Source organism: Geobacter sp., assembly GCA_009684525.1.
Classification (GTDB): domain Bacteria; phylum Desulfobacterota; class Desulfuromonadia; order Geobacterales; family DSM-12255; genus Geoanaerobacter.
Genome location: WKKR01000001.1, coordinates 1,151,936 through 1,267,278, shown reverse-complemented (window position 1 = coordinate 1,267,278; position 115,343 = coordinate 1,151,936). Strand labels below are relative to the sequence as shown.

Genomic DNA, 115,343 nt, shown 5'->3' with positions numbered 1-115,343 from the left:
TGTATCACGCTCCCGAGCGCACCCTCAACGTCAAGAAATCCCGCAAAAGCGGCAAGCATGGTGGTGTTCACAACAGTCTCTCCCGCATCCGCCTGAAGCCGACCCTGATGCTGGGCGGGTACGCACAATTCAGTTATTACTTCAATTACTGGGGGCCGCCCGGCGTAAACCGTGACAGCTATGTGGTAGTCAGAAAGTTGAGGGGGTGAGGCAATGGACGTCAGAGCACAGCTGGTAATGGTATTCAATCTGGACAAGTGCATCGGCTGCCACACCTGCAGCATCTCCTGCAAGAACATCTGGACCGACCGCAAGGGCGCCGAGTACATGTGGTGGAACAACGTCGAAACCAAGCCGGGAGTCGGCTATCCCAAAAAATGGGAAAACCAGGAAATTTTCAAGGGCGGCTGGCTCCGTGAGGGGGGCAAATTAAAGTTGCGGGCGATGGGCAAGGGGCCGACGCTCTTCAATATGTTCTTTCAGCCCAACATGCCGAAGCTTGATGACTATTACGAGCCGTTCGACTTCGACTACAGCAACCTGTACAAAGCCCCGCCAGGCAGTGATCAGCCGGTGGCCGAGGCCTTCTCCCAGGTTTCCGGTGAACGGATCGAGAAGATCACCGGCGGTCCCAACTGGGACGACGACCTTTCCGGATCGCAGGTCTATGCCGTCGAAGACTCCAATCTGGATGATAGCACCCTGGTCGCGGACTATGGCCGCATGTTCATGCACTACCTTCCGCGCATCTGCAATCACTGCCTGAACCCGGCCTGTGTTGCCTCCTGCCCGTCGCGGGCCATCTACAAACGTGGCGAGGATGGTGTTGTTCTGGTTGATCAGGAGGTCTGCAAAGGGTGGCGTTTCTGCACCAGCGCCTGCCCGTATAAAAAGGTCTATTTCAACTGGCAGAGCGGCAAGGCGGAGAAGTGCATCTTTTGTTTTCCGCGCACCGAGACCGGCCAGTGCAATGCCTGTGCCCATAGCTGCGTCGGCAGGATCCGACATGTCGGCGTGCTGCTTTATGATGCCAACCGGGTCGAAGAAGCACTGCTTAAGCCCGACGATCAACTGGTGGCGGCCCATCGCGACGTGATCCTGGATCCTCACGATCCGGAAGTCAGGGAAGCCGCCCGCAAGAACGGGGTCACGGACCAGTGGTTGGAGGCTGCCGAAAAATCACCGGTCTACGCCCTGGTTAAAGAGTTTGCCGTGGCCCTGCCGCTGCATCCCGAATTCCGGACCATGCCGATGGCCTACTACATCCCCTCGCTCTCTCCGGTCATATCCAGCGGTGGCGATCTCCATGAACTGGCCGACCATGGCACGTTCCCGCTGCTTGAAAAGATGCGTGCCCCGATCAGCTTCCTGGCCAGCATTCTTTCCGGTGGCAACCAGGAAATCATCGCCGAAATCTTGCGGAAACAGATCGCCCTGAGGCTCTTCAAACGCGCCGGAAACCTTGGCCAACCTATCGAAGAGTCTATCCTGAAAAATGCGGGGCTGGACGAAGCGGGGGCAAATCGTCTCTATAGTCTCTTCACCATCGCCCCATACCGTGAGCGCAACGTCATCCCGACCCAGCAGCGAGAAGAACAGGATTCCCACCAGCGCAAGGGAGCCAGCGGATTCGGTATCCTGAAGAAGACAAGGGGGCCGAAATGACCATTGCCGCCAGCTACGATGCCCTTGCCCGGCTGCTCGACTATCCGACGGAAAAACAGCAACTGCGGGTTGATTATGAACTTGTCAGCTCTTTCTTGAATAAGCTGCACCTGGACAGCCCCATATCCGACTTCGCCGGGTTTGCTGAAGCCTCTTCCCTGGCAGAGTTACAGGAAGAGTACGTTGCCACCTTTGATTTCAATCCGGCCACGGCCCCCTATCTGGGCCACCACCTTTTCGGAGACAACCAGAAAAAGGGCGGCTACATGATCATGCTGAAACAGGAGTTCGAGCGCTGTGGATACACCCCCATTGCGACTGAACTTCCCGACCACCTTTCGGTGCTGCTCGGTTTTCTGGCCCATCTGGCACGTCAGGATCAACACGGAGCGCGACAGCCATTCATCTCCGAATGCGTGCTGCCGGGCGTGGAACGGTATAATAGCGCCTTCGCCGGCCGGCAGGATTCCCACTGGAAGGTGCTGGTTGAAGCGGCCCGGCTGCTCTGCGCAGAAGACTGTAGGGAGGTGCCGTCATGTTAAACAGCTTTATCTTTATCGTTTTGCCCTACACCGCCCTGGCGCTGATTATTTTCGTAACACCCTATCGTTTCTTCAGCAACCGCTTGACCTGGTCGGCCTATTCCACTCAATTTCTGGAGCGCAAGACCCTATTCTGGGGTATCAATCCGTGGCATTACGGCATCATTCCGGTGCTGGCGGCCCACGTTCTGGGCGTTGTTGCCCCCGGCCCGATGAAAGCGCTTCTAGGAAACCAGAACAACCTGGTAGTTATCGAGAGCATCGGACTTGCATTGGGACTTTTCGCCGTTTTCGGATGCCTGGTACTGCTGCTGCGTCGAGTCAATACACCGATCTTGAAGCGGGTGACATTCGCCTCGGACTGGGTAGTGCTTTACCTCCTGCTTGCTCAGTCCATGACCGGCGTTTACGTCGCCACTTTCATGCGTTGGGGCTCTCAGTGGTATCTGCACACGGCGGTTCCCTATCTCTGGTCGCTACTGACTTTCAACCCGCAGATAGAGTACATGACCGATTTCCCGCTGGTCTTCAAACTGCATGCGGCCGGTGCTTTCCTGATCGTGGCACTGTTGCCGTTCACCAAGCTGGTACACCTGCTGTATGTCCCGTTCGACTTTTTGAAAGACCCGCCGATTCTGTATCGCTGGCGGGCAAAATAGTAATTCTGGTGTGATTACTACGGGTTTGAAAGGGCTTGCTGATGCTGGAAATCGCAACCGCAAAATCACATAAGATCCTCTTTCTCAACACCCTTGCTTTCACGGTCTGTTTCGCCGCCTGGATGTTCAATGGCGTGCTGGTGACATTTCTGGTCGACAACCAGGTGTTCAACTGGGGACCGGTGAAGATCGGCTGGCTCCTGGGGATTCCGGTCCTGACCGGCTCGCTGTTCCGCCTTCCGGCCGGCATGTTGACTGACAAGTTCGGAGGCAAGCCTGTATTCGTCTCGCTACTTTTCCTCTGCGCCGTCCCCATGTACCTGCTGTCAAAGGCTGACAGCTTTTTCTTGTTTGCCCTGTGCAGCTTTGGTTTTGGTCTGGCCGGAGTCAGTTTTTCTATCGGCATCGCCTTCACCTCGGTATGGTATCCCCGAGAGCGTCAAGGCACGGCGCTTGGTATCTTCGGTGCCGGGAATGTCGGAGCAGCCCTTACCACATTGTTCGCCCCGACCATGCTCAATAGGTTGACCAACAGCGGCGCCAATATCGATGGCTGGCGGCAGCTTCCGGTGTATTACGCACTGATCCTGGCAGGAATGGGAGTGGTCTTCGCTCTTTTCAGCGAGAACAGGAAACCGGCCAGCTCCAGCAAATCCTTCACGAAGATGCTGACGCCGCTCAAGCATGTTCGCGTCTGGCGCTTTGGCCTTTATTACTTTCTGGTATTCGGCTGTTTTGTGGCTTTTTCCCAGTGGCTCATGCCCTATTTTGTCAATGTCTATTACCTGCCGATGGTTACCGCCGGTCTGTTTGCCTCCATGTTTAGCCTTCCCTCGGGAGTGTTTCGTGCTCTCGGAGGATGGTTATCCGACAAATTCGGCGGTCGTCAGATCATGTACGTGGTGTTGACAGTTTCGACATTAATTAGCCTTCTGATCATCGTACCTAAGATGGAAATTTATTCACCGGGGCAAGGGGTTATGGCCAAGCGCGGGGGAGTGGTGAAAGAAGTGACCTCTACCTCCATTGTTATTGATGAACAGTCATACCTGTTAAAGGGCAAGCCGGAAATCATGACGAATTTTGATGACAAGATGCTGATTTTCCCCAGTAAACAGGCCTGGCAGGAACCGGTGGTTGTGGTCGGGCAAACGGTTTACAAGAAAGAACTGCTCGCCAAAGGTGTGACGCGAATCTTCTTTCAGGCCAATGTCTGGATCTTTGCTGCATTTGTCTTGATCTTGGGAATCTCATGGGGAATCGGCATGGCCGCTGTTTATAAGCTGATTCCGGATTACTTTCCGGAGGAGGTGGGCGTTGTTGGCGGAATGGTGGGAGTAATTGGAGGATTGGGCGGTTTTGTTTGCCCGATTGTATTCGGATATCTCCTTGAATGGTCCGGCCTTTGGAGCAGCTGCTGGATGTTCATATTCGTCCTTTCCCTGCTCTGCATAGTGTCCTTACATTATGTTGTGAGGAAGATGATGTTGGCAAAACACCCTAAGGATATGCGCAAGATCGAAGGACCAGCAGCGGGCGTACGGCTTTAACTTTCCAGTAAACCAAGGAGACCAGGAATGTCCTCTCGCGTAATTACAGAATGGAACCCGGAAAACAAAGAATTCTGGGAGAAGGAAGGGAAAAGGATTGCTACCCGCAACCTGTGGATATCGATTCCTGCCCTGTTTCTGGCCTTTGCGGTCTGGATGGTCTGGAGTGTGGTTGTTGTCAATCTCACCACCATCGGGTTTACATTCGATCCAAACAAGCTGTTCTGGCTGGCGGCTCTTCCCGGACTGACGGGCGCTACTCTACGAATTTTCTACTCTTTCATGGTCCCGATTTTTGGCGGTCGAAAATGGACCACTATCAGCACGGCATCCCTCCTGATCCCAGCCATTGGCATCGGTTTTGCCGTGCGCGATCCGAGCACCAGTTATACCACCATGCTGATTCTGGCTCTGCTGTGCGGCTTCGGTGGTGGCAATTTCGCGTCGAGCATGGCAAATATCAGTTTTTTCTACCCCAAGGCGCAAAAAGGAACCGCATTGGGCCTGAACGCCGGCCTGGGAAACCTGGGAGTAAGCGCCATGCAGTTTCTGGTGCCACTGGTGATAACCACCGGCATGTTCAGCGCTCTGTGTGGTGACCCGCAGATATGCGTGATCAAGGGGCAAACGACATCAATCTGGATGCAAAACGCCGGCTTTGTCTGGGTCCCGCTGATTCTCACATCCACCATTGCGGCATGGTTCGGTATGAATGATATCGCCAGCGCCAAGGCATCATTTAAGGAACAATCGATCATATTCAAGCGCAGACACAATTGGATCATGTGTTGGCTCTACTTGGGAACATTCGGTTCGTTCATCGGTTACTCTGCGGGTCTGCCGCTCCTGATCAAGTCTCAGTTTCCGGCTGAAAACCCCACCCAGTACGCTTTTCTCGGCCCCCTCGTCGGTGCGTTGGCCAGGCCGCTGGGAGGCTGGGTGGCTGATAAACTGGGCGGCGCGCGGGTAACTTTATGGAATTTTATCGTCATGGCGGCAGCGGTTTTCGGAGTGCTCTTCTTTCTGCCTCATGGGGGCGTGGGCGGCGATTTCTGGGGTTTCCTCGCCCTGTTCATCCTTTTGTTCTTCACAACCGGAATTGGTAACGGTTCCACCTTCCGTATGATTCCGGTCATCTTTCTCACCGAGCGGCAGCGAGATGCGCAGGGCAAGGATACGGAGGCTCAGGAGCAAGCCTTCAAGGATGCCGGTAAGGAAGCGGCGGCAGTGCTTGGATTTACCTCTGCTTTTGCGGCCTACGGAGCCTTCTTCATCCCCAAGGGATTCGGTACTTCAATTGCCGCGACCGGCGGACCACAAGCGGCACTGTACGGATTTGTCTTCTTTTACGTAACCTGCATCATCACGACCTGGTGGTATTACTCTCGAAAAAACGCCGAGATGCCCTGTTGAGGCTGTTAGTTGACTCAACGCAACAAAATCGATCCTATACGGATAAAACAATCTAATGGAGGTAGGACATGCAAAAAAAGTACGCTAAGAGATGCGCCGTGCTGGTTATTCTGGCCACCACAATAATCTGGGCAGGATGCTCGCCGAAGAAGGTGGAGCCGATGAAGACGGTTACGATTGAAGACGGCACAGTTGATCCGGCCGAGTGGGGTAAGGTATATCCGCTCCAATATAAACTCTGGCGTCAGACGGGCGAACCGACCCCGGCCGGCAAGAGCAAATACAAGAAGGGCTACGATGTCGGTGAGGACCGTCGTGACAAGCTCGACGAATACCCGTTTCTGGCGTTGCTCTACAACGGTTGGGGCTTTGGCACCGAATACCGCGAACCTCGTGGGCACTTCTTCATGGTTCAGGACCAGCTTGAAGTCGACCCTGGCCGAGTAAAAGCCGGGGGCTCATGCCTGACGTGCAAAACACCCTATGCGCCAATGCTAGAGAAACAGATGGGGAAGGCCTACTTCTCAACCCCATACAAGGAAGTATTGGCAAGACTCCCTAAAGACCAACAGACTCTTGGAGTCGCCTGTATTGATTGCCACGACAACAGAGGGATGGCTCTCAAGATTTCCCGTGGTTTTACGCTGGGAAAGGCACTCAAGAAAATCGGCATGGACGAGGCACAGCTCACCTTGCAGGAAAAGCGGACCCTGGTCTGTGCCCAGTGCCATGTCAGCTACATGATCCCCAAGGACAAGGAGATGCATTCGACGGACGTTGTCTTTCCCTGGCAGGGCAGCAAGGTCGGTAATATCAGCATTGAAAACATAATTGCCGAGATCAAGAGTTCTCCAGCAAATGCTGAGTGGACACAGAGCGTGACCGGCTTCAAGTTGGGTTTCATTCGTCACCCCGAGTATGAACTCTTCTCCAACAACAGCCCGCATTGGGCCAACGGTGTCAGCTGTGCGGATTGCCATATGCCGACCGTTACAAGGGATGGCCAGAAGATTTCGGACCACAGGATCATGAGTCCGCTGAAAAATGATCTGGTTGCCTGTGCGGCCTGTCATAGCGAGACACCGCAACTGCTCCGCGACAAGATCTTTGCTATCCAGGACAACACCATGAACGTGTATCTGAAGGCAGGCTACTCAACGGCAACCGACGCCAAGCTGTTCGAGATAGCGAACAAGGCCGAGGCATCCGGTAAAAAGATCGACAGGGCTCTCTACGCTCAGGCAAAAGAGCAGTACGAACAGGCCTTCTATCGGCTTATATTCATAGGTGCTGAGAACTCTAACGGTTTCCACAACCCAAAGGAATCAATGCGTGTTTTGAACGATTCGGCAAAATATGCCGCTTCTGCCGATGCGCTACTTCGCAAGCTGCTTGCGCAGGCCGGAGAAAAGGTGCCTGAATCAATCGACCTGGAACTCTCAAAGTACACCAACAACCGGGGCGCGAAAAAGATCATGTTCAGACCCGAGCATGAGATCAAGTCTCCTGAAATTAAATAATTTTGACACCAGAAAGCGGTCCGCAGCCGCTCTCCGGTTATTGACTTCTACTTCGATACGCTGACATGAAGCAAAGGAACAAATGAAAGTTCACGTACTTCAACATGTACCGTTCGAAGGCATTGGCAGCATGGCTCAGTGGCTGGAAGATCAGAGTGCCGATGTCAGCTATACTCGTTTCTTCGAGGATCATGCTCTGCCACAAGCAAAAGATTTCGATCTCATCATTGTGATGGGCGGTCCCATGAGCGTAAATGACGATGCCTGCCTGCCATGGCTTAGACCGGAAAAACAGTTTATTCGTAATGCAATTGACCAAAACATCCCAGTTCTTGGAGTTTGCCTTGGGGCACAACTCATTGCCAGCGCACTTGGAGCGCGTGTTTATAGTAATCCTCAAAAAGAAATCGGCTGGTTTCAGGTTGAAGCCACGCCAAGTGTGACGAATACGTTCCGCTTCCCAGAAAAATGCATTGTTTTTCACTGGCACGGTGAGACATTCGACCTTCCTTCCGGGGCTGTCCGCCTTGCAAAAAGCTCCGTATGTGAAAACCAGGCCTTTCAAATCGGGCAGAATGTCCTCGGGTTGCAGTTCCATCTCGAAACAACCCCGGATAGTGTTCAGGCAATCCTGGACAACTGCAGCAAAGAGCTGATTTCGGTCCCTTGTATCCAGACTGCATCTGAAATCAAGAGGGTAAGCAATACAATGTATGCTGAGATTAATAGTCTTATGGGGGAAGTGCTTTCCTATGTCACCCGCGGTTACAAATTGTGATGATTTGAAAAGTGAGAGCAAGACATTTCATTGTATTTTTGACTGCAGTCAAGCACGGACAACAGGAAACGGTATAATTTGTCGTTAATCAATTCAGAATTCACAAATCCAGATTATTGAAACAAAAACACAAGGAGGAATCAATCATGAGTATGTTTTGTAATCAATGCGAGCAGGCAGCAAATGGTACCGGGTGCAACATTTCGGGCGTGTGCGGGAAAAAGCCGGATGTGGCGGCCCTGCAGGATCACCTTCTTTACGGCCTCAAAAGCCTGGCGCTGTATGCCGACAAGATCGGCCGCAATGCCGAGATCGACCGCTTTACCATTGAAGGGCTCTTTACCACTGTAACGAACGTCGACTTCGAACCGGCACGCATCGCCGGCCTGATCAAACAGTGCTACGAGCTGAAGGAGAAGGCCAAGGCTATTGCCGGTGTGACCATCCCTGGAGAAGCTGCCGCCTGGCAACCCGAAGGCAACCTGGACGGCCTGGTCAGGCAGGGTGAGGCCCACGGCATCAACACCCAGCATGTCAACGAAGACATCCGCTCCGTGATCGAGATCGTGATGTACGGCTTGAAGGGTATGGCGGCCTATATGGATCACGCCATGATCCTGGGACGTAACGACGACGAGGTTATGGCCTATTTCCAGAAGGCCCTGGCCGCCACTACCGATCCTAACCTGGGACTGATGGATTATGTCGGCCTGGCCATGGAGTGCGGCAAGCATAACCTGACCGTAATGGGGCTGCTGAACAGCGCTCACACCGACACCTACGGCCATCCGGTACCAACTCCGGTCCAGCTCGGCACCAAGGCCGGCAAGGCCATCCTGGTTTCCGGCCACGACCTTAAGATGCTGGAGGAGATCCTCAAGCAAACAGAAGGCAAGGGCATCAATGTCTACACCCACGGCGAGATGCTGCCGGCCCATGGTTATCCCGGTCTCAAGAAATACAGCCACCTGGTCGGCAACTTCGGCGGTGCGTGGCAGGATCAGGCCAAGGAATTCGTCAACTTCCCCGGCGCGATCGTCTTCAATACCAACTGCATCCAGCGACCGGCTGACTCCTACACCGACCGTCTCTTCACCTGGGGTCTGGTGGCCTGGCCCGGTGTTAAGCACATCGACGGCTGGGATTTCAGCGCGCTGATCAACAAGGCCCTGGAATGTCCGGCACTGCCGGAAAACCCCGGCCAGGAGATCCTGACCGGCTTTGGCCACAATGCCGTGCTGGGTGTGGCCGACAAGGTCATTGCCGCGGTCAAGTCCGGCGCCATCAAGCACTTCTTCCTGGTGGGCGGCTGCGACGGCGCCAAATCAGGGCGCAACTACTACACCGAGTTCGCTGAAAAGGCACCCAAGGATACGGTCATCATGACCCTGGCCTGCGGCAAATACCGCTTCAACAAGCTGGATTTCGGCGATATCGGCGGCATTCCCCGCCTGCTGGACATCGGCCAGTGCAACGATGCCTACTCTGCCATCCAGATTGCCGTGGCCCTGGCAGGCGCCTTTGAGTGCGGCGTCAACGACCTGCCTCTTTCCATGGTTCTTTCCTGGTACGAGCAGAAGGCGGTGGTCATCCTGCTGACCCTGTTCCATCTGGGGATCAAGAATATCAAACTCGGGCCGACCCTGCCGGCCTTCATAACCCCCAATGTGCTAGCCTTCCTGGTGGAGAACTTCAATGTCGGGCCGATCACCACGGTCGATGCCGATATGAAGGCGATGTTGGGGTAACAGAATAATAACTGGGTTGAGCAATGAGCGCCTCGCGGTCTACTGCGGGGCGCTCATTGTTTCAGGCAACCGATTCGTATTTTATGCTTTCGACCCTTTCTTGATATAGGTCAAACTGCCACTTGGGACATTGTTGTATCGTAAAGACGCTTGATAAATCCGCAAGGGATCATCGAAAGAGAATCTATTTAGAGGCTTTAGAATACAGATGGCGCTAATAAATTGAGAAGGGATGTTTTAAAAAAATCGTTGAGAAAAATTACAAATTTTGACCTAGGTCAAAGTGGGAATTCGTTTTATATTGTTATATGCAAGCAAATGCTCACTTGCACATAGTGAAAGGAAATGTGATGGCAGTCAGAATAAGGGAAACAACTGAGGTTAGGCAGAGCCAGATTACTGAGGCTGCTTTGAAGGTTATCGGGCAGAAGGGTATAAACGGGGCGACTACAGCGGAGATTGCCTCTGCCACTGGTATTTCCGAGGGCAATATTTACCGCCACTTCAAAAACAAGGAAGAAATTTTTATTGCGGTGATTGATAAGATAGGGAAAGACCTGGAATCGTTGCTTGATGCAGCTTCAGAGATTGATGATCCGCTGCAAAAACTGGCAGAAATCTTTAAACGCCACCTGTCTTACATAGAAGAACATATCGGTATTCCCCGCTTAATTTTTTCTGATGAAGTGCTGGTATTGAACAAGAACCTCCGGACGAAGGTCAGACACAACATCGCACAGTACTCCAGAGGTATTTGCTCCATCATCTCTCAGGCGCAGGATGCCGGTATTATTAACCGGAAACTGGATCCCGGTGTTTTGACAAGCATGTTTATTGGTACGATTAACTTTACTGCTATCCAGTGGGTCATGAACGACTTTTCCAATTCTTTGTCCGCTGAGGTAGAAATACTTTGGATGACCTTTGCTGCTGCCATAACAACTAAATGCTGAAGCATAAAGTGGTAAAACATTTATGATATAGGTAAGTGAGCATTTACTTTCCTATGGAGGGTATATGTCCCATATCGTTTCAAAAGTTCAAAATAGCGCACGACGGGAGCAGATCGTTCGTGCCGCATTTTACATCCTTGCTGCCGGTGAAGGGATTAATGCACTAACGATAGGCGCCATTGCACGGGAGACCGGAGTGTCAACAAGCGATATATATCGGCATTTTAAGGACAATGATGAAATCACCGAAGAAATGGTTACGAAGGTCCACCTAGAATTGATGAAGAACCTGACGTTTCTCTACGAAAGCGATCCTTCTCCACTTATCAGCCTAAAGCGGTTTTATCTCCTCCATCTTGATTTCCTGGAGACCAGGAAAGGGATTGCACGTCTAGCTTTTTCAGGAGGAATCCTCAAAGCCGGAAGTGCATCGCAGAGAAAGATTGATTACCTGCTTGATACTTATTCTGACTGTCAGGTAAACGTCATCGAAAAAGGGAAGAAAATCGGCAACATCAGGAAGGCTGTGGACTCTAAGTCCTCCGCCATGGTGATGATTGGAATGGTGCAGGCGATAACTTTAAAGTGGCTGGTAAGCGACTTTTCCTTTCCTCTCGTAGATGAGGGGATGATGCTGTGGCATGGTTATGAGGATTATTTGACTTATGATAGCAATATCGTTGGGAGGCAAAAATGAAAAAGATAATGGCTATGATTGGAATTTTTCTATTACCGTCAATGGCTTTAGCAAAAACTGATACACCCACCTACAACCTTCCCCAAGTGATCGAGTTTGCCCTGAAGAACGAACCGAGGCTAACCGGGCTTGGGAAGGATGTCAAAGCGACTGAATATGCTATCAATGCAGCAAAAGGAGAGCGGTGGCCAAAAGTTGATCTGGGAGCCGGCATTACGCGTTACCGCTATCCCACCGCCATTTCCCCCATAGCTGGCTCGCCGCAAAACAGTAGTTTCCCTGACTTTGATAAAGACATCTACGATGCAGGAGTCTCACTTAAAATTCCCCTTTACCGGGGCGGACGACTCGAAAAAAATATTGATATAGCCAAGATCACCAAGATGGTCACGGAGGGAACCTTTCGCCAGGGCAAGCAGGAACTCGTCTACAACCTGACAAGCACGTACTGCAAGATACTGGAGTTGGAGGCGATTCTCAAGGCGCGTGAGCAGATGGTAAAGCAGCTTGAAGAGCATCGCAGGGTCACTGATCAATTTGTCAAGGCCGGCAAGTTAGCGCGGGTGGAACTCATGAAAACTGATGTGGAGTTGTCCCATACCAGGCAGCAGGCGCTGGAAGCACAGAACGCCTTGGCGGCTACATACGCGTTGCTCCGGACATTGATGGGAGCGGACGAGACATATCCGCAATTCACTATCGCCGGGGAACCTCTTTTTTTAAAAGTACATTCACAGGAGGCCGAAGGGGTGAAGGTAGCTTTGCAACAACGTCCGGAATACCGGAAGGCCAGTGCTCAGGCGGAACTTCAGCAGGCCAAGCTGGATTTGACCAAGGGAAAGCGTCTCCCTTCTCTGGATCTGGCCGGCGATTTCACAGAAAAAGCAGGAGACTCCTTTTCATTCAAGGATAACTGGAATATTGGCCTGCGGCTCTCATATCCACTTTTCGACGGTGGAATAACGCGGGCGGAGATCAATAAAGGGTCTTTAGAGCTTGAGCGCAGTCAGGAAGAGCTCCGTGCCGTTCGACTGCTGATTGTGCAGGAAGTAAAGGTGGCCTTCCTCGGGGTCTCCGATGCGGAGAAAAGAGTCTCGGTTTCTAAAGAGGCAATTTCTGCTGCCGAGGAAAACCTGCGAGTGGAGCAATTGAAGTATGAAACCGGTGATGGTACAACCAAAGACGTAATCGACGCTCAGACAGCGTTATTGCGGTCTATCACTGATTGGCACCAGGCTTCGTACGATCTGTTAACGGCACAGGCGGCCCTTGAAAAGGCACTGGGAAGTAATGTACCTGAGGAGGTGGATTCACGATGAAAAAGAGAGTGATACTAATTGGCCTGGTGGTAATTGTCACAGCAGTTATTGCCTACTTCCTGCTCCATCGAAAAACCGATGATCCAGGAATACTGCTCAGCTCGGGGAACGTCGAGGTGACCGAAGTGGATCTTGGATTCAAGGTCCCCGGCAGGGTGGAAACGCTCCTGACCGACGAGGGTAAGAACGTCGTGGCAGGCGGGATCTTGGCAAAGCTGGACAGCACACAGCTTTTGCGCCAGATGGAGGCGCAGCAGGCCGTCATCGATTCCAGCAGCGCCAGACTTCTCGAGTTGCAACATGGTTCGCGCCCACAGGAAAAAAAGAGCGCCCGGTCGCTCGTGTCCTCCGCTTCCGCTGACCTGGAAAAAGCAGGCAAGGATTTCGAACGTGCCGAGATGCTGTTTAAAAACGGCGCTATCTCGACACAACAGCGCGACTCCGCCAAGCGGACCTTTGAGGTGGCAAAGGCGCAGCACGATCAGGCTTTGCAAAACGAGAGCCTGGTGAAAGAAGGGCCGCGGCCGGAAACAATCAATGCGGCTGAAGCCCAGGTCCGACAGCCCAGAGCGCAGCTGGCGGTTTATCAGGAGCAACTGGCGGATATGGATCTGAAAACACCGGTGCAAGGAGTGGTCCTCAGAAAAAATGTGGAGGCGGGTGAAACCGTTACTGCCGGAACGCCGATCTTTACCGTCGGCGACTTGGCACATCCATGGGTAAAGATCTATGTGAAGGAGGACAAGTTGGGCTTGGTCAAGCTGGGTCAAAAAGCGGAGGTAACGGTCGATACCTATCCGGGGAAGAAGTTTGACGGGGTAGTGACCTATATCTCCTCGGAAGCGGAGTTTACTCCCAAGAACGTGCAGACTCAGGAAGAACGGGTGAAGCTGGTCTTCGGCGTCAAGGTGAGCGTGGATAATCCGAACCAGGAGCTTAAACCGGGCATGCCGGCGGACGTCAAGATCAGGATAAGGTAGGCGTTGCAAAATGGATACGAATACCGCAGCAATTAAAGCAGAAGCGTTGACCAAGACCTTCAACGGCAACATTGCACTCGACAGCCTCACCTTGGAGATCAAAAAAGGGGAGTTGTTCGGTCTTGTCGGACCGGATGGTGCCGGCAAGACCACCACTATGCGCCTGTTAACCGCCATCATGGAGCCCACTTCCGGTGATGCATGGGTAGCGGGTCACTCGGTTCTGAAGGAAGGGGAGCGGATCAAGGAACGGATCGGCTATATGTCTCAAAAGTTCGGCCTCTATGAAGATCTCACCGTCATGGAGAATATCATCTTCTATGCCGACCTCTACGAAGTCCCACAGAATGAACGTCCGGAGCGGATCGAGCGGCTTCTGGGTTTTTCCAACCTGACCCCTTTCAAAGGAAGACTGGCCGGAAAGCTTTCCGGAGGGATGAAGCAGAAGCTCGGTCTTGCCTGTGCCCTGATCCACACCCCTGAGATTCTCTTCCTCGACGAACCGACCAACGGGGTTGATCCGGTTTCACGGCGGGACTTCTGGCGTATCCTTTACGGCCTACTGAAGGACGGGATTACCATCTTCGTCTCCACTGCCTACCTGGACGAGGCGGAGCGCTGCACACGGGTTGGCCTCATGCACCGGGGAAAGATTCTGATCGACGGCAGCCCTGCACGGATCAAGGGTTCCCTCGGCTTTCCCATGGTGGAACTATGGACCGGGGATGCGCGCACGGCCGAGGAGATCGCAAGGGGCTGTCCGGGGGTTCGTAGCGTGAGCATCTACGGCGACCGCCTTCATGTCGCCCTGGAGCGGAGCGAAGCGCTGGATGGAGTCATCGACAGGCTTCAGAAAGAAGGGATTATTGTCCGGGATCATCGATCGATCCTCCCTTCCCTGGAGGATGTCTTCATCGCCATGGTGGAGGAGCCATGAACCATATCGAAACAGCAGTAGAATTTGCCGGGTTGACTCGTGTTTTCGGCGACTTCACTGCCGTGGACCAGATCAGCCTCAAGGTTGGAAGGGGAGAAATCTTCGGTTTCCTCGGTCCCAACGGAGCCGGCAAATCGACAACCATCAAGATGCTGTGCGGTCTCCTCACCCCCTCCGCCGGTAGTGGGACAGTGGGAGGATTCAACATCATGACCGAGGCGGAAGAGATCAAGAAGAATATCGGTTACATGTCCCAGAAGTTTTCCCTCTACGACGACCTGACGGTGGAGGAGAACATTAACTTCTTCAGTGGCATCTACCGGGTTCCCAAGGAGAAGAAACGTGATCGGAAGGAATGGGTCCTGGAGATGGCGGGGATCGCGGACCGGCGGGGAGCTCTGACCAAAACCCTCTCGGGCGGCTTCAAACAACGGCTGGCGCTCGGCTGCGCCATCCTTCACGAACCTCCCATCATCTTTCTCGACGAGCCGACCTCGGGGGTTGACCCAATCTCCCGGCGCAATTTCTGGCGGCTCATCTATGCCATGTCCCGGGAGGGAAAAACCATCTTTGTTACCACTCACTACATGGACGAAGCGGAATATTGCGACCGGTTGGCCCTCATTTACCGGGGGAAGATCATCGCCGAAGGGACACCGACCACCCTGAAGCAGGAGTATATGGAAAGGGATGTTCTGGAAATCGAGGTTGAGCAGGTGGTGGATGCGCTGGAAGTCCTTGAACAGAGCGGCATCGAAACAGCCATTTTCGGCAGCGTCCTGCATGCCACCGTGACTGACGCTGGGCAGGAGTCCCAACGGATCAGGGAATCACTCGTCAAAGCGGGGCTAAAGGTCGTCCGCATCGAAAAGATCGTCCCGTCGCTGGAAGATGTGTTTGTAACCCTGATCGAGGTGTCGTGATATGAAACTTATCCGCGTCCGCGCCATAGCAAAAAAAGAGCTGATCCAGGTGCTCCGTGATCCCCTGAGTCTGGCCATGGCGTTCCTCATGCCGGTGATCCTGCTGTTGATCTTCGGCTACGCCATTACCATGGACGTGAACAACCTGAGGACCGTGGTTTACGATCTGGACAAAAGCAGCCTGAGTCGTGAGCTGGTAGCCCAGTTCCGGGAGTCGGGATACTTCACGATTGTCACTATCTTGGATCGTCCCTCGGATGTTGATGCAGCGCTCGACGCTAACCGGGGGCAGGTGGCGCTCTGGATCCCCGCTGACTTCTCAGAGGATCTGCGAAGGGGAAAGGTTGCTCCGCTGCAGGTGGTTGTTGACGGCAGTGATTCCAACACAGCCACCATTGCCCTCGGTTATCTGGAGGGGGTGACGGAACGCTTTGGCCAACGGGTTACAGGTGGAATAGCGCGCGCCCCCATAGATGCCAGGGTGCGGGTCTGGTACAATCCGGAGCTTAAATCGCGCAATTACATCATTCCCGGACTGATTGCGGTAATCATGGCGGTCATTGCGGCACTGCTCACCTCGCTAACCATCGCCAGGGAATGGGAGCGGGGCACCATGGAGCAGCTGATCGCCACGCCGGTAAAAACCACAGAGCTGATTGCCGGCAAACTGCTGCCCTACTTCTTCATCGGCTTTATCGACGTGGCCGTTTCCGTGGCCATGACGGTATTTATCTTCGACGTCCCATTGCGGGGGAGCCTGTTACTGCTCGCTTTCCTTACTTCCCTCTTTCTTTTTGGAGGTCTCTCTCTGGGAATACTCATCTCGGTTGTTGCCAAGTCACAGCTGGTTGCCAGCCAGATCGCCATGGTAGTCAGCTTTCTGCCGGCTTTCCTGCTGTCAGGGTTCATGTACGCCATCAGCAATATGCCGCTGCCACTCCAGAATATGACCAGAATCATCCCTGCCCGTTATTTCGTAGCGATTCTCAAGGGAATTTTTCTCAAAGGGAGCACTCTCAGACAGCTGGCAACGGAAACGATTCTTCTTACAATTTTTGGCTTGCTGACCTTCGCCCTTTCGGTCAGGAAATTCAAGAAAAGGATCGTGTGATATGTTCGAACGGATCAAGGAAATGGTGGTCAAGGAGTTCAGTCAAGTGTTTCGGGACCGAAGGATGAAGGCTATCATTTTTGTTACCCCGATCCTGCAGCTTCTCATTTTCGGCTACGCGGTCACTACTGACGTAAAAAGCATAAATACCGCCTTCTACGACCTGGATCACTCCTATGAAAGCCGGGAACTGGGGCGTCGGCTCGAAGCATCCGGTTACTTTATCATCACTGGAACCCCCTCTTCGGCAAAAGAGATGGGGGACCTCCTCGACCGGGGAAAGGTTCTCGCCGTGCTACAGGTAAATAAGGGATTCGGTCGGGATTTGGCGCGAGGTGTTCCCACAGAAGTACAGATGATTGTGGACGGAACCGATTCGAATACCGCATCCGTTGCCATGGACTACTCTACGCGTGTCATCAACCGATTCGGCAAGGAATTCGGGACTCGGGCCGGCATACAACGGGTTGTAAAACCGGCACGGATCGACCTGCGCTCCCGGGCCTGGTACAACCCTGATCTGCGGAGCAGAAACTACAATGTGCCAGGGGTCATCGCTATAATCATCATGCTCACCTGCCTGTTGTTGACTGCCATGGCAGTGGTGCGGGAGCGGGAGATCGGCACCATGGAGCAGTTGATGGTTACGCCGCTGAAACCGGTGGAATTGATGCTGGGGAAGACAATCCCTTTTGCACTCATCAGTTTTTTCGACATGGCACTTGTTACAACCATCGGTGTCTTCTGGTTTGACATCCCGATCAAAGGGAGTATTCCACTCCTTGTTCTCTCCACGGCGATCTACCTACTCTCGGTATTGGGAGTTGGGCTCTTTATTTCTACTATTTCCAGGACCCAGCAGCAGGCGCTGATGGCCACCTTCCTTTTCTACATACCGGCCGTCCTCCTCTCTGGCTTCATGTTTCCTATCGAGAACATGCCGGTGGCGATTCAGTATGGAACCTACCTGAACCCGCTCAGGTATTTTCTGGTCATCATCAGAGGGATCTTCCTCAAAGGGAACGGGATCGATATTCTCTGGCCACAGATGGCTGCCCTTCTTTTGCTTGGTGTAGTAGTCATAACGACCAGCTCCCTTCGGTTCAGGAAGAGGCTCAGGTGAGAGACGAGCGATAAAGATGCTTATTCAGATTCGCATGGGTATTTGCTGCACATTGTGATCTTCTGCAACGTAAAGGGGGATTAGACCAAGCCTGATGTCTTTGACAAGCTGTTAGTGAGAAGCAGTAGAGTTACAATTTGAAGCGTCCATAATATTCCGAGTCCACTTATTAATAAGTATGAAAAGAATTCCGTAATTCGTTTGCGGCTTGCTATTTAAGCAACTTGTGAAGAGTGTTTTCAAATATTGTTGTTTTGTACTGTTGAAATTACACAAGATTTAGAGTGATTAGAAAGATTGCTGTATCATGTATACAAAAATATCAAAATAGGATCAGGCAAACTCCAGACAGATTGTATAGAGGATTTACTTGCTATGAACGTAGATGATTTATGGTTTAGGGATCCAGCAAATGCCCGTGCATATATCCGTAAAATTGCTGACCAGATTGAAGAACCAGAAGAGATGATGGAGTTCCTGAATGCATGTAATATCACACAAGCTGCGTTAGCCTGTTGGCTGTTCGAAACAAAACGATATAATCTATTACTGCAAAGCATTTGTATAAAAGGAGCATATGACCAAGTAGAAAGCAAAATAGAACTGAAAGATGCCTGGAATGAGTATAGCATTGCATCAGAAGAGTTTCAGTTTGCAAAAGAAAAGCTAAAAGAAATAATCAGCAAATTGCATATAGAACCTGTATTGTTTCGGAAAACATACGACAAAGATTTATAGATAACTGTTAAAGTCTGTTTACTTGGTGCGCAATTAAATTGATAGTAATGAATTAATTTATCAACTAGTAAATGAAAAATATTTGTAAAACGTTATATTGGAGAGTTTGTTGTGAAATTTAAATGGTGCTTGATGGTATTAATCACGTTTATTATCCACCAGCCTGTATTTGGCTATGACACGTTTCCCGCGCTGGATACGACTGATCAGTATGGAAAGCTATTAAACAGGGAGTCGCTATTCCATAACAACAAAAAATATCTTATTGCTATAAGCATGACTAGGAAGGGCTTCGAAAGGGCAAAAAAAGTGACAACAGTGATACAGGGTTCCTACCTCCACGAAAAAGTCAGTATAGTGATGATTCCCAATTTAAGCGCTGTCCCCAAATTTATGGAAGGGAGTGCAAAACGCTCCTTGCAATGGAGCAACGCGCCACCGATTTGGCTTGATTGGGAACACAAAAGCGCTAGGTGGTCAGTGCCACCTGGAACAGATTATGTGTGGATTTATGTGGTTGACAAGGAAAACAACATAATTGCCAAAATAGATGCAACCAGTAAGTTTAGTTTGGAGGATCTTCTAATGGTTAAGTAATACGTGATTTACTCTAAAGCTTGAACCAGTTTGTATTTGAAGATTTCAACTTATTCTTGATATAGGTCAATCATCCGTACACACTATTGCTGTAACTTATAATCATAATTCAGGAAAAACGTGGGAGGAAATATGGACAGGTTATTGAACCAGTTGGTCAACGATGCACCGGATGCGATTCTTGTCTCTGATCAGAAAGGGGTGATCCGTTACTGGAACAGCGGGGCAGAGCAGATGTTTGGTCATACCGCCGCCGAAGCAATAGGTCAGTCACTTGATCTGATTATCCCTGAAAATTTGCGCGGTCGGCATTGGGAAGGATATTGGCGGGTGATGGCAACCGGAGAGACGAAATACAAAACCGGCCTGCTATCATCACCAGGTGTTCGTAAAGATGGCGCCCGTGTTTCCTTGGAATTCAGCATGGTACTGCTGCGAGATGAAGATGGTGTTATGGCAGGTTGTGCCTCGATCATGCGGGACGTGACTGAACGATGGAAAAAGGAGAAGGAGTTGAAGGAGCGGTTGGCTATCTGCGAAGCAAAGCTGCCAGGTTGATATGATCTGCTGCAACGGCATATTTCGAGGCATTTTACCGGATCACATTTCAAAGTGGAAATTTGCTATGGATTTTTCTGGTAGACACATAAAGATTCTGACGATTGTACTGCTTCTGGTGCAGCTCTGCCTTCCGATTTCCGGGGCTTTCTACGTCGCTGACCATCTGCAGACCAGCGCCGCCGGTCACGCGGCATCGAGCTGCGCCCATACGGACGCTGCTGCCGACCATGAATCCACGGATGGTCACGAGCAGATCCCCCACTGCCATGAACTTGACGCTCCGTGCGACACCGTGCCCGGAAGTGTCGTCAAGCATACTCAGAGCATTGCCTCCCTTACGGCTTCATACAAAGGCGCTTTGTTGCCGGGCTATGCCGCGCTCATTGAAATCCCTCCCAAAAATATCGTTTGATCTACAACTGTCAAGAAGTGTTTACATCGCTGTAAAGCAGGATTGACAGCTCCGTGCAGATTCGCCCGAAATTACCATAATCAACCATCAAACCATAGTTTCAGAGGAGAATTAACCATGAGATTCGCTAACTTTATTAAAATCAGCCTGTCAGGGATAGCGGCAATTACAGCACTTATTATTACCACCCCGCGCAATGCGGCTGCCCATTGTGACACCCTTGACGGGCCGGTCATTCAAGACGCCAGAAAAGCAATCGACGCCAGGGACATCACCCCCATCCTCAAATGGGTAAAACCCCAGGATGAAAAAGCGGTGAAAACCGCTTTTAACAAGGTGCTGGCAGACAAGTCAAAGAACCAGGAAAAAACGGAACACAAGTTCTTTGCAACCCTTGTCAAAATCCATCGTGCCGGTGAAGGTGCCTCCTTTACCGGGCTGAAACCTGCCGGAGCAGTTGAACCGGCCGTTGCCGAAGCGGACAAAGCATTGGCAAGCGGCTCAGCCGAAGAACTGGTGAAGCTAATCAGCGATGACATTGCTGGTGGGATCAAGACGCGTTATGAGCATGCAGCGGCAACATACAAGCATAAAGATGAGAGTATTGCCCAAGGGCGTGAATTTGTGGAAGCGTATGTCGCCTACACCCATTATGTGGAACGGCTTCATCAGGACGCAACCGCCAAGGAAGGCGCACATGGTGAACATGGAAAACTCGAAAAACATTACGCTCATAAAAAAGAGTCAGCGCACTCTAAACACTGACGTTATGAGAGGTGTATCAGATTTGACTTGATATCATCGGATTGCTGCCTGGCAGGGATAACACCCCGCCAGGCAGCATTTTACTGCGAGTACCACATCGTGGACTATTGATATGTGACCAATAAGGAGAAACCGCAATGAAAATAGAAGTGCTAGGCACTGGTTGCGTCGATTGCATTACCCTTTATGAGAACACGAAGAAAGCTCTTGCTGAAAGCGGCAAGACTGGTGAGGTGGTTAAAGTCGAGGGCATTGCAACAATGTTGAAATACGGCATTCTCAGTCCGCCGGCACTGGTCATCGACGGCCAGGTCAAATCCTCAAGCGAGCTGCTGTCTGTCGCCGCAATCAAGGAATTACTATGAAGCCAATCGTTACAATAATTACCATGTTATTGCTGTTTGCCGGCGTAGCCAATGCGGAACTCCCTGCAGCTACCGCGACAGCCGTCAATCAGGCCCTGTCGTCCAGCAAACCGACGCTGATTGATTTCGGCCTGCGCACCTGCAACGTCTGCAAGAAAATGGCGCCATATCTGGAATCACTGTCCAATGAATATCGGGGACGGGCCAATATCCTCTTCATCGACGTACGTTCTGACCAGGCAATGGCACAAAAATTCCGCGTTCAGATGCTACCCACCCAGATATTCATCAACCCGCAAGGGAAAGAGGTACAACGTCACACCGGTTTTATGGACAAAGAAGGGATCATAAAAGGATTGAAATCGGCAGGGCTCAAGTGACCTTCGTGGAGAACATAGAGCAGATCATTGCAGCCTATCCGCTGCTGGCCTTCGGCGCAGTCTTTCTGGCAGGCGTCGTGTCTTCGGCCTCACCCTGTGTGCTCAGCACCATCCCGCTGGTGGTAGGTTTTGTCGGCGGCTACAGCGATGGCGACCGCTGGAAGGCGTTCCGCTACTCCCTGATGTTCATTGTTGGATTGTCGCTCACCTTCACCGCCTTCGGCGCTGCCGCCGGATTGCTGGGCACGGTTTTCGGGGTGGTCGATGGATGGTGGTATGCCGCCGCCGGCGCTGTGGCTCTGGTAATGGGTGGTCAACTGATGGGGCTGTATGACCTGCGCCTGCCGATAAAGCGCGACTTCAAACCGAAGCAGGGGGGCATCATTGGCGCGTTCATGCTTGGCCTGTTCTTTGGCCTTGTATCCTCTCCCTGTGCCACGCCGGTAATGGTCGTACTGCTGACCGTCGTCACCGGCAAGGGTCAGGTACTCTACGGCATCATGCTGATGTTCAGCTATGCTGTCGGCCATTGCCTACTGATGCTCGCAGCAGGGACGTTTACCGGTTTTGTGGAAGCATTTGCCAAAAATCGTGGTGTGATCAACTTTTCGAACTGGAGCAGGAAGGCAAGCGGTTGCATTATCTCCCTGGCCGGAGCCTGGTTCATCTGGCAGGCATTCTAGTCTCACATGAACAGGATGAGAAGACTGTTTCGGTAAAAACCAATTGATACACGTGGAGAATCAAGCAGATGGATGGAATTTCAATAAAATCAGCCAGTACCATTCGCACCGCTGTGCAGTGGTGCTTTATGTTTTGGGTAGTCGGTATTGGCATCCGTTTCGGAATTTTTGTAAGCGCGGTTGAAAGCGGTGCACCCGCGCCATTGGTTTCTCGTCCGCCAGGCGTCGAGGGCTTTTTACCAATCGGAGCCCTAACAAGTCTGAAGAACTGGCTGGTTTCAGGAGAAATACATCCAGTTCATCCAGCGGCACTGGTAATATTCGTGACAATCCTGCTCATGAGTCTGCTTGCCAAGAAATCATTTTGCTCATGGCTTTGCCCGGTCGGCACTCTTTCCGAAGGCGCATTCAAGATTGGCCAGAAGTTAGTTGGCCGGAATTATCGCATATGGAGATGGCTTGACTATGGATTACGGAGTATCAAATATCTGCTGCTGCTGATGTTCGTGAAATTTATCCTGGTGGACATGTCGGTCGAAGCGCTTGGCGGGTTTCTGGATGCTCCATACTGGGCAGTCAGCGACGTCAAAATGCTCCATTTCTTCACCAGCATGTCCTTAACCACCATGGTGGTACTGGCGATCCTGACAGTACTATCACTTTTTTACAAAATGTTCTGGTGTCGGTATCTCTGCCCATATGGTGCATTACTGGGACTTGCAAGTATTTTCAGCCCATTCAAAATCCGACGAGACTTGACAGGTTGTAATGGATGTCAACGCTGCTCCGCCATCTGTCCTTCTGGCCTTGAAGTGCATTCCTCCACAGCAGTTTCTTCACCGGAATGCACTGGATGTCTCACTTGTGTAGCAAGTTGTCCCGAGCGAAATGTGCTCGCCATGCAGCCTGGCTTCTGGAAAAAATCGCTCCCGGTTTGGGTTTTCGCAACAGTAGTTCTGACCATATTCATGGCAGGCATCGGCGCCGGAATGATCAGCGGGCACTGGCAAAGCTCATTGGATTATGCCGATTATCAGCGGCTCATACCAATGGTGCCATACTTGAGTCATTGAATTTGAAACTGATGAGTTAAGCGAAAGTCCACTTGTCGATTAGGGAAATACTTATGATGCCGTCGGCAGCACAAAATCCTCACCGGCAAATTGAATTGCAGCCGGGTCGTGGGCGCGAGGTGGTGATACGGCATGCACGCCACCGCGCTCAGGGCAACCCTGAACGAAAGTCTTTAACGTAAAGGACGCTCCGCACCCCTGACATGTTGCAGTCAGTCCACCATTAGGTACAGGTGACACGGCTATCGCGCCACCATGGGCTGAAAGCACAAACTCCACGAGTTCTTTTCCTGATGCAAATGGTCCTGCCCCCGGTGTTTTGGTTGATCCGCAATCACACATAGCCTTCTCCTCTTGGAAATATTCTGATCGAAATCTAAAACACCTTGCACTGCTGTGCTGCTGATAAGCATGACCTATGTCAATTTATCCGGCTTACTTCATTGAATCCGGTTATTGATTCAGATCAAACTCTTTAGCCGATTTCTTTGCTAATCTCACAATCATAACAAGGCAAGGAGACGATCAATGAACTTCAACAACGGACTTGGCGCTAAAGCAATACAGGATGTCATGCAGAGCTACCCTGAGATTGGCGAAATTCTGGCTGCCTATGACATCGGTTGTACAACCTGCAAGGTTGGGATCTGTCTACTCAAAGATGTTGTCTCCATTCATGGCTTATCCAAAGAAGACGAAGCGAAAATCGAACAGGAAATCAACGAAATTTTAGCGAAAAAAGGAGAGTAAATCATGGGAAATCTCGGATGTGGCTGCCCCGGTAGCATGGCAAAGGTAATCGAAAGACCGGCAAACGTTGCAGAAAACACCACAAAGGCTGTCTCTGAGCTCAGGCAGTGGCCGGTGCAACTCCATCTGGTGCCGCCAACCGCACCGTACTTTAAAAATGCAGAAATTCTGGTTTGCGCCGACTGTGTGGCTTTTGCCATGGGGAGCATGCATCAAGACCTGGTGAGAGGAAAAGCGCTCGCCATTGCCTGCCCGAAACTTGATGACACCGACAGTTACGTGGAAAAACTGGCAACGATCTTTTCGACCAACGAAACTCCAGCTGTCACTGTAGCGATTATGGAAGTGCCGTGCTGCCGCGGACTGGATGTCATGGTCAAGCAGGCAATACAGAAGAGCGGTAGGGACACACCTTTGGAGACAGCGATTGTCGTCGGCATAGACGGCAACAGGAGGAACTGATGAAAGCGGATATAACCAGGAAACTGGTGGATGAACACCAACTCATTCTGCGGATGATCGCCCTGCTGAACGCTCCCCGGACGGCTGAGGGGAACTACCTTAACTGGCAATTTTACCTGGATGGCATTGACTTCATCCGTCAGTATGCGGATCGGTTTCAGGCAAGACCACGCTGCTCACCTCCATCGGCTGATCAACGAGCCGTCCCATGGCAAGGTAGTCATTGACGGAGCCATGGTCGCCGATGAAGGATGGTTGCCGGGTCTGGACCTGAAGCGCTTCAGACGTGAAAAGCTCGGATTCATATTTCAGGCCCACAATCTCATTCCGTTTCTCACTGCACTGGAAAACGTCATGGTCGCGCTGGAAATTAACAATCTATCACGGCCCGAAGCCAGTGACCGTGCGACGGAACTTCTTACTTCCCTCAATCTTGGGCACCGGCTGGACAACTATCCCAAGGCACTTTCTGGAGGTGAAGCCCAGCGGATGGCCATAGCCAGGGCATTGGCAAATAGATCAAAGGTTATTCAGGCCGATGAACCCACTGCGGTACTCGACACCGAAAACGGTAAGAATGTTATGGCCTTATTGAAATCGCTGGCAGTGGAAAACCAGTCAGCCGTCCTGGTTGTCACCCATGACCACCGGATGGTGGAGGGATTTGACACAATATTTAAAGTCAGAGACGACCGGTTGGTCAATTACCCCCTCAACTCAACACCTTAATGTCATAACTCCTTATCGAAGATGAGGTTCTTGTTGCGCCTCATTTTTATATGAGTAGGGAGACGGCCAATAGGCAGCTATTATTAACAAATACAGTAATGTAAACTAATAGTTTACATTTACATTATTATTTTATACTATGATCCAAACTATATTATGGAAACAACCATAAAAATGGACCTTAAATGTCAACTAATAGTTTACATATAAGTAAAAATTTAAAAGCGGCGCTCTTTTCCCTGCCGAAGGGTATGCCGGTCACGACCAGCCAAATGGAACATCTAGGCATATCTCGCCAGCTGGTTCATCGCTATGTACAAAACGGTTGGTTAACGTCGCTCGGATATGGATACTTCCAGCGAACAGGTGATGAACTAACCCGGAACGGTGCGGTATCGGCTCTTGAAAATCAGGGTCTTGATGTCCACATAGGTGGGAAATCAGCATTATCGCTTCGAGGTGCAGTTCACTATCTGGCACTTGGAAAGGAAAAGCTGGCCCTGTATGGTGTGACACGCAAAAAAATACCTGATTGGTTTACCCGTCAGTTTCCCTGCGAGTTACGCATGAGTCGGCTTTTCGGGGAAGAAGGGGCGTTGGAGAGTAGGTTGCAGGTGCGGCGTCTGGATGAAGCTGATCCTTACTCGCCTTTTGTCTCTGAACCTGAACGGGCTTTGCTGGAGATGCTTGATGACGTGCCCCAAAAGCAGAGTCTCGACGAAGCCAGAAAAATCATGGAGCCTCTGTTTACCCTGCGACCCGAACTGTTGCAGGCTCTATTGGAAACGTGCACAAGAATAAAGGTCAAGCGACTGTTTTTCTCTCTGGCGGAAGAACTGAAACTGCCGGTCTTGCAGCAACTCGATGTGACATTCATAAAATTTGGCGCAGCTTCCGTCTACGTACGGACACAGAAGGGGAATTCACTGATTTTGCAACACCCAGGAAAGAAATTGAATGGATAGCCGTTATCTTGATACCGTACGACTGCTCATCGATGCAGCCCCATTTGTCTTTACTCAAAAATGTTTCGCTCTCAAAGGAGGCACTGCGATAAACCTGTTTCTGGAAGACATGCCACGCCTATCGGTCGACATTGATCTTGTATTTACAGACCTGGAGTGCCCAGACAGGGATTCGGCGCTGGTGGCAATAGAAAAAGCCCTGCATGGCGTTGCAGAACTTTTGCAAACTAAGCTTGGGGTAACCGTCCGACCGACAACTTCCGGCAGTGATCATGAATCGAAGTTGTTTATTTCCCGTGGGCCAGTGCTTCTCAAGGTGGAGGTCAACCATGTATTCCGGGGTGCAGTATATCCTCTGGTTACCGGTAGTTTGTCCGTAGAGACGCAGAGACGTTTTTCGCGGGCTCTTTCCGTTCCCATGCTCGACCCTGACGAATTGTACGCCAGCAAACTCGTAGCCGCACTTGATCGCCAACATCCGCGAGATCTCTTTGATGTTATGTTGCTATTTGAGCGTGGTGGCATCACGCCGCGTATGCGTCGTGCCTTCACGGTCTATCTCGCCGGGCACAATCGGCCAATCCATGAATTGCTTGCTCCCCATCATAAAGACATCCGCGTTGAGTTTGAGAGCGATTTTGCTGGCATGACTAACAGGGAAGTGACTGTTGAACAGCTGATCGAGATACGTGAAAAGCTGTTCCGTGAGCTTCCAGCATCTCTTGACGGATTGGAACGCGAATTTCTCCTCTCGGTTAACCGTTGCGAACCTGATGGTGAAATCCTCGGATTGCCGGGTATAGAAAACCTGCCGGCCATCCGGTGGAAGCTGGTAAATTTGCGAAAACTGTCCAAGTCAAATCGCACTAAATATATCGTAATTACAGATTCTTTGAGCACTATGTTTCAATAAACACATCAGGTTGCAGCAGACACGACATTCTTCTTTTTGGCTCCCTTCGTTTCTTCTTCACCACTCTTCGAGAGAGGGTTTGAAAAGCCCCGGGGTGGTGTGTAGTCCCAATCCATCAACTCACACATTTCCGCATTCAGCAGGTTGATCTCCTCTCGGATCTTCTGGCTCCGCTCGATAAACTCTTGGGCCTTTTCAAAGGTGATGTTGCTGTTGCGTCCCATCTTCATGCGAAACTGGTAGAGGACGTTGTCATGAGTGTTGAGCATGGATATGAAGTCGCTTTGATCGAGAGTTTTCCGGGAGATTACATCAATGTCATCCCGTACCACCTTTTGCAGCTTTCGATCCTGCCAAGTCTGTTTTCCTGATGGCTTTTTCCCGCCAGTTTCTATCTTGTTGTCTGCCATAATTCCTCCCTTGTGTTCGTGGTTAGATTCTGCCGGTAGACCGCATTGCGATCCCCTTGCCGAACCGGTCTGATAATTCCGAAAATACAGTGTCGTCGAACTTCTTCATGTTCTGGACGATCATTTCCACCGCATTGATCTCAGATGCCGCATTAGCGTAACTTTGTTGGGCGACGCTCAGCAGTTGAAGCGTTTTTTCCTCCAGCGTCTGAATATGTTGCATCCCTTCACCAAGAAGGGCCAGTTGGCAGGTTTCCGGTGATGCCCCGGACTTATTTCCCTTCTGACTTGAGAGGATGTTACGGGCCATTTCCTGAAGTTGGACAGCGCGCCCGAACAGATCGAGCAGCATGTAGTAGCCGTAGGCTCGGGCGGTCAGTTCAGCAAGTTTGCCGATGACCTCACCTTCGGTATTTGTTGCCGTCGCATTCTTGAGAATCAACCCGACCGACAGCGGAGTGCTTTTGAGAAAAGCCTCTTCATCGGCAGCAAGAGCAGTCTTCGTTTTAATCTTACCGGCAATGGTCTGCATCTTGCCGGCCACATAAACCATTAGGTTCTTGTTGGCGTCGGTAATGTCTGCGCAAGCCCCGGCAGTATCCCGTCCCTGGGCGGTGCCGCTGATGAAGGAATCGAAGCTGTTGTTCTTGTCGCATGGTGGTATGTACTGTGCCTGATAGGTTGTCCCGGTCGTAGCTGGACTCTGGATAACCACGTCGCCGATGAAGCCTCGTACCAGTTTGACGTATTCGCTGTTCAACCCCTTCTTGCTGGCCAGGTTTTCCAGAACCGATCCGTCACCGAAAACTTGAAGAACCTCAACCGGACAACCAGCGGTAGCACTCGTGGCTGAGGTCTGGGTTGTGCCAGGGACACCCGGTTTGTTGCCGGCGTTGGTCTTCTGCTCGGTCTCAAACAGCTTGCTGACATCCTGGTAGAGATCCTTGGCACCGCTCGATACCATGAAATCGGTCTGGGCCGTCTTCATTTCCGCTTTTAGACTATCGGACATGACCGACGAAAACGGACTGGAAGCAGTTGCCACCAGCGCCTTGGCCGCCTTGCAGTCATTCAGCTGCAGTGAGTTCAGTCTGTCGGTGATGGCTTCGAGGGTCTTGATGGTATCGGCCACCTGAGGTGCCAGCGTCTTCAGGGCGATATCGAAAGCAGCTGCCGGAGCTGCCGACAGGATGTTCTGGAGTTTCTGGACCAGGTAATCAACATTCAGGAACGAGAAACCGCCGAGGAACATGTCGATCCCGCCACAACCGGACTTCAACTTGGGTAATGAGGCAGTGAACAGGTGGTCGTCAGTATTAGCCCACCTGGCAGAGAAACTTCCCCCTGTGTAGTAGCCCCGCTTAGAGCCTTCGTAATAGCTTGGAGAGGTGGAGCTTTTCTGCTGTACCCAGTCATCGACCCAACCGGACCAGGAAAGAACAGGACTCAAGGCTATGGCTGCCGCCAGGCAGGCGGCGGTGGTTCTGGTAATAACAGTTTGTTTCACACGGACACCTCTTCTCTGTTGCTGTGGGACCGGCAGACTCACGGCTGCCCCTTATCCTGAAGGCGGCGCTTCTTTACATCGAAACCGCCCCCCTTCTGGAATTCGTAGAGCGAATACTCCTCGGGAGAAATTTCCCCCTTCAGGAGACGTACCGCCCGGTATGCCTTGTCCTCGATCTCGTCAGCGGAGATTACTCCGGCTGATACGGGCAGGTAATCCTGGTTTCCCTTCTGAATCAGGATTAGGGTAGGGGTGATCTCCACACTGAACTTGGACGCCATACTTGGGTTCTCACTGATGTTGACCCGTTTCACGGTCCAACCTGTTTCGTTGGTGAACCATTCCAGGATGCGCGACTGCTCGTCGCAGTAGCTGCAGTCGGGTCGCTGGAAATAGATGAGGGCAAAGTCCTCTCGGTTGTCCCGCAGGGTACGCTGCCGCTCCTCGTTGATCTGGGCAATCCGAGCCAGGTTGCCGGGAGTGGTGATCGGATAGTCCTTTTTGGTGGTCAGCTCCGGGTACTTCTGCCAGACGAACTGGGCCACGTTCGAAAAGGCAAGTGCCTTCTTACGGGCTATTTCCTGTACCTCGAAATACTCCTTAACATTCTCTTCGCTGGGCTTCTGGACAGCTTTCTTCTTTAAGGCCTCAGCAAATTCCTGGAACTGGTCAGGATGCATTTCCCAGATCTGTTCGTAGGTGTAGTCCTTGAGAGAAGGCACACGGTTTGATGCTTTTTTCTTCTTTTCAGGATTTCCAGGCTGCTTCTCCGGCTCCTTCTGGTACCACCACCAACCCTTGGCCGAATCGTTGTAGTAGCTCGCACTGGCTGTTGCAGCAAAGGAAAGTATGATTGCTACTGTTAGCGACCTACGCATTGTTCCACCTCGGTCTGCTTCAATTTGATCTCCTTGACCATTCGCTTAAGCTGTGGCGACTTCAACTCCTCCAGCGTTGAGGGTTTTTCTCCGAAGGCTTGTGCTGTGAAGGGGATGAGCAGGTATGGGAGCCTTTTACCGCCCCCGGTAATAATTGAGACCTGCGTAGTGTAATACCTGTCAGCAACGTACTGGGTGGCAATGGCATCCCTGGTCTTGGACAGCTCGGACGCAATTGTGTACAACAGGTTCCGCTTCTCAGATTCACACCCCTCTGAAGCTAGTACCTTCGGGTCTAAATCGCTTACTTCCTTGATTGCCGTCCAAAGTCCCTCCGGGTTGACGAATACCAGTCCCTGGCTTGTGGAAACCGCCGACCATTGTTCACCCTTCGGAGTCGATTCCACCTCGTTGATTCGTTTTTTTAACGCCGCGAGTATGGCATCCGCGTCGAACCATTTAGGTATATCCAGCATGGTGGGATAGAATTTCTCTCGGGATTCGAGATTTCCCAAGGGATGTTCACGCTCTTCAACAGGATGTTGAGGTTTCTGGGTGTTCGTCCGTGTTGTTGCGTCTGTCGTTGCAACGGGCTGTTTTCCACTGTCATCTGGATCATTTTTTCTGCGTTCCCGTGCTTCGGCATAGAGGGCGGATAGTTCAGTTTGCCGTGCTTCATGGTCACTTAGTTTGAGTCCATCGGTCAGGATATTGTCACTCTTCAGTAGGTGATGACCGGTGATGGCTCTATGAATATCTTCCCTGTTGGGAAGAGAAAGATACTCAGGGATATTGTTAAGGATGAGCCCCGCGATGATCGGGTGATCGCCGCTGCTGTACATACCGTCATGGTAGGAAGGAATCTTACCGATGTCGTGGGCCAGGGCGATGATTATCATGTCCGCCAGCAGGGCTTCCTGGTCGGCTTTGGCAATAAAATTGCGGGTGACCGTTAGCGTATGACGGTAGAGTGGAACAGTCGCCAGCAGGGCATATGAGTCATCCGAGTAAATGCGTTCAGCTTCGTCTTTATGTACCCTGACAACGGACGGACAGTCTCCCTCGTCATCGAGCATGGTAAGGATCTTGATTATCAGTGCCCTCCGTACACCGTTTACGGAAGGTCTGTTTTCGATCATCTCGGTGAAGAACTGGTCGATCTCCTCATGTTTGAAAACAGGTCGAGGTTGCTTTGTGGTCTGGTTTGCTGTTTGTTCACGCCAGAGACAGGCCGCATCCTTGATCTCGATTTCGTTATCGGTCCAGAGATGACTAAGGTCAGCCAGTCTCGCCACTTCCGTAAACTCTGTTCTTACTTCTGCCGGTTCTTCGGTTGGTATCCACTTCCTGGAGCCATAGTAGCCAAAGCCGATGCCGACTGCGGCGGATACGGTGAACAGAAGCGTATTCATGGAGACTCTGTCTCGTCTGACTGGAATGGTGACATCATCGAGGTGATGACCGCAGGTGCAGAGGGAAAGATGATCTTCATTTTGGGATTGCGTGCTTCAAGGGTGGTCCCCTTGAAGCGGCCAGAATAGGTCATCAGATAAAACTCACGTGGTTGCAGGCTCAGGACGTCCTGCACCCGGAGGATATCCTGTTCGACCTCGCGCGTTGTAACCTGGTTTGATCCGAAGATCCCGGTCAGCACGTTCTGCACTCCGAAATGTTTAACGACATAATCGCTAGTTTCCGCGTCGGAGCAGCGCATGAATATCTTCGTGTTGGTATTGTCGAGAATGCTCTTTCCGAATTCCTCACCAATGACCGCGTAGATTTGGTTCACTGACTGAGCGAAGGCGGTGACCATGACATCGGCTGATCCTGCCTTGGCAAAAAGTTCCTCTACGCCTTGATAGAGCAGACTTTGAGCTTCGTCGATGAAGATTGAAAGGGGTGGGTCAACCTTCTGCCGGTTGGACAAATAGACACGACCAACAAAGGACTGGATCATGGAGAGGAGCACCTTGCCGAGGGTCGCGGAAGCTTCGCGCGTGATCATGGCGCCGGTATGTACGACCAGGATCACACGTTTGCCAGCCTCCAGGTTTTTGATGAATCGATTTGAGTCAGCCTGGCCGATGATCTTGCCGATATTCCCGGCTGAGAGTTCCATCAGAGCTGTGCGCAATGTCGAGGAGACCTTGGCGTAGTATTCCATGGGAGACTTGAGAATATCCTCAATCATGCCTGCAGTCAGTTCTGCTTCAGGAGTACCGATGCTGCGGAGCGACTTCATTGTCGATTCAAGTGATTCTCGCCGAATCCGTTGCCGGATGGTGTCGATGTTCATGAACGGCAGGTTCCCATGTTTCCGTGCCAGGATTATGTATGCAGATATGACGGCGGTGGTAATCTCTTTGGCGATGTTGCGATAGAACGGTTCACGGCCACCGAGGATGCCGGAAACGATATGTCCCACCAGTTCGTCAGGCATGAAGTAGAAGGCCATTGGGTCGACGACGGCTGAGTATTCGGGGAAGATAGGGGTGACGAGCATCAATTCATCCAGTCGGTTTGCCTCACGGGCAACTTCATAGATCTTGGTGAAGATCTGCTGGTCTCCCTTTGGATCGAAATAGACAACCGAGTACCCCTTGCGGATGTCCTGCTCGATCAGATTTTCACATAGGCGGGTTTTCCCGACACCGGTAGTGCCGAACACAAATGTATGCCGTTTACGGTAGGAGTCTGGAATGGCGATTGGAACGATCCGAGTTCGGTGTCCCATGTTGACGCCGGTCCCCAAGCTGGTCATTGGCTCGGACGGGTTAACGATGCGTTTTGAGAATGGAAACATGCAGGTGCTCTTCCAGTTCCTTTCCTACAGAGTTGATCACATCCTTGGGAATACGTTTTGGCGTCAAGATGATGCTGGAGCTTCCCGGGATGCGTTTCAGGCACTGAATTCCAGATATGCGACTCCGCTCCTGTAACAGCAATCGGGGGAGCTGCTTAGATGTGCGATTGAGTAGAATACGTACCTTGGTTGATTTCCTGTCGACCATGACTGGAACGACACTTGTAATGTAAAACTCCTTCACGCTTCCCAGGATATAACGGCCCCGTTCGTGAAGCGGCTGAAAGCGTTCTGGACAGATCCCCGCAAGAATCAGACGCCGGTAGCAGTCAGCTATTTCCAGGGCGACGAAAAGCGCTCCATCAGCAGTCATGCGAGATATTAAACCGGGAGCAGTTACGCCTCTCAACTCCCTCAGGCGGTCCGCCTCGTTCAGTGTTCTACGTCTTTGCAGTTCTAGCTCGATCTGGTGCAGAAGGTGTCTCCGCAACTTACGATCGATGTCATCCAGAGACAAAATGACCGGTTCACCTGTTTCCGGATAAGCCGTTATTCGCATATTTTCACTGATAGTGACACTTACGCTCATACGAAGGGCTTTGGTCAAAACCCGAGCTATGGCAACTTCGACTGCATCCATTGCCTCATTCGGCGGGAGTCTGCTCTCAGAGAATATTTCAGCGGGAAGCATTGTTAAACGCCTCTTCCCAGGGTGTTGTTACATGTGTGATGGTGGCAACCTGAGATGAAATCTGCACGTTTGGTTGACGTAATGGTTCCCTATCAATAATGCGGGCGATTCTTGCGGCATACCGGTCTCGCTTGGACGGGGTACGTGAGTTGTAGCAGCCGACGGCTGACCAGGTGTAACCATAGTCTTGGATGCATTGGGAGAGGACCCATGCACCGACCATAACGTTGGTACAGGGATTGGCGAGTGAGTCCCATGGTACGCCGAGTTTGCGAAGTGTCGGCTCCCATGAGGAGTTGATCTGCATGAGGCCGTAATCGTAACTGCCGTTGGAGTTGTAGTTGATTGCAACCGGATTGAAGCTGCTTTCTCCCTTGGAGATCGCGTAGAGGAGATTAGGCGAGATACCGTATCTGCTGCCGGCTTCTGCGTAACAGAAGGCGTATGACGTTTCTGTCGAAACGGCAAAAATACCCAGCAACAGTATCTGGATGGCAAAACGCATGATTCCCCCCATGTATATAATCTATAGGGGGGGCAGGTAGGGGAGGGTGGCTAAACAATGTTGAAACTCTTCTGCAGGTTGGAAGAAAATGGATTTACAGACTTATTTTCCGTTTATCGATTCTTTAAGGATTGTACTCGGCTTGAAAGAAAGGATTCTCCGCGCATCGATGGTGATGGATTCGCCTGTTTGAGGATTTCTGCCCTTACGTTCATGTTTATTCTTGACCTCAAACTTACCGAAACCGGAGATTTTTATATCCTCTCCATTTTCAAGAGTGGTTTTCAATACGCTGAAGACCGATTCAACCATGTCTATGGAATCTTTCTTTGAGATCCCGCATTTTTCGGCAACTTTTTCGACAATATCTGCCTTGGTCATACTTGCTCCATTCTATTCAAACAAAAGATGAAATTGGTATTTGGTGATTCAATGTCCTTCCCCGATTCGGGGGGAGGGGAGAGGGGGCATCCAACGACACTCTCTGCTTTATGGGCAAAAAACACCCACAAGACATATTATATAAATAACATTCGTGACAAGATAAAATTTACATCAAATTCACTTACTGATTGTTTGGTTGCTTGGTTGCCAGTATTTCCAGAAGAAGAGCTTCCCACTTCTGGAGGGCATCTTTTTTCTCTTCATCATAGCGATATTTGTTATAAACACCGACAACACCGGGCTTCATGTGATTTATAACCTCTTCACCAACCTCATCCAATACTCCGATCCGCGCCATATTTGTACGAGCGGTTCGACGAAGATCATGTGGTGACCAAGGTTTCATGCCGAAATAAGGCTCTTTTCGTGCCTTTATATTTCTATTGCCTACGACTTTCACGACGTCATCTGACAAATAGCCTCGATTTATTGACTGTGAAAGAGCATTTTCGGAAATATGCCCTCGTTTCCCTCTCTCAGAAGGGAATATATGACCTTTACCATCCCCAATCAACCCTAAGGCTGTGTCTGTTAGGTATACTCTGTGCTCACGTTCATTCTTGCCGGCAACCTCGGCGGGTATCGTCCACCATCTGTCCTTGATCTGATCTCGGTGAAGTTGAGCTACCTCGCCAGGGCGTTGAGCTGTAACGAGTATCAACTTCAATGCCCGTTTCACTTCCCTGGTGCTTGATGATTTGCTGATTTCCCCCCACGCTTTAATGATTTCGTCATCGTCGAGATGCCGTTCATCAGCTTTTTGCGTAATTTTGGGTACAGACTCCGTGATTTCATGGAACGGTTGTATTTCAGCCCACTCCAGACGGCAGGCATACTTAAACATTTGTCTGCAGAACTTCATAGTATTACGAGCAGATCCTGGGACAGTGACGGCTATTTGTTGAATGAGAGACAATGCGTGTTTGTGTCGAACAGAAGAAATTTCCATCTTGCCGATGTTGGGAATGATGTGCGTTTTGATGGCACTGAGGACGGTATCTTGCCAACGTTTAGAATGGTTCTCCTTGGAGTAGTCGACAAACCAAACTGCAGCAAGCTGTTCAACTGTAGTCGGAACAAAGTTTTCGGGTATCTTGTCTTCGATTAAAGCATCAAAGGTGTCTTTTTCCAGTTGAGCCGCCGCACGGGCAGCTGCCTCTACCGCTAATTCTGCTTCTTTCGCTAATCGTGCATTTTCTTCGGCAATTGCTTTCTTCTGGTCACGTGGGTCGATGCCTTTTTTCACTAACTTATACGCATCGTTATATGCTATTCTCGCATCCGCAAGTGAGCAATCCGGATAATGGCCAAGAAGCACATACCCTTTGCTTTTGTTCAACTCGAACAGATACACGAAAGCTTTGGTACCGGAGGGAAGGACTTGCAGAGCAAAACCACGTCCCTCCCGAAGATAGTATCTCTTGTCTTTTGGTTTCGCAGCAGCGATTGCTTTTTCCGTGAATTGTTTGCCCATTTTGCTCTCTTTTTGTGTTTCCGTTTTGTTTCCGTTTGCTCTTTTTGAAACCCTGTGTTTCCGTTTTGTTTCCGTTTGGAGGTTGGCAAGCAGGGAGGCATTTTGAAACACTAGGGAATATAAAATAAGACAAAAACGCAGTTAAGTCAAGGTGATAAGCAGGGTATATGATTAATTGAGAGACAAATTGAAAAAGCCAGAAACGCCAGTGTGCCTGCTTCCCAAGCTGAAGGTCGCGGGTTCGAATCCCGTTTCCCGCTCCAGTAAAACATAAAAGGTTCAGTTAGATATAGCTGGCCTTTGCAAAATGTACCCGGTACTGTTCCCAAACTGTGCCGGGTTTTGCTTTTTTGGGCATGGCGAATCAATACCGAGTTGGCAGAAAAGTTCCCTCCTTTTTCCCAAAAAATACCTGCACTGTTGCTCAATCGCTTCCACAAGTATAACCCCACAATTATTAATAATTTTACATGGCTAATGGGCGAAGGTAGGCATCAAAGATAAGACCAAAGTGCTGATACCAAAACGTATGGATAGGTGTAAAAAAATATTACAGTGTAAAGAAATTATCCACCGTAAAGAAATTTTACACAATAATTTTAAATAGTTATGTTGTATTGTTGCTTGAATTGAGCGGAGAAATAGTGTAACCCTATAGTTGTATGCTCGACGATATGCATTGGATTGTGGCTGGTGCCAAGGAATCCAGCAGTTTTGGACGGAGGCGACAGATGTAAGACCGAGGACATGTTCTCGTGAGATTTGATCTACGTTTTAAGATCATTTGGTGTCTTAGAAGCCTGATGAGGTCAGATTGAAAGCAGTGCGTGCCGATACCATGGTAAATCGAAAGCCTGAAACACGGCATTTTTCCGGCACCGATTTGCTCTGGGTGCTCGGTAGCATCTGCCAACTCCATCGCATCCCGTTCGACCCGGTGCTCATCGAACGCCAGTTCCCGCCCCCTTGCTCAATATCCACCCTGCAGACCGCACTCACTGCCCTTGGATTCAAGGTCGGTACTCTCGATTGGCTGGTCTCAACCAAAAGTCTTGGCAACGTCCCCCTGCCGGCTCTTGCATTCTTCGGGGAGGAGCCGGTTTTGGCGCCTGAAATGAGCCATGCAGGGCAGCAGGATCCAGCAGTCGATCTTTTCGGAATCATCAAGCCGGTTCTTATCGTCAAGGTAGACGGTGAGCGGCTGCTCTATTTCCGCGCAGGATCCCAGACACCGGAAACGACCACCCTGCAGGACCTTGCTGAACGCGGTGCCCATGAGATTTTGCTGATATCCAGGGCTTCCACAGGGCAGGCCGATGGCGAAGAGGCTACCGGCACGGCTAACGCCTCCATGCCGGCTGGGAGCAACGCCAACAGATTCGGTTTCCGCTGGTTCATCCCCGAGCTCCTGAAACACAAGAAGATCTGGCGCGATGTGCTGCTGGCATCGCTGGTCATCCAGTTGATCGGTCTGGCTACCCCGCTCTTCACCCAGGTGGTAATCGACAAGGTGGTCGTCCACCAGACCCGGAGCACCCTGATCGTCATTGCCGTGGGGATGCTGATCTTCATGGTCTTCAGCGCCGTCATGACCTGGCTGCGGCAGTACCTGGTGCTCCATACCGGCAACCGGATCGATGCCGTCCTCGGCAGCCAGGTGTTCCGCCACCTGTTGCGCCTGCCGCTGCCGTTCTTCGAGCACCGTCCCACCGGCGTGCTGGTCGCCCGGCTGCAGGGTATTGAGAGTATCCGCCAGTTCGTCAGCGGTGCCGCCGTCACCCTGCTGCTCGATTTCCCCTTCCTCCTCATCTTCCTGGCCGTGATGTTCTGGTACAGTTGGCAGCTTTCTCTGATATCGCTCGGGATCATGTGCCTCATTGCACTGATGAGTGTCCTGGTAACCCCGGTCTTTCGGGAGAAACTCAACGGCCAGTTCCTCCTCGGCGCCCGCAACCAGGCATTCGTCACCGAATACGTGGCAGGGATGAGCACGGTCAAGTCGCTGCAGATGGAGCCGGTGCTGGAGCAGCGATACGGCGATTACCTCGCCTCGTACCTGGCTGCGGGTTTCTCCACCAGGCAGCTTTCCAATACCTACAATGTCGTTGCCAACGCGCTGGAGCAGCTCATGACCCTGGCCATCCTGGCGGTGGGGGCGCTCCTGGTCATGCACAATGACGGGTTTACCATCGGCAAGCTGGTGGCCTTCCAGATGTTCTCCGGCCGGATGAGCCAGCCGATGCTGCGGCTCGTGGGGCTCTGGCAGGAGTTCCAGCAGGCCGATATCGCGGTCAAGCGTCTCGGCGACGTCATGGACATGCCGAGCGAGCCGTATGCCCTGACACCCGCCCGGACAAGCACCCAGCAGGGCGGAGCGATCGAACTCAAGGACGTGAGCTTCCGCTACAGCCCTGAACACCCCTATCTCTACCGCAACCTGAATCTTACCTTCAAGGCCGGGCACCTGAGCGTGCTGATGGGACCGTCAGGCTGCGGCAAGAGCACCCTGGCAAAGATGCTTCTCGGCTTTTACCAGCCGACCGACGGCCAGATCCGGATCGACGGCAGCGACATCCGCTACCTGTCGGCCAACGAACTGAGGAGCATCTTCGGTGTGGTCCCGCAGGAGACCGTCCTCTTCTCCGGGAGCATCTACGACAACCTGAGCCATGCCAGTCCCCATGCCGGTTTCGCGGAGATCGTCCATGCCTGCCGCCAGGCGGAAATCCACGATCTGATCGAATCGCTCCCCCAGGGGTACAAGACTGAGATCGGCGAGCAGGGGGTAGGGCTGTCGGGTGGTCAGCGGCAGCGGATCGCCATTGCCCGTGCGCTGCTCAAGCGACCCCGCATCCTGATCTTCGACGAAGCGACCTCCAACCTCGACCAGCAGACGGCCGAGCATTTCGCCGCCACGGTCAACGCACTGAAGGGAAAGGTGACGATGCTCTTCATCACCCATCAGCTACCCAAAGGGCTTCAGGTGGACGAGGTATTCCGGTTCGGGGCGCAACCCCGGCAGCCGCGGATGATGGGGGTGGTGGAGCAGGAGGCAAAGGATGGCGAAGAGAGTGCGGAATAATTATCCCGACTGCCAACGCCGACAACCTGCTCATCGACGACAGCTACCGCTCACTCATCACCCAGTGGGACAGGATTTTTAGAAACAGCAAAATTTTACCTACGAAATTGAATCCGAAAGGAGGGCAACATGAGCATGTTCACTGGAATCAAGAAGGGATTGATTGCCGTAGCAGCGGCGCTGCCGCTTGCTATGGGATTGGCTGTCGGACAGGCACACGGGGCAAGCTTTGACTGCGCCAAGGCCAAAAGCGTGATGGAAAAGACCGTCTGCGCTGATCCGACACTGTCGAAGCTGGATGAAGAGATGGCTGCTGCCTACGCTAAAGCCAAGACTGAAGTGAAAGATCGCCCGAAGGAGTTGAAGAAACTCGTTAGTAGCCAGCGCGAGTGGCTGACCGGCCTGAAGCCCCAGAAATCTCCCTGTGCAGCCAGGACAGAGTGTCTCACAAATTCGTACCAGACACGGATCAAGGAACTGCAGTATACCTCCGCCTTTGCCCGCGCCACATCGCCCACGGCAGTCGGTCCCACCCAGGAAGTGGTCATGCAGCGGTTGAACGAGCAGTTGGAGCAGCTTAAGACCTTAGTGCGTTCGGCAAAAAGCGTAAAATCTGAAGCCCCCTTAAACCGTGACAAAGTCCAAGTTTGCGAAGAAGTCTGGAAGAAGCTTCCCCAAGCCACCGTTCCCGTCCCGACTGAATTTGCCAATACTTCTGAACAGAAGCGGAATTTGTTCGAAAGATTACGGGAAATGGCATATGACAATCAGCGACTATATTTCACACAAGGCAATACAGCTAAGAATATAGCACAACGGAAAATAAACCTAGATTATAAATGGAATGAATATAATAAGAACATCGAATTAGGAAAACGTAAAGATACAGTATACCAACTATATAACAATACTCAGAATATAAACGGCTTTAAACAGCCGATCATTGTTAAAATATTACTAGATATTGAAGACAATGGACTATCGATAGAGAGAAAACGGCTTGGTCCTGACGGTGTTTGGTTATTTACTCCAGGCCTTTCATCTGTAGCATTTTCAGAAGAATTTTATAATGAAATATATGAGGATAATCACACTATGACTCCATCAGATAATGCTGGCCTTATTGCACTAAATTATAACGTCTTGTTTTGGGACCTCAAAAATAATGTCGAAACAGGTGTGGACATCTCTATACGTCCCGTCCTAGATCCACAAACTGAACAAGAATTACTATGTACATATAATATTAAGTAAAATTCAACTTGTATAGGAGGAGATTACTATGGATGGCACTTACCTCAGTAACCAAAATTATCGAAATTTGAGAGACTCATTCTTAACAAAAAATGAAGATTTTCGCACAACGATATACTTTGATTCAGTCGGTGTCCCAACAATTGGGAAAGGGGTTGCCTTACTGGTTAGAACTGACACTTATACAAATTCAGTGCGAACATTTGATATATATTGGGACAATCTTAACGCTCTAAAAAGTGTGCTTGGTGCACAATCATCAGAATATCTTGCCATAGAATCATTTGCTCTAAAAGCACTTGAATTTATTAATAATACACACGAACCGAACAAAGCCGAGCTTTCTGCTTTTTCCAACACTGAACGCGGAAAAAAGATCGTTGAAGCGTTCGGTGCGCTTAATGATAAATGGGAGGTGACGGCAAGCCCTTCAATCGGCAATAGCCAAGCAAAAGATGCCTCCATTAGCGTTCTTGATAGGCATGAAAAAGGCCTGGACAGTAAGTTAAAAAAAATGGGAATTAACCCAGCTACCTTGACAGAAAAGCAACGAATCGTATTGATTGATGCATATTATAATGGGCGATGGAAAATGGGAGGAAAACAGGCAGCCGAGTTAATAAATACCAGTGCTTCCAATAAGCTGGTAGCAGATGAATTATACCTTCATGGTGGCCCCAAGTATCGTCCACGAACTAAAAGAGCAGGTAAATTTCTTGACCCTAGTTGGCAACCTCCGACGCCTCCCAAACTGAAAAAAGCCATCGCGGAAACAGCGCAATCCAAAACCGTCCCGCCACCCCGTCGCGACCCGCTGGTATTCGACCTTGACGGCGACGGGGTCGAAACCGTGGCAGTCGGCGCAGGCGTTCTCTTCGATCACAACTCTGACAACATCGCCACCGGAACCGGCTGGATAAAGAGCGACGACGGCCTGCTGGTGCGGGACGTGAACGGTAACGGCACCATCGACACAGGCCGGGAGCTGTTCGGCGACCGGACACTACTTTCCAGCGGCGCTCAGGCAACCGACGGCTATGCCGCCCTGACCGACCTGGACACAAACGCAGATGGGAAGATTGACTCTTCGGACGTTGCCTTCGGCGAGCTGAAGATCTGGCGCGACCTAAACCAGGACGGCATCTCCCAGGTCGATGAACTTATGTCCCTGGCCGATATGGGGATTGCTGCCATCAACCTCGACGCCGTTGCCCGCAACCAGGCACAGAACGGCAACACGATTGCCTCTGTCGGTACCTTTACCAAAACCGACGGCACCACCGGCACCACTGCCGACGTCAACTTGGCCAATGATCCCTCCAGTCGCTGGTTTATCGACACAATCGACATCCCGGAAACCGTCATCGACCTCCCCGACATGACCGGCTCCGGCAAAGTGCGGGACCTGCAGGAGGCTGCAACGCTGTCGCCGACTCTTGCAGACATCCTCACCCGCTTTAGCAGTGCCGCAACCAGGGCCGAGCAGCTGGCGCTTCTGGACGAGCTGCTCCTTGCCTGGGCCGACACCTCCGGCATGGCTGGCTCGCTTGAAGAGCGCGACCCGCGCTACCGGGTGGAATACCTCTCCTTCGGAAATGTGCGGAGAAGCGACCATATCACCGGTACGGCAACCGCAGGAACCGTCACCACCGCCCCTGCCAACGCCGACAACCCACACATCGATGCCGCTTACCGCAACCTCATCAACCAGTGGAACGATAAGGTCCATATCCTGGAGGCGTTCAACGGCAGCTACTTCTTCGGCCTCCCGGGCCAGCCCCAGGACGGCGGCGCAGCAGCCATTGGGATGTGGGTGGATTATTCCGGGAGCACCGCCCTCTCCGGCGTCAACAAGGGAAAACCCGGCCTGGCGATCAACTTTGATCAGCGGCAACTGGACCTATTGGCATCGGCCTACCGGTCGCTGCGTGAGGCGGTGTATGACACCCTGGTCGTTCAGACTCGGCTGCAAGGCTATCTCGACAATATCCACGAAGAAATTGTCATTCCTGAAGGCATCGAAACCGATGACGTTGCCGTCATCCTCGACTTCAGCGGCGTCAACCAGTCTTTCCAGGACAAGCTTGCCGTTGACCCGGTCAACGGCCTCACCGACCTGATCGAGTTCAACAAATACACGCGGGAGCTCCTCTCCGGCACCCAGTGGGACGGCTTAACCATGATGGAGGATGCCATCCGCACCATAGCGGTCACCCCCGAACTGCAGGCGCTATACAACGAGCTCAATGTCCGTTTCAACGGCGCAGCAGGGACCGGCAACGACGACATCATCCTGGGCGACGAGCAGGCGCGGACCATCTACGGCGCGGGCGGCAGCGATACGCTTCTGGGGGGTGCGGGCAACGAGACGCTGGTGGGCGGGGCGGGAGACGACACCCTTTCCGGCGGTGGCGGCAACGACCGGCTCATGGGCGAAACAGGGGACGACACCTACATCTTCCGCCGCGGCAGTGGCAACGACACCATAACCGACGGCCAGGGGAACAACAGCGTGCTGTTCTCCGGGCTCAATCCGGGCGATATCCGGGTAACGGCCTCCAACCTCCCCTACGACGACCTGCTTTTCACCATTGTCGATACCGGCGAGACCTTGACCATCGCCAGTGTCTGGACCATGAACTGGTCTTCGTATGAGCTCAGTTCCATAGGCAGCTTCATCTTTGCCGACGGCACAGTCTGGAGCAAGGAGGATGCGTTGCGCGCCGCTGTCGAACTCCCTACGGAGGGTAACGACAGGATCATCGGCAGCCGCCTGAGCGATGCCATCTCAGGACTCGGCGGCAACGACACCATCATTGGCCGCGACGGAGACGACACCATGGACGGCGGGTCCGGGGACGACCTCCTCATCGGCTCCGCAAATATCTACAGGGACTACACCACCGGGCAACAGCGATACTACGAAACCGTTACTGCCAACGGCAACGACACCTACCTCTTCGGCCGGGGATCGGGCCACGACACGATCAGAGACGGCGACGATACGACCAACACGGATATCCTGAGATTCGCGGACGACATTACCCCCGCAGACGTTGCAATCGCAAGGAACGATGAAGACCTGGTCCTGACGATCATGGACAGCGGTGACAGCGTTACGATCAGCAAATACTTCCACGAGAATCACTACTCAGAGAATGAACATACCTACGAAATCGAGCAGATCGCTTTCGCCGACGGCACACTCTGGACCGCCAGCACCATCCGCGACCGGCTCCTGGCCGGCTCCGAGGCCGCCGATACTATCATCGGCTATCGCGGAGACGATGTCATCACCGGCAGGGGGGGCGACGATGCCATCGATGCCCGTGGGGGGAATGATCTGATTTCCGGGGGCGACGGTAACGACACCATATATGCCGGGACCGGCAACGACCTGATCGACGGCGGCGCCGGCGACGACTGCATCAATGGCAGCAACAGCCGTTACTACGACGGCGGCTATCTTGACAGTGCCCCTCAGGACAACGATACCTACATCTTTGGCTACGGTTCCGGCCACGACACCATCTGCGACTACGACTGGCGGGGCGGGAGCAGCGACACGATCCGCTTCTCGGAGGGGGTGACTGTCGATGCCGTCAGCTTTGCCCGGACGGGGACCGATCTCCTGATAGTCCTGGGAAGCGGCAGCGACAGCATCACCGTCAAGGGGTGGTTCGGCTATGGCAGCAACTACTACAAGATCGAGCGGCTGGAGTTCGCCGACGGCACCCTGCTCGGCCCTGACGCCGTGGAAGCGCGCCTGACAATCGACGGCACCGACGGCGACGACTCGATCCTTGGGAGCGCAAGCGGCGAAACCATCCGGGGACATGACGGTTCTGACAAGATATTCGGCGGATGGGGAAACGACACCCTAGACGGTGGCGAAGGCTCCGATCGCATTTCCGGCGATCAGGGTAACGACACCCTCATTGGTGCCGGTGGCGACGACTGGCTGGAAGGGGGCGAAGGGGACGACACCTACCGGTTCGGCCGGGGGTACGGACGCGACACCGCCTACGAGCGGTTCGACGGGTACTACTATGCACAGCCATCGACCGATGTGGTCGCCTTCTGCGACGATATTCTCCCCACCGATGTAACCGTCCGGCGTCACGGGGATGACATGGTTCTCTCCATCAACGGCAGCGAAGACATCCTTACCGTAAAGAAAGGGTTCAGCGAATCGGAAGTTTATGATCGGGTGGAGGAAGTGCGTTTCGCGAACGGCGAGACATGGGATTTTACCGCGATGCAGCAACGTGCCCTGTTGGCAACGGACGGCGACGATGTCATCGAGGGGACCCCGTCGGGCGACGTTCTGGACGGCGGCAGCGGCAACGACCGGCTTATGGGCGGATCCGGGAGCGATACCTACTGGTTCGGCCGGGGGTACGGCAGCGATGTCATCGAGGAAGAGATGAGATTGGTGGATGTCGATACCGTCCGGTTCCTTCCCGGTATCGCCACGAACGACGTCGTTTTTTCCCGCGACGGCAACGACCTGCTCGTCCGCCTAAACGACTCTGCCGACTCGTTGCGGATCATGAACTCAACGGGCATGATCGAACAATTCTTTTTCGACGACGGCACGGTTCTGACCAGGTCCGACGTTGACATGATCATCGGCACTCCTGTTTTCGGAGAGACGATCGTCGGCACCTTCAATGGCGACACTATCACGGGGACCGCTCTCAACAGCACCATCCTGGGGTTGGAGGGGGACGACACGCTGGACGGCGGAGCAGGAAACGACAATATCTCCGGTGGTGGGGGGAACGACCTGATCACCGGCGGCGACGGCGACGACTATCTGAAGGGGGATGACGGCAACGACACCCTAGACGGCGGCGCCGGCCGCGATACCCTGTTCGGCGGGGCCGGAACGAACATCTACCGCTACGAACGGGGGGACGGGCTCGACTTCGTGAACGCGGTCGTAAGCGACGGTGTTGACGATACGGTTGAGTTCGGTACGGGGATTACGCCTGCCGATCTCCAGGTGCAAGTCGACGCCTGCTATTACATGTCTGACCCGCAGCCCACCGATATCGGATATCGGAGACTGGTCATCGGCATCGGTGGAGACGACGCCATCGAGATCAATAACGCCGATTTTTCCGATATCGGCCGCTCACCGGTGCGCCGGTTCCGCTTCGCCGACGGCACAGAGATGACCCTGGAGCAGATCGTTGCCCTTGCCGACGGAGGTGTTGCCGGTTCCCAAGGGGGCTCCGACTACGACGACTTCCTCAGGGGAAGTAATGCCGACGACGACATATCCGGCAACAACGGCGACGACCGGCTGAAAGGGCGAGGCAACGACGACTGGCTAGAAGGCGGCAACGGTAATGATGTTATTTCGGGAGACAGCGGCAACGACAACCTCAGAGGGGGGAACGGCAACGACGTGCTGGCAGGCGGAACCGGAAACGATTATATCTCCGGAGGGGCCGGCGACGATGCCTACCTGTTCAACCGCGGCGACGGAAACGACTATATAAACCAGTACTGGAACGATTCCGGAGTCAAGACGCTCTTGTTCGGCGCCGGGATCGCTCCCGGCGACCTTTCAGCCTATCTGAACGCGGAGGGGGATCTCGTCATTCTCGTCGACAGCGGAACCGGCGGCAGCGTCACTGCTCCGTGGTACAACAGGGACGACTGGTCTGAAAACACCTCCCTGCCGCTGCACCGGGTCCAGTTCGTCGATGCGGAGGGGCGGATCACCTTGATCGATCTGGCATCTCTCGTGCGGAGCCGGAGCGGCTCGCTCATCAACTCGGATGAAGCCCACCCGGTGTCGATCTTTGCGAATGCGGAGGCCTACGATATCACCCTGAGCACACTTCCGTCCGGTGGAGATCCGGCAGTTTCATACGCTCAAAACGGCGATGTTTTCGCGGCTCCCCATTACAACGCCGTAAGTTCCGGCACAGACAGCGACGACATCGTATTCGGCACGCAGGGGAACGACACGCTGAACGGAGGGGCAGGTAACGATCTCATCATTGCGTTCGACGGCGACGACTACCTGGAAGGTGCCTCGGGCCGCGACCGCATAGATGGCGGCGGCGGCAACGACGACATCTATGGTGGCGACGGCGACGATGTCCTGTACGGCGGCGACGGATACGACCTTATCCATGCCGGACCCGGTAACGATCTCGCCGTCGGCGGCTACGGCTCGGACACCTATCTGTTCAACGCCGGCGACGGCATCCTGACCATCGAGGATTATTACCTCGATGCATCCATCGATAGCGACGGTTACGGTGGCGAGGTTATCGGTGATTACGGCGGCTACGGAGGCGATTACGGAGGGGTCCCCGCCGTTAATGTCCTCAGGTTCGGACCCGGCATTGCTTTCTCCGATCTCAGATTCTCGGTGTCTGAGGGATACCTGATCATCGACATCCCCGCCACGGGAGACCGGCTCAAAATTGCCGGCTACGACCCCTCGCGCCCGACACTCACCACGGCAATCGATATCTTCAGCTTCTCCGATGGGTTTGAACCAGAGCAGGAAGACATCCTGGATCTCGGCATTTCCTTTGCCGCCCCGACGGACGAAGGGGCCACCATCGCAGGGACCGCCGGCATCGATATCATCACCGGTGGGATGGGCGACGACACCCTCTATGGCGACAGCGGCAACGACCGGCTGATCGGCGGCAACGGCAATGACATCTACCAGTTCAACCTGGGCGACGGACGAGACACCATTGTCGACATCAGCACTCCCGGCATGGAAAACGGCATCATGTTCGGTGATGGCATCATGCCGTGGGATATCCGGGCCGAGGTTGAAGAAGGAACGCTGGTGATCCGGGTCGGTAACGGCGGCGATGCGATCAGGTTCGAGGGATTCGATCCCAATATTCCGGGCATGCCGCAGCCGGTGGGGAATTTTACCTTTTCAGACGGCACGAGCCTGAGTTTCTCGGATCTGGTGAGTGGGTTCGAGATCGTCGGCACTCCTGGCCAGGACACCCTTGGCGGCACTCCCGGCGACGACCGGATTCGCGGGCTTGCCGGTGACGACCTGCTGGAAGGGGGGAGCGGAGACGATGTCTATCTCTTTGAAGCTGGACATGGAGTGGATACCATAGACGATGCTTCCGCTCCGGGCGAATGGAATACCGTTGTACTCCCGGATGGCATGCATATGGGGATGGTATATCTGACTCACGATCCGGAGAAGGGGACACTGGTCCTGAAGATGCGGGATTCTGGCGACGAAATACACCTGACCGGGTTCGACCGAATGGACCCGTTCGGCAACCGGGCTGTCGAGTACTTCCGGTTCGGGCAGAACGGGCCGACATATTCATACGATGAACTGATCGATTGGAACGGATTCAGCATCATCGGGACAGATAACAGCGAGACCCTGCTGGGTACGGCGACATATGACTACATCTACGGCGGCAGTGGCGACGATCTGCTGGCCGGCGGAACGGGCTGGGACGATCTGGAAGGAGGCGCGGGGGATGACACCTATCTCTTCAATCAGGGCGATGGTGTACTGTATATCGAGGATGACCAGGAAGAAGGGATCGGCAATACGCTCAGGTTCGGCCCGGGGATCACGGCGGATGATATGCTCCAACACCTTAGGTTTGAGCCTCCTGAAGATAGTTACAGCGACAGAGGCACCTTGATCATTGCCTTCGACAATGGGGATGAGATCAACCTGGCGGGGTTCAATCCGGACGATGTGGACAGCAGCCCCCGATCGGTCGATACCTTCCTGTTCGATGATGGCACGGCCCTTTCGTTCAAGGAATTGGTCCGCAACACCTTTGTGGTGGAAGGGGATAATGATGGCAATGAACTTTCCGGGACAAACCTGGGCGACCGGCTGTATGGCTATGAGGGAGCGGATCTCCTCCACAGCGGCGATGGCAACGATGTCCTGACCGGCAGTGTTGGCAGTGATACCCTTGATGGCGGTAGTGGGCGGGATGCCTATGTGCTGAACCTCGGAGATGGTGCAGATACCATCATTGATGCCGCAGAAAACGGTATTGGCAATATCGTCACGTTCGGCCAGGGCATCGGTCGTGAGGATGTTACTCTCTCGCTTGAAGGGAATACCCTGAGAATATCTTACGGTTCCTTTGGCGACGAGGTGTTCGTGCAGAACTTCGATCCCTCCGGAGCCAACGGTTCGCAGGTGATCAATACCTTCGAATTCTCCGACGGCCGCACTTTCAGTTATCGCGAACTGACCAACAGCGCCCCGACGGCGCAGGGCCTCCTCGCCGACCTGACCGCCATCGAGGACCAGCCGTTCGTCTTCCTGCTGCCGGAATCGGCCTTCAGCGATGCCGACGGCGACCGGTTGACCTACCGGGTGGAGGCATCCGGTTACGACATGCCACCGGAGTGGCTCGTCTTCGATCCGGCAACCCGGACCCTGAGCGGTACGCCTGGCAATGCGGATGTCGGCTCTTTCACGCTAACGGTCTCCGCAACCGACCCGCTCGGTGCCCTGGCGAGCCACACCGTTACTCTGACGGTAAACAATGTCAACGATGCGCCTGTGGTTGCCTCTTCCCTGGCCGACCATTCGGCGACAGAAGACGAGCCGTTCAGCTTCCAGATTCCATCAGGTACTTTCGTAGATATCGATGCCGGTGACCAGTTGAGTTACGCTGCAACGCTTGCCAATGGCGATCCGCTGCCGTCTTGGTTGCAGTTCGATGCTGCCACCGGCACTTTTAGCGGTACACCGGGGAACTCTGAAGTGGGCGACATCGGAGTAATGGTACGTGCTACTGACCTCTCCGGTGCCGTTGCGGAAAGCAGCTTCATTGTTACCGTCGAGAACGTCAACGATGCGCCTGTGGTTGCCTCTTCCCTGGCCGACCAGTTGGCGATAGAAGGCGAGCCGTTCAGCTTCCGGATTCCATCAGGTACTTTCGTTGATATCGATGCCGGTGACCAGTTGAGTTACGCCGCAACACTTGCCAATGGCGATCCGCTGCCAGCATGGTTGCAGTTCGATGCCGTCACTGGCACCTTCAGTGGTACGCCGCTGGCAGGAAGCGCGAGCACCATTGACATTCGGGTAAGTGTCTCTGATCAAGCCGGTCTGGCGGTTGACGACACATTCCTGTTGGCAACTGCTCCACCGCCGATCATTGTCGGTACCGCCGGCAACGATACACTGACCGGCAGCGTCGGCAATGACACGCTGGATGGAGGGGGTGGATGCGATACGCTGTTGGCGGGGGAAGGAGACGATACTTTGGTGTTTTCACCTGACTATTCTGCCGGCCTGTTCGATGTTGCGATAAATGTGGGCAGTCCGGGAGTGTGGGGGAGTTTTGCCGTTGAATTCATTAATGGCAAAAAGATGAGTTATGACCTGTATGATGGTGGGGAGGATTTTGACACACTAGTAGGGACCGATTCGGATGATGCAATCTTTCTCGACCGGGGATTGTTGTGCCAGGGGCCAAATATCGCGGGTGTTGAACGGATTATGACTGGTGCTGGTAACGATTTGATCGATCTGACCAGTTATCGATATGGTTATGGCGATACTATTCTCGATGGCGGCAGCGGAAATGATGTTCTCTGGGCAAGTTCGGGCAATGATCTGTTGTCCGGTGGTAGCGGTAGCGACAAAATGGATGGAGGTGCTGGTAACGACATCCTCCAGGGAGGCGCGGACAACGACTATCTGAGAGGGTGGACAGGGAAGAACCTGCTGGATGGCGGAACAGGGGCGGATATTCTGCTTGGTGGCAGCGGCAACGAGCAATTCATAGGCGGAACGGGCAATGACATTATCGAAACCGGTTCTGGTGTGGATATCATATCGTTCAATCGCGGTGACGGTGCCGACTGTGTGTATGGAAATATTGGAACTGACAACGTACTGAGCCTGGGAGGTGGCATCAAGTATTCAGATCTGAGTTTCAGAAAAAGCGGATTCGATCTGGTGCTCGATGCTGCCGGTGGGGATACCGTAACTTTGAAAGGATGGTATTACTCATCGTGCAACCGGAACGTTCTTACGCTGCAGATGATCGAGGAAGCGGCTGAAGACTTCAACTCCGGGGGGGATGACCTGCTACGCGATAATAAGGTGGAGAAATTCAACTTTTCAGGATTGGCAGACAAATTTGACCAAGCCTTGGCTGCAAATCCCTGTCTGACTTCCTGGTCGCTCTCGAGTGCTCTTACTCAGTTCCATCTCGGGGGGAGCGATACTGAAGCGATCGGCGGAGACCTGGCCTATCAGTACGGAAAGAACGGTGATCTCGGGGGAATAGGCCTGGCAGCCGCGCAGGATCTGCTGGCGCAGCCTCAGTTCGGTACGGCACCACAGGCTCTCAAGACCCTTTCCGGCCTTCAAGAGGGCGCCGTCACGCTGGGATAGTCTGCAGTGCTCGTTTGCCGGGACATAATCAGGGTAGCACGAAGCTGCCTGATGACCGCTTTCGCTCCTCTATCTGCACGTCCATGCGGGCAGGGCGAAGCGTCGGTTCCTCCATCGGGGCAACTGATTGCGCTTTGGCCGGATTCCGGCAACAGACGGTGTCTGTTCCATCTTCAGGCTATGGGACAACCTGATGACGGATTGCCCCCATGACCAGGATACTTTTTGCATGGGAATTGGGCGCTAATTTCGGCCATTTGACGCAAATGGTGCCGATTGCTCGCAGGTTGAGGCAGCGTGGGCACGAAGTCCTTTTTGCCGTCAAGGACGTCGCGATCGCCCATAATCTCCTGGGCTCCGACGGTTTCCGTTTTCTGCAGGCCCCGGCATGCGGAGCCCGCAGACGTACCGTCAGCAAACCGGCAAGCTTTGCCGATATCCTGGCTGAAGCCGGATTCGACGACGTCAACATCCTGAGTGGTCTGGTTGAATCGTGGCACCATCTCTTCAATATCGTCCATCCCGATCTGCTCGTGGCGCAGTATGCGCCGTCGGCTCAACTTGCCGCCAGGATGGCCGGTCTCCCGTGCATTTCTATCGGTACTGGTTTTGAGCTCCCCCCGGATGTGGCCCCGTTTCCCTGCTTTCGTCCCTGGCTGAAAGTTTCCAACAATGAATTGCTCATGAGGGAGCGTGGTCTGCTCGATACTATCAACGAGAGCACTGCTTCGCTGGGGTTGCCTGCGTCCGATAGCCTGCAACAAGCCCTCAAGGCCAACATCTCCCTGCTGGCAACCCTACCCGAACTCGATCACTACCCTGGGCGTCGTGGCGGGTACTACATCGGCCCTTTGTGCATGCTTGATGACGGCGACGAATGGATCTGGCCGATTGAAGACGGTAAACCCTGCATATTTGCATACCTGAGGCCGTTCCGGGGGGTATCGACGGTCATGGAGGTACTGAAGAAGAGTGGTGCGAACGTCATCGTCGTCATTCCAGGTATCAGCGATACAGATCGGACGGCATTCTCGGGCGAACGACTGAAGATCAGTACCCAGCGCCTCAGGATATCAACGATACTGAAACGCGCCCAGGTGGTCGTAAGCCACGGCGGTCACGGAATGATGGCTGCAACCATGCTCGCCGGCGTGCCGACGCTGGCAATCCCCATTTCCGTCGAACAGTGGCTGAGCACTCGAAATGTGGAACGTCTGGGGAGCGGCATTGGAGTGGATCGCTCAAATATTTCCCCACAATTCGAATCCGCGTTGAACCGTTTGCTTGTGGAATCGGTTTATCGGGAACAGGCTGGAGCCCTAGCGCGAAAATACTCGCAGTACGATCAGGATGTTGTGATAGAACGCCTCGTCAAGACCATCGAACGATTGCCAGGCTATAGAGATGCGCACCAGTCTTTTCGGAACTGGTGAATATGCTCAGGAGATTCTGCAGCCATGAAAGAACCGAACGAAATGAAGCAATCCCTCTTTTCGAGGATATCCGGCCGGCTGTTCAAGACTTCGGAAACAGATCCGCTCGATTTTTCTCCTGCCATCGTTCGTCTTCAGGGGAAGCCTCCCGTTCCATTGGGCAGAGCGGTGCTGAAAACGGTGATTGTTCTGTTTGCGGGGCTGCTGGTCTGGGCTGCCATCGGCCGACTCGATATCGTTGCGGTGGCAGACGGCAAGCTGGTGCCGCAGACGTACCTGAAGATCGTTCAGCCGGCAGAGCAGGGGATAGTGAAGGAAATCCTGGTCAGGGAAGGGCAGTCGGTCCGGAAAGGGGAGGTACTCTTGCGCATGGATGCAGTATTGTCCGATGCCCAGGGAAAATCGATCGTGTCCGAATATCACCGTCTGACCCTTACTTTGCGGCGGATTGAGGCGGAGTTGGGGGGTACGTCTCTGAACCGCGAAATCGGGGACCCCACAGACCTCTATGCCCAGGTATATGCACAATACAATGCTAATCGGCGTTCCAATGAAACCGCTTTGGATGAGCAGCGAAGCGTACTGGAAAAGGCCAGGCAGGAAATGGCCTCTGCCCGGGAGGTGAAGAAAAAGCTCGAACAGATTCTGCCGCACTACCGGGAGCAGGAGAACGCCTATGATCAGCTTCTCAGGGACGGGCATGTGTCAAGGCTTGAAACGTCTGCCAAAAGAAGCGAGCGTATCGAGAAGGAGCAGGATCTTCGAGCCCAGGAATTCGTCATGATGAGCTCTCAGGCCATTATCACCCAGGCCCAGAAGAGAATGGAGCAGATTGCAGCCGATTACCTGCGTCAACTGCAGACGGAGCGGGTCGAGACAACCGGCCAGCTGGATAAGGTTCGACAGGAACTCGCCAAGCAACGGCACCAGCATGATCTTCTGGAGTTAAAAGCACCCCAGGCCGGTGTCGTCAAGGATCTCGCCACCCATACCGCAGGTACCGTCGTGGATCCGGGGACGATCCTCATGACATTGGTGCCGCTCGACGAGCCACTGCAGGCCGAGGTATGGGTCTCCAACGAGGATGTGGGCTTTGTCCGTCCCAACCAGCAGGTCAAGCTCAAACTCAGCGCCTATACCTTCCAGAAATATGGCATGATCGATGGCCGGGTCGAACAGGTCAGCGCCGATGCCAGCGATAACCGTGACAGCGCGAATCTCTCCGCGCAAGAAGACAACTCGGGGAAAAAGGTCGACTCCAGGCTTTTCTACAAGACCCTGGTCACGCTTTCCAGCCAACAACTCATGACCGACGGCAAGGCCCACGGACTGACGCCGGGGATGCAGGTCGCTGCTGAAATCAAGCTCGGCACCCGCTCAGTCCTTGAGTACCTGTTTTCTCCGGTGTCCAAGGCATTCCAGGAGGCTGGTCGGGAGCGGTAATCGATAAGCAATCCCACATCATATACCTATGACAAGCAGCTTAATAACTGCAAGTGGAGAGATCGGACTGTTCTGCATCCAACAGTGGTTTGGCGTCCCTTTGGGGGATCAGAGATCGGTGAGCAGGGGGTAGGGCTCTCGGGTGGCCAGCGGCAACGGATCGCCATCGCCCGAGCGCTACTCAAGCGCCCCCGTATCCTGATCTTCGACGAAGCGACCTCCAACCTCGACCAGCAGACGGCCGAGCATTTCGCCGCCACGGTCAACGCCCTGAAGGGAAAGGTGACGATGCTCTTCATCACCCACCAGTTACCCAAAGGGCTCCAGGTGGACGAAGTGTTCCGATTCGCTGCAGAGCCGAAGCAGCCGCGGATGATGGGGGTGGTGGAGCAGGAGGCAAAGGATGGCGAAGAGAGTGCGGAATAATTATCCCGACTGCCAACGCCGACAACCTGCTCATCGACGACAGCTACCGCTCACTCATCACCCAGTGGGACAGGATTTTTAGAAACAGCAAAATTTTACCTACGAAATTGAATCCGAAAGGAGGGCAACATGAGCATGTTCACTGGAATCAAGAAGGGATTGATTGCCGTAGCAGCGGCGCTGCCGCTTGCTATGGGATTGGCTGTCGGACAGGCACACGGGGCAAGCTTTGACTGCGCCAAGGCCAAAAGCGTGATGGAAAAGACCGTCTGCGCTGATCCGACACTGTCGAAGCTGGATGAAGAGATGGCTGCTGCCTACGCTAAAGCCAAGACTGAAGTGAAAGATCGCCCGAAGGAGTTGAAGAAACTCGTTAGTAGCCAGCGCGAGTGGCTGACCGGCCTGAAGCCCCAGAAATCTCCCTGTGCAGCCAGGACAGAGTGTCTCACAAATTCGTACCAGACACGGATCAAGGAACTGCAGTATACCTCCGCCTTTGCCCGCGCCACATCGCCCACGGCAGTCGGTCCCACCCAGGAAGTGGTCATGCAGCGGTTGAACGAGCAGTTGGAGCAGCTTAAGACCTTAGTGCGTTCGGCAAAAAGCGTAAAATCTGAAGCCCCCTTAAACCGTGACAAAGTCCAAGTTTGCGAAGAAGTCTGGAAGAAGCTTCCCCAAGCCACCGTTCCCGTCCCGACTGAATTTGCCAATACTTCTGAACAGAAGCGGAATTTGTTCGAAAGATTACGGGAAATGGCATATGACAATCAGCGACTATATTTCACACAAGGCAATACAGCTAAGAATATAGCACAACGGAAAATAAACCTAGATTATAAATGGAATGAATATAATAAGAACATCGAATTAGGAAAACGTAAAGATACAGTATACCAACTATATAACAATACTCAGAATATAAACGGCTTTAAACAGCCGATCATTGTTAAAATATTACTAGATATTGAAGACAATGGACTATCGATAGAGAGAAAACGGCTTGGTCCTGACGGTGTTTGGTTATTTACTCCAGGCCTTTCATCTGTAGCATTTTCAGAAGAATTTTATAATGAAATATATGAGGATAATCACACTATGACTCCATCAGATAATGCTGGCCTTATTGCACTAAATTATAACGTCTTGTTTTGGGACCTCAAAAATAATGTCGAAACAGGTGTGGACATCTCTATACGTCCCGTCCTAGATCCACAAACTGAACAAGAATTACTATGTACATATAATATTAAGTAAAATTCAACTTGTATAGGAGGAGATTACTATGGATGGCACTTACCTCAGTAACCAAAATTATCGAAATTTGAGAGACTCATTCTTAACAAAAAATGAAGATTTTCGCACAACGATATACTTTGATTCAGTCGGTGTCCCAACAATTGGGAAAGGGGTTGCCTTACTGGTTAGAACTGACACTTATACAAATTCAGTGCGAACATTTGATATATATTGGGACAATCTTAACGCTCTAAAAAGTGTGCTTGGTGCACAATCATCAGAATATCTTGCCATAGAATCATTTGCTCTAAAAGCACTTGAATTTATTAATAATACACACGAACCGAACAAAGCCGAGCTTTCTGCTTTTTCCAACACTGAACGCGGAAAAAAGATCGTTGAAGCGTTCGGTGCGCTTAATGATAAATGGGAGGTGACGGCAAGCCCTTCAATCGGCAATAGCCAAGCAAAAGATGCCTCCATTAGCGTTCTTGATAGGCATGAAAAAGGCCTGGACAGTAAGTTAAAAAAAATGGGAATTAACCCAGCTACCTTGACAGAAAAGCAACGAATCGTATTGATTGATGCATATTATAATGGGCGATGGAAAATGGGAGGAAAACAGGCAGCCGAGTTAATAAATACCAGTGCTTCCAATAAGCTGGTAGCAGATGAATTATACCTTCATGGTGGCCCCAAGTATCGTCCACGAACTAAAAGAGCAGGTAAATTTCTTGACCCTAGTTGGCAACCTCCGACGCCTCCCAAACTGAAAAAAGCCATCGCGGAAACAGCGCAATCCAAAACCGTCCCGCCACCCCGTCGCGACCCGCTGGTATTCGACCTTGACGGCGACGGGGTCGAAACCGTGGCAGTCGGCGCAGGCGTTCTCTTCGATCACAACTCTGACAACATCGCCACCGGAACCGGCTGGATAAAGAGCGACGACGGCCTGCTGGTGCGGGACGTGAACGGTAACGGCACCATCGACACAGGCCGGGAGCTGTTCGGCGACCGGACACTACTTTCCAGCGGCGCTCAGGCAACCGACGGCTATGCCGCCCTGACCGACCTGGACACAAACGCAGATGGGAAGATTGACTCTTCGGACGTTGCCTTCGGCGAGCTGAAGATCTGGCGCGACCTAAACCAGGACGGCATCTCCCAGGTCGATGAACTTATGTCCCTGGCCGATATGGGGATTGCTGCCATCAACCTCGACGCCGTTGCCCGCAACCAGGCACAGAACGGCAACACGATTGCCTCTGTCGGTACCTTTACCAAAACCGACGGCACCACCGGCACCACTGCCGACGTCAACTTGGCCAATGATCCCTCCAGTCGCTGGTTTATCGACACAATCGACATCCCGGAAACCGTCATCGACCTCCCCGACATGACCGGCTCCGGCAAAGTGCGGGACCTGCAGGAGGCTGCAACGCTGTCGCCGACTCTTGCAGACATCCTCACCCGCTTTAGCAGTGCCGCAACCAGGGCCGAGCAGCTGGCGCTTCTGGACGAGCTGCTCCTTGCCTGGGCCGACACCTCCGGCATGGCTGGCTCGCTTGAAGAGCGCAACCCGCGCTACCGGGTGGAATACCTCTCCTTCGGCAACGTGAGGAGAAGCGACCATATCACCGGCACGACAACCGCAGGAACCGTCACCACCGCCCCAACCAATACCGACAACCCGCTCATCGACACGACTTACCGCAACCTCATCAACCAGTGGAACAACAGGCTTCCAAGAAATAGCGATAATTCAGCCTATGAAATTGAACCCGAAAGGAGGGCGGCATGAGCATGTTCACCAGAATCAACAAGGGATTGATTGCAATAGCGGCTGCGTTGCAGCTGGCTGTGGGATTAGCTGCCGGGCCGGCACACGGGGCAAGCTTCGACTGCGCCAAGGCAAAGAGCGTGATGGAAAAGACCGTCTGCGCCGATCCGAAGCTGTCAAAGCTGGATGAAGAGATGGCCACAGCCTATGCTGGGGCCAAGGTTGAGTTGAAAGATCGTCCGAAGGAGTTGAAGAAGCTCATTGCAAGCCAGCGCGAGTGGCTGTCAGGCCTGAATCCCCGGAAATCTCCCTGTGCAACAAAACCTGACTGCCTTACAAACTCTTACCAGACACGTATCAAAGAGTTGCACAATGTTTCCGCCTTTGCCCGCGCCACATCCCCCACGGCAGTCGGCCCAACACAGGAAGAGATTATCCAACTGTTAAACAAGCAGTTGGAGCAGCTTAAGACACTGGTGCGCTCAGCGAAAAAAATACAAATCGATGCTCCACTAAACCGAAGCCAAACTCCAGTATGTAAAGAAGTCTGGAAGAAGCTTCCCCAAGCCACCGTGCCAGTTCCAACCGAATTTGCCAATACTTCACAACAAAAGTGGGCACTATTTGAAAAAGTACGGCAGATGGCTTATGACAATCAGAAGCTCTATTTTGCTCAAGGTAAGACGGTGAAGGATATGTCCAAATACAAAAAACGATTCGATCTCTTTTGGGGAATAAGCTCAAACGAACTTGAGTTAGATGCGCGCAGAAATTCTGTTTATATGATATTTGCCCGTCCTGATACAAGCGCCGGATTCAAGCATCCAATAGCCGTTCAGATATTGCCCGATTTGAAAAGAGATAGTTTAACGTTGGGGACAACTGAACTGAGCCCAGACGGACTAAGGGCAAATTCTTCAATCTATGCTTATTCCATAGAATTCTACGAAGTAAATGATATCGGTGAAAAAGACCCAATGCCATATTCAGATTATGCTGGGATATTATCTATAGGTAATGAAGCTATGAGTTGGAAACTTGTAGATCATGGATTGGGCAATAAATTCTTGACCTTTGTGCCGACACAACACTTTCAAGATGGCCAACATTACTTCTGTAACTTTGAATTCAATATCAATAAATAGCGCAAGGAGATATTCATGAACGGCACTTACCAGACAAACCAGGCATACCGCGATATGAGAGATGCTTTTTTATTAGAAAATGAAGATTTTCGGACAAAAGTATATTTTGATCATATTGGAATTCCAACAGTAGGAAAAGGTATTGCACTTGTGACTTGGAGTAAGGTTAAACAAGATCAGGTGCAACGAGCAGTGACTGTCTGTGGAACCCCCTAATGATTCGTGACCTCAGGATTCGTCTGCCGGCCTCGGTTCTGCAGCAGCCTGCAGCTCTGGCGCCGGGTCTCCGGCAAGGGTCAGGGGAAGAAATACCTCGACAGATAAATGAGATATGTGCTATATGCTCATAAATCCTTGCCAATACAACGTCTGGAGTCATGTCATGACGCTCAGCCCGGACCAGATCCATATCAATACACCCTGACCCGCCCCAAAGGCGGGTTTTTCGCTTTTTGGAGGGTGTAAAGATTTTTTACACTAGTGGGTCTACACACGGATAACGGCAGAATCCAAACCGGTTATAAGGTTTCACCCGTGTTCATCCGTGGTTACCAGAATGGATTTGGCAAGGGTGCTGGCAGCCCTTGATGCCCTGCGATAGAAGGCTCTGCAACTCGGATGCATAGGATGCACACGGATAACGGCAGAATCCAAACCGGTTGTAAGGTTTCATCCGTGTTCATCAGTGGTTACCAGAATGGATTCGAATATGAATGAAGTGGTAACTGAAAAAATCATCGGTTGCGCCTATGCCGTGGCAAATACTCTTGGAAGTGGCTTTCTTGAGAAGGTGTATGAAAACGCTCTGGCGCATGAGTTATGTAAAGCCGGTTTATCGTTACGGCAGCAGTTAGTGTTGATGTGTATTACGACAGTGTGCGGGTTGGCGATTACGTTGCTGATTTGCTGGTCGAAAATGAAGTGTTGGTAGAATTGAAGGCGATCAAGGCTCTGGACAATGTTCATTTAGCGCAATGCATGAACTACCTCAAGGCAACCGGATTACAGGTATGCCTGCTGATCAACTTCGGAACCCCGCGAATCGAAATCAAGCGGATATTGAACGGCTATACCGTAACATCGGGGAACTCGGATGGATAGGATACACACGGATAACGACAGAATCAAACCGGTTTAGGGTTTCATCCGTGTTCATCTGTGTTCATCCGTGGTTACCAGGTTTGGTTTTTGCGGGAGAGTAAACGATAATCGCGGCTAACTATACCTATCCGACGGGATTAGACTGCAGGCCGGATTGAACAGCTTCACTCTCACCCCGAAGCAGTGGTTTCCCGTTGAATTTTGTTGACAGGAGTTGAATATTCTGTCTCGGAGTTTCCCGGAGTTTCCGGTAGAGTTCCTGTCCCGGAGTTCCACTCCCGGAATACCCGTCTCCGGAATGCCCAGGGGTATGAGTCGATTGCCCAGAGTGAGGAGCAGGCTGAGGATTTGCGGGTGATTGGGGAGTAGGTGGCGGTGCTGGGGTAAGACAGTGAATGATGTCCTATTGGGAATAATATGACCCACGGCAAACCTTGGACACATGATGAATTGATGCTGGCAATGAACCTTTATTGCAAGCTTCCGTTCGGCCAGCTTCGACACGGAAACCCACTGATTATTGAAGTCGCGCAGAAGCTTGGCAGAACGCCGAGCAGCCTTTCCATGAAGTTGTGTAACCTCGCATCGCTGGACCCATATCATCAGGCCCGTGGCATCAAAGGACTGAGTGGCGCGAGCCGTGCGGACCGAGAAGCTTGGAATGAGTTCACTGCCAACTGGGAACAGTACGGCGTGGCCAGTGAAGAGCGGTTGCAGCAACTGCTGGGACATGATGTCGAATTAGTTAAGCCTTCCGCATCTGAAAAGAGCAAATCAAAGCACCTATTAGCCATCAAACACCCTCCCATTAAGCCTTCCGGACCTACTGAGAAAGTCCTCTCCGTCAAGACCCGCCTCGGCCAACAGTTCTTTCGTCAAAGCGTCCTTGCCTCCTACAACAGTTGCTGCTGCATAACCGGCAACCCGGTTCCGGAGTTGCTGATAGCAAGTCACATCCTTCCCTGGGGCGAATATCCGGAGCAGCGTCTCAATCCGCGCAACGGCTTGTGTCTTGCCCAGACCCAAGATGCGGCGTTTGACAAAGGGCTCATCACTCTGGACGAAAATTATCGTCTCGTTCTCAGCCCATATTTGCGGGAGTATCTGCCTAACGATTCCTTGACGAGAAACTTCCTAGATTACGAAGGCAAGCAGATCATGATGCCGGAGAAGTTCCCGCCGGATGCGGAGTTTATGCAGACGCACCGTGAAGAGGTGTTCTTACACTCATGACGCAACCTTCATTGTTTGAAAATTTGAAGTTCCTTCACCCAGTCGGAACGTCCACCTTCAAGTATGGCGTGACCATTCCTCTTGAGGCGCAGACGGAGCGTTTACGGGCGATAGATAAAGGCGGCAAAATACCGGTGACGATCCTGTGTGGTGCTGAAGAACCGGTGAAAGCTGAGATTCGCCGGTTGAACAACAAGCCCGGCCATCTCCAGTTCCGTTACGAGAACAAGGCGCAGGAGCGTCTGCGGTTCTGGCTTGCCGCTATATTCGGCGGGTCGGCAGCTGGGAACTTGCTGGAAATTGTCGAGGTTGCACCGTTTACCTTCCTGTTTAAACCGATTCTGAAGAGTACCGTTCCCGTCCTGCAAATCGGCGCCCTACAGCTGCATAACCTGGAGAAGTTGGAATTTGAGAGCTTCACAGAGGTCGGCCAGATCAGGGAGTCGTTGGCTGCGGTGGAGTATGCCGTCGGCTTCAACCAGTCGGACTACAACGGCCTTATCAGTACTAATCTCACAGAGCGGGGCTGGCAGCGGGAGCAACGGGTGGTAAATGAGTTGGGGCTCAAGTGCGATTTTGAGAAAAACGGCGTCTGGGTAGAGGTCGAATTCGGCAATGCCCGCTCCTACTATCAAGACTATGTGAAGTTCATGCTGGCTCGTAAATACAGGGCTGCCAGACTTGGTCTGCTCCTCTGTCCGACCACGTCATTTGCAGCGCTCCTCTGCGAGCTTGGACAAAAGCGGGCGCGAGAAAATTCGGTGTGCGAGCGGTCGCCGGTCTATTCGGGGATGATGAGTTATGAGAAGGCCACGCGGGAACTGCCGTATTTGGGGTTCATGTTTGAGGTGCCGATTGTTGTGGCTGGGGTAGGGGTGAGTGGGAATTAAATATGCTGTCCCTGATGGATGAGTGGGAATTAAATATGCTGTCCCTGATGGAGATTTTATGTCTGATGACATGATGACTGCGCAGACAGTTAGTACGCTTGGCGAATTGGTACTTCACTCTCACGAGAGCTGTAGTTCAGATTTGACGATTGCCTTGCCTCCAGAATGCCTGCATTTGCCTCAAGATAGGTTAGAGGAAATACAGATAGACGGAGATAAAGTAGTTTTTGCGTCAATCGAGGGACGTAACCGTTTTTTGGCTTCATATTTATTTGATAATCATAAAGAGCAATTTCGATCAGATCCGCGTCAATGGCTGCAAAAGGCCAATGACGTCTGGCGTCACGAAATTGGTTCATCAGACAGAGTAGCTGGCCGCTTGCTGGCATTAGTGCATAAGTCAGAAGATATTTTCTTGGTTGCAGTAAGCGCAATACTTGATGGCAGCATGGAAGTATTTACTGTTCTGCACGTTGTTGAGGCTGCCCTGCCTTACCTTCATAAGATCGAGCCAGCATCAATTATTCAGATTTGCGGTGTTCAGCATGAAAAAACGAAGAATGATCTTATGGCGGGCGCATTTCTAAGCCAACTACAGAAAAAATTGAGTGACATGCCTGAATCATGTCGATTGATACACACACTTCTGTTGGAGAAAATCTCTCAGAGCACAGTAGCTCTCCATCCAGCCACACTCCTTGCCCTAGCAACAAATGCTGCCGAAGAAGCGACAATACTAGCTTTTGAAGACGCAAAGTCAGAAAACGTTATTCTCAAAAGAGCAGCTATATGGACATTAGGTCGGTTAATCGACTATAACCAGATCACGAAAACAAAATTCGCTACTGCTGTTAAAGTTATCACTTTGAACATCTCGCATGAAGACGAGCAGGTTCGTAGAACTGCAATCCATGCCGCTGCTGAATCGATCTCTATAACGAGAAAATTTGATTCAGTGCTTTTCAAAATGGCAGAAGCTGGAGATCAGGAAGTGTTGGCAGCACTTTCCCATCACTTGTTCATGAACACTCAAAATTTGGCAGATAAGGACATTTTCAAAAGATATATTCGCCAATTATGCAAGCTAACACCAATATTTAAGGACGCGGTTGATAAGTTTGATTTTATTTTAGAGCATTTATTATCAGATGAGATGCAGCAACAATTTGCGCTCTCGTGTCTTACTGAATGGGTAGCAAGAAATGGCCAAGCAATTCCAAGAGATACAAACTTCCCTGATTTGTTTGATTCTACCGTATTTGAATTGGCGAAACGCCCAGAATTGCTTTCGCAGATAATTACGGAATGGTTGTCATCAGATGATAGAAAGCATGCTTCTGCCGCAGCAGGACTGCTTTCAAAACTATGGGTGCATAACTTAAAAAACCCAGAGTTCAACGCAACGTTGTTAAGTACTTTCAATAAGACAGACTTTCTTTTCTTAGTAAGACGGCTACTTGGTTTTGTTAACTCTGAAGACCACCTGCTATCGCTTACCATTTCGCTTCTAAAATCGACGAATCTACAAGATTGGACGTTGGGGTTTGTGCATACAGTTCTGGCCGAAGAAGTCGGTATGGATTATCCCGATTCAACGATGAAGAGGTTGGAGCAAGAGAAGTCCCAGACTTCAGATCCAAGAATTGTTGAACTGTTTTCAAGGGTTATTCAGCAAATTGCCACTTATATGGATGCGATTGAGACGCTTCCTAGGATTGAAGAGTTAAAACCGCCTCCCGAGGTTCAACGCCTGTTCGCAAGTGCTCATGCCAAACAGATGAATGTAGTGGCAAAAGAAGCAAGAAAAATGTCGATATTCAGTCAGATTTGCACGGAGATTCCAATGAAGGGCGGGAAGGGATGGTTCAGCTTTCGAGATGGTGGTTATACTGAGTCCAATAACCTTATCCCGCACTCCCATTATATTGCGCTACCACGACGTCACGTTCTTGATGCTGTTGGATACGAAATTAGGCACATGGGCTTTCGCCTGGCGACGCGGGGGGAAGAATGAGACTAATCCTCGCACAGTATTTGCGTACCCTGCGGGAACGTGATGAATTCGACAGGCTGCTTCCTGACTTGCTGCTGTCTATGGGATATGTCCCGGTTTCTAAACCCCAGACTGGCATCCGTCAGTATGGCGTTGATGTGGCAGCGGTAGGGAAGAATCCTGAAGATGGCATCAAAGAATTGCTCTGTCTTATTATTAAGCGTGACGATCTTGGGAGAAATGAATGGGACTCCGGCCCGCAGTCGGTCCGTCAGAGCTTAAATGAAGTTTTTGATGTCTATTTGAAAACCCATGTGGAACCCCAACACGAGCCACTTCGTAAGCGTATAGTGCTTGCTACTACTGGCGATTTGAAGCAAGACACGCAAATTAACTGGGATAGTTATGCGAGAGATCATTCCGAACTGGCTACTATGGATTTCTGGGGGGGCGACCAAATTGCCACATTGATCGATAATTTTATGCTCAGTGAGCATATTTTTGATGCCACAGATCGTGCCGATCTCAGGAAGTCCCTTGCTCTGGCTGGTGAATTAGAATATGACCAAAAGGACTTGTACCGCCTGTTCAAGCGGGTTTTGGGGATGTCCGACCAAGGACAACTCACCAAAAAGAATGTGCGTAAAAAAGACCTGATAAAAGCATTGCGAGTGGCCAGCCTGGCTGCTCAAATATTCTCACACTGGGCAGAGGACGAGGGTAACCTAAAGCAGTCGCTATTTGCAGTGGAGCGTGCCATGCTTTGGTCGTGGCATAGGATTAATTTGGAGGAGAAAAAGAAGAGGAAACAATTCTATCAAGAATTCGGTGAATCGTTCTGGAGAAGTTATAGAGAGACAGCACGACGATATTTTGAAAAGTTACAACCACATTATTACGTTAAAGACGGACTTTCAGGGTATTGTCGAGAAAGTGCAGTGTTTTCACTCGTCATCTTTGAGCAAATAGGTATTCTCGGGTCAATTGGGCTATCCTGCATTTTGGTAGCTGCTGATAAAGAAACCATGAAGATTAATTTTGAAAACGCTGCTGTGGTTGCTGACGCTTTGGTTGCCTTATTTAAAAACAATTCTATTGCGGGCTCTCCGATGCTTGACGGTAATGTTGTGGACATTGTGCTCGGGTTTATTCTTTTATATCTTACCGGGAGAGTTGCAGAGGTCGGCGATTGGCTTGCTGAACTTATAAAGCGCATCGATTTTGCTCTGAAATTAAAGCGTAATTTTCCAGTTTGCACGGACTCAGTTGATGACCTCGTCGAATTAAACGTTGAAAAAGATGAAGAGGTTCGGGTCGATTTGATGAAGATGTCGTGGCTATTGCCCACTCTTGCAGGATGGTCGGTAGTTCTTGGGCGTGATGACTTTTATGATATGATCGCAACAAATGCAAAGGCAGAATATCCGGAAGTTTGTCTCCAGTTTTGGCATCCCACCGCGCAGGAATTGCCAAATCATTTGTATTTCGAACAAGCACATTATCGTTGTGGAGAGTCTGAGGCACCCATAATTTTGCCAGACACAGCTCAAGAATATCGAGCACAAATGGAAGCGTTACTTAAATCTGAGAGACATAATGTAAGAGCAACCTCTACTGCTGGCTTGGCAGGAATGCCAGCATTTGACCTCATTGCAAACAGGCATTTCAGAACTCCGGTAGCCCCATTTTATTGGTTTCAGTTTTTGCAATTGCGAAATCGACAAACCTAGGAGAAATTAGCTTCTGTAGTGTTGTTCAATATAAAAAGGAATCATGACCACCCTCACCCCCTCTCTCAAACTATTCTCCTCCCTCTCCCGCGCCCCCGGCGCGGTCTGGACCGATGCTACCAAGCGCAAGGCGCCGCACAAGCCGCTACTGCTCTTGGCGGTTCTGGATTTGGTGCATCGCGGTGTCATCACCACCCCGCTTATCGACGTCACCGCCGATCTGGTGGAACTGAACGAGCTGTTCAACCTCTACTGGCGGCGGATTATCCCCCTCGGCCAAACCAGCAGCATAGCATTCCCCTTCTCCCGCCTCTCCCGCGAACCGTTCTGGGAGCTGGTCCCCCAGCCGGGGAAAACCATCACCGATGCGGTCATCAACAACACCGCTTCCGTAAGCTACCTGCGTAAATACGCCCTGGGGGCGAAGCTGGACGACGGGCTGTACCAGGTCATGCAAAGCGGGGAAGGGCGAGAGGCGCTGCGAGAAGCGTTGCTCCTTTCCTGTTTCTCGGAGGAGGCGGCGGCGCAGTTGCGGGAGCAGTCGGTCATCAACCGGGAGGCGTTCAATTACAGCCGTCTGCTGGAAGAGCAGGCCCACCTGCCGCTGGTGAAAGAGATCGTGGAGGCCGACAACTACCGCGCCGCGGTGCGGGACCAGGCGTTCCGCCGGGTGGTGACCTCGGCCTACGACCACCGCTGCGCCCTGTGCGGTATTCGCATCGTCACCCCCGACGGCCATACGGTGGTAGAGGCGGCCCACATCGTGCCCTGGAGCAAAAGCAAGAACGACGACATCCGCAACGGCATGGCCCTCTGCCGTACCTGCCATTGGGGCTTTGACGAGGGGATGCTCGGCGTCTCCGATAACTACACGGTCATCACCGCCCGCACCATCGGCATTGACCCCAACTTCCCCGGCCTGCTCGCAATGCTTTCCGGCCGCGGTATTATTCCCCCTGCAGAGCGTGATCTCTGGCCAGCGCCGGCATATCTGGCCGAACACCGCCGGGGATGGCCATTGTAAACAACCTTACTTTATATGGTAATCAAATGAACTCATTTTTTATCCAGCTCTTGCCGGCGGTAATTTTCTTAATCTCTCTCATTATGCCGCTTGGCATTGCATTATGGATACGTCACCAGCGCAAGCACCGAAGAAATCCGCTCACTGCGCAGATGCTGCGCGCTCCCGGTGAATCTATCAGCAAGCGGATTGATCAGTTGAGTGAGGATGTTGATTTGTATCTGACCTTCTCTTCGATTGTTCCCTTACTCTGTTATTCCAACTTCCTGACAACCCGTTACATCGCTAATTCAAAGGTATCCCCGTTATCCTTCATTGTCCTGGCACTTGGCTCCATGGCGTTTTTCGGGGTTCGGCTGAACAAAGCGATTCGGCAAAGACATAATGAGCAGTTAGGTCTTGATTGTGAAAGAGCGGTTGGCCAGGAACTCAACCAACTCATGCTATCAGGCTATCGGGTCTATCATGATTTCCCTGCCGAGAATTTCAATATCGATCATATTGTCATTGGTCCGAACGGCGTTTTTGCCATTGAAACCAAGGGGCGCGCTAAGCCTAAAGATAAAAGTGACAAGAAGAACTGGTCGGTTTCCTATGATGGACAAAATCTGCAGTTTCCAAACGGGACAGAACGCGAGTACCTACCGCAGGCACGACGTCAAGCCGGTTGGTTGACCAAATGGTTGAGCAGTGCGGTTGGAGAACCCGTGAACGCGTTGCCTGTTCTTGCGATCACCGGCTGGATGATTGAACAGAAAAAACCCTGCGACGTATTTCTCTTCAATGGCAAGAATCCTCAATTCATCTCAAAGATTCGGACAGATGCGGTTCTTTGTCCCGAGATGCTGCAACGGATTGCCCACCAGATAGAGCAGCGCTGCCGAGATGTGGCGCCACAGGCTTATAAAAATTGAATCCTAACGGTCTTTACCAAGCAACATGCATCTGGCCTGCACCGGTGTATCTGGTCGAGCATTGTAAGAAGTTTCGCAAAAAGGCCCTCGCTGTGAACGAGAGCCTTTTTGTCCTGCCTTGAACCGCCCCTGTTTTGCGGTCAGTAATTGTTTTTCGCGTAGACGTCCTTCCAGTATGCTTCCTGTGCCTTGAGCTCACTGTTGGAAAAGCCGCCGACGATGCCGTCGTAGATATTTGAGGCGAAAAGGAAGGGGATAAAGCAGACATCCAGGATTGGCGATGTGATTCCGGAAAGGTCAAAGCCCAATCTCGGCTTTATGGAGTCCAACGCGATGGTAAGGCAAAGCATGAGCGCCGGACATACGACCATTAGTATTACCGCCCCGACAAACAAGAAAATATACTGTAGCACCATCGTTCTCCTCCTCAGAAGTTTGTGTGTTCCCTGCTGAATGCCTGTACCCGACCCTCGTGCTCCTTTCCCTGTGAGTGTATGCCGTGCGCTTCCCGCAAGTCGCGCAAATAAAGAAATTATTAATCTTAAGGATTATTAACATGAACCGGGGATAATAGCAAGGGGCATTTGCCTTTGCCGGTCTGGCCCGGAAGAAGGAGGTGCCGTTGTCGGTATGTGCCGTGTGCCACGAAGAAAGCCCCTGCAATGATCTGCAGGGGCTTTCGGTTTCTCGGGCGGTGTTGGGTAGTGATCTAGCGTTTTCGCAGGATGCGTTTGTCGCCGACCCTGATGGTAATCTTTTGCGCATCGAAATATTCCAGGAGAGGAATCATGAACTTGCGGGAGAGCCCGGTCAGGTCCCTGAATTCACCCGGAGTTATCTCCCCCTTCTCCTTGAGATGGTCGATCAGCTTCTCCTGGATCAGGGCAAATGGCGCAGGTGCATAGAAGATGTCGCTCTTGACCTTTATGGCCCGGCCTTCCCGGCTGAGCAGATTCAGATGCTCCAGGGCGAGTTTTTCCGGTATCCGGAGGATATCGCACAGCTCCTTCAGCGAATGCGGCTCGCAATCGCCGGCGATCAGCTCCTGCTCGATCCCCTGTTGAATGACGGCCTGGTCCGCTACCGCCTCTGCCTTTCTCCCGGTCAGTTTGACCAGTTCCCGTTCTGCTTTGACATTTCCTTCCTTTTCCAGCGCGGCAAGGCAGGGGGCGAAAAAACGCTGGTCGCTTCTTGCCGGGAGGCGCGTCTTCAACTCCTCCTTGCTCATACCGTCCTTGAGAGGGTTATTCTCGAGATAGGCATGCAATTCTTGTGAAAGAAGCTCGCATAGAGACGAGAACCCTTCGCGGCTGAGGTAGATGCGCGGTTCGCGCACAACCTGGATGATCCCGCCGGCGGTAAGGAGCGGTGCCAGCGCCGATTCCACGCGGCGCGCCGACAGACCGGTCCTTTTGACCAGGTCGGAGAACGACAGCCCGGAAAGGAGGCTTCCCGAGACCATTTTTGCAATGATGCCCGATTCCTCTCCCGTGGCCAGGGATTCGAGGAGTTCGATTGCCTCGACCGTCCGGCGACGCCGGCTCGGCGGCGCAGGGTCCAGGATGGTGCCGCCCGCGATGGTGGCGGAAGGGGACGCCGAACGCAGGACAAAGGGATCGCCGTTGAGCAGGAGCACGGGATGTTCCAGCCTGAGCTGGGCAAACCCGCTTTCGCCCGGTTCAAGCGAATCCTTGTCGAACAGGACCAGCTTGGCGGAGACTTCATAGGTTGCTGAATGCAGGCGAAGGGTCGAGCGATGTTTCAGCTCGCGGGGGGAGGATTTCAGGTGGTCCAGATGCACATCCACGATCCGTGTCGCCCGGTAGACCCCGCGGGGGGTGACCACGTCGCCACGCTGGACCTGGTCGAGGTCGATCCCCTGCAGGTTGAGAGCCAGGCGCTGCCCGGCGGTCCCTTTCTCCGCCTTGCTGCCATGGGCTTGTACGCCCCTGATGCGGCTGACAAGCCCTGACGGGAGGATCTCTACCTCGTCACCGACCGAGACCTGCCCGGAAAGCAGCGTACCGGTTACGACGGTGCCAAAGCCGGCAACGGTGAATACCCGGTCGACCGGCAGCCGGAACGGGCCGTCGCTTCGTTTCTGTTCAACCTCCACGGCAAGCCTGCCCAGTTCGGCCCTGAGCGCTTCGATCCCGGCACCGGTCCGTGCCGAGACGGGGACGACGGGTGCCCCTTCGAGAAAACTGCCGGCAGTGAAGGTGCTCACCTCTTCGCGGACGAGGTTGAGCCAGTCCGGCTCCACCATGTCGCTCTTCGTCAGGGCAACCAGCCCCTTTTTGACGCCGAGCAGCTGGCAGATCTCAAGGTGTTCGCGGGTCTGCGGCATGACCCCTTCGTCTGCGGCAATGACCAGCATCACGATGTCCATGCCGCCGACACCCGCCACCATGGAGCGGATGAACCGCTCGTGGCCGGGGACATCGACAATGCCGAAATTGATCCCACCCGGAAGTTCGAGGTTGGCAAAACCGAGCTCGATGGTGATCCCGCGCGACTTCTCTTCCGGGAGCCGATCGGTGTCAACACCGGTCAAAGCCTTTACCAGCGAGGTTTTTCCGTGGTCAATATGACCTGCGGTGCCGAGAATGAGATTCTTCATAGGTTGGATTTGGCGGAAGCACATGGGAATCGAACCCACCAGGGAGATTTCTCATCCCCCCCACCGGTTTTGAAGACCGGGCCGCCCACCAGCGACGGACGTGCTTCCATGAGAGTGGTTAAGTGTAAATATAAATATATTTGGATAAATGAAAGTGCAAGAAAAATCGTCATACACCTGTTCTGCTGGACAATACACCTTCCTTGACTCTGCCCTTGAACCTTTTTCTCCAAAGAGTGTAGCTCAAATCGACTTGAATTTCCTGCCAAGAATCTGCTGGCTGCCGGGATAAGGCATTATTTGTTGTGGCATGCAAGGCAGAGTTCACTCCGTGCATCGCTGACCGCGAGGTGATTCCTACGGGGATTCAAGGGGTTGTGGCATGAAAGGCAGCCGACCTTGCCATCCACCAGGACCATCTGCCGATCGAGCATCTCCACGTTCTTGAATGAACGGTTGCCGATACTGTATGCGGCGTAATCCATGCCGATGGGGTGACTGCTGCCGTTGACCTGCCCGCGGGAGTGTTTCTCTCCGGGGCTGTTGCGGTACGAACCTTCAGCGATCGGTGCACTGACGCCGTCGTGACAGACCAGGCATTTGCGGGAAAAGCTGTCGATCCGTGACGTAGGTTCGGGATAGCTTGCCTTGACGATGGAGTTGTACATGGATTCCGGGTCATTTCCTGCTGCGATGTCGTCTGCATAGGTCTTTTGCGGGGTATGCGCGTCTGCTTCAACTGTCTGCGCAAGCAGGGAAACAAATCTGTTCCTTTGTCCGGGTTCCTGTAGCGCGAGAGAGAATGTGCAGGAGCCGCGGTCATCCTGCAGTGACTGTCCCGCCGCGGCAGCCGCCCCTGCATGGAGAGGAAATGCTGCAACAATGGTGAGAATAAGTGTCAAGAGTGTCTGAGATCTGGAAAGCATGGTCAGCGCTCCGTTTCCTAGGTGTGTTCTCTGCTGACCACTGTTTTTCAAGGCCCATACCACAGATTCTTCTGGCGAGGTCGGTATTTAACCTGCTGAATATATTGATTGAATGGGGGGTGGCCGGTGCAACGGGTCGCCATGCCGTACATGACGAATTGGTAGGATACTGAACAGCTGTGGCGGCAGTCGGGATAAAACCGGAATGATTACGAAAGATTGAGGAGAAACGGGGAGCGGGGGGGATGTTGCAGCTTTTGAGCAGCTACTCCGAAACCGGTTCGCGCGGCAGGGAGATTGCCCCAAAGGATTTTGTGTCAGGCCAGGATGCGGGGAACTGTGTTGGTTTCGGCAAAGAGGCATTCCATGAAGAATGCGACATGCTTTTCTTCCAGTTTTTTGCGTCTGACAGCAGCCGTCCGTTTCCGTGTGTGCGAGAACCCTTTGACCTTGAAGGCTTTGAGCTCACCGCGCTCGAGGTACTCGCGTACCAGCGATTTGGACACAAAGGCAACGCCGCTGCCGCTGACAACCGTATGGATGATGAAATGGAGGTCGTCGTAAATGACGGTGCTCCTGAAGTCGGTGGTGGTGATCGACGATCTGGCGAAATTGTTGTCGAGCAGGTCGCGGCAGCTGCATCCTTCCTTTCGCGTTATCAGCCGTTCTCTCTGGATTCTCTCCAGCGGAACCTCGTCACCGGCAATGTCGAGCGAAGGGCTGCAGACAAAAGCCATGTCGTCGGGAGGCAACTCGTAACACTGGAAGCCGGGGAGATCCAGTGGGTTGATATGCTCGATCACGCCGATGTCGTAACGGTTTTCCATAAGCCCCCTGGTTGCTTCCTCCGGCGTCAGTAGAATGAAGTTGAGGTCAACGGTCTGGGGGGAGTTGTGCAGAAACCTGTTCATCACATTGGGCAGATAGATGATGCCATAGGTGGCAGTGGCACAGATGGCCAGCTGGGTCTTTTTGCCGACCTGTTTCAGCTCCTGGGTGATCTCTTTTTCGATTGCCAGGATCTGTGCAGCCTTCTTGGCCAGGATCTTGCCGGAATCGGTCGGCTCCAGGGTCTGGGTGGTCCTGTCGATCAACTGGCAGCAGTAATGCTCTTCGAGGTACTTGACGCGATGGGAAACGGCGGATTGGGTGATGTTCAGCGTTTCCGCGGTCCTGGAAAAACTGCCGGTCTCGATGATCGTGAGAAGGGTTTTAAGATACTGGCTTTCCATAAGGCTGTTTAACCATTCTATAATCGCAATACATTAATAATATCATTATTACCATGCCCGGAATGAGCTGAGCAAGAACTTTCTATTTATGAAGGTAATGAAACTTTTGTAATAATAAATGGATTTTCATGTATGAGTGTGATTCATGAGAGCACAAAAAACTTTCACTTCTGCTTACTTAAAAAAAACTATATATACGTATTAACGAAAATGTCGTGATGCATATCACGTCTACCTTTCCAGGGGTAATGCCATGAACGCTCACCGTATCTTGGTCGTAGATGACGAAAATCTCATTTCCTGGTCCCTCTCCGTAATGCTGACGAGGGCGGGGTACGTGGTCGAGACTGCATCATCGGGTGCAGAGGCACTACAGAAGTTCAGGGAGTTCAGGCCCGAGCTGATCATGCTCGACCTGAATCTCCCCGATGCGTTCGGGCTGGACCTCTTGGAGACGATGAAGGGGCAGGACGACAATCTGCCGGTCCTGATCATAACGGCGGGGACCCAGGCCGACCTGGCGGTCAAGGCCTTCAGGCTGGGGGCTGACCAGTTTTTTGGCAAGCCGTTCAATATGGAATCGATCAAGAGCGCCGTTGCCCGTGCGCTCGAAGAGAAGCAAATGAACCGCGATGTCGATTGCGCCGGCCGCGAGAGGCGCGCAACCGTTGATCATGATAGGCTCATCGGTAACTCTTCCAAGATGGTGGAGATATCCAAGATGATCCATGTCTGTGCATCGACGGATGCCAAGACAGTGCTTATTACCGGAGAGAGCGGCACCGGCAAGGAGCTGGTCGCCCGGGCGATCCACGAGCACAGCGCCCGCGCTAGCGGCCCGTTTGTGGAGATCAACTGCGCGGCCATCCCGGAGAACCTGATCGAGAACGAGCTGTTCGGCCATGAGAAGGGGGCCTTCACCGACGCCTCGAAGAAGCAGAAGGGGATATTCGAACTCGCCGATGGCGGCACCGTCTTTCTCGACGAGATCGGTGACATGCCGTTCTCCATGCAGACGAAGCTGTTGAAGGTCATGGAAACCAAGCGGTTCCGTCGCCTGGGTGGGGAAGGGGACGTGGAGACCGACGTCAGGATCGTTGCCGCCACCAACCAGGACCTGCCGCGCATGGTTGCGGAGGGAAAGTTCCGTGGCGACCTCTATTACCGCCTCAACATGATGAATATCTGCCTGCCGTCCCTGCGGGAGCGGATCGAGGATGTACCGTCCCTGGTTGCCTATTTCATCGACCGGCTGAACGCCGAATATGGCCGCCAGGTCGAACGGGCGTCGGACGAGGCGCTCGAAGCGATGCTCCGCTATGACTGGCCGGGCAACGTGCGCGAGTTGAGGAATGCCGTCGAGCGGGCGATGATGATGGAGAAGGGAAAGGTCCTCACCCGGTTCTATCTGCAGAAAGAGCCTGCCCGCATCAACATCGCACCGGAACTTTCCGCGGACAATACGCCGACTCCTGCTGATTCCAGCCGGCTCTTTGCCGGGTTCCAGCTTCCTCCCGGCGGGGTCTCCTTCGAGGACGTGGAAAAACAGCTGATCGCCCTGGCGCTGGAAAAGGCCAACGGCAACCAGTCAAAGGCTGCCAAGTCGCTGAAGATGAGCCGGGATACTCTCCGTTACCGGATGAAGAAATTCGGTTTCACCGAGACCGAGTGCGACAGCCAGAAGGAACTGCGGGAAAAGCTCCTGCGGGTGGCGGAGAGTTCCAACCCCACCATCATGAAATGGATAGCTTGCTGAGGCAGACAAGAGATGCGTAGAACACGAGAGCATACCGTAGTTGCCTGGCTGATCGCCGGGTCGATCGCCATCACGTCCGGCGCCGCCGGCGCCGAAACCTGCGTAACCACCGACTGTCACCCCGGACTTGCTGCCATTGCGAAACCCCATCAGCCGGTCAAGGATGGCGACTGCCTGGCATGTCATACACGTACAGCGGCGAAACATCCTCTTTCGGGAGGGAAGAGCTTTGCCCTGGTGGCCGGCGATGAGAAGCTCTGCACCCCGTGCCACGAGGCATACGGGAAGATGAAGGTCGTGCATGGGCCGGTCAAAGGGGGCGCCTGTCTCTCCTGCCACAAGCCGCATGGGTCGAGCGCGCGCTACCTGCTCGAAAGCGACGACCAGACCGCTCTCTGCCTGCAGTGTCATGATGCCCTGGCCTTCAAGCAGCACTACATGCACGGCCCGGTTGCCGTGGGCGCCTGCACGAGTTGCCATGCCCCGCACGAATCGTCGCAAAAAGGTCTGCTCAAGGGAGAGATCAGGGATCTCTGTCTCAAATGCCATGCGGATTTTGCCAAGGCGATGAAAGCGGCAGGGGTTGTCCATCCTCCGGTGAAAGACGATCCCTGTACTTCCTGTCACAATCCGCACGGTTCGGCGTTTCAGTACGTCCTGAAGAAGCAGATGCCCGATCTCTGCTATGGCTGCCACGATACGTTCGCGAAGAAACTGACCGGGCTCAAGGTGCCGCATAAGCCGCTCCAGCAGGCAAAAAGCTGCAGCAACTGCCATTCGTCCCATTTCTCCAACAGCAAGGGGTTGCTCCCGTCCGACCAGAAGAAGCTTTGCCTCGAATGCCATAGCACAGACGGCCTGAAATCGTCCTTCGTGTTCAAGAATATCTCCGGCGTGATGCTGAAGAATATGAAAACCGTGCTGGAGGGGGACAAAAACCTCCACGGCCCTCTTGCCAACGGGACCTGCACCGGCTGTCACAACCCCCATGGCTCGAACACCATCCGGCTCCTCAACGGGAATTACCCCCCCGCCTTTTACGCCTCCTATACGGAGGGGAGCTATGACCTCTGTCTCTCCTGTCATGAAAAGAATCTGCTCAAGTATGCCGAAACCAGCATCTACACAAAATTCCGCAACGGCAAGCAGAACCTGCACTACCTCCATGTGAGCGACAAGCGCAAAGGGCGGAGCTGTCGGGCCTGTCACGAGCCCCATGCCGCTGACGGCCCGAAACTGATCGGCAAGGATGGTTCCACCTTTGGCGACTGGAAGGTGCCTATCCGCTTCACCCCCACGCCAACCGGCGGCAGTTGCGCCCCCGGCTGCCACCGCAAGGTCTCCTACGACCGTGAGGCTCCGGTCGTTTATACGCCTTCGACCAAGTAACGCTTTCCAAAAGCCTCTGCCATATGCGGCTCGTACCGCCCTGAACGCCTCTTCGGAGGCGTTTTTTTGTGCCCGGAGTACTGCACCCGAATGATCGGCTGATGGGGGAAATCCCCCGCATCCGGGGGTGGGTGGGGGATTTCACCCACCCTGACCAGTGGGTTCCGCATGCCGGTGTCTTAAAAAAATATCAGTGTATTATGCAAATATACGCATTATCGGCATGTTGCGGAAATGTAAAGGGAAAGGGCGATTGTGGCACCTCGCTTGCTTAGTACTTTAGTAGTAGTGAAGCGGCACACGTCCTTTGGGGAGGGCAGGGTGCCGGCAAGGAAGAACAGGGTAAGCAAACAAGGAAATGCAGAAGCAGCGAAGAGAGCCGCAATCAAAAAAACACTCACAAGGAAAGAGGATAGCTCAATGAAAAACGGAAAGATTTTTGCCATCGTGTGCGCTGCAGCGCTTACTGCCGGCAGCATGGCCGGAGTTGCCATTGCCAAGCAGACCTATACCCCGGGAACCGGCGTCTCCAATTCGCCGCACAACATCAACAACGTCGTTGCCAACGGCGATGCCTACGGCCGCGTCTGCGCCTATTGCCACACCCCGCACCATGCCATCCAGGATGGGGCGATTGCCGAATACAACCCGCTCTGGGCTCATCAGGTCAGCCAGGAAACCTATGAAGCCTACCAGTCCCGCACCGCAGAGTCGACCAATCTGCAGGTGGTGGCTGGCGACCCTCTCGTCGGGCCGAGCCGTCTCTGCATGAGCTGTCATGACGGCGTTATCGCTGTCAGCGAGCACTACGGCAATGCCATGACCGATAACGGCTCTGCCAAGGTCGGCGACAACTGGGGTGAGGTCAGCGTGGGCGATGCCCTCGGCAACAAGCTGAGCAACGACCACCCGATCGGGTTCGATTACGATGCGGTTGCCACCAACGACAAGGGGAACGGCACCCTCGGCTCCGGGATCAAGACCTCCGAAAAGCCCTTCCAGGTCACCCTCGCCGGCACCGGCGTCAACTATGCCGGCACCCACACCCGCACCATCTCCGACCTGATGTACGTGACTGGCGGCAAGAAAGTCATGACCTGTGCCAGCTGCCACGACGTACACAACAACGAGAACAACGAGGATTACCTCCTGATCAACAAGCAGGCTGGCTCCGCCATCTGCCTTACCTGCCACATCAAGTAGTTGTTGCACGGTCGTGTCTGAAGCAGAAGAGGCCGCTCACATTCCGTGGGGCGGCCTCTTTCTGCTTGAAGAATAGTCGATCTGCCTGATATAGTGCAATATTTGAATATTTGGATAACCAACAGGGTAGAAGGGGACGGGATTATGGAAGGGTATCGTGCTGCACGTCGTAGCTGCTGGATCAGGAGGATGGTGTGGTTTCTGCTGATTGCCTCAATGGCGTTGATGGCCGGCTGCGCCGGCAAGACCGGGCCGGTGGAGCAGGTCTTTTTCCCGCCGCCGCCAAACCTGCCCCGCATCCAGTACCTGATGGGGATTGCCGATTCGACCGACGTGGAGGGGAAGAACAGCGATTTCTCCCTGTTCGGCAGCCTCAATGAGCAGGGAGACAAGGTCAGGGCGATCGTCAAACCCTACGGCGTCGCCGAATTCGGTGGCAAGATCTACATCTGCGATGTGGGGAGCGCCAAGGTCATTGTCCTCGACCTGCCGGCGAAAAAATTCGAATACCTCAAGGGTGCCGTGGGGAATGGCAAGCTGACCACCCCGGTCAATGTGGCCTTCGACAAAGAGGGCACTGTCTATGTGGCGGATGCGGGGCGCAAGGAGGTGCTCGCCTTTACCTCTGCCGGCGATTTTCTCCAGGCGTTCGGCAGTGAATTGGACATGAAGCCGGTGGATGTGGCGGTCTACGGCTCCGATCTCTTTGTTCTCGACCTGAAGAACAACGAGATCAAGGTGCTGGACCTGAAGACCGGCAAGCTGAAAGAGAGCTTCGGCCACAGCAGCAACCCCATGGAAAGCCTGGCGATGCCGACCAATATGTTCATGGACGACAAGGGGTATATCTTTGTCACCAACGGCATGAGTGGCAAGGTGATGAAGTTTGACCGCGATGGCCATCTCCTCCTCTCCTTTGGTCAGATCGGCGACGGTTTCGGCCAGTTTGCCCGCCCCAAGGGGGTGACCGTCGACCGGGATGGCGATATCTATGTCGTGGATGCCGGACACCAGAACGTGCAGATCTTCAACGACAAGGGGCGTCTGCTCATCTTCTTCGGCGATGCGGGCAAGGACAGCCCGGCGTCGCTCAACCTGCCTGCCGGCATTGCCATCAGCACTGCCAACCTGGACTACTTCCAGAAACTGGCCGATCCCACCTTCAAGTTGGACAGCGTGGTCTTCGTCGCCAACCAGGTGGGTGACCGGAGCAAGCTGGCCGTCTACGGCTTTGGCAAGCGGGAGGGGATCGATTACGAGAAAGAGTACGAAAAGATCCGTCAGGACCTGCAGGAAAAGGCCCGCAAGGCCCGGGAGAAGCAGGAACAGGAGGCGCGGACGAAGAAGGAGCAGGAAGAACGGCAGAAAAAGGGTCAGGCTGCCGAGGGGCAGCAGAATGTCGCCCCTGTCCCGGACGTGAAATGACCGGGTCCGCCCTGGCGGAAAACGGTGAAAGACGAGTATGAGAATCACGAAGTTATTTCCGGGGTCGGTCAGGGGAGGGCACGCAGTGCCGGACAGAGGGAGCTGCATCCGCGGGTTGTTTCCCCTGGCAGCGCTGATGCTCTGTCTGAGCACCCTTTCGGGCTGCGACAGGGTTACCCGCTACCAGACCCTGAGCACCCTCTTCGACGGGGTTCCCAACCTCCCGCCGGTGGAGGAACTCTGCCGGGAGGAGCGCGACAGGAGTGCGCAAGCCGATCAGTCGGGCCAGAACAAGCAGGGGGCAGCCAGCGCAAAGGATGAGCCCGTCGTGATGGTGTCCCATGCCCCCTATGCCCAGAAGCGCTGTTCCGACTGTCATGGCGCCGACAAGGACAAGCAGGGGGGGTTGATCGTCCCGCGCCAGGAACTCTGCTTTGTCTGCCACAAGGATTTTCTCAAGGGCGAGTTCCAACATGGCCCGGCTGCGGTGGGAGACTGTCTGGCCTGCCATGCGCCCCATTCGTCATCGAACAAGGCGTTGCTCATCGTGAAGAAAGAGGTGCTGTGCAGTCGCTGTCACAAGGAAGAGCGGCTGGCCCAGGCGATGCACGACCGCTTCCGCGACAAGGGGATTGCCTGCGTCGAGTGCCATGACCCACACGCCGGCAGGGACCGGTTTTTCCTGAAATAGGATGGAATGGATGGCGGGGCACGGTGACGCAGAGACGTCCGCTCCTTGTGCAGCTCTTGCGGCTGCCATGGGCGGAACCGCGACGGAGAAAGCGCTGCTGCCGATCGTGCTCCTGGTCGTCATGCTGCTGGCTTCCGTGCAGCCGGCCGAGGCGGCCCGTCGTTCGCTGATCAAGCTGGGAGGCCTGCAGCAGAACGTGGACCTTGAGTACCAATATCAGAAGCAGACGTCTGAGAGCGACGGAAGTAGGGAGATCTCCTCCACGTCGCACCGCCTTGACGAGCGTTACACCGGATCGTTCCTCTATGCCATCGTCTCCCCCAACATCATCAAGGGGCGGTTTTCTGCCAGCGCAGAGTTCAACCAGGAAGAGTCCGAATCCACGGACCGGCAGGCTTCCAGCGGCGACGGCAACCGCTTTGCCTACAACCTGACCGGCAAGGTGCTGCAGAAGAGCTGGTATCCCGCCACCTTTTTCAATTACCTGCAGTACAGCAGAGTCCAGCAGGCCTTCTCCCCCGGCTACGACCTGCGCAGCGACGGGGTCGGCGGGACGCTTTCCCTGCGCACCCGCTACCTCCCGACCCTGTTCAGCTACAGTCGCCGTACCCTGCAGACCACCGGCGCGCAAACCGACACCGAGACCACGACCGATTCGTACCTGCTCTCCACCTCGCACAATTACCGGGAAATCAGCCAGACCAGCCTCAGCCTTTCCCTGACCCGCAGCGATACCCGTTCGGCCGGCCAGACGCCGATCAGTGCCAGCGAGGTGAAAACCGGCCAGCTCAAGAACCTCCTCAATTTCAGCCGGGATACCCTGAACCGGAGCATCAGCTCGACCGCCCAGTACCAGCAGGAGAGCGGGACGTTCGACAACCGTTCCCTGGAGCTGAACGAGACCGTGGACTGGGATCTGGGCAAGGCGCTCAAGAGCAACCTGATCTTTCTTCACCGCGACCGGCGCATCGGCGGCAAGGACGTGGTGGAGAACAGCGGCACCGGCTGGCTGCAGCACAGGCTCTTCGAGAGCCTCACCACCCGCCTCGAAGGGCGCGGCAGGCAGACCGACTATGCCTTCGGCAGCATCCGCGAGAACGGCGGCGGGATCAACCTCGACTACCAGAAGCGTCTTTCCACCGAAAACCTGCTGACCCTGGGTTTTGGCTACGACTATTCGCTGTTCGACAATGCCCTGGGAGAAGATATCCTTTCAATTACCAACGAACAGCAGACCGTGGGGGACCTGCCCCCCTACGAACAGATCCTCGACCAGCCGGATGTGGTCGTCTCCAGCATCGTCGTGCGGAACCTGGACCGCACCTTTACCTACACCGAGGGGATCGACTACACGGTGACGGTTGAGGGGAGGGAAACCAGGATCGTCCTGCCGAAGATCCCCACCGCGGGTCCGGTGCCGATCGTTACCGGCAGCATCCTGAGCATCGATTACCAGTACCGGGTTAACCCCTCGGTGAAGTATTCACTGACCCGCTTTTCCGGCAGGGCCACTCTCAGCCTGATGGAAAACCGCTACCGCTTCTACCTGCGGGTCAGCGATTCCAGCCAGACCATCCTGGAGAGCAGGCAGACGAGTGGCGGCCTGGTCGATGTGCAAAGCATAGCAGCCGGGTTCGAGGCGCGGTACGAGTATGTCTCCTATGGCGTCTCCTACCAGCGGACCGATTCGACCCTCAACAACGGGGAGTCGTACGAGGGGTTCTGGCGCTACGGCCGCAATTTCGGCCGCGATGACCTGCGCGTGACCCTGCGCGAGCGTTATTCGCTCTTCGGTAACGGCGAACAGGGGAGCAGCGACTACACCAACACCCTGAGCGCCATTGTCGATTACAACAGGACCCTTCTGTCCTGGGCAGCCCTGCGGCTGCAGGGGCGTTACCAGATGCTGCGCGGCCGCTCGCCCAGCGACGAGGTCGGTGCCACCATGGATCTGACCGCCCGCTACGGGCAGATGGAGGCGGCGCTCGGTTCCGAGACGGTCTGGCGTTTCAGCCCCGGCGTCACCAGCAGCGACACGCTCATCAAAATGCGGATCAGCCGCTATTTCTGATCCGCACACCCAGAGAGGAACCCGTATGCGTTTGCATCGCGCCAACCGCCATCCTGCCGGCAGCATCGGCATCGCTTTTCTCCTGCTGCTCCTGGCAATGCTCTGTGGCTGCTCGTCGGTGCGGTTGGTCTCAAGGCCTGCGCCCGAGCAGCGGATCGTCTGGCCGCCGCCTCCGCTGGAGCCCCGCATCGAGTGGGTCAGGGAGATCGGTAGCCACCGCGACCTGGGGGTGCAGCCCGGTTTCTGGCAGAGGCTGGTCGGGTTCATCGCCGGCGAGCAGGAGGAGCGGTTCCTCCGCCCCTACGGCATATGGGCTGCAAGCGGCAAGCGCTTCGTCCTGGTGGACAGCGGCGCTGCCAAGGTTCATCTGGTCGACCTGGAGAAGGGGCAGTATCTCCCTCTGCCGGAAGCCGGCAGCGTCAAGCTGCTGTCGCCGATCGGCGTGACCGAGGACGACCGGGGAAACCTCTATATCACGGATTCGGGGACCGGCCAGCTCTTCCGCTATTCCCCGGCCGACGGCACGCTGGTCCCCTTTGTGTCCTATCGGTTCAGGCGGCCGAGCGGGGTGGCCTTCAACCCCGTCAACCGCCTGCTCTACGTTGTGGAGACCGCGGCGCACCAGGTCGTTGCCATCGACTCCCAGGGGATGGAGCGGTTTCGCTTCGGCAGCAGGGGGAGCGGGTCCGGCCAGTTCAACTTTCCCACCGACCTGGCCATCGACCACTCCGGGCGGGTCATCGTCACCGATTCCCTGAACGGTCGGATCCAGATCTTTTCGGCGGACGGCACGGTAGCAGGCGGCTTTGGCGAACCGGGCGACAGTGCGGGACGGTTTGCCCGGCCCAAGGGGGTTGCTCTGGACAGCGAGGGGCATATTTATGTCTGCGACAGTCAGCAGGACCTGGTGCAGATTTTCGACGATAACGGCAGGCTGCTGTTGGCCTTTGGCGAAAATGGCAGCGAGCCGGGCCAGTTCTGGATGCCGTCCGGCATCTTCATCGACAATGACACCATCTATGTGGCTGATACCTACAACCAGCGGGTTCAGGTCTTCAGATACCTGAAGGGGCAGCCCGGTTCACGGGACCCCCATGTGCAGGATTGAACCAATGCTGACCGTCAACGTTGCGAGGATTCCGTACATGGCCCTGAACGGCTGTAAAAGAGCGCTGGTAACCCTTGTTGTCCTATTCTCCTCCTGGTCTTCGGCATCTGCGCAGGCGCCCACGCTCAGCGTTGCCGATGCCCACAACCGGCACAATCTTTCGGTGAGCGGTCCCGGCCAGGTGGGGGTCACCCGGGCGACCAGCGAAGAGCGGGTCTGCATCTTCTGCCATGCCCCACACCATGCCAGCACCATAACGCCGCTCTGGAGCCGCGATCTTTCCACTGCTGCCTACACCCCCTATGTCTCGTCGACCCTCAAGGCCACCTCCAAGCCGGGGCAGCCGACCGGCGCCTCCCGGCTCTGCCTCTCCTGCCACGACGGCACCATTGCCCCCGGCATGCTGACCGGCGGCAAGCTCATCACCGGGCTTCCCGCGCTCACCCTCGACCGGCGCTCCAACCTCTCCACCGACCTGTCCGACGACCATCCCATCTCCTTTCCCTATGCCAGCGCCATTACCGCTGCCGGCGGGCTGCGCCAGCCATGGGAGTTGCCGCAGGAGATCGCCCTGGAGAACGGCAGGCTGGAGTGTACCGCCTGCCACGATCCGCACCGGGACCGTTTCCCCCCGGCCGACAAACCGGACCAGTCGGGCATGTTCCTGGTCCTGGACAACAACAACCGATCGGCGCTCTGCACCGGCTGTCACAACCGGGCGGGCCTGACCGTGGCAGCCCACTACCTGCCGGGCGACCCCTGCGGCAACTGCCATGTGGTGCATCGCGCCGACCAGCCGTTCAGGCTTCTGCGCGGCATGAGCGACCAGGATACCTGCCTGCTCAACTGTCATAACGGCAGCGGCATCCAGGCAGAACAGGGGAAGGACATCCGTTCGACCTTTTCCAACGGCAAGGCTCACGTTACCGGCCAGTTCATCCTGAGCGGCCGGCACGACGCCAATGAAAACCCGCTCGATTTCAAGGCCAATTCCCCGCATGTGGAGTGCGTCGACTGTCACAATCCGTGCCTCACGCGGCACGAGACCATGCCGCTCAGTGCGCCGCCGCTGATCAACGGGAGGCTGGCGGAGGTTGCCATTGCCAAGGATGCCGACGGCCTGAAAACCATGGCCGTGAACGAGTATGACGTCTGCGCCAAGTGCCACGCCGAGAACTCCTTTACCCCGGCAGTGGTGCCGCGGCAGATCCAGACCGGCGACGAGACGCAGCGCTTCGCCCAGGAAAACCCGTCGTTCCATCCGGTGAAGGCGCTTGGCAAGGGGCTGAGCGTGCCGAGCCTGCGGGGCGCCATTGCCGGCTTTGTCCCGGCCCGCTCCCTTTCGACCCAGAGCCTCATCTATTGCACCGATTGCCACAACAGCAACACCAGCAGCAAGGTCGGCGGCAGCGGCCCTTCCGGCCCTCATGGCTCTGCCTACCCCCATCTTTTGATGGACCGCTATGAGCAGGACACCTATCCGCTTGCCTATGCCGAGAGCAATTACGCCCTCTGTTTCCGCTGTCACGACCAGGACGTACTGCTCGACCCGTCCCGTTCCGCCTTCCCGCTGCACCAGTCCCACCTGGTCACGCACCAGGTCCCCTGCTCGGTCTGCCACGACCCCCACGGTGTGCCGCTCGCCCTGGGTGCCACGCCGCAGGCCAACGGCCGGCTGATCAATTTCGACCGGCGTTTTGTCGTCACCGGCAGCTATGACGGCACGATCCGCAGCTGCACGGTCAGCTGCCATCAGGTCAATCCGAAAACCTATTGAGCAGGATGCCATGCGGGTGCCACTCCCCGGCCTGGCAGGCGACCTCGAACCCGGAAAAAAACCTTCCGGGTTTTTTCATTTTCGTGGCTCTGGTCTGTCTGGGGTAAATACCCCAACATCGGTCTGTCGACCTGGGGGAAATCTCCCTATCCGGTCTGCAGCACCGCAGAGCCGCTCTGTGCGCAGGTCCCGATCCTTCCTGCAATGAAAAAAATTAATGGCACATTATCGCTAGTTACGCTCTCTGTACGGCAATTCCTCATGAGACTGTGCGCTGCGGCACAGCTGGTGCTATAGCGTCTGCAGGCTCTCTTCACCAACGGCAGGAACGGGGACAGGGACCGCGTTTCGTACCCCAATACGGGACGTGCCGCCGATCCCCGGCAACAAAAGCCCCAGCCGCAGCACCGGGCGCTGCCCGGCTGACCACTGGGGAAACTTTCAACAAACGAGGAGTTTTCTATCATGAAGAGACGATTGACACGGCGAGCCCTGTCAAAGACGGCTGCTCTCTCCACCGCCGCATTCGTATTGGGTGCCACGGGGACAGCCTTTGCTTTGTACAACCAGGCTCATGAGAACATCGTACTGAAGAATGCCGACGGCGTTGCCATCAAGGCAACTGACGCGGTCAATGCCTTCAGCATCAAGAACACCTGTTTCGGCCCTGCCGGCACCACCGGCTGCCACGGTGACGCGACTGCCAGCGGTTCCCTGAAGTTCAGTTATGACGATATTGAGCGGCATTCCTACCATGCCCAGCTCGGTGCCAACGAGGTCCGCGGCTGGAACCCCGCCAACCCCGATTCCGACGCCTGGCGCGCCGGTGCCGGACCGCAGGGAAAAAACTGGGTGCAGAGCCCCGGCCACGTTGGCTCGTGGTGACCGCCCTCTGCTCGCCAGTTGGCGAGAATATTCAATGATGGTGCAGCAACCACCTACGATGCAACCAATGCAAAATTCATCGACAACCTCTTCGGTTACACCAACTCGCTCACCGGTGCCAAGAACACCAATGGCGCCTTCGAGTACTTCAATTTCGGCTCAACGGCGAACTACAAGGCAAAGGTAGACAACTCCATAGCCGGCCAGATGCGTGACTGCGGCGAATGCCATGTCGGCGGCGGCATGATGGAGTACGTGAACAACACGATACCTTCAACCGACTACAGCGCCGGTGTGGCCTATGATCCGGCCAAGCGGACCTCCCTGAGAAACGCCAGCACCATCTTCGGTTCCGTTCTCAACGCTGTCACCGCCTTCATCGATATCTTCAACCCCGATCCGGCCAAGCGCGGTGACGTGGCAGTGAACGACTTTAGCCAGACCGGCGTCATGGAGATGGACTGCCTGGTCTGCCATTTCGACGGCTATGACTGGAGCAAGCGCAAAGAGGCGATCCGCAAGGGCGAGTTCGATGCGTCCCGCGCCATCGGCGCCGGTCTTGCCACCTCTGCGGTGAGCGGTGTCCAGGTCGTTTACGATCCGGCACAGGTGACCACCGATGCCGACGGCAACCTGGTCATGAACCTGGCCGACAAGATGAATGCGGTCCCCAAGGCGGAAAACTGCAACGCCTGCCACCAGTCCGAGTACAACGTGGACTGGAAGAAGCGGGGCGACATGTGGATTGCCGGCAAGGAAGTCCATTTCGGCATCGGCTGCATGGGGTGCCACGAACGCAAGGACGCCGCCAGCCCGACGGTTGGCACCAGCGGCCTTTCCTCCAGCACCACGCTTGGCCTGTGCGATCCCGCCAAGGGCGGCGCATCGCCGTTCGACGCCATGTGGAACAAACTGGACAGGGCGCAATTCAAGGAGTGTGTAGACTGCCATGCACCGGCAACCACGCCGACCTACAACACCTACAATGCGCCGAACCCGGTTGTGGCCCACCAGCTCAGAGGCCTCACCGATCAGATCGCCTTTGACGCAGCCGGCAATGCCAAGAGCCACGTGGAGCTCATGGACTGCTCTGCCTGCCACGTCAGGAAATCCGGCTTCACCGGCGGCGCCTTTGTCGACGGTACCGGTGCCGACGAAGAGGGACGTCTAGCCCTGCACGACCAGGTGGAAGTGGCACGCGACATGGAAAACGGCGTCGGCCTCCACTGGCTCGGCGGCAAGCTCTCTTCCGCCAACCTGCTCACCTCTATGTTCTGGCGCGACGTGAACGGCCTCTCCGCAGGGCTCGATGCCAACAACGACGGCCGCACCGCCGGCATGGATGCCCTGTTGCAGACCCATGTCAACAACATCAACATCGCCAGTGGTCTCGAAGCCATTATGAAGGACGGTCTTGTCACCCCGGCTGAGATCACCACCCATATCAATGCCCTCAAGGGGAACGGCCTCGGCACCGGCGGCAGCGATACCGGCATCAAGACCCAGCTGAACATCGACGATCCGACCAACAGCAAGGTGTTCCTGCCCAAGCTTTCCGGCCTGATGGTCCCCTTCAAATCGAGCCACAACATCGCTCCCAAGACTGAGGCTTGGGGCGCCAAGGGATGCCAGGAGTGCCACGCGCCCAATGCCGGTTTCTACAACGGCACCTACCCGATCGCAGGCAACATGGAAGGGAAGTTCACCTACAGCTCGGCTCAGATGGCCTCCTTCACCAAGGTGAATGGCCTCTCCGACCCGACCGACAGCCACCCGAACGTCGTGAACAAGAAGGGTGACCGTTCCATGCCGGTGGTCCTCTTCACGGTGGACAACCCCTACACAACCACACCGGTCAACGCCAACGCCACCATCCGCAACATCGACCGGAGCGAGATGCTGTACGAAGCGACCTTCAAGGCTCTCAACACGGCCTGGAGCGACAATACTCAGCCGATCACCGGCGCAGTACGCCCGGCTGCCTGCTCCGGACCGACCAGCCCCTTCTATTGCTCGGCTCCCGGTGGTGTGGCTGCCAAGGCGGGCGCAACCTCCACCCTCGGCTGGCTGATGAAGATCGACACCACGGCTGACAACGGCACCACGGTGGTCAGCCGCACCAAGCAGATCTCCAGCGACCAGATTACCACCGTCGACGAGATCATCGCCAACCTCGGCTCGGCATTCTGCACCGGCTTCGAGTTCAACCTGGTTGCCATCGACTCCAATGCCGATGGTACCAACGATGCCCTGCAGATTACTGCAAAGTCCGGCTACAAGATCAGACTGAGCAAACAGTGCGACGTCGGGCCATTCGGTTTCGGCGGAGTCCAGTACGTAGCCGCTCCCATTGTCCGCGCCAACGGCACATTCAACGGGCGCAGCGATTACGTGGCCTACCTCGACGCCATCGGCGCAGTACCGACGGCCGAGATCAACACTATCGGCTCCACCGGCGTGACAGCAAACCCTGCCGAGGTGACCCTGACCCAGGGGACCGCCTATGCCCTCGCTGCCACTGCTGCCAACACGAACCCGGCCGTTGCCGGCAACTACACCTACACCTGGGGTTCCACCGACGTAACCTCTAGCGAGAACCAGGTAGGTCAGAACGTAAACCGTACCTTCACCAAGCTGGGGACCTACACCCTGAACCTGACGGTGAAGAACAACAACACCAACGAAGTGCGGACCGACAGCCAGACCATCAAGGTCGTGGCCCCGGCCCCTGCGGCCGGCCTCACCACGGTGGGGACGGTGGATGCCGTAACGGCCACCAAGATGGCCACGATCCCGCTCAGCACCATGCCGGCCCACACCAGGCTGTACGTGACCTGGGGCGACGGCGGGACGAACAGCTACACCACGGCCACTGCCAGCTACAACCTGAGCCACAAGTACTACAGTGCCGTATCCGGCAAGAGCTACACGATGCTGGTGAAGGTGATCAACGGCACGACGATAGTGGAGCAGTTCAATGTGACGGTGACCTTCCCCTAGACCGACCACCGTCGAAAACATGATGCAGATGACCTGTGATAGCCCGGGGAGCAATCCCCGGGCTTTTTTCGTCCGCTGGTTGCGTCTGGCGGGCTGTCCATCGATTTCGCTCATGGGGTGATATGCCCCATTGGCGGGAGTTATCCCCCACCTCAACGACGTGGCCGAGCGGCTGCGCCCCTCTGTTTCAGTCGCCGACATGAAAATTATTCATGACCGATGTCCGTTCATGCAGGGTAATACGTTGAATATATTGCGTAAATGTGCCGACTGTCCTGACGGGTGCAGAGGTTGAATCGTAATTGTTATATATACTGGTATTTGAATTGCTGTATGTCCGGCAGGCTCTCGCAAAGGCTGCAGACAGCAGGGCCGGACGGTACCCCAATACCGGTTCGGCCACACCAGGACCTGAAAGCGCGCCAACGAAACGCGCAGCTTTCAAGCACACTTTACGGAGGATTCAATGAAAAGGAAGCGCAAGCAACAGCTTCTCATGGCCACGGCAGCAGCCGCCGGGCTGGCCATAGGGGCAAGCGTTGCCCTGGCTGCCCACGCACCAGTGCAGCTCTATACATTCGAAGAGGTCGGGGCCCAGTTCGGCATGCCCAACAACAAGATGCCGGTCATGGTCAATCCGGTCACCAAGAAGGGGATGCCTTACAGCCCAAAACAGAGCTGCGGCACCCCGGCCTACGACCAGGCAGGCAATCAGACCTCTGCCTGCCACGATTACAACAGCATCTCCGACCATGCCTTCCACTCTGCCCAGGGAAGGAACCAGTTCGTTGACAACAAGGCCGGCACCCTGATGTCGGACAAGGTTACCTACTTCAGCTCGGACGGACAGTTCGATTCCACCAAAGCAAAGCCATGGACGCAGTCGGGTGCCATGGTCGGCAAATGGTGAAGCCCATCGCTTCGCCAGGTGGCGAACCTCATGGATCAAAATGCAGCAACCCCGGGTATTCAGCAGAAAACGTATGATGCAGCATCATTCCAAGGAGCAGTGGACCTCGCAGCATGGGATCTTTCCATTGCCTGTGGTTCCTGCCACGTCGGTGGCGGCTTCGTGGAGAAGGACCGCAACGGCCAGCGCTTCAGTTCGCTGGCATCCATCCAGCAGGCAGGCGGCGAGCAGATGGCGGGCGTTTTCGATCCGTACCTTTTCTATGTGCAGGATCAGTACGACCAGATCACCGGCGCCCCGAATCACGTCCTGAAGCAGGCGCCCTGGAGTTTCCCCTATTTCAACAACATGAATCCTGCCGATGGTGCCTTCAAGGCCCCCTTTGGCTGGGGTCAGGCAGCCTGGGGCAATGGCATCCAGGACGGTCAGCTGATGATGCCGAACGTCAAGGAGATGGACTGCCTCTTCTGTCACTCCAAGGGGTACAACAACCTGATGGCTTCGGTCATGACCTACAGCGGCATGCACTTCATGTCCGCCATGGCAGGTTCTGGCATCATGGACACCAACAGCCTGAGCCCGACCTATCAGGGGTACAATGCCCAGAACGTCTCCTTTACCACGTATTCTACGGCTCAGACAGGCAAGGTGGAGCTGGTGTCCCTGAATGGCGCCGCGCTTGACAACATCAAGGCGAAGCCGGACATCAACAACTGCAAGAACTGCCACGCTCCGTCGGGACTCAAGGATATCCCCGACATGATGCGCGACTTCCTCTCGTCTGCGCCGATGATCTATACGGCTAGCCCCATGTCGCCGTTTACCGGCGTCGAAATGCCCGCCTTCGACTTCAACGCACCGTTCGGCATGACCTGGGACTGGCAGCTCGGCCCCTATGCCACATCGCCGACCGTGACCAAGTACGATATCTTCGGTCTGCTCGGCTATCTGCCACCGACCTATACTCCCGATCCTTCCAAGTCGTTCTCGTTCATCCCGTCCATCGGCTTCCCGGCAACCATGGGGCCGACCGTGTACAACGCGAGCATCATGGCCATCGAAGGGGTGGTGGGGGGTGGCAACCCGGCCGGCACCGGCCCGCTCTACTACGAGAAGTTCGTGACGGCAGGCGATCCGACCTCCGGCATGGACCAGAACTCCCTGAAGCGGGGTGCCGTACCGTTCCCGCGCGCCGATTGGTTCAAGCGGGGCGATCTGTTTGGTGACGTCTCCCAGGAGGTTCACCTCGACTTCGGCTGTGCCGGTTGCCACATGGATACTGCTACGTCCAAGGTCGACAACGGCACCTTCGACGGCAAGAGCCAGTGCGATCCGGGCCGCGGCTATGATAGCGCCAGCGCAACCGAGGCGGTTCCGGGAGTTGCCGACAGCCGCAACACCGTCAAGAAGTGCATCGACTGCCACATCACCGGCAAAAACAGCGACGGTATCGCCATCAATACCTTCAATGCGCCCAACCCGACGGCTGCCCACGCCCTGCGCGGTCTCACCAACAACGTGGTGAACGCGGTCGGCGTTGCCGACGACAGCGGTACCGAGGGAACCTTCCTCGGCAACCACATCGATGCCATCGACTGCACCGTTTGCCACGTCTACAAGAAGCAGATGGTGGTTCGGATGCTCGATTCCACCTCCGGCAACCGCTATCCGGGCATGTACGGCACCGATCCGGCCAAGGGGATGATGGGGATGTTCACCGATCCCATGCCGGGCGTGACGAACGAACTGCAGGAGTGGACACCGCTCTACACCTGGCAGAAGATCGGCACCGACGACAAAGTGAAAAACGGTACGAAGAATGCCGACTGGCGCCGCAAGGTCTATGGTGTCAACATCATTACCGCTGCGGTCTGGAACAACGATGATCCGTCCGTCGACCACAACGGCGACGGCGTCCCCGGCCGTTCCGCTGATAGAAGCAAGGTGACGGCAGCCACCCCCTTCAATATCGTCACCAACTACGATCCCCCCATTGCCCGCAACATGAAGGCCGGCATGAACTACGGTCCTTCGGGCTTCGCGCCGATCCCGGTCGGCTTTGGCAATGGCCAGTACGCCAGCGCCTTTGCCCAGGACGGCAGCTTCACCGGTGCCTTCCAGTATGTCGGCCTCTACGGCGGCAACATCAACCTCTCCACGCCGGAAGAGATCTCGGCCTACAAGGCCTTCCGCACCACCTACAAGGCAGGTCTGGACAATAAGGACTGGTCCGGCGTCAAGCTTCTCTATGTCGGCGGTCCCTACATGATCACCCACAACGTCCGCCGGACCAACCAGTACACCCTTGGCAAATCGTGCGCCGACTGCCATGCACCGAACAAAGGGTTCTTCGATGGCGGCTTCAACATGACCGGTCTTGCCATCAAGGCCGAAGCCGGCAAGCAGTTCATGATGTCCGGCGCCGAGACCCTGCAGGTCGTTGCCCACAAGGACGACCTGGACACCGGGGCGGAACTCGCCACCAAGACCGGTGCAGCCCGTGAAGTTACCTTCGAGACCCTCGGCGACTGGAATGCCGCCACCAAGACCTTTACCCCCAACCCTTCGGGCGAGTACAAGAAGATCCTCGATCTCGACCGGAGCCAGGCGCTCTATCCCGACCAGGTCGCCTACACCGCAGCCGACGGCACTGTCTACCCGAACCGTGAGGCGTATGTCGCATACCTCATCGCCATCGGCGATGCACCGAAAGCCGAGATCAGCAGCATCGGCTCCACCGGCGTGACCGTAAACCCTGCCGAGGTGACCCTGACCCAGGGTACGGCCTACACCCTGGCTGCCACCAGTGCCGGTTCGCTTCCTGCCGGCAACTACACCTACACCTGGGGTTCCACCGACGTGACCTCCAGCGAGAACCAGGTAGGCCAGAACGTGACGCGCACCTTCACCAAGCTGGGGGCCTACACCCTGAACCTGACGGTGAAGAACAACAACACCAACGAAGTGCGGACCGACAGCCAGACCATCAAGGTCGTGGCCCCGGCCCCTGCGGCCGGCCTCACCACGGTGGGGACGGTGGATGCCGTAACGGCCACCAAGATGGCCACGATCCCGCTCAGCACCATGCCGGCCCACACCAGGCTGTACGTGACCTGGGGCGACGGCGGGACGAACAGCTACACCACGGCCACTGCCAGCTACAACCTGAGCCACAAGTACTACAGTGCCGTATCCGGCAAGAGCTACACGATGCTGGTGAAGGTGATCAACGGCACGACGATAGTGGAGCAGTTCAATGTGACGGTGACCTTCCCCTAGACCGACCACCGTCGAAAACATGATACAGATGACCTGTGATAGCCCGGGGAGCAATCCCCGGGCTCATTCTATCGGCATGGGATGCGACGGCCTTATCCTTGATGGCGGCCTTGGCCCATGCGTACCTACCAGAGGTGGCGGAAATGGCCTGCGAAATAATTGCCTGCTGCCGGTTCATCAGCGAAAAAATGGACAACATGCCCATGACATCGCATTACAAAAAGAACCGTCATTGTCTGAACGATTATGAATCGTGCACCAGGTATCTCACGTACAAGTCGCTGAAAAAGAAAGAGATGATCGAGGGCTTCTACCTGGATGACGTGGACGAGATCGGCAGTGTCATCAATTGCCTGAAACGGGGCAGCCTGCCGTCGGTATGATCTCCACGTGTCGGACAGAGCGGGATCGCTTCCGGTAGTCATTCCGGAGCTGCCCGCTGCTCATGAAAAGTTTACCCGGTTGAAATTATTCATATAACTGTGTATTGTCATCTGCTGGACCCTCCCGGAGCGGGCAATGGCCCGTATCTGCCGGGTGCTGAGGCAGGGCCGGTTTTTTCCGGGAGAGGCGTACGAAGAGAAGCCGGGAGCTGACATGCGAAAAAGTTATTCCCAGATTCCGAAGGTTGACAGGATCCTGACGTTGCCGGCCGTCGAACAGATGCTTGCCGGCCAGCCGAAACCGGTGGTGCTGACTGCCGTCCGCACGGTCCTCGACCGGCTCCGCGCAACAGCGGTCCATGGACGTCTGGCAGAGCCGATCGACGAGGCCGGCCTCTGTGCCCTGATCGAAAGCGAACTGGCGAGGGCCAACGCGCCGAGCCTGCACCCGGTGGTGAACGGCACCGGTGTGGTCATCCATACCAATCTCGGCCGCTCGCTCCTGACGCCGGCTGCCTGCCGCCATCTTGCCGAGGCGGCAGAGCGTTATACCAACCTGGAGATCGACCTGGCAACCGGCGAGCGGGGGGAGCGCTACTGCCACGTGGAGGGTCTGCTCTGCGAACTGACCGGTGCCGAAGCGGCGCTGGTGGTGAACAACAACGCGGCTGCGGTCCTGCTTGCGCTCTCCGGGCTGGCTTTCGGCCGCGAGGTGGTGGTTTCCCGCGGGGAACTGGTGGAGATCGGCGGTTCGTTCCGCATACCGGATGTCATGCGCCAGAGCGGCGGCATCCTGCGGGAGGTCGGGACCACCAACCGGACCCATCCTAAGGATTACCGGAGCGCCGTTACCCCGGAGACCGCCCTGTTCCTCAAGATCCATACCAGCAACTTTGCCGTAGTCGGCTTTACTGCCGAGGTGAGCGCTGAGGAGCTGGTGGCGATCGGTCGCGAGCAGGGGATACCGGTCATGGCTGACATCGGCAGCGGCTGTCTGGTTGATCTCGCCCCCTTTGGCATTCCGGGCGAAATCCCCATCCGGGACTACGTCCGGGCGGGTATCGATGTCATCACCTGCAGCGGCGACAAGATGCTGGGGGGGCCGCAGGCCGGCATCATCCTCGGCAGGCGTGACCTTCTGGCAGAACTCCGCAAACATCCGCTGCTCAGGGCGCTCAGGATCGACAAGCTCACCCTTGCCGCCCTGGAAGCGACCCTGCGGCTCTACCGGGACGAGCGCCAGGCCCTGGCCGAGATCCCGACGCTCAGGATGCTGACGACCCCTCTTGCCGAGCTCAGGGCCAAGGGGCAATGGTATCTGCGCCGCCTGCGCCGACAGGCGCCGGCAGCGGTGCGGCTTTCCCCGGAAACGGGGAGTTCCCAGGTCGGCGGCGGGGCATTGCCCCTGGTCGATCTCCCTTCCTTCCTCATCGCGGTCGAAGCGGACGGCTGGCAGGCGCAGGAGATCGACACGGCATTCCGGAACAGCCGGGTGCCGGTGGTTGGGCGGATCAACCGCGGCCGTTATCTCCTCGACGTGCGGACCCTGCAGGAGTGCGACCTGCTGGCACTTGTCGACGCCCTTGCCCTCTTAGCCGCACCTTCGTTCAAAAACGGATAGACGCCGGATTTTGATCCGGCAGATCAGACAATAAGGAGAAATGGAATGAAACTGCTTCTTGCCACCTGCGCCCTGGTTTCTTTGATCACCTGTTCGGTAGCCTCTGCTGCCGGCTACAACTATCTCGAAGCCGACGACTTCAAGAAATGGCTGGAGAGCGGCCGGAAGATGACCATCGTCGATATCCAGCCCCATGCAGAATTTGTGAAGCACCATTTCAAGGGGGCCGTGGAGACCAATGCCTTCCCGGCGCAGAGCGCAGAGGAGCGGGCGCGTCTCGACAAGGTCCTGCCGCTGGTCGCGGAGACCTCCAGCGATGTCGTGGTGGTCTGCCCCCGCGGCGGTAAAGGCGCCAAGGGGGCCTACGATTACCTGAAGGAGAAGGGTGTCAAGGAAGAGCGGCTACAGATCCTGGAAGACGGGATGCAGGGCTGGCCCCACAAGGAGATGACCGTCGACGGCGACAAGTAGGCTACCTGCGCCAGCAGCCGGCGACAAATACTACCAGGAGGAATGATGGACGCGCAACTGTTTGAAGTGAAGAGCAACCCCGAACTCTGGGCCAGTCTGGACATGAATGTGGAGCGGTTCAGCGGAATGCCGAAGATGCTGACCGAGGCGTACCGGAACATCTTTCTCAGCCAGAAGAACCGGCCGGAGAAGATGGCGTATTTCGACGATATGGTCGCCAACATCCATACCGGCCGGATCGAGGAGCTGATGGCGGCAAAGAAAGAGGGGCGGCCGGTGGTCGGCACCTTCTGCGTCTATGTGCCGGAAGAGATCATCATGGCGGTGGACGGGGTCTGTGTCGGGCTCTGCGGCGGTGCCCAGGGCTCCATCGCCGATGCCGAGAAGGTCCTGCCGCGCAACATCTGTCCGATGGTGAAGTCGGCTTTCGGTTTCAAGATCGGCAAGATCTGCCCCTATTTCCAGGCCGTCGATTTCGTCTATGGCGAGACCACCTGCGATGCCAAGAAGAAGACCTGGGAGCTGCTCGACCGCGAGGTGCCGACCCATGTCATGGAGATCCCGCAGATGAAGCGGGAGCGGGACAAGGCGCTTTGGATCGAGGAGGTGAGGGATTTCAAGGCCAAGGTGGAAGAGGTGTCGGGCAAAACCGCAACCACCGAGAGGATCGCCGCATCCATCACGACCATGAACAACAAGCGGCGTGCCCTGCAGCGGCTCAACTCCCTTCGTCACCACAATCCCGCCCCGATCAGCGGCAAGGACATGCTCCTCATCCAGCAGATCGCCTTCTATGACGATCCGGTCCGCTTCACCTCCAGGGTCAACGAGCTGTGCGATGAGCTCGAAGGGAGGATCGCCAGCGGCAGCGCCGTTGCGCCCGTATCGGCACCCAGGGTGCTGGTTTCCGGCACCCCGATGGCGCTTCCGAACTGGAAGCTGCACCACCTGATCGAGTCAGGGGGAGGGGTGGTGGTGAACGAGGAGAGCTGCATCGGCACCCGCTACTACAAGGACCTGACCGACGAGAGCGCCACGACCCTGGACGAACAGCTTGCGCTTCTGACCGAACGGTACATGAAGATCGACTGCTCCTGCTTCACCCCGAACGACGAGCGGGTCGAACAGGTGCTGGCCGAGTACCGTGCTTCCGGTGCCCAGGGGATCATCGATTACTGCCTCCAGTTCTGCCATACCTACAACATCGAGGCGGTAAAGATCCGCGAGATGTGCGAGCGGGAAGGGATTCCCTTCCTCGCTATCGAGAGCGACTATTCACCCGAAGACATCGGCCAGCTCCAGACCCGCATCGAGGCCTTCCTTGAGCAGCTGAGGGACTAGAAGATGCTGATCGGCATTGACCTCGGGTCGCGTTCCATCAAGCTTGCCGCGGTCAGGGATGGTCTCCTGGTGGATAGCCTGGTCATGGAGAGCGGCTATGCACCCCATGACCAGGCCAGGGAGCTCCTGGGGCGTTTCAACCCACGACGGGTGATTGCGACGGGATATGGGCGGCACCTCGCCCAGAAACACCTGTCCGGGGAAGTGATCACCGAGATAAAGGCACATGCCCTGGGCGCCCGCTACCATGCGCCTGACTGTACCACCGTCCTTGATGTCGGCGGCCAGGACTCCAAGGTGATCAACCTGGACACAAACGGCAAGGTCTGCAACTTCCAGATGAACGACAAGTGCGCCGCCGGCACCGGCCGCTTCCTGGAGATCATGGCCGCAACGCTTGGCTACACCCTTGACGAGTTCGGTCCGGCCGCCCTTGCCGCCACCCGGGAGATGACCATAGGCAGTATGTGTGCCGTATTTGCCGAATCAGAGGTCATCTCCCTCAAGAACCGGGGGATGCTCCCCCAGGATATTGCCAGGGCAGTTCATTTGTCGGTAGTTGAACGGTTGGTGGCCATGCTGAACAAGGCTGGGTATGGCAAGCACGTGCTTTTCAGCGGAGGGGCCGCTCGCAATCCGGCGCTGGTCCAGCTTCTTCGCCAGCGTCTCGACGCGGAGGTTTCCGTTCCCGTGCAGCCAGAGATCAACGGTGCGCTCGGCGCGGCGCTCTATGCCGGCATCATCCTGAATCGGGAAGAGCCGGTTGGCGGGGAGTAATCGTCAAAGCGGTTTGTGTTTCTTTTTTCGAGAAGGAGAATCAGGAAAGGGTTGGCCGGCTTCGGTCAACCCTTTGTGCCATCAATGGGGGGTGATGGCGCCACGAGCCGGTCCGGCAGCAACCGCTCAGTGACGATGGGTGTTTTCATATTCAGTGAAACTGCAGCAGAAATAGTCGTGCTCGCACCAGATCATGACTTTCTCGCCTGGTGGTGGTGGGGCAGGGGCGTCGATGATGTATCTGCGATTGTCGCAAACGATGGAGCCATCGTTTTGCACCGGCGTTGCATAACGTCCATACAACACCGGGGTGACTGCCGCCGGTGCTATTTCATCGATCTCAGTAAGGTGATAGATCTGCATCGATTCCTTCCCTCCCCAGGTTCTTGCTACTCTGCGCCGGGCAGATGCCAGACTTACCTGCTCCGCTGGTTGCGTCGTACCGGCGCCTCGGCTGCCGCGGTCGAATGAAACAGGCAGTGCAGTACAATCGTGAACCAGCAGATCGCCAAACTTACAGTCACTATCGTTGTCATGGCATGCCTCCTAACAGGTTGGTGTTTACTCTGCTGCGATGATTGCGCTTTGCGTGCCATATTTAATATGTTGAAATAGTTGTGTTTTCTGTGCTGTGTTCGTCTGCTTCTGGAGAAATGTGAACAGTGCTGTTGGAAAGTTGGATTACGAGGCGTTGTTCCGTGGCAGGTTTTTAAATAGACGATAATTTGAATGTGCTCATGCGAAAGTCTTTGACTTTGCAAGCTAAAAAAGAGTATTCCTACCATAACGCTTGTATACAATTTGTGGTAGACGATAATACTAAACCATCCGCGAGGGTGGGACGGAAAGCCTAAAGGGTCTCATCGAGACAGCCGGGTCGCCGAAATATCACAGGATATTCGGCCCCCGGTTTTTTTGTGCCGAATTCCGGAAAGGAGACCGGTGCCGCAGTTGGCACACACCGCCTGAAGAGGCGACGGTTCCTGTCGATCAGAGGTCGGCGGGGAAAAATGTTGGTGGTACACGACAATACTAAACCATCCGCGAGGGTGGGACGGAAAGCCTAGAGGGTCTCTCTGAGACAGCCGGGTCGCCGAAATATCACGTGATATGCGGCCCCGGCTTTTTTTATTGCCTGACAGTCGGGGCCATGTCCGGGTAAGAAGACGTCCACGTCCGCAGATGTAGCAGAAGTAGTCTAAATCAGGGGCTTTGCGCCCCGAAAACAGATCACAAGGAGCATATATGCAGATAATTAAAACGGCAGTCCTGCCAGTCCTCGTTATTCTGATGGGTGTTGTCACCATCGGAGTGAATGCACAGGCTCAGTCGAACTATTTTTCAGCCAGAGGCTGCACCGATTGCCACAGCGCGCCCGTTGCCGCAACCTGCGCGGGATGCCACCATCACAGCGGAAGCATTGCCGCAACACCGAACAAGACAACGGCCTATGCCCCCGGCGAAACGGTTACGGTCACCCTGTCCGCTTCGGGAGCACGTACCGGCTGGATCGGTGTCCGGCTCTATGACCAGACCGGCGCAGAAATCGCGCGTTCCACGGGCACTCAGAGCGGCATGGGCGGGTCAGCCACCTATCCGGCAGCTCTCTCCGCTCCGGCACCGGCAACGCCCGGCGCCTACACCTGGAGGATTGCCTACTTCGGCAATGAAGACGGCACCGGAACTGGCGATGTCCATAGCGAAAAATCCGTCAATGTCTCCATTACCGTTGCCTCGGCCACTGACACTACCGTGCCCGTTGTCAGCGCCTTTACCTTGCCGTCAACCGCCACCAGCCTGACGGTCCCGGTTTCCGCATTCACCGCCACCGATAACGTCGGCGTAACCGGCTATCTGGTCACCACCAGCTCCTCGGTTCCGCTCGTCTCTGCCGCAGGGTGGACTGCTGGCGCACCTGCCAGTGTCACTGCAACCGCAGCCGGCGCCGTCACTTTCTATGCCTGGGCCAAGGACGCGGCCGGCAACGTATCGGCAAGCCGCAGTGCCAGCGTCACCATTACTCTGCCGGACACCACCGTTCCCGTGGTCAGCTCCTTTACCCTGCCGGCAACTGCTACCAGCCTGAACGTGCCGGTCACCGCTTTTACTGCAACTGATAATGTCGGAGTAACCGGCTACCTCGTCACCCAGAGCGCCACGGCACCTGCCGCCGCTTCCACGGCCTGGTCCGCTTCCGCGCCGTCCAACGTCACTGCCGCCGCAGCCGGAACCGCCACCTTCTATGCCTGGGCCAAGGACGCAGCCGGCAACGTGTCGCTCGCCAAGAGCGCCAGCGTCGTCATTACCCTGCCCGATACCGCAGCGCCGGTGGTCAGCGCTTTCACCCTGCCGGCTACCTCCACCAGCCTCACCATCCCGGTCACCGCATTTGTCGCAACCGATAACCTGGCCGTTGCCGGTTACCTGATCACCCAGAGCGCCGCCGCTCCTGCCGCCTCGGCTGCAGGCTGGCTGACCGCACCTCCTGCAAGCGTTACCGTTGCTGCCGCTGGCAGCGCCACCTTCTATGCATGGGCCAAGGATGCGGCCGGCAATGTATCTCTCGCCAAGAGTGCCACGGTGATGGTATCCGTGGCCGGCGACACCACCAAGCCGACCCTGACCATCTCCGCCCTGGCCGATGGCGCCTACACCAACAAGTCCACGCTCAACGTCACCGGCATTGCCACGGATAACGACGCTCTCAAGTCCGTTACCGTCAATGACCAGCCGGTCACCGTCAATGCCGACGGCTCGTTCAGCACCGCCCTGGTGCTCGCAGCCGGCGTAAATACCGTCACTGTTGTTGCCACCGACAACGCCGGCAACCAGCAGACCGACAGCCGCAGCATCACCTATGATCCCACTGCTCCGGTGCTTTCAGTTTCCGCTCCGGCCGACAACATCACCACGACCGAGTCCTTTGTCGCCCTGACCGGCAGCATCAGCGAGACCTCCACGGTTTCGGTCAAGGTCAACAACGGCAGCCCGCAGTCCGCCAGCATCAACGGCGCCGCCTTTACCGCCACTGTCTACCTGGTGCCGGGGATCAACACCATCGACATCACTGCAACCGACCTGGCCGGCAATACATCCAGCGCCAAGCGGACCGTTACCTATGAGGCAGGCACGCTCTCCCTTGCCGTGACCTACCCGAGCCGTGACATCACCACCAGCGAATCGACGCTGACCATCAAGGGCAAGATCGTCGACGCCCAGGGTGTCGTAACCGTCAAGGTCACCATGAACGGCAAGACCTACACTCCTGGCGTGCGCCGGGGAGCATTCCAGCAGAAGCTCGCCTTCAGGAAGGCCGGTGTGTATGCCATCGGCATTACAGCAACGGACGCTGCGGGCAACACCGGCAGCGTAACCCGCAACGTTATCTATCGTCCAGGCGAGCGGGACGACCGCGACGACGACCACAGCCGTAACGACGATTAGCCGTCACGCGGAATAGTCAAAAAAGAAAGCCACCCGGCAGCGGGTGGCTTTCTTTTTTCTGCGACGGGTGGCAGCCGACGGCGATGCCGGGTTATTCCGTGGTTTTCGGGGTGATCATCGCCTGCTCGGGAACGATCTTGACGAACGATCCCCTGCTCCGGGCCATCACCCCTGCCAGCCAGTCAGCCTCGTCCTCCTGGTGGGAATGGAGCAGTTCGCGATGGTATCTGCCGAGCAATTGTTCCACCTGGGGGAGATCGTGCTCGTCCAGGTCGCGGATCTCCACCCCTGCCCCTTGTGCCAGCCGCCGCCGCAACGCCTCCCGGTCGAGTCCCATCTCCGTGTCGAGATAGCAGTAGACCGTACCGCCGGTCATGCCCGAACAGAACCAGGGGCCGGGATCGCCCAGCACCACCACGCGGCCGGCGGTCATGTACTCGCAGGCAAAGCCCTTCAGGGTGGCCCGGCCGGCCATGTTGCCCAGGGTGTCGTCGATGGGGCGGCTGATGCGGCCGCCGAGTACGACGTCCGCCCCTGACAGGCGGATGCAGGCTCGGCTGTCCGCTTCTCCCTGGACGATGAAGGTCCCTCCCTGGGCACCATAGGCAAGCCCTTTCCCCACCGACCCGCCGACCCGAACCCCATTCCGGTTCTCACCCTTGAGGATGACGACTTTTCCCCCGCGCATCGATTTACCGACACCGTCCTGAGCCCCTCCTTCGACGCGGATGGTGATGTGCGGGATGGTGAAGGCGCCCAGGCCGTTTCCCGGCACCGAATCGCGGTGAAAGTGGAGGAGCGCCTCGCACGATGCGCCGATCCGGCCCTCCTGCCAGCCCCGGACCATGGTACCGGCCAGGTGGGTGCCGATGGCGCGGTCCGAACTGGTGGCGCTGTCGTCGTCATAGCGAACCCGCTCCTCCCCCTTGGCAAAGGTCTCCGCCACCAGGTCGGAGATGAGCGACGTGAGGTAATTGAGCGGCTTGCGGATGATCCGGACGTCGCTCTCCAGCTGGGGCACGCTGACCGGGGCAGGGGGGGCGAGCAGGTCCGACAGGTCCAGCCGGTCGAGCCCTCTGGTCTGCACCAGCAGTTCCGCATGTCCCACCAGGTCCTGGGTGCGGTGATAGCCGAGCTTGGCGGTGAGGATCCTGATCTCCCGCGCCATGCCCCGGAAGAAGGTGGTTTCGTAGATGACGCCGTTTTCCAGGACGCGCGGCACGAAGCGCTTCAGCCCCTGTCGCTCCGCTTCCTCGGTCGTCTCGATCTGGGTGGCGATCCCCACGTGGCAGGTTCCGAGGTGGCAGCCGCGGCAGGCGGTGCAGCCGATGATGACCATGGTCATGGTGCCAAAGCCGACCCGGTTGGCGCCCAGGAGCATCAGCTTGACCACGTCCCTGCCGGTGCGGGCGCCGCCGTCGGCCCAGAGCTCGACCCGGTCGCGCATGCCTGCCTCGATCAGTGCGCGATGGGCTTCCCTGACCCCGATATCGGCGGGAAGGCCGACGAACTTGATGGCATGCTTGCGGGCCGCCCCGGTGCCGCCGTCGTAGCCGCTGATGGTGATGATATCGGCGCCGGCCTTGGCAATGCCGAGGGCGATGTTGCCGATCCCGGCCACTGCCGGCGCCTTCACCGAGATGCGGGCGGAAGGATTGGCAGTGCGCAGCTCCTCGATGATCTGGGCCAGGTCTTCGATGGAGTAGAGGTCATGGTTGTTGGAGGGGGAGATGAGCGACACGCCGGGTGTGGCGTGGCGGGCCGCGGCGATCTTTTCCGTTACCTTGAATCCGGGCAGATGCCCCCCTTCGCCCGGCTTGGCCCCCTGGCCGACCTTGATCTCCAGGAAGTCGGCGGAGTTGAGGAACTCCATGTTGACCCCGAACCGCCCGGAGGCGATCTGCTGGCCCCGGTTCTTCCGGTACTTCCCGAGCATGTCGCCGATTTCGCCCCCCTCGCCGTTCATGCAGACGATGTTGAGGCGCCGGGCAGCCTCGGCATAGATACGAAACGGGGTCTCCCCCTGGGAGCCGAAACTCATGGCGGAGAAGAGGATCGGCAGGTCATGCGACCCCACCGTGGTATCCACCTCCTCCGGGTCGACCGTCAGCTCCTCCTGGAAACGGAAATCGATGAGATGGCGCAGCGACAGGGGATTTTCCCCTTCCAACTGCTGGACGAGGCGGGAGAGGTCGGCATAGGTCTCCTCCATCTTCGCCACCTGGCCGACCATCTTCCAGATCCGGGGATAGAGCCGGAACTGCACCGGCACCGGCTGCTGGTCCCTGCTCCTGGCCACGGCGCTCCGTTCACGGTTTTCCCGTTCGAGGCGCGCCAGGGTGAGCCCCCCCGTACCGGACCCGCAGAAGTTGGGAGTCTCGAACAGCCCTGTCAGGTGGCTGCAGAGCCCGATGGAGGCGAAATACTTGCCGTAGCCGCCGATCTCGTGGGTCCCCATGGTGGAGATCACCTTCTCCAGCCCCTTGGCCAGGACCGAGACCGTATTGCGCACCCCCTCCTCGCGGGTTGTTGCCTGTTCCCAGATGAGATAGGGGCAGAGGGCATCTGCACCCATACCGAGGGCGAAGATCAGGTCGTGCAGATTCCTGAGCGAGCCGGAGCGGACCACGAGCGAGACGTGGCGGCGCAGGCTTTCGCCGCTGTCGGTGCGGGTTTCCTTGAGCGCCTTGTGCAGCACCGCCACCACCAGGAACGGGTCGAGATAATCGTGGTGCGGGGAAAAGGCGCTGCTGTCGTCCAGCAGGAGGAGACGCACACCCCGCTGCACCGCTGCAACTGCTTCGCCTGCCAGCCGCGCCAGGGTCTCCTCCAGCGACTCGGTGCGCCGCATGGTGGAGGAGAGCAGAGAGCTTTTCCCCCTGCCGAAATGGGCCAGGAGGGCCTCCAGGGTGCAGGTGCCGAAGGCGCGGGCTGTCTCCTCGGCCCGGTCATCTGCCGGCAGCCGGCTGCCACCGAGCAGGAGCGGCACTGCCAGTTCCACCGCTGGCTGGGCAAGGCCGCGCAGGGCCGGGCGTCGGCCGATGAAGACCCTGGTGGAGAAATGCTCTCCCTCCCTCTCCCGATCGATGGCCGGGTTGGTCACCACTGCCACCTGTTCCTTGAAGTAATCGGAGAGGTTCTGGCGCGACAGGGAGAGCGACGCCAGCGGCCCGTCGTAACCGAGCGAGGCGATCGGGTCCTGTCCGTTCAGTGCCATCTCCCGGAGATTCAGCACGTCGGTGCTCTTCCAGGCCATGGCCGCAAGCAGGTTGTCCCGGACGAACCGGCTGTTGCGGGCAAACGCGCGGATCGGTTGTGCCGGTGCAGCCGGCAGTTGCCGGCCGTGTGCCAGTGATCTTCCGTGGCGTGCCAGGTTGGTTCGCCTGCGGAACAGGCCGAGGACTTCCCTCCGCAGTTCATGGTGTTCCAGGATCTTCACCGTCCCCCCCTGCAGGAGGCTGACCCCCAGCTTTTCGCCCGGTGCCAGCGGCTTGGGATCGCTCATTATCTCTTCGTGGGTAACCACCCCCAGTTCGGAGGAGGCGAACAGCTCCCGGTCGGTCTCCCCCACCCAGAGTGGCCTGAGCCCCATGGCATCGACGCTGAACACGCACTGGTCCCGGTGCCGGGCGATGATGGCTGCCGGCCCCTGGGCGCTGGCGGTGAGAAAGCGCCGGAACCAGCCGTACATGCTCTGCAGTTCGGGCTCCATTCGGTCCATGGCGCTGAAGATCGGGGGGAAGACCATTTCCATCGCTTCGAACAGGGTGAGTCCGAAGCGGTGGATCAGCCCTTCGAGGGTGCGGTTCAGGTCCTGTGAGTCGCTGCCGCCGGCCGGCAGCGGTATTCCCAGCATGCGGGCCTCTTCCCGGAGACGTGCTATGGTGTTGATCTCGCCGTTGTGGCCGAGCAGGGAAAAAGGCTGGGCGCGGAGCACGGTGGGGAGGGTGTTGGTGGAATACCGGCTGTGGCCGATGGAGACGGCGGTCTGGAATTCGCGCCGCTTCAGCTCGGCATAGTAGCGGGGGAGCAGTTCCGGGGAGCCGTGCACTTTGTAGACCACAACATCGGCAGAGAGGGAGGCGACATGGAGCGGGAATGCCTTTTCCAGCTCCATCTGCAGGTCAAAAAGGCGAGCGGCAGCGCTGGCCGGTTCAGGGTCAAGGAGCGCCACCTGCCAGAAGACCGGTTCGGCTGCCCTGGCCCGGGCCGCCAGCACTTCGCTGCGCACCGGTGCCGGCCGATGGATGAGGAGCTTAAGGCCTGTCTCCCGGATGCGATTGAGCAGTGCGGACTGCAGATCGGGATGGCGCTCCTGTTCATGGCGTTCCACCAGAAAATGCCCGACCGCGAGGCCGGGATCATGGGCCAGCGCCGGTGCATGCCCGGCATTGGCCAGGATCTCTTCCCAGAGAAGACGCGGGATGTCGGTCATGATGCCGCAGCCGTCTCCTTCGCCGTTGATCTCTCCGGCCCGGTGCCCCATCCGGATCAGCGCCTCGATGGTCCGCTGCAGGTTGCCGTGAGTCGGCCGCACTTCCTTGTTGATGTGGCAGATGATGGCGCAGGCGTCCCGTTCCAGGGGCATCAGGCCGGAATGGTCTTCGCGGGGGTCGTGCATGTGAACTCCTGTCGCAAGAGGGGGGGCCGGCCGGACGTTTCGGACTGCTCCCGCTGGTGATTGCCTGTCTCAAGGTATAGCAGAGGATGGGGAACTGGCAAGGTGCCAGGGGGCGGCCGGATTCTCAATGCTTCGCCCAGGGAAGAGCTTCTCCATCGGTCCGATCGACGATGCAGGCGGCCAGCGCCCGCTTGCCGGCTCACTTCGTTTTTTCCCGCGTGCGTCGATTGACTCCCCCCATCCAAAGGGATAAGATTATGCAGAACTTTGAATAATTTCAGCAGTTCCGGTACGTTTCAAGGATCTTAGCCATGAATCACCCGTCAGTAAGCACCTTCGTCAAGACCTATGGCATTATCCAGATCGTGATCTGGACGGCAATGATCGCGCTGGTGCTGTCCATGACTGTCTATTTCCACCATTACTACACCCTCAAATCCGCCGAGAACGAGGCGCGGGACTACTACCGGCTCAATCTGTTCTACCGGGCCTGGGGTGCACGGCTGGGCGGGGTCTATGCCCCAATGGACAAGGTCGAACCCAACCCCCACCTCAATGTTGCCCGGCGGGATGTGACCACGAGCGACGGACAGCGGTTGACGCTCATCAACCCTGCTTACATGACCAGAATGGTTTTTGAAGCAATCAAGGCATCGTCTGATTCACCCATTATCAGCAAACTTGTCAGCCTCAAACCGCTCAACCCCGTCAATGTGCCGGATCAATGGGAGAGGGGAGCCCTTGCCGCCATAGAACGGGGTGAAATCACCGAACGGTCGGAGGTGACCGCATTGAACGGCACCCCCTATCTGCGGCTCCTCTCCCGCTTTGTTACCGAAGAGCCTTGCCTCAAGTGCCATGCGGCCCAGGGATACCGACTGGGGGACATCAGGGGAGGGATCAGCATCTCGATTCCGCTCTCCGGCTACTATGGGTCGGAAGTAAAGGTCAGGAACAACATCATTGCCGGTTATGTCAGCCTCTGGCTGGTGGGGAGTGCGGGGATTGCCCTCTATTCCCGCCGCCGCCACTTCTACGAGGAAGAACTGCGTGCCAGCGAGGAGAAATTCCGCACCGTCTGCGACTGGACCCAGGACTGGGAATACTGGACCGATCCCGCAGGCGCCATACAGTACATCTCCCCCTCCTGCGAACGGGTGACCGGGTACCCCCCGGCCGATTTCCATGCCGATCCGGGGCTGGTGACACGGCTCGTCCATCCCGACGACCAGCGGCTGCTCAGGGAACACCAGTGCCGGGTTCCGGGCGATCAGCCCGGCACAGCTACGGAAATCGACTTCAGGATCGTTACCCGAGCGGGAGAAGTGCGGTGGATGCACCATGTCTGTCGCCAGGTCTTTGCCCATGGTGCCTACCTGGGGCAACGGGTCTCCAACCGCGACGTGACCGAGCGGAAGGAGGCGGACCGGGCGCTTCAGGAGAGCGAGGGGAAGCTCAGGGTGATCTTCGACGTCATCCAGGCCGGCATCGTCCTGGTTGCACCGGATGGCCTGATTACCTATGCCAACCAGCGGATGGCTGAGATGCTCGGCTGCACCATGGAGGAACTGGTCGGTTCCAGCTACCTGTCCCACGTCCATCCGGACGACAGAAGCGTGTCCGAAGGTCGCATGGGCCAGCTCGCCCGGCGTGAGAAGGATTTCGTTACGGAAGAACGCCATTTTCTTCGCGCAGACGGGAGCGATTTCTGGGGTTATGTGAGCGGTCGGCTGCAGACCACCCTGGAAGGAGAAACGATCTGTTTCGTCGGGACCATCGCGGATGTGTCCGAACTGAAGGCCGAGGAGGAAAAGCGTCACAAGCTGGAACAGCAGATGCTCCACGTGCAGAAGCTGGAAAGCCTCGGCGTCCTTGCGGGCGGCATTGCCCACGACTTCAACAACATCCTGCTCTCCATTACCGGCAACGCCAGCCTGGCGCTGAAACGGGTCACGTCCGGGTCTCCGGCGGAGCACCATCTCAGGCAGATCGAGTCGGCTGCCGACAAGGCTGCGGATCTTGCGCGCCAGATGCTCGCCTATTCGGGCAAGGGGCGCTTTGTTGTCGAGCCGGTGGATCTCAATCAGCTCGTCGAGGAGATGACCTCCATGCTGGAGGTGTCGATCTCCAAGAAGGCGATCCTCCGTTATCACCTCACCCGGCCGCTTCCTGCCATCGAGGCCGATCCGACCCAGATCCGCCAGATCGTCATGAACCTGACCATCAACGCTTCCGAGGCGATCGGGGAAAAGAGCGGTGTCATCTCCGTCTTTACCGGCTGTATGGAGTGCGACCGGAAGTACCTTGCGGAAACCTGGCTCGACAAAGATCTCGTTGAAGGGCTCTATGTCTTTCTGGAAGTCGCGGACACCGGCTGCGGCATGGATCGGGAGACCATCGAGCGGGTATTCGAACCGTTTTTCACCACCAAGTTCACCGGACGGGGGCTGGGAATGGCGGCCATTCTCGGGATCGTCAGGGGGCACAAGGGGGCCATCAAGGTCTACAGCGAGCCGGGCAAGGGGAGCACATTCAAGGTCCTGATCCCCGCTGGCACGAGGCCCCCGGAGATCTACAACGTCAGCCCCGAACAGGACAGCTGGCAGGGAGCCGGCACGATCCTGCTGGTGGACGATGAGGAGACGATCCGGGCCATCGGTTCCGACATGCTCCGGGAGCTGGGATTCAACGTGATCTGTGCCGAGGATGGCGAAAAAGCGCTGGAAATATACCGGCAGAAGCGGGATGAAATATCCCTTGTGCTCCTGGATCTTACCATGCCGCACTTGAGCGGGGACGAGACGTTTCGGGAGCTGCGCAGGATCGACGCGCAGGTAAGGGTCGTCATGTCCAGCGGTTTCAGCGAACAGGAGGTTACCCAGAAGTTCCTCGGCAAAGGTCTGTCCGATTTCATCCAGAAGCCGTACACCCTGCAGTCGTTGAAGGAGAAACTGAGAAGGATACTTAGCTGAGCTGCGCTGATTATGCTGCTGGAAAGAGACAGCCCCTGCCCGGAACCGGACAGGGGCTGTTGTCGTATCGGGAGCGGCCGTCCTCCCGGCGGTCAGGTTTCCGTAACGGTCACGGCAGCTTCCCGCTCCCGGTCCTTGCTGTGATCGCGGGCCATGAGCATGTAGATGGAGGGGACGACAAAGAGGGTAAAGAGGGTGCCGACGAACATCCCCCCTACCAGGACCAGACCGATGGAGTTCCGGGCGGCGGCGCCAGCGCCGGTGACCAGGGTCAGGGGGAAATGGCCGGCAATGGTGGCGGCGCTGGTCATGAGAACCGGCCGCAGGCGCGTCATGGCTGACTGGCGCACCGCATCGAGCTTGGGGAGCCCCTGCAGCTGCAGCTGGTTGGCGAATTCGACGATCAGGATGCCGTTTTTGGAGACCAGCCCCACCAGGGTTACCAGGCCGACCTGGGAATAGATGTTGAGCGTGGTGGTCCAGCCGTGGGTCCAGAAGGGGACGTTGGGGTCAGGCATCTTCAGGAAGGTGAAGATGAGCGCACCGAAGATCGCCAGGGGGACCGATCCGGCGAGGATGACAAAGGGGTCGCGGAAGCTGTTGAACTGGGCCGCCAGCACCAGGAAGATCAGGACGATGGCAAGGCCGAAGGCCGGGAGGAACTTGTTCCCCTCGGTGCGGAGCTGGCGGGATTCGCCGGTGTAGTCGAGGACATATCCTTTGGGGAGGATGCCGGCTGCCTCGTCCTCCAGGTAGCGGAGGGCTTCGTCCAGGGGGCGCACCGCAACGCCGCTGATCTTCACCGCATTGAGCTGCTGGAATCGGTTGAGCGAGCGGGGGACTACGGTCTCGCGCAGGGTGGCAACAGTGGAGAAGGGGACCAGCTTGCCGCCGGGGCCAGTGACATAGACATCCTTGAGCTGGTCCGGGTTCAGACGGCCGATCCGCTGGATCTGCGGTATGACCTTGTAACTGCGCCCCGAGATGTCAAACCGGTTGACGTAGTTGCCGCCGACCATCCCCCCCAGGTCGGCGCCGATCTGCTCCAGGCTGAGACCGAGGGATGCGACCTTGTCGCGGTCGATGACGAATTCGGTCTGGGGCTGGTCGATCTTCACGTCGATGAGCGGCGGGAAGGCGAACATGCCGCTCTTCATCGCCTTCAGCTGCAGTTTCTGGGCAAATTCCAGGATCTGGCTGGTCTCGGCGGTGGAGGCGAGGATGAATTCCACCGGGAACTGGCCGCCGCCGGGGAGTGCCGGCGGGGTGACCGGAAACATCCGGATACCGGGGATCTGCTGCAGCTTCTGCTGCACCTCGGGAAGGATCTGGAACACGGTCCGCTTCCGGTCGTCCCACGGTTTCATCACCATGCCGCCGAAACCGGAACTGGGGAAGGTGATCTGGAAGGTGAAATCGGTCTCGGGGATGCCCATAAAGATCCGGTTTGCTGCCGCGGCATACTGGCTGGTCTGGTCGAGGGTGGAGTTGGCTGCGGCGTCGAGGATGCCGAAGATGACCCCCTGGTCTTCGGTCGGCGCCAGCTCTCGGGCCGACATGGTGAACATCGGGATGGTAATGAGACTCACCACGACCCAGACGGTGTAGACCGCGGGACGGGCGTGCAGGGTGGCATCGAGCAAGCGGCCGTAAAAGGTTCTCAGACGCTTGAAGTCGCGGGTGATGCGGCCCGCCAGACCGTGTTCCCCGCTGCCCTGCTTGAGCAGCTTGGCCGACATCACCGGCGACAGGGTCAGTGCGACGATGCCGGAGATGGTGACCGCTCCGGCCAGGGTAAAGGCGAACTCGCGGAAAAGCGCCCCGGTCAGCCCCCCCTGCAGGCCGATGGGGAGATAGACTGCCGCCAGGGTTACGGTCATGGCGATGATCGGGCCGACCAGTTCGCGAGCCCCCAACAGGGCCGCTTCCATGGGGGTTTTCCCTTCGCCCAGATGCCGCTCCACGTTCTCCACCACCACGATGGCGTCGTCCACCACGAGACCGACCGAGAGGACCACGGCCAGCAGGGTGAGCAGGTTGACGGTGAAACCGAAGGCTTGCATCAGGAAGACCCCGCCGATGAGCGACACCGGGATTGCCACCACCGGTATGAAGACCGAGCGGAAGGAGCCGAGGAAGAGGAAGATGACCACTATGACGATCAGCAGCGTGTCGCCGAGGGTCTTGAGCACCTCATGGATGGCGTTGTTGATATATTCGGTGGCGTCATAGGCGATGCGCGCCTGCATGCCGGTGGGGAGGTCTTTCTGGATGGCTGCCATCTCCGTCCTGACCCGTTTGATGACGTCGATGGAGTTGGCATTGGGAAGGGGCCAGATCCCCATGAAGACGGCGGTCTGCCCGGAAAAGCGGACCTCGGCGTTGTAGTCCTCGGCGCCGAGCACTACGTCGGCGATGTCGGAGAGCCGCACGATGGTGCCGTTCTGCTCGCGTACGGCCAGCTGCCTGAATTCTTCCACCGTGTTCAGGTTGGTGTTGGCGGTGAGGTTGACTTGGATGAGCGAACCCTTGCTCGTGCCGAGCGCCGCCAGGAAGTTGTTGGCTGCCAGGGCCTGGCGAACCTGCGCCGGGCTGATGTTGAGAGCGGCCATCCGCTCCGGCTTGAGCCAGACACGCATGGCAAAGGTCCGGGCACCGAGGATGTCGGCCCGTTGCACCCCGGGGATGGCAGAGAGCCGCGGCTGGACGATCCGAACCAGGTAGTCGGTGATTTCGTTCTGCTGCAGGATGTCCGATGAGAAGCTCAGGTAGGCGGAGGCGAATTCACTGTCGGCAGACTCGATATTGATGACCGGCACTTCTGCCTCGGGCGGCAGGTCGTTTCGGACCTGATCCACCTTGGAACTGATCTCGGCCAGAGCCTTGGTGCCGTCGTAGTTGAGCCTCAGGCGTATCTTGATGGTGGAGAGCCCCAGCGAGCTCTCGGACTCCATGTAGTCGATGCCGTCGGCAGCGGCAATGGCGCGCTCCAGCGGGGTGGTGACGAAACCGCGGACCAGGTCGGCACTGGCGCCGGTGTAGATGGTGGTGACCGTGACCGCGGCATTCTCGCTACGCGGATATTGGCGGACGTTGAGGGTGCGGATTGCCTGCAGGCCAGCGATGACGATGACCAGGTTGACCACCAGGGCAAGAACGGGTCGGCGTATGAAGAGGTCGGTGATTTTCATGGAGCGTCAGTTGTTTTCCGGGGTGGGCGCTTTCCGGAAGTCGGGGGAGAGCTTGTTGTCGACCACCACGGCCTGGCCGTTGCGCAGCTTGAAGACGCCGGTGCTGACCACGGTCTCGCCTTCCTTGACCCCGCTGGCAATGGCGACGAAATCGCCCCGTTTCTGGGCGAGACGGACGAACTGTTGGCGCAGCACCTTACCCTTCTTGTCCTTGGCATCCTCGACGATAAAGATCGAATCGCTGTAGGGGGCATACATGATCGCAGTGGCCGGAAGGACAATGACCTTCCGACGTCCGGGGAGCCCGACCGCCACGTTGACGAACATGCCGGGGCGCAGCTTTTCATCCCGGTTTGTCACCGTTGCTTGGAGCTTGACGTTGCGTGTATCGGCATCCACCAGGGGGTTGATGGCGGTGATCCTCCCCTCGATCGTTTCTCCCGGCAGCGCATCGCTGGTCACCCGCACCGGCAGGCCGCGTCTGACCTGGCCGAGTTGCTGCTGGGGGAGGGAGAAGTCGATAAAGATCGGGTCGAGGGCCTGCAGCGTGACGATCGGGTTCCCTTCGCTCAGGATCTGCCCCAGGTTGACCTGGCGGATGCCGAGCCGGCCGCTGAACGGGGCTCGGATCGTCTTCTTGGCAATGGTGGCGCGAATGTTGTCGGCCTGGGCCACGGCCTGCTCGTAGGTGGCGACTGCCTTGTCGTGGTCGGCCTGGGAGATGATCTTGTCGGCGAGCAGTTCATCGGCGCGCTTGAGATCGGTGCGGGCAAGATTGGCCTGAGCCTTGGCGCCGGGGAGCTGGGCCTCCTCGGAGCTGGTGTCCAGTCGTATCAGCAGGTCCCCTTTGCTGACCTTTGACCCCGGTTCAAAGGCGATCTTCACCACTTTGCCAGGGAGTTCGGCGGCAATGGTAACCCCCTGCACGGCATTCAGCGTACCGACCGAGGTCAGGGCTGTTTCCCAGGTTTCTGCCGTGGCCGTGGCAGTCGTCACGGTTTCCGGAGAAGGGACGAACTTTTTCCCTTGGTCGACCATGGCGCCGATCTGTAATGCCTTGACGGCGGCAAGGATGGCAACGAGAATGATCAGGCCGATGATGACGATGATGATGCGTTTCTTCATGACAATGACGGCTCCGACAACGGATTGGTTCGGGACGTGGATGGCAGCCGTGTCGGGTCCGACAGCGCACTGCCTTGATGTTTCACTGTTATAGCATTATGAGAAAATGTTGCAATAACCATTTTCCGATATCTGCTAGGGGATGAAAGAGGCCTGCACATTTTCTCCTCGATTGCCGGGGGGGAAATCTGCTACTACTGGAGAGCCCGCTCCCGCTGGAGGAGACGGGTGTTCAGCTACGGGTTTTCATGAGGTGATCGATGCTGTCGTATCTGGCAACGGGTGCGCTTTTCGGAGTCACGGCGGGTTTTTCGCCAGGGCCGCTGCTGACGCTGGTCATTTCCCAGACCTTGCGCCACGGTATCAGGGAAGGGGCCAAGGTTGCCATGGTCCCGCTGGCGACGGACTTCCCGCTGATCATCGTTTCGGCGTTCCTTTTGACACGGCTGCCCGATTATCGGACACCGCTGGGGATACTCTCGCTCTGCGGCGGCCTGTTCGTGCTCTATCTCTCCTATGGTAGCTTTCGCACCGGCGGCATTGCGACATCGGTCCTCCCCGATGAGCCTCGGTCTTTCAGGAAAGGGGTTATGGTCAATGCCCTGAACCCCCATTTCTATGTCTTCTGGCTGACCGTCGGCGCACCGATCGTGATCAGGGGCTGGTCGGAAACTCCATTGGCCGCAGCGAGCTTTGCCGTCGGATTTCTTGCCAGCATTGTCGGGACAAAGGTCGTAGTGGCGGTCATTGCCGGCACGTCGAGACAGTTCCTTTCCGGCAGGGGCTACCGCGGAATCATGCGGATTCTCGCCGCCGTCCTGGCTCTCTGCGCCCTGATGCTCATCAGGGAGGGGCTGCTGCTGCTCGGCCTGATCGTGTAACGCTTTGGTTCCGGGTGATTTCCAGGAGTAGTACTCTGCTTGTGTCGCAGGTGTCGGTTCGCCCGGGAACGGAATGATCTCTCTGCCGTTGCTGGCAGGGGCTGTTCAAAGCTTGCATAGCTGTCCCTTTCCGCGTGCATCCGCAGTACCTCCTTCCTGCAGTCCGGTCTGGCAACATGTCGAAATTACACGCAGATGAGATGTGTAAAGAATGGCATGCTGCTTGTACCTGTTGCTGTATCCGAAATAGATCGGCAACAGCAATGACAAAGGGAGGATGACCATATGGCAGGCGAGAGAGTATCGGAAACGGGATGGGATGGGAAAGGCGTGGCCGGGACCATGCAGATGGTGGGATTCACCGTGGGGAGCGAGGAGTTCTGCGTCGATATCCTCAAGGTTCAGGAGATCATCCGCATGGTGCGGATCACCCACATGCCCAATGCTCCTGAATACGTCGAGGGGGTTATCAACCTGCGGGGAAGGGTCATCCCGGTCATCGATTTCCGCAAGCGGATGAAATTGCCTCCGAGCGACGAGATCAATGAACAAAACCGGCGGATTGTGGTCGTCGCCTTCGGCTCCACTCTGGTGGGGATCGTCGTGGACAAGGTCTCTCAGGTCATGAAGATCTCGTCAGAGCAGATAACTGCGACGCCGGAAGTAATAAAGGGCTACGATTCGGAATGTCTCATGGGTGTCGGCAGGGTAGGCGAGCAGCTCATCGTCCTTCTCGACCTGGACAGGATGTTCGGCCAGGAAGAGGCGGCACAGCTCTCCCACGCGGCATGATCACCGGACCATTCGGGACCGTACCCGGTTCCCTCGTTTGGCAGCAGGCGAAAAGCCCCGGAGATTTCCGGGGCTTTTCGCGTAACCGTGTGAAATGACGGTGCGCAAGGTGGCTGTCCGGCAATCGCTCAGTAGGTTACAATGGCCCCTTCGGGATAATCGGCAACCTTCCAGAAATCCACCAGTTCGTTTCGGTTCGAGATGTAACTCCCCAACCGCTCGGCCTTTACCCCTTCCCTGACCCGTACCGTAAAGAGGCAGAAGCCATAGTCATCGTAGCAGTTTACAAACATGGCCATGCTCCTCCTTTCCTATTCTTTTCGATGCTTCGTTTTAATGAGATTATAAGCAAGAGCCTTGCCAAGAAATAGAACATTCTTCGAATCATTCCCATGGCTTGCAGAGTCTCGTTCCGGGCTGCGGCGCGGTCGTCGTCCCTAGGCAGTTCACGTTGCGTGACGCATATGCGGTAGCGGCTGCCTCAATACCGTTCCCATTGACAGATCACTGCCCATTTACTGGGCAGAACCTGGGGAGGGTAGCTGCAGGCAGTCGACTTCCCGGTACGAGCAGTCATTTGAATGATATTGAATAAAATATATTGATTTATATATATGTGGAAAGTAGAATGTGGTGCGGAGACAATGTTACTGTTTGAGGAGGGGGATATGGTGTGGGCTGAGGTGTATGACAAGGAGTCGACCAGGGCATTGCCCCAGTATGTCGCTGCGTTGAAGCAGGCGGTCGAGCGGCGCGGATTCATCATCAACAACGAGGAGAGGATGTCTCTGGCAGACTCCTTCAGCCAGCATGGCATAGCTACGGCCAGTGGCTTCGATATGCACCTGATCCAGGTCTGCAAACCGGAAAAGGCCGCTGTCAGCCTCCAGGCCAATCCCGAACGGGCGGCGCTGATGCCCAAGTGCATAGCTGCCTTCACCCGCAACGGCAGGACCAGGGTCCGCTTCCTCATGTATCACCGGCCGATGATCGAGACGCTGGTGACGAACGACCCTGCGTTTGCCGATTCGCTGGCAGAGAGCTATACTGCCATCAGGGCCATGATCGACGAGGCGTGCTGACCATGTGGCGCGCCTTGGTCAGGATCAACAAGAATCTGGTGCTGGTCATCCCCCTGATGATGGTGGCTGGCTTTGTATTTGGTACAGCCGTGAATGCCGCCCCGCTCAAGGCGCTGGTGATCCCGCTCACCTTCCTGATGGTCTATCCGATGATGGTTACCCTGAAGCTGAAGAAGGTGCTGGAGGGGGGGGACACCAAGGCCCAGCTCTTGACACAGTTGATCAATTTCGCCATCATCCCCTTTGTGGCCTTTGGCCTCGGCCGTCTCTTCTTCAGCGATCAGCCGTTCATGGCGCTGGGGCTGATGCTGGCGGCACTGGTTCCCACCAGCGGCATGACCATTTCCTGGACCGGTTTTGCCAGGGGGAATCTGGAGGCAGCGGTGAAGATGACCGTGGTCGGCCTGATCCTCGGTTCCCTGGCAACGCCACTGTACGTCAAGCTGCTCTTGGGAGCCCACGTGGCCGTTGACACGGCCGGTGTCATGAAGCAGATCGCCTTCATCGTCTTTCTCCCCATGGCCGCCGGTTACGCAACCCAGCAGTGGCTGGTGCGGCGCTACACCCAGAAGGGTTTCCAGGAGACGTGGGCGCCCCGTTTCCCCGGTCTTTCCACCATCGGCGTTCTCGGGATCGTCTTCATCGCCATCGCCCTCAAGGCCAGGGCTATCATGGCTGAACCCTGGGCGCTCGTGACGATCTTCGTACCACTGTTTATCCTTTATGGTATCAACTACCTGCTCAGCACCGGCACGGGCAGGTTGCTGCTACCGCGTGGCGACGCTATCGCCCTGGTCTACGGCACGGTGATGCGCAATCTCTCCATCGCCCTGGCTGTGGCCATGAATGCTTTCGGACCGGCGGGCTCCGATGCGGCCTTAGTCATTGCCCTTGCCTATATCATTCAGGTCCAATCGGCTGCCTGGTACGTCAAATTTACCGACCGGGTCTTCGGGCCGCTGCCGGCGGTGCAAGAGGGATGAGATGACGATCGGCGGGCTCATTGTGCAGATAGTTACAGCGGCCCATAACCACGAAGACCTCCCCGAGGCCCTTCTGGCGGAGATCGATGCCGTAGCCGCATCTTCGGAGCTGCTGCAGGGAAAAGAAGGGGAGCTGCAGACCCTGCTCCGGCAGCTGCATGACTACGATCCCTATGCCGGGGTCGGCTGTTTCGGCGACGGGGTTACCCTGGGAGAGATCAGGCAGACGATCGAGCGGATGCAGCGGGATTCTTCCCGGAGCTGACGACGTATCGCAC

General features: G+C 55.6%; 87 protein-coding genes, 1 tRNA gene, 4 pseudogenes and 2 riboswitches (1 of these 94 cut by a window edge). Of the genes and pseudogenes, 73 read left to right on the top strand and 19 right to left on the bottom strand.

All coding sequences use genetic code 11. The annotated features are described in order from the left end of the window. The 32 genes and pseudogenes from GJT30_05545 to GJT30_05390 form a co-directional block, all read left to right on the top strand. A protein-coding gene (locus GJT30_05545; protein MSM39069.1) for a nitrate reductase subunit alpha crosses the window boundary here: on the top strand, window positions 1–209 show its 3' end. The gene continues 3,367 nt to the left of window position 1, outside the view; the window shows 209 of its 3,576 coding nt (coding positions 3,368–3,576); its start codon lies off the left edge, out of view; its stop codon occupies window positions 207–209. Window positions 210–213: 4 nt separating this feature from the next. Next, the gene (narH, locus tag GJT30_05540; protein MSM39068.1) at window positions 214–1,665 is read left to right on the top strand and encodes a nitrate reductase subunit beta; all 1,452 of its coding nucleotides are present in this window, start codon (window positions 214–216) and stop codon (window positions 1,663–1,665) included. After that, window positions 1,662–2,207 (top strand): nitrate reductase molybdenum cofactor assembly chaperone, encoded by a 546-nt coding sequence (narJ, locus tag GJT30_05535; GenBank protein ID MSM39067.1) that lies wholly within the window; start codon window positions 1,662–1,664, stop codon window positions 2,205–2,207. Before narH ends, narJ begins: the two co-directional genes overlap by 4 nt. Next, the gene (gene narI / locus GJT30_05530; GenBank protein ID MSM39066.1) at window positions 2,201–2,866 is read left to right on the top strand and encodes a respiratory nitrate reductase subunit gamma; all 666 of its coding nucleotides are present in this window, start codon (window positions 2,201–2,203) and stop codon (window positions 2,864–2,866) included. Before narJ ends, narI begins: the two co-directional genes overlap by 7 nt. A gap of 41 nt (window positions 2,867–2,907) precedes the next feature. Next, entirely contained in the window at window positions 2,908–4,416 is a 1,509-nt protein-coding gene (locus tag GJT30_05525) for an MFS transporter (protein MSM39065.1), read from the top strand. A 27-nt stretch (window positions 4,417–4,443) separates the two neighbouring features. Next, window positions 4,444–5,829 (top strand): NarK family nitrate/nitrite MFS transporter, encoded by a 1,386-nt coding sequence (locus tag GJT30_05520; GenBank protein MSM39064.1) that lies wholly within the window; start codon window positions 4,444–4,446, stop codon window positions 5,827–5,829. A gap of 68 nt (window positions 5,830–5,897) precedes the next feature. Further along, the gene (locus GJT30_05515; GenBank protein ID MSM39063.1) at window positions 5,898–7,349 is read left to right on the top strand and encodes an ammonia-forming cytochrome c nitrite reductase subunit c552; all 1,452 of its coding nucleotides are present in this window, start codon (window positions 5,898–5,900) and stop codon (window positions 7,347–7,349) included. Between the two features lie 82 nt (window positions 7,350–7,431). Further along, a complete protein-coding gene (locus tag GJT30_05510; GenBank protein ID MSM39062.1) occupies window positions 7,432–8,127 on the top strand; it encodes an amidotransferase in 696 nt (231 codons plus the stop codon). A 146-nt stretch (window positions 8,128–8,273) separates the two neighbouring features. Beyond that, entirely contained in the window at window positions 8,274–9,875 is a 1,602-nt protein-coding gene (hcp, locus tag GJT30_05505) for a hydroxylamine reductase (GenBank protein ID MSM39061.1), read from the top strand. Window positions 9,876–10,225: 350 nt separating this feature from the next. Then, complete coding sequence (locus tag GJT30_05500) at window positions 10,226–10,828, top strand: TetR family transcriptional regulator (protein ID MSM39060.1); 603 nt, start codon at window positions 10,226–10,228, stop codon at window positions 10,826–10,828. Between the two features lie 64 nt (window positions 10,829–10,892). Then, window positions 10,893–11,525, top strand: coding sequence for a TetR family transcriptional regulator (locus tag GJT30_05495; GenBank protein ID MSM39059.1), 633 nt, complete (start codon window positions 10,893–10,895; stop codon window positions 11,523–11,525). Beyond that, the gene (locus GJT30_05490; GenBank protein ID MSM39058.1) at window positions 11,522–12,844 is read left to right on the top strand and encodes a TolC family protein; all 1,323 of its coding nucleotides are present in this window, start codon (window positions 11,522–11,524) and stop codon (window positions 12,842–12,844) included. Before GJT30_05495 ends, GJT30_05490 begins: the two co-directional genes overlap by 4 nt. Beyond that, the gene (locus GJT30_05485) at window positions 12,841–13,824 is read left to right on the top strand and encodes an HlyD family efflux transporter periplasmic adaptor subunit (GenBank protein MSM39057.1); all 984 of its coding nucleotides are present in this window, start codon (window positions 12,841–12,843) and stop codon (window positions 13,822–13,824) included. Before GJT30_05490 ends, GJT30_05485 begins: the two co-directional genes overlap by 4 nt. Window positions 13,825–13,834: 10 nt before the next feature. Beyond that, a complete protein-coding gene (locus GJT30_05480; protein ID MSM39056.1) occupies window positions 13,835–14,761 on the top strand; it encodes an ATP-binding cassette domain-containing protein in 927 nt (308 codons plus the stop codon). Next, window positions 14,758–15,684 (top strand): ATP-binding cassette domain-containing protein, encoded by a 927-nt coding sequence (locus tag GJT30_05475; protein ID MSM39055.1) that lies wholly within the window; start codon window positions 14,758–14,760, stop codon window positions 15,682–15,684. Before GJT30_05480 ends, GJT30_05475 begins: the two co-directional genes overlap by 4 nt. A 1-nt stretch (window position 15,685) precedes the next feature. Next, a complete protein-coding gene (locus tag GJT30_05470) occupies window positions 15,686–16,795 on the top strand; it encodes an ABC transporter permease subunit (protein ID MSM39054.1) in 1,110 nt (369 codons plus the stop codon). A gap of 1 nt (window position 16,796) precedes the next feature. Continuing rightward, a complete protein-coding gene (locus GJT30_05465; protein MSM39053.1) occupies window positions 16,797–17,918 on the top strand; it encodes an ABC transporter permease subunit in 1,122 nt (373 codons plus the stop codon). Between the two features lie 375 nt (window positions 17,919–18,293). Continuing rightward, window positions 18,294–18,656 carry a hypothetical protein gene (locus GJT30_05460; GenBank protein MSM39052.1) on the top strand — a complete coding sequence of 121 codons (363 nt, stop codon included), beginning with the start codon at window positions 18,294–18,296 and terminating at the stop codon, window positions 18,654–18,656. A 111-nt stretch (window positions 18,657–18,767) separates the two neighbouring features. Continuing rightward, window positions 18,768–19,253, top strand: a complete 486-nt coding sequence (locus GJT30_05455; GenBank protein ID MSM39051.1) for a hypothetical protein — start codon at window positions 18,768–18,770, stop codon at window positions 19,251–19,253. A 132-nt stretch (window positions 19,254–19,385) separates the two neighbouring features. After that, window positions 19,386–19,811 (top strand): PAS domain S-box protein, encoded by a 426-nt coding sequence (locus GJT30_05450; protein ID MSM39050.1) that lies wholly within the window; start codon window positions 19,386–19,388, stop codon window positions 19,809–19,811. Between the two features lies 1 nt (window position 19,812). After that, window positions 19,813–20,226, top strand: coding sequence for a hypothetical protein (locus tag GJT30_05445; protein ID MSM39049.1), 414 nt, complete (start codon window positions 19,813–19,815; stop codon window positions 20,224–20,226). Window positions 20,227–20,343: 117 nt separating this feature from the next. Continuing rightward, window positions 20,344–20,991 (top strand): hypothetical protein, encoded by a 648-nt coding sequence (locus GJT30_05440; protein MSM39048.1) that lies wholly within the window; start codon window positions 20,344–20,346, stop codon window positions 20,989–20,991. A 137-nt stretch (window positions 20,992–21,128) separates the two neighbouring features. Next, complete coding sequence (locus GJT30_05435) at window positions 21,129–21,356, top strand: thioredoxin family protein (GenBank protein MSM39047.1); 228 nt, start codon at window positions 21,129–21,131, stop codon at window positions 21,354–21,356. Beyond that, the gene (locus tag GJT30_05430) at window positions 21,353–21,736 is read left to right on the top strand and encodes a thioredoxin fold domain-containing protein (protein MSM39046.1); all 384 of its coding nucleotides are present in this window, start codon (window positions 21,353–21,355) and stop codon (window positions 21,734–21,736) included. Before GJT30_05435 ends, GJT30_05430 begins: the two co-directional genes overlap by 4 nt. Then, window positions 21,733–22,419 carry a cytochrome c biogenesis protein CcdA gene (locus tag GJT30_05425; GenBank protein ID MSM39045.1) on the top strand — a complete coding sequence of 229 codons (687 nt, stop codon included), beginning with the start codon at window positions 21,733–21,735 and terminating at the stop codon, window positions 22,417–22,419. The genes GJT30_05430 and GJT30_05425 overlap by 4 nt, the downstream gene beginning before the upstream one ends. Before the next feature lie 68 nt (window positions 22,420–22,487). Next, window positions 22,488–23,492, top strand: a complete 1,005-nt coding sequence (locus GJT30_05420) for a 4Fe-4S binding protein (GenBank protein ID MSM39044.1) — start codon at window positions 22,488–22,490, stop codon at window positions 23,490–23,492. A gap of 528 nt (window positions 23,493–24,020) precedes the next feature. Further along, window positions 24,021–24,242 (top strand): hypothetical protein, encoded by a 222-nt coding sequence (locus tag GJT30_05415; GenBank protein ID MSM39043.1) that lies wholly within the window; start codon window positions 24,021–24,023, stop codon window positions 24,240–24,242. 3 nt (window positions 24,243–24,245) lie between these two features. Continuing rightward, on the top strand, window positions 24,246–24,704 hold the full coding sequence (locus GJT30_05410) for an iron-sulfur cluster-binding oxidoreductase (protein ID MSM39042.1): 459 nt from the start codon (window positions 24,246–24,248) through the stop codon (window positions 24,702–24,704). Continuing rightward, window positions 24,704–24,862: pseudogene (locus tag GJT30_05405) on the top strand (cation-binding protein). Before GJT30_05410 ends, GJT30_05405 begins: the two are co-directional and overlap by 1 nt. Window positions 24,863–24,876: 14 nt before the next feature. Beyond that, window positions 24,877–25,433 (top strand): annotated as a pseudogene (locus GJT30_05400) (ATP-binding cassette domain-containing protein). Between the two features lie 185 nt (window positions 25,434–25,618). Beyond that, window positions 25,619–26,398: a hypothetical protein gene (locus GJT30_05395; protein MSM39041.1), complete on the top strand. Its 780-nt coding sequence runs from the start codon at window positions 25,619–25,621 to the stop codon at window positions 26,396–26,398. Continuing rightward, window positions 26,391–27,311 carry a nucleotidyl transferase AbiEii/AbiGii toxin family protein gene (locus GJT30_05390; protein MSM39040.1) on the top strand — a complete coding sequence of 307 codons (921 nt, stop codon included), beginning with the start codon at window positions 26,391–26,393 and terminating at the stop codon, window positions 27,309–27,311. The genes GJT30_05395 and GJT30_05390 overlap by 8 nt, the downstream gene beginning before the upstream one ends. 5 nt (window positions 27,312–27,316) lie before the next feature. On the opposite strand, the gene GJT30_05385 is transcribed toward GJT30_05390, so the two are convergent. The 9 genes from GJT30_05385 to GJT30_05345 all read right to left on the bottom strand — a co-directional run bounded on the left by GJT30_05385 (window position 27,317) and on the right by GJT30_05345 (window position 36,023). After that, on the bottom strand, window positions 27,317–27,721 hold the full coding sequence (locus GJT30_05385; protein MSM39039.1) for a hypothetical protein: 405 nt from the start codon (window positions 27,719–27,721) through the stop codon (window positions 27,317–27,319). A 22-nt stretch (window positions 27,722–27,743) separates the two neighbouring features. After that, window positions 27,744–29,228, bottom strand: coding sequence for a conjugal transfer protein TraH (locus GJT30_05380; protein ID MSM39038.1), 1,485 nt, complete (start codon window positions 29,226–29,228; stop codon window positions 27,744–27,746). A 38-nt stretch (window positions 29,229–29,266) separates the two neighbouring features. After that, window positions 29,267–30,106, bottom strand: coding sequence for a conjugal transfer protein TraF (locus GJT30_05375; GenBank protein MSM39037.1), 840 nt, complete (start codon window positions 30,104–30,106; stop codon window positions 29,267–29,269). Further along, window positions 30,091–31,401, bottom strand: a complete 1,311-nt coding sequence (locus tag GJT30_05370; GenBank protein ID MSM39036.1) for an HD domain-containing protein — start codon at window positions 31,399–31,401, stop codon at window positions 30,091–30,093. The genes GJT30_05375 and GJT30_05370 overlap by 16 nt, the downstream gene beginning before the upstream one ends. Window positions 31,402–31,514: 113 nt before the next feature. Next, complete coding sequence (locus GJT30_05365; protein ID MSM39035.1) at window positions 31,515–32,909, bottom strand: type IV secretion system DNA-binding domain-containing protein; 1,395 nt, start codon at window positions 32,907–32,909, stop codon at window positions 31,515–31,517. Continuing rightward, a complete protein-coding gene (locus tag GJT30_05360; GenBank protein MSM39034.1) occupies window positions 32,881–33,600 on the bottom strand; it encodes a hypothetical protein in 720 nt (239 codons plus the stop codon). The genes GJT30_05365 and GJT30_05360 overlap by 29 nt, the downstream gene beginning before the upstream one ends. Continuing rightward, window positions 33,587–34,105 carry a transglycosylase SLT domain-containing protein gene (locus GJT30_05355; protein ID MSM39033.1) on the bottom strand — a complete coding sequence of 173 codons (519 nt, stop codon included), beginning with the start codon at window positions 34,103–34,105 and terminating at the stop codon, window positions 33,587–33,589. Before GJT30_05355 ends, GJT30_05360 begins: the two co-directional genes overlap by 14 nt. 102 nt (window positions 34,106–34,207) lie before the next feature. Next, complete coding sequence (locus GJT30_05350; GenBank protein ID MSM39032.1) at window positions 34,208–34,486, bottom strand: integration host factor subunit alpha; 279 nt, start codon at window positions 34,484–34,486, stop codon at window positions 34,208–34,210. A gap of 184 nt (window positions 34,487–34,670) precedes the next feature. Further along, window positions 34,671–36,023 (bottom strand): DUF4102 domain-containing protein, encoded by a 1,353-nt coding sequence (locus tag GJT30_05345; GenBank protein ID MSM39031.1) that lies wholly within the window; start codon window positions 36,021–36,023, stop codon window positions 34,671–34,673. A gap of 838 nt (window positions 36,024–36,861) precedes the next feature. Between GJT30_05345 and GJT30_05340 the strand changes: the two genes are divergently transcribed. The 17 genes and pseudogenes from GJT30_05340 (at window position 36,862) to GJT30_05260 (ending at window position 67,109) form a co-directional block, all read left to right on the top strand. After that, a complete protein-coding gene (locus tag GJT30_05340; protein MSM39030.1) occupies window positions 36,862–39,105 on the top strand; it encodes an ATP-binding cassette domain-containing protein in 2,244 nt (747 codons plus the stop codon). A 129-nt stretch (window positions 39,106–39,234) separates the two neighbouring features. Further along, window positions 39,235–40,359 carry a DUF1311 domain-containing protein gene (locus GJT30_05335; GenBank protein ID MSM39029.1) on the top strand — a complete coding sequence of 375 codons (1,125 nt, stop codon included), beginning with the start codon at window positions 39,235–39,237 and terminating at the stop codon, window positions 40,357–40,359. A gap of 28 nt (window positions 40,360–40,387) precedes the next feature. Beyond that, a complete protein-coding gene (locus GJT30_05330; GenBank protein MSM39028.1) occupies window positions 40,388–50,761 on the top strand; it encodes a hypothetical protein in 10,374 nt (3,457 codons plus the stop codon). Window positions 50,762–50,970: 209 nt separating this feature from the next. Further along, window positions 50,971–52,194: a UDP-glucuronosyltransferase gene (locus GJT30_05325; GenBank protein ID MSM39027.1), complete on the top strand. Its 1,224-nt coding sequence runs from the start codon at window positions 50,971–50,973 to the stop codon at window positions 52,192–52,194. A 24-nt stretch (window positions 52,195–52,218) separates the two neighbouring features. After that, complete coding sequence (locus GJT30_05320; protein ID MSM39026.1) at window positions 52,219–53,637, top strand: HlyD family type I secretion periplasmic adaptor subunit; 1,419 nt, start codon at window positions 52,219–52,221, stop codon at window positions 53,635–53,637. A gap of 108 nt (window positions 53,638–53,745) precedes the next feature. Then, window positions 53,746–54,063 (top strand): annotated as a pseudogene (locus GJT30_05315) (ATP-binding cassette domain-containing protein). A gap of 129 nt (window positions 54,064–54,192) precedes the next feature. Beyond that, window positions 54,193–55,317 (top strand): DUF1311 domain-containing protein, encoded by a 1,125-nt coding sequence (locus GJT30_05310; GenBank protein MSM39025.1) that lies wholly within the window; start codon window positions 54,193–54,195, stop codon window positions 55,315–55,317. A gap of 592 nt (window positions 55,318–55,909) precedes the next feature. Next, a complete protein-coding gene (locus GJT30_05305) occupies window positions 55,910–57,100 on the top strand; it encodes a hypothetical protein (protein ID MSM39024.1) in 1,191 nt (396 codons plus the stop codon). Next, on the top strand, window positions 57,097–58,224 hold the full coding sequence (locus tag GJT30_05300) for a DUF1311 domain-containing protein (protein MSM39023.1): 1,128 nt from the start codon (window positions 57,097–57,099) through the stop codon (window positions 58,222–58,224). Before GJT30_05305 ends, GJT30_05300 begins: the two co-directional genes overlap by 4 nt. 15 nt (window positions 58,225–58,239) lie before the next feature. Further along, complete coding sequence (locus GJT30_05295) at window positions 58,240–58,440, top strand: hypothetical protein (protein ID MSM39022.1); 201 nt, start codon at window positions 58,240–58,242, stop codon at window positions 58,438–58,440. A gap of 481 nt (window positions 58,441–58,921) precedes the next feature. Then, window positions 58,922–59,325, top strand: a pseudogene (locus GJT30_05290) (GxxExxY protein). A 417-nt stretch (window positions 59,326–59,742) separates the two neighbouring features. After that, window positions 59,743–60,558, top strand: coding sequence for an HNH endonuclease (locus tag GJT30_05285; GenBank protein MSM39021.1), 816 nt, complete (start codon window positions 59,743–59,745; stop codon window positions 60,556–60,558). Continuing rightward, window positions 60,555–61,448: a hypothetical protein gene (locus tag GJT30_05280; protein ID MSM39020.1), complete on the top strand. Its 894-nt coding sequence runs from the start codon at window positions 60,555–60,557 to the stop codon at window positions 61,446–61,448. Before GJT30_05285 ends, GJT30_05280 begins: the two co-directional genes overlap by 4 nt. A gap of 58 nt (window positions 61,449–61,506) precedes the next feature. Continuing rightward, window positions 61,507–63,462 carry a hypothetical protein gene (locus GJT30_05275; protein ID MSM39019.1) on the top strand — a complete coding sequence of 652 codons (1,956 nt, stop codon included), beginning with the start codon at window positions 61,507–61,509 and terminating at the stop codon, window positions 63,460–63,462. Then, window positions 63,459–65,171, top strand: coding sequence for a hypothetical protein (locus tag GJT30_05270; protein ID MSM39018.1), 1,713 nt, complete (start codon window positions 63,459–63,461; stop codon window positions 65,169–65,171). The genes GJT30_05275 and GJT30_05270 overlap by 4 nt, the downstream gene beginning before the upstream one ends. A 43-nt stretch (window positions 65,172–65,214) precedes the next feature. Beyond that, window positions 65,215–66,195 carry an HNH endonuclease gene (locus GJT30_05265; protein MSM39017.1) on the top strand — a complete coding sequence of 327 codons (981 nt, stop codon included), beginning with the start codon at window positions 65,215–65,217 and terminating at the stop codon, window positions 66,193–66,195. Next, the gene (locus GJT30_05260; GenBank protein ID MSM39016.1) at window positions 66,183–67,109 is read left to right on the top strand and encodes an NERD domain-containing protein; all 927 of its coding nucleotides are present in this window, start codon (window positions 66,183–66,185) and stop codon (window positions 67,107–67,109) included. The genes GJT30_05265 and GJT30_05260 overlap by 13 nt, the downstream gene beginning before the upstream one ends. Window positions 67,110–67,249: 140 nt before the next feature. Here GJT30_05260 and GJT30_05255 read toward each other — a convergent pair whose 3' ends face one another. The 5 genes from GJT30_05255 to GJT30_05235 all read right to left on the bottom strand — a co-directional run bounded on the left by GJT30_05255 (window position 67,250) and on the right by GJT30_05235 (window position 71,887). Next, window positions 67,250–67,525, bottom strand: coding sequence for a hypothetical protein (locus tag GJT30_05255; GenBank protein ID MSM39015.1), 276 nt, complete (start codon window positions 67,523–67,525; stop codon window positions 67,250–67,252). 293 nt (window positions 67,526–67,818) lie between these two features. Continuing rightward, window positions 67,819–69,729, bottom strand: a complete 1,911-nt coding sequence (selB, locus tag GJT30_05250) for a selenocysteine-specific translation elongation factor (GenBank protein MSM39014.1) — start codon at window positions 69,727–69,729, stop codon at window positions 67,819–67,821. A gap of 10 nt (window positions 69,730–69,739) precedes the next feature. Continuing rightward, window positions 69,740–69,837, bottom strand: a tRNA-Sec gene (locus GJT30_05245). Window positions 69,838–70,025: 188 nt separating this feature from the next. Continuing rightward, window positions 70,026–70,655 carry a hypothetical protein gene (locus GJT30_05240; GenBank protein ID MSM39013.1) on the bottom strand — a complete coding sequence of 210 codons (630 nt, stop codon included), beginning with the start codon at window positions 70,653–70,655 and terminating at the stop codon, window positions 70,026–70,028. Window positions 70,656–70,972: 317 nt separating this feature from the next. Continuing rightward, on the bottom strand, window positions 70,973–71,887 hold the full coding sequence (locus tag GJT30_05235; GenBank protein ID MSM39012.1) for a LysR family transcriptional regulator: 915 nt from the start codon (window positions 71,885–71,887) through the stop codon (window positions 70,973–70,975). A 253-nt stretch (window positions 71,888–72,140) separates the two neighbouring features. On the opposite strand from GJT30_05235, the gene GJT30_05230 reads away from it, so the two are divergent. From GJT30_05230 to GJT30_05150, 17 genes are all read left to right on the top strand, one after another. Further along, window positions 72,141–73,643: a response regulator gene (locus tag GJT30_05230; GenBank protein MSM39011.1), complete on the top strand. Its 1,503-nt coding sequence runs from the start codon at window positions 72,141–72,143 to the stop codon at window positions 73,641–73,643. 12 nt (window positions 73,644–73,655) lie between these two features. Further along, window positions 73,656–75,032 (top strand): cytochrome C, encoded by a 1,377-nt coding sequence (locus GJT30_05225; protein MSM39010.1) that lies wholly within the window; start codon window positions 73,656–73,658, stop codon window positions 75,030–75,032. 420 nt (window positions 75,033–75,452) lie between these two features. Next, window positions 75,453–76,235 carry a cytochrome C gene (locus GJT30_05220; GenBank protein ID MSM39009.1) on the top strand — a complete coding sequence of 261 codons (783 nt, stop codon included), beginning with the start codon at window positions 75,453–75,455 and terminating at the stop codon, window positions 76,233–76,235. 189 nt (window positions 76,236–76,424) lie between these two features. Then, window positions 76,425–77,660, top strand: coding sequence for a hypothetical protein (locus GJT30_05215; protein ID MSM39008.1), 1,236 nt, complete (start codon window positions 76,425–76,427; stop codon window positions 77,658–77,660). A gap of 37 nt (window positions 77,661–77,697) precedes the next feature. Further along, window positions 77,698–78,351, top strand: a complete 654-nt coding sequence (locus tag GJT30_05210) for a cytochrome C (protein ID MSM39007.1) — start codon at window positions 77,698–77,700, stop codon at window positions 78,349–78,351. Between the two features lie 10 nt (window positions 78,352–78,361). Then, the gene (locus GJT30_05205) at window positions 78,362–80,422 is read left to right on the top strand and encodes a hypothetical protein (protein MSM39006.1); all 2,061 of its coding nucleotides are present in this window, start codon (window positions 78,362–78,364) and stop codon (window positions 80,420–80,422) included. Window positions 80,423–80,447: 25 nt separating this feature from the next. Next, a complete protein-coding gene (locus GJT30_05200; GenBank protein ID MSM39005.1) occupies window positions 80,448–81,530 on the top strand; it encodes a 6-bladed beta-propeller in 1,083 nt (360 codons plus the stop codon). A 37-nt stretch (window positions 81,531–81,567) separates the two neighbouring features. Continuing rightward, window positions 81,568–83,307, top strand: coding sequence for a cytochrome C (locus GJT30_05195; GenBank protein ID MSM39004.1), 1,740 nt, complete (start codon window positions 81,568–81,570; stop codon window positions 83,305–83,307). Between the two features lie 465 nt (window positions 83,308–83,772). Further along, window positions 83,773–84,192: a cytochrome C gene (locus GJT30_05190; GenBank protein ID MSM39003.1), complete on the top strand. Its 420-nt coding sequence runs from the start codon at window positions 83,773–83,775 to the stop codon at window positions 84,190–84,192. An 18-nt stretch (window positions 84,193–84,210) separates the two neighbouring features. Further along, a complete protein-coding gene (locus tag GJT30_05185; GenBank protein ID MSM39002.1) occupies window positions 84,211–87,192 on the top strand; it encodes a PKD domain-containing protein in 2,982 nt (993 codons plus the stop codon). A 466-nt stretch (window positions 87,193–87,658) separates the two neighbouring features. Further along, window positions 87,659–88,102, top strand: coding sequence for a cytochrome C (locus GJT30_05180; GenBank protein MSM39001.1), 444 nt, complete (start codon window positions 87,659–87,661; stop codon window positions 88,100–88,102). Window positions 88,103–88,132: 30 nt separating this feature from the next. Further along, entirely contained in the window at window positions 88,133–91,381 is a 3,249-nt protein-coding gene (locus GJT30_05175) for a cytochrome C (GenBank protein ID MSM39000.1), read from the top strand. Between the two features lie 143 nt (window positions 91,382–91,524). Next, window positions 91,525–91,764 carry a hypothetical protein gene (locus GJT30_05170; GenBank protein MSM38999.1) on the top strand — a complete coding sequence of 80 codons (240 nt, stop codon included), beginning with the start codon at window positions 91,525–91,527 and terminating at the stop codon, window positions 91,762–91,764. A 214-nt stretch (window positions 91,765–91,978) separates the two neighbouring features. Continuing rightward, complete coding sequence (locus GJT30_05165; protein MSM38998.1) at window positions 91,979–93,385, top strand: L-seryl-tRNA(Sec) selenium transferase; 1,407 nt, start codon at window positions 91,979–91,981, stop codon at window positions 93,383–93,385. A gap of 45 nt (window positions 93,386–93,430) precedes the next feature. Then, window positions 93,431–93,856, top strand: a complete 426-nt coding sequence (locus GJT30_05160; GenBank protein MSM38997.1) for a rhodanese-like domain-containing protein — start codon at window positions 93,431–93,433, stop codon at window positions 93,854–93,856. A gap of 45 nt (window positions 93,857–93,901) precedes the next feature. Beyond that, window positions 93,902–95,197 carry a 2-hydroxyacyl-CoA dehydratase gene (locus GJT30_05155; protein ID MSM38996.1) on the top strand — a complete coding sequence of 432 codons (1,296 nt, stop codon included), beginning with the start codon at window positions 93,902–93,904 and terminating at the stop codon, window positions 95,195–95,197. A gap of 3 nt (window positions 95,198–95,200) precedes the next feature. Continuing rightward, window positions 95,201–95,974 carry a 3-hydroxyacyl-ACP dehydratase gene (locus tag GJT30_05150; GenBank protein ID MSM38995.1) on the top strand — a complete coding sequence of 258 codons (774 nt, stop codon included), beginning with the start codon at window positions 95,201–95,203 and terminating at the stop codon, window positions 95,972–95,974. 126 nt (window positions 95,975–96,100) lie between these two features. On the opposite strand, the gene GJT30_05145 is transcribed toward GJT30_05150, so the two are convergent. Further along, window positions 96,101–96,337, bottom strand: coding sequence for a hypothetical protein (locus GJT30_05145; protein MSM38994.1), 237 nt, complete (start codon window positions 96,335–96,337; stop codon window positions 96,101–96,103). Window positions 96,338–96,782: 445 nt separating this feature from the next. Continuing rightward, window positions 96,783–96,859, top strand: a riboswitch (cyclic di-GMP riboswitch). 136 nt (window positions 96,860–96,995) lie between these two features. Continuing rightward, window positions 96,996–97,072: riboswitch (cyclic di-GMP riboswitch) on the top strand. 147 nt (window positions 97,073–97,219) lie between these two features. Here GJT30_05145 and GJT30_05140 point away from each other — a divergent pair. Continuing rightward, on the top strand, window positions 97,220–99,418 hold the full coding sequence (locus tag GJT30_05140; GenBank protein MSM38993.1) for a hypothetical protein: 2,199 nt from the start codon (window positions 97,220–97,222) through the stop codon (window positions 99,416–99,418). Window positions 99,419–99,509: 91 nt separating this feature from the next. On the opposite strand, the gene GJT30_05135 is transcribed toward GJT30_05140, so the two are convergent. Continuing rightward, window positions 99,510–104,039: a glutamate synthase gene (locus GJT30_05135; GenBank protein ID MSM38992.1), complete on the bottom strand. Its 4,530-nt coding sequence runs from the start codon at window positions 104,037–104,039 to the stop codon at window positions 99,510–99,512. Between the two features lie 311 nt (window positions 104,040–104,350). On the opposite strand from GJT30_05135, the gene GJT30_05130 reads away from it, so the two are divergent. Next, window positions 104,351–107,011: a PAS domain S-box protein gene (locus tag GJT30_05130; protein ID MSM38991.1), complete on the top strand. Its 2,661-nt coding sequence runs from the start codon at window positions 104,351–104,353 to the stop codon at window positions 107,009–107,011. 92 nt (window positions 107,012–107,103) lie between these two features. Here the strand turns inward: GJT30_05130 and GJT30_05125 are convergent, their stop codons facing one another. Together GJT30_05125 and GJT30_05120 are read right to left on the bottom strand one after the other, a co-directional pair. Continuing rightward, complete coding sequence (locus GJT30_05125; protein ID MSM38990.1) at window positions 107,104–110,202, bottom strand: multidrug efflux protein; 3,099 nt, start codon at window positions 110,200–110,202, stop codon at window positions 107,104–107,106. 6 nt (window positions 110,203–110,208) lie between these two features. Beyond that, a complete protein-coding gene (locus GJT30_05120) occupies window positions 110,209–111,327 on the bottom strand; it encodes an efflux RND transporter periplasmic adaptor subunit (protein MSM38989.1) in 1,119 nt (372 codons plus the stop codon). Window positions 111,328–111,587: 260 nt separating this feature from the next. Here GJT30_05120 and GJT30_05115 point away from each other — a divergent pair, with 260 nt between their 5' ends. Both GJT30_05115 and GJT30_05110 read left to right on the top strand, forming a co-directional pair. Beyond that, window positions 111,588–112,208, top strand: coding sequence for a LysE family translocator (locus GJT30_05115; GenBank protein ID MSM38988.1), 621 nt, complete (start codon window positions 111,588–111,590; stop codon window positions 112,206–112,208). 342 nt (window positions 112,209–112,550) lie between these two features. Beyond that, window positions 112,551–113,000 (top strand): chemotaxis protein CheW, encoded by a 450-nt coding sequence (locus tag GJT30_05110; protein ID MSM38987.1) that lies wholly within the window; start codon window positions 112,551–112,553, stop codon window positions 112,998–113,000. A gap of 128 nt (window positions 113,001–113,128) precedes the next feature. On the opposite strand, the gene GJT30_05105 is transcribed toward GJT30_05110, so the two are convergent. Then, entirely contained in the window at window positions 113,129–113,299 is a 171-nt protein-coding gene (locus GJT30_05105; GenBank protein ID MSM38986.1) for a hypothetical protein, read from the bottom strand. Between the two features lie 369 nt (window positions 113,300–113,668). Here GJT30_05105 and GJT30_05100 point away from each other — a divergent pair, with 369 nt between their 5' ends. Genes GJT30_05100 through GJT30_05090 form a run of 3 tightly spaced genes read left to right on the top strand, consistent with a single transcriptional unit; the run spans window position 113,669 to window position 115,330 of the window. Next, complete coding sequence (locus tag GJT30_05100; protein MSM38985.1) at window positions 113,669–114,082, top strand: DUF302 domain-containing protein; 414 nt, start codon at window positions 113,669–113,671, stop codon at window positions 114,080–114,082. Between the two features lie 2 nt (window positions 114,083–114,084). After that, the gene (locus tag GJT30_05095; protein MSM38984.1) at window positions 114,085–115,065 is read left to right on the top strand and encodes an arsenic resistance protein; all 981 of its coding nucleotides are present in this window, start codon (window positions 114,085–114,087) and stop codon (window positions 115,063–115,065) included. Window position 115,066: 1 nt separating this feature from the next. Then, entirely contained in the window at window positions 115,067–115,330 is a 264-nt protein-coding gene (locus GJT30_05090) for a hypothetical protein (GenBank protein ID MSM38983.1), read from the top strand. Window positions 115,331–115,343 lie beyond the last annotated feature (13 nt).

Excerpts from the sequence above, each read along its gene's own strand:
- narH (MSM39068.1), top strand. The coding sequence starts at position 214 with ATGGACGTCAGAGCACAGCTGGTAATGGTATTCAATCTGGACAAGTGC.
- narJ (MSM39067.1), top strand. The coding sequence starts at position 1,662 with ATGACCATTGCCGCCAGCTACGATGCCCTTGCCCGGCTGCTCGACTAT.
- narI (MSM39066.1), top strand. The coding sequence starts at position 2,201 with ATGTTAAACAGCTTTATCTTTATCGTTTTGCCCTACACCGCCCTGGCG.
- GJT30_05525 (MSM39065.1), top strand. The coding sequence starts at position 2,908 with ATGCTGGAAATCGCAACCGCAAAATCACATAAGATCCTCTTTCTCAAC.
- GJT30_05520 (MSM39064.1), top strand. The coding sequence starts at position 4,444 with ATGTCCTCTCGCGTAATTACAGAATGGAACCCGGAAAACAAAGAATTC.
- GJT30_05515 (MSM39063.1), top strand. The coding sequence starts at position 5,898 with ATGCAAAAAAAGTACGCTAAGAGATGCGCCGTGCTGGTTATTCTGGCC.
- GJT30_05510 (MSM39062.1), top strand. The coding sequence starts at position 7,432 with ATGAAAGTTCACGTACTTCAACATGTACCGTTCGAAGGCATTGGCAGC.
- hcp (MSM39061.1), top strand. The coding sequence starts at position 8,274 with ATGAGTATGTTTTGTAATCAATGCGAGCAGGCAGCAAATGGTACCGGG.
- GJT30_05500 (MSM39060.1), top strand. The coding sequence starts at position 10,226 with ATGGCAGTCAGAATAAGGGAAACAACTGAGGTTAGGCAGAGCCAGATT.
- GJT30_05495 (MSM39059.1), top strand. The coding sequence starts at position 10,893 with ATGTCCCATATCGTTTCAAAAGTTCAAAATAGCGCACGACGGGAGCAG.
- GJT30_05490 (MSM39058.1), top strand. The coding sequence starts at position 11,522 with ATGAAAAAGATAATGGCTATGATTGGAATTTTTCTATTACCGTCAATG.
- GJT30_05485 (MSM39057.1), top strand. The coding sequence starts at position 12,841 with ATGAAAAAGAGAGTGATACTAATTGGCCTGGTGGTAATTGTCACAGCA.
- GJT30_05480 (MSM39056.1), top strand. The coding sequence starts at position 13,835 with ATGGATACGAATACCGCAGCAATTAAAGCAGAAGCGTTGACCAAGACC.
- GJT30_05475 (MSM39055.1), top strand. The coding sequence starts at position 14,758 with ATGAACCATATCGAAACAGCAGTAGAATTTGCCGGGTTGACTCGTGTT.
- GJT30_05470 (MSM39054.1), top strand. The coding sequence starts at position 15,686 with ATGAAACTTATCCGCGTCCGCGCCATAGCAAAAAAAGAGCTGATCCAG.
- GJT30_05465 (MSM39053.1), top strand. The coding sequence starts at position 16,797 with ATGTTCGAACGGATCAAGGAAATGGTGGTCAAGGAGTTCAGTCAAGTG.
- GJT30_05460 (MSM39052.1), top strand. The coding sequence starts at position 18,294 with ATGAACGTAGATGATTTATGGTTTAGGGATCCAGCAAATGCCCGTGCA.
- GJT30_05450 (MSM39050.1), top strand. The coding sequence starts at position 19,386 with ATGGACAGGTTATTGAACCAGTTGGTCAACGATGCACCGGATGCGATT.
- GJT30_05445 (MSM39049.1), top strand. The coding sequence starts at position 19,813 with ATGATCTGCTGCAACGGCATATTTCGAGGCATTTTACCGGATCACATT.
- GJT30_05440 (MSM39048.1), top strand. The coding sequence starts at position 20,344 with ATGAGATTCGCTAACTTTATTAAAATCAGCCTGTCAGGGATAGCGGCA.
- GJT30_05435 (MSM39047.1), top strand. The coding sequence starts at position 21,129 with ATGAAAATAGAAGTGCTAGGCACTGGTTGCGTCGATTGCATTACCCTT.
- GJT30_05430 (MSM39046.1), top strand. The coding sequence starts at position 21,353 with ATGAAGCCAATCGTTACAATAATTACCATGTTATTGCTGTTTGCCGGC.
- GJT30_05420 (MSM39044.1), top strand. The coding sequence starts at position 22,488 with ATGGATGGAATTTCAATAAAATCAGCCAGTACCATTCGCACCGCTGTG.
- GJT30_05415 (MSM39043.1), top strand. The coding sequence starts at position 24,021 with ATGAACTTCAACAACGGACTTGGCGCTAAAGCAATACAGGATGTCATG.
- GJT30_05410 (MSM39042.1), top strand. The coding sequence starts at position 24,246 with ATGGGAAATCTCGGATGTGGCTGCCCCGGTAGCATGGCAAAGGTAATC.
- GJT30_05395 (MSM39041.1), top strand. The coding sequence starts at position 25,619 with ATGTCAACTAATAGTTTACATATAAGTAAAAATTTAAAAGCGGCGCTC.
- GJT30_05390 (MSM39040.1), top strand. The coding sequence starts at position 26,391 with ATGGATAGCCGTTATCTTGATACCGTACGACTGCTCATCGATGCAGCC.
- GJT30_05385 (MSM39039.1), bottom strand. The coding sequence starts at position 27,721 with ATGGCAGACAACAAGATAGAAACTGGCGGGAAAAAGCCATCAGGAAAA.
- GJT30_05375 (MSM39037.1), bottom strand. The coding sequence starts at position 30,106 with ATGCGTAGGTCGCTAACAGTAGCAATCATACTTTCCTTTGCTGCAACA.
- GJT30_05365 (MSM39035.1), bottom strand. The coding sequence starts at position 32,909 with ATGTTTCCATTCTCAAAACGCATCGTTAACCCGTCCGAGCCAATGACC.
- GJT30_05360 (MSM39034.1), bottom strand. The coding sequence starts at position 33,600 with ATGCTTCCCGCTGAAATATTCTCTGAGAGCAGACTCCCGCCGAATGAG.
- GJT30_05355 (MSM39033.1), bottom strand. The coding sequence starts at position 34,105 with ATGCGTTTTGCCATCCAGATACTGTTGCTGGGTATTTTTGCCGTTTCG.
- GJT30_05350 (MSM39032.1), bottom strand. The coding sequence starts at position 34,486 with ATGACCAAGGCAGATATTGTCGAAAAAGTTGCCGAAAAATGCGGGATC.
- GJT30_05345 (MSM39031.1), bottom strand. The coding sequence starts at position 36,023 with ATGGGCAAACAATTCACGGAAAAAGCAATCGCTGCTGCGAAACCAAAA.
- GJT30_05340 (MSM39030.1), top strand. The coding sequence starts at position 36,862 with ATGGTAAATCGAAAGCCTGAAACACGGCATTTTTCCGGCACCGATTTG.
- GJT30_05335 (MSM39029.1), top strand. The coding sequence starts at position 39,235 with ATGAGCATGTTCACTGGAATCAAGAAGGGATTGATTGCCGTAGCAGCG.
- GJT30_05330 (MSM39028.1), top strand. The coding sequence starts at position 40,388 with ATGGATGGCACTTACCTCAGTAACCAAAATTATCGAAATTTGAGAGAC.
- GJT30_05325 (MSM39027.1), top strand. The coding sequence starts at position 50,971 with ATGACCAGGATACTTTTTGCATGGGAATTGGGCGCTAATTTCGGCCAT.
- GJT30_05320 (MSM39026.1), top strand. The coding sequence starts at position 52,219 with ATGAAAGAACCGAACGAAATGAAGCAATCCCTCTTTTCGAGGATATCC.
- GJT30_05310 (MSM39025.1), top strand. The coding sequence starts at position 54,193 with ATGAGCATGTTCACTGGAATCAAGAAGGGATTGATTGCCGTAGCAGCG.
- GJT30_05305 (MSM39024.1), top strand. The coding sequence starts at position 55,910 with ATGGGAGGAAAACAGGCAGCCGAGTTAATAAATACCAGTGCTTCCAAT.
- GJT30_05300 (MSM39023.1), top strand. The coding sequence starts at position 57,097 with ATGAGCATGTTCACCAGAATCAACAAGGGATTGATTGCAATAGCGGCT.
- GJT30_05295 (MSM39022.1), top strand. The coding sequence starts at position 58,240 with ATGAACGGCACTTACCAGACAAACCAGGCATACCGCGATATGAGAGAT.
- GJT30_05285 (MSM39021.1), top strand. The coding sequence starts at position 59,743 with ATGACCCACGGCAAACCTTGGACACATGATGAATTGATGCTGGCAATG.
- GJT30_05280 (MSM39020.1), top strand. The coding sequence starts at position 60,555 with ATGACGCAACCTTCATTGTTTGAAAATTTGAAGTTCCTTCACCCAGTC.
- GJT30_05275 (MSM39019.1), top strand. The coding sequence starts at position 61,507 with ATGTCTGATGACATGATGACTGCGCAGACAGTTAGTACGCTTGGCGAA.
- GJT30_05270 (MSM39018.1), top strand. The coding sequence starts at position 63,459 with ATGAGACTAATCCTCGCACAGTATTTGCGTACCCTGCGGGAACGTGAT.
- GJT30_05265 (MSM39017.1), top strand. The coding sequence starts at position 65,215 with ATGACCACCCTCACCCCCTCTCTCAAACTATTCTCCTCCCTCTCCCGC.
- GJT30_05260 (MSM39016.1), top strand. The coding sequence starts at position 66,183 with ATGGCCATTGTAAACAACCTTACTTTATATGGTAATCAAATGAACTCA.
- GJT30_05255 (MSM39015.1), bottom strand. The coding sequence starts at position 67,525 with ATGGTGCTACAGTATATTTTCTTGTTTGTCGGGGCGGTAATACTAATG.
- selB (MSM39014.1), bottom strand. The coding sequence starts at position 69,729 with ATGAAGAATCTCATTCTCGGCACCGCAGGTCATATTGACCACGGAAAA.
- GJT30_05240 (MSM39013.1), bottom strand. The coding sequence starts at position 70,655 with ATGCTTTCCAGATCTCAGACACTCTTGACACTTATTCTCACCATTGTT.
- GJT30_05235 (MSM39012.1), bottom strand. The coding sequence starts at position 71,887 with ATGGAAAGCCAGTATCTTAAAACCCTTCTCACGATCATCGAGACCGGC.
- GJT30_05230 (MSM39011.1), top strand. The coding sequence starts at position 72,141 with ATGAACGCTCACCGTATCTTGGTCGTAGATGACGAAAATCTCATTTCC.
- GJT30_05225 (MSM39010.1), top strand. The coding sequence starts at position 73,656 with ATGCGTAGAACACGAGAGCATACCGTAGTTGCCTGGCTGATCGCCGGG.
- GJT30_05220 (MSM39009.1), top strand. The coding sequence starts at position 75,453 with ATGAAAAACGGAAAGATTTTTGCCATCGTGTGCGCTGCAGCGCTTACT.
- GJT30_05215 (MSM39008.1), top strand. The coding sequence starts at position 76,425 with ATGGTGTGGTTTCTGCTGATTGCCTCAATGGCGTTGATGGCCGGCTGC.
- GJT30_05210 (MSM39007.1), top strand. The coding sequence starts at position 77,698 with ATGAGAATCACGAAGTTATTTCCGGGGTCGGTCAGGGGAGGGCACGCA.
- GJT30_05205 (MSM39006.1), top strand. The coding sequence starts at position 78,362 with ATGGCGGGGCACGGTGACGCAGAGACGTCCGCTCCTTGTGCAGCTCTT.
- GJT30_05200 (MSM39005.1), top strand. The coding sequence starts at position 80,448 with ATGCGTTTGCATCGCGCCAACCGCCATCCTGCCGGCAGCATCGGCATC.
- GJT30_05195 (MSM39004.1), top strand. The coding sequence starts at position 81,568 with ATGGCCCTGAACGGCTGTAAAAGAGCGCTGGTAACCCTTGTTGTCCTA.
- GJT30_05190 (MSM39003.1), top strand. The coding sequence starts at position 83,773 with ATGAAGAGACGATTGACACGGCGAGCCCTGTCAAAGACGGCTGCTCTC.
- GJT30_05180 (MSM39001.1), top strand. The coding sequence starts at position 87,659 with ATGAAAAGGAAGCGCAAGCAACAGCTTCTCATGGCCACGGCAGCAGCC.
- GJT30_05175 (MSM39000.1), top strand. The coding sequence starts at position 88,133 with ATGGATCAAAATGCAGCAACCCCGGGTATTCAGCAGAAAACGTATGAT.
- GJT30_05170 (MSM38999.1), top strand. The coding sequence starts at position 91,525 with ATGGCCTGCGAAATAATTGCCTGCTGCCGGTTCATCAGCGAAAAAATG.
- GJT30_05165 (MSM38998.1), top strand. The coding sequence starts at position 91,979 with ATGCGAAAAAGTTATTCCCAGATTCCGAAGGTTGACAGGATCCTGACG.
- GJT30_05160 (MSM38997.1), top strand. The coding sequence starts at position 93,431 with ATGAAACTGCTTCTTGCCACCTGCGCCCTGGTTTCTTTGATCACCTGT.
- GJT30_05155 (MSM38996.1), top strand. The coding sequence starts at position 93,902 with ATGGACGCGCAACTGTTTGAAGTGAAGAGCAACCCCGAACTCTGGGCC.
- GJT30_05150 (MSM38995.1), top strand. The coding sequence starts at position 95,201 with ATGCTGATCGGCATTGACCTCGGGTCGCGTTCCATCAAGCTTGCCGCG.
- GJT30_05145 (MSM38994.1), bottom strand. The coding sequence starts at position 96,337 with ATGCAGATCTATCACCTTACTGAGATCGATGAAATAGCACCGGCGGCA.
- GJT30_05140 (MSM38993.1), top strand. The coding sequence starts at position 97,220 with ATGCAGATAATTAAAACGGCAGTCCTGCCAGTCCTCGTTATTCTGATG.
- GJT30_05135 (MSM38992.1), bottom strand. The coding sequence starts at position 104,039 with ATGCACGACCCCCGCGAAGACCATTCCGGCCTGATGCCCCTGGAACGG.
- GJT30_05130 (MSM38991.1), top strand. The coding sequence starts at position 104,351 with ATGAATCACCCGTCAGTAAGCACCTTCGTCAAGACCTATGGCATTATC.
- GJT30_05125 (MSM38990.1), bottom strand. The coding sequence starts at position 110,202 with ATGAAAATCACCGACCTCTTCATACGCCGACCCGTTCTTGCCCTGGTG.
- GJT30_05120 (MSM38989.1), bottom strand. The coding sequence starts at position 111,327 with ATGAAGAAACGCATCATCATCGTCATCATCGGCCTGATCATTCTCGTT.
- GJT30_05115 (MSM38988.1), top strand. The coding sequence starts at position 111,588 with ATGCTGTCGTATCTGGCAACGGGTGCGCTTTTCGGAGTCACGGCGGGT.
- GJT30_05110 (MSM38987.1), top strand. The coding sequence starts at position 112,551 with ATGCAGATGGTGGGATTCACCGTGGGGAGCGAGGAGTTCTGCGTCGAT.
- GJT30_05105 (MSM38986.1), bottom strand. The coding sequence starts at position 113,299 with ATGGCCATGTTTGTAAACTGCTACGATGACTATGGCTTCTGCCTCTTT.
- GJT30_05100 (MSM38985.1), top strand. The coding sequence starts at position 113,669 with ATGGTGTGGGCTGAGGTGTATGACAAGGAGTCGACCAGGGCATTGCCC.
- GJT30_05095 (MSM38984.1), top strand. The coding sequence starts at position 114,085 with ATGTGGCGCGCCTTGGTCAGGATCAACAAGAATCTGGTGCTGGTCATC.
- GJT30_05090 (MSM38983.1), top strand. The coding sequence starts at position 115,067 with ATGACGATCGGCGGGCTCATTGTGCAGATAGTTACAGCGGCCCATAAC.